Below are 113,019 nucleotides of genomic sequence, written 5' to 3' on the forward strand. Positions count from 1 at the left end.
GCTGGCACGGATGAATCGGTCGATCTAGGTTTCACGCGCCTATTGCGGCAGCGGGCGATCAACCCCGGCTGCCGCGGTTCACGGCCCCGATCAAGAGTAAGCGCCCGCCCATCACCCCCTACCCTGCGGCGTCGCAGGAACTGGCGTTCGCTTTTCCTCAAAGCTGATTTTGCTTTTCAAGATCGGCCACCTTGGAGTCGTCCTCTCCATGGTGGCAATGGCACGCAATACCGACTTCAGGCAAGTGCGCGTGCCCGGCGCGGCTCCACGGCAGGCGCGACGATGCCCGCGAAGACGATGAGTCCGAAAACGACCAGAAAAGCCGATCGGAGCCCATAGACTTCGCCGAGCAAGCCAAGCAACGGGGGGCCGACAAGAAAGGCGACATAACCGCAGAACGTCACGACCCGAACGCGGCCGGTCGTGTCCCGACCGGATGCCCCGGCGGCAGATATGGCGATTGGAAACCCGAGAGATGTTCCCAGTCCCCAGAGCACGACCGAGACGGCCGCGATTTCAGGTATCGGTGCGAAGATGACCGCCGCCAGTCCGAGACCGCAGAGAACCGCACTGCCTCTCACGACGGCTGCCGGCCCGAAACGTCGCAGAAAAAAGCCGCCTGAAAACCGTCCGACCGTCATCGCTGTCGCAAAGCCCACAAAGACCAGCGACCCGATCGCGGGAGAGAGACCGTACTCGTCGACCATTAGAATTGGCAACCAGTCGTTTGCGGCCCCTTCGGCCAGCGCAACGGCAAGGACCACGACGCCGATCAGATAGACCTTGATGTCGCGCCAGTAGGGGTCATCGGGTAGGTCTTCACTCTCATGCTGTTCGGAAAGGCCTCGCTTCAGCCCTGTCCCCTCCGGTATCCACCGCATGCAAATCGCGATCGGAACAGCCGAAAATGCCGTGATGATCCCGAGGTGCCAGATGACTGGGACCTCGAGGGCTGCCATCCCGAAGCCGGCCAGCGCGCCACAGACGGTTCCGAAGCTGAAGCAGCCGTGCAGCGCATGCATCAGTGGCTGACCCGATATGTGTTCGACCTCGGCGCCGTCTATGTTGATTGCGATCTCGCAAGCGCCAACTCCGAAGCCGAAAATGGCCAGTCCAAGCGCAACAATCGGCGCGACACCAATCGCGACGCCAGCGGAAAGGACGAACATTCCAATGATTATCAACCACATTCCGAGAAACGTCAGCCTGCGGGTGCCCGAACGACCGACAACAGCCCCTGCGATAAGCAGCCCCGTCATCGCTCCGGCAGACAGCCCCAGAAGAACCAGCCCCATCTGGGCCAGGGACGCATCGATGCCATCTCGGATTGCTGGCGTGCGCGTGACCCAGGAGCTCAAGGTGACGCCCGGTATGAAGAAGAAGACGAACAGAGCGCGCCGCCATTTGCGAAGGTGGTCGGACATCGAGAAGGAACCCGTCAGGAGGAGCGTCAGGACTTTTCTACAGCTTATGTCGGGGACATCCAATCGCCGCATCCCAACAGGGCGATCTTGGTGGCACGGGTTCGGTCAGATGTCTGTCGCCGAATACCGCCAATGCCGCATTGAACGGATGAAGTTGAACCGCTCGCAGTGGCACTGCGCTCGATTTTCGTCAAGATCAGCATAAGACGGTATTGCCTGCGGCGCTCCGGTGAATATCGAGGTGAGGTTCTAGAGGGCTGAGTGACCAAGGCGCGGGATAAGAAGGCGGCGTTGAAAACCGCAGAAATACGCAGCCCCGCACGTCTCGGGCTTCTAGCTACTCAATCAGACTCTCAGCCTCCAGGGCAGAGATTATTTCAAGCGAAACCGGGTCGCCGCCCTAACACGACGGCGTCAATCCGGCGCGGTAGGGGGACAGATCGCGTGAGTTCTACTTGAACCACTTGCCGTCGATGAAATGGACCCGTCTGGACTTCACAATAATCCCTGCAGCCGACATCCCCGACCAGCTCCCTCTTGCAGCCCAAGACGCTTTTGGGCCGAATTGTCAGACGAACCCTTCTTCATGCCGGTCGAGCCTCAAAGTGAGGCAATCTTGCATTCCGATCTACGGACCGTAGTCTGCGGTCGTGTTTCTTCCTCGCACATCATTGCGATGGATGACGATGCTATCTCGGCACGAGATCATCGACACGCGGCAATTCCGACCGCTGCGATGTTCCGTCGACCCGCTCTTGATGCAACGACAGTTGCTCACGCGAACGGACGCATACGAAACTTCCAATCGAACCCATGTCCATTGCCCGATCATTACAGAGCTAATGGACAGGACAAAAGAACGTTACATTCTGGCGTTGAGGTTGACTTTGCCGCCTTGCGGAGAATCAAGAGCCGATCCAAAATTGTCGAATATCGGAGTGATGTCAGCAAATCCAACGGTAACAACGGCCAAGAGCACTCCAGCCAGCACAACAACATACTCGATCGCTGTCGCTCCAGTTTCGTCTCTCCACCATCGTTTGACATTCTTCCAAACGATCTTCTGAATTTTGCGGTCCGGGCCTGTTTTCATTGGTGACCTCATCTTTCAAACCTACTCTAAACTTTCGTAGATCAAAAAAGACTACGGTTCAATTGCAATCTGAAATTTCTCAACCCCGGAAATCCTCGGATTCTTCACTACTGTTGCGAAACTTGAGTTTGCTTCTGACTGACATGATCCGCCATCAACACCCACAGCCGACACTCGACCATGTCCTGCTCACACTATTTTCCTTATGAAGCTCGGTATATTCTATTGCAAGCAGGGTTGAGCTCCCTCCTAACCATCGTCGATGTCGCACAATCAACTTCCTTGAGTCACAGATGAACCAGATAAGGAAACTATGTCAAAGAAGAATTCGAAGTCCGTTGGCATGCTGAAGACAACGGCCCATCTTGGCACTTGGGTGCAAATCGATCGAAGCGCGGTGCATCCCAGAAAGAATCAGGCTGAGTCCTGATTTCTTGAGCCAGCCAGGGAAAACTGTCCCTGCCAACACTTTCGAGTCGTTAATATATCAAAAGATTACAAAGCACCCATTTCGAACCCTCGATAGCAGGATGTAAGAAGAAAGGAACGCGAGCTGATTTGCTGAAGGGCCCCTTCCTTCTCGTGGACGGTATTGACAACACGGCTGTAGCAAACCAAGCAGACCAGCAAAGCTTTTGGAGGCAAGACGATGGGTTCATTTGGCGCGCAGGACTTTCGAACGTCTTGGCCGACGATCAGAAATCTTGCCTTGATCACAGCGGCGGGATCATTGCTCTCTGGATGCGCTGAGCCCGCGAATTGCGACTTCTATATAGTCGTATGTGTTGACGCCGGCGAAGAGGCACCGACCTCCTCCGCTGTGAATGGAAGCGTCGACCAGATCGGCACCACAGGAGCAGACAGTATCGCCAATGAAGCGACCGGCTCTGAAACACCTCAGGACTCTTCCGCGGAAACGTCCGGAGCCGGACCCGAAGCAACCGATCCGATCGTCATCAATGCGACATCGATTACCCGGTATGAGGCGCAGACGGCCGATGGCAGCGGAGGATACCTTGCCGACGTATCCTACGACTCCGCGACTGATAGTTTTTCTGTCATTGGTTTGGCGTTTGACGGAACTGGGGTGTACACACGAAGCTCTGTTCTGCCGACATTGTCGACCCAGAATAGCCGGTCGGTCTATGCGGTTTACGAAAGCCCTGTGCTATACTCGAACCCGGATACCGGGCAGAATATCGATCAGCAGCAATACGTGGCGATCTATGCCGTAAGTGATAATCTGACCGTAGATCAAGATGGCAACACCGTCCCGACGACACGCTTTTCAATCGTTCGGAGTGGCTCATTCTCGGACTTGGGCTTTGGCGGATTTGTGTACGAACGAAATGGCGAGGTGGCGATTCCGGTGACCGGCCAAGTCGAGTATGCTGGAGAATATGCGGGAATTCGCGTATTCGATCAGGACACACGTCTGAGTTATGTCAACGGCTCCATGAACCTGGCGATCGACTTTGATGGATTCTCCGGTGACTCCGCGATCTCTGGCTCAATATCTGGTCGAACCTATTTCAATGAAGAGGGGGTACAGCTGAATACCCTCGACGATGTTGTCACATTCGACGTCGGCTCCGGAATATTGTACGACAACGGTGAATTCTCCGGGTCTTTGGAAAGCGCGAGTGAAGCCGGTACCTACTATGCTGTGATTGGTGGCGATGCCGCGGATGAGGTCGTCGGTGTCATTGTCTTGGAAACCTTGGACCCGGACCAACCTTTGGAGCAGGAAACTGGCGGCTTCATCCTTTATGCCGAGTAAGGGATGAGTTCATCGCGAGTCCATTGATCGTGTGACTTACCGCTCAGAAGAACAGTGAGATCTCGCTTCGACGGTACTGATCGACCAATTCGTCGATCACACCTGTTCAGTCTCACTTCCAGAGCGACGAACCCGACATTTCCTTGATTTTCATCACTGTAATCAGATCGAGAGCCTGTCGGCCGGGCTGACGGCGAGTTGCGATATGCGAAATCCGCCGTGCAGCCCTCCTGACAGGGCCATCGCATCGGGAGCATCGGCGTCCTCGTTGCGACGGAACCTGAGCCTAGCTCACTCCAAGAGTTCTATCTTGGCCAATTGCCAGATACTCAGGGAAAAGAATGTCTCGGTCTGAAGTTCTTTCACATTGTCGAACGGGAACATCAGCCAATATGGTCCCTTTTCCCGGATGCTCATCGTCTCGCCATTCTGCAAACGCGCAACAATCGGCCAGTCTTCGGTGATCCGGTCCGCGGTCAGCCGAACTTTATAGTCGTTCAAAGCGACCAACTCTATATCAGAACCAATTGCTTCAACTCGCTCCAGAACGGACCAAAGCGTCGGCCCCTCGTAGACCATAGGCATTTCCGTCCACGGCGTGCCGGTCGTAATGGAAAGCTGCGGCAATGCCATTAGTTCATCGTCCGTCAGAACAATCTCGGCAGTCGCATTTTCAGAGATTATCGTCAGCTGCGACTCTGCGAAGCTCACCGTCGGGGCGCTGATGCCAAATGAGAGCACGTAGGCAAAGGCGAGTAGGCTGTTTTTGAGTGTCATGGCGTTGATATTCCTTTCGCCGACATGAGTGTTCCTGGCCAAAAAGAGCCATACGCAACAACAAATATGGATGCTGCTTAGTCGAACTGCGACCATCACATATTTAATAGCTAGCATGTGTGAATATGGCGAAGGAAGGTCCGAAATTCTACGCGGACCACAAAGTCGAACCGAACCGCAGGTCGCGCGTCGCTTCCGGCGGATCGGAACATCAGCGGCCAACTGTCGTCGTCCAGGCTCGGATCGAGAAATATCAAAAGGTGATCAAGGGCTGGCTGTCAGCGTTGGTCTGGATGCAAAGTTGATTCGATCCATCGATTTAGATACTTACGTGATTTTTGATTAACCAAAGACATCTCAATTTTTATATGCGTGCGTTGCGCCACAGAACGAATTTGGCATAGTCGGAGATAAGAACTGATTTGTCCCGCTCTCGCCGTGAAATTCATCCTTCTCTCGACAGAATAGGAATTTTGGCTCAACACACGTATTAGGCGAACCGACGTTGAAGCATTTCCACGAGAGACTCGCGCCGCCAAAGGCGACCAGCCTACAGAAGATTTGGCGGAATTTTCCGGGCCTCATTATGGGGTTGTCCGCTTTCATCGTCGGGCTCTTGTTGGTCATAAGTTTCGCCACTCGAATCGGTTCCGTTCAGCGTGAAGTCGATGCCCTGGTCAGCGCGGATCGCGATCAGGGATTGTGGGCGGCGACACAAATTCAGGTCGAACTTCTCGAATTTCAGAGGTTGGTCCAGACAGCCAAATTCTTGCCCAAGGCCTTTGAAGACGACGTTCGCACCGATTTCGACATCGTCTATTCACGCATGAGCCAGGTCATGGATCCGAATCTCGCCTCGGTTTTTCGTGCAGAAGACGACGCATCTTCAATTCCCGACGATATGATCGCGCTGCGTGACGGCATGGCGGAGATAGTTGACACCAGCGACAGTCTTGAACTGAGGGAACTCAACGAACTCCTTAGTCTTGCTGCCGAGGCAAATGACCTGTGGAAACAATCGATCGGGCTCGTTCTGCAGGAAACACGCGAGTACAAGATTTCCGTGCGCCAACGCGCAGCGGAAACATTGAGATCAGTAAAACAGGTTCTTTGGGTTGCGATTGCAACCGCCGTGGCCTTGCCCGTGCTCGTGATCGTCATGCTTCTCTTTCGCGCGCAATACAGGAAGACGCGCCGCCATACTCTGATCGACACACTGACCGGATGTGCCTCTCGTCTGGGATTGCAGGAGGCACTTTCAGGAACTTTCAGAAGGCTCAACGGGGGGTTCAGCGTCGCGGTCGCCGACGTCAACAACCTAAAAGAGATCAACGATCAATACGGGCATCAGGCCGGTGATCTTGTGATTCAAAGCGTCGGCATCGCTCTTAGAAAGATAACTCGTGGAATTGACTGTCCGGCACGAATTGGAGGCGATGAGTTCATCATCCTTCTGGATGCGTCCCCCGAACAGTCGGAACTGATCCTAAGGCGTGCGCAAGAATTCCTGGAGCAGATGTCCGAGACGGAAGATTTCGGCATCCTACCAATGCAGATAAGTTTCGGTGTTGCACAATGCGATGATCCGGCCACCTTCGATGATGCCCTCTCTCTGGCCGATCAGCGGATGTATCGTCAAAAGACCGCAGAGAAAGCGAGACAAACGTCATTTTCCACAGCATCCATCAAGGGATGATCAAATCATGACAAAACTTCGGAGCGTCATCTATCGGAGCAAAGCGCTGGTCGAACCCCTCTCGAACGAGGAGCAGACGCTGATGGACTTTGTCCTGCTCGAGAATCGCAAACTTGGAATAACAGGATTCCTCGTTCGCAATGGCGATGAATATTTTCAGTATATCGAAGGCAAGGAACGCGTCATTCACGATGTTGTCGAACGCATCCGTCGCAATCCCCTTCATAGCGGCTTCACGATGATTGCCGAAGACAGCCCCGAGGAGCGCAACTTTCCGAGATGGTATATGGAGTATTGCTTTCTCGACGAAGAAGAAGCCAAGCAGCACTTCAAGACTGGCGGATCTGACGAAGACCTGGCCGCATCAGTTCTGCAACTGATGAAGAAAAAGGCCGCCAAACGTGGCGAAGTCGGCTTCAGATGTCTCAAGTAACAGTCGCGACGGCGGCATGCCGGCTGATGCGCGCCACGGGCAACGAAAGTAGATGCCGAACGATGCGCCCAGTTGCAGGCGCGCACAGTCGATAATGCCGCTATTCGGCCGACCGCCTCGATAGACGGGCGGCTTCGTCGGGAGCCTGTCGCGTCAGAACCTCTGGGTTGGACGGCGCCGTAGGACCGGTCTTGACACAATCTGCGACGGGACGCGGCAGTTATCGCGGCGGAGACACGAACCAATCGGGTAGTGAGCCGACGTCCGAATACGGCGTTGCCTTCGGTCGTCTGCAACCTGCAGACATTACTGCTATATCTATGAAAAAAATGGTGCGGATGAGAGGACTCGAACCTCCACGGGAGTTACCCCACAGCGACCTCAACGCTGCGCGTCTACCAGTTCCGCCACATCCGCATGTGTTGTCTGGTGGCGGGCTTCTAGCGAAGCTCCGGCGCCTTCACAAGAGAGAAAATGCGTAACCGTTTCCCGAGCAAAGCCGGCAGGACCAGAAGCGCGATTCAAGCGGTGGCCCGGGTGCGAGGGCGGGCGGCATCGTGACCCAACGACCCGATGGCCGGTCAGGGCGGATTGACCTGCCGATGTCGCTGCGCGTTCTCGTCAACATCGCGGGGACGGCCGAGATCATCGTCGCCAATTTCGTGTCGTTTCCCGACCGGCCGCCCGGTGTCTCCGGAAGCCTGTCCGTCGCTCTTGGTGCACAGTCCATCGCTAGGGTCGTGACGCGCCGCCGATCTTCCGGAACAGGAGACCGTCGCGACGACTGTGGGGGCCCTGCCCGATCCGCGGAACGTCAGACCTCTGCCAATGAAAAAGCGCGCCCTGCTTCTGGCGCTTTCGGTCGAGGATCATTACGTCCGGGTTCGCACAACAAAGGGTGACGAGCTGATTCTGATGCGCCTGACCGACGCCATCATCGAAACCGCTCCCGTTCCGGGCGTCAGGGCGCACGGGTCCCGCATGCCTGATCGGGCGGACGTGACGGGAGCATCCGACGATGGTTGACTGGATCATCTCCGAAGGGCTGACCGCGTACGAGACGGCGCTGGCCTTCATGGAAGACCGGGTTGCCGCGATCCGGTCGGGTGACGCGGATGAATGCATCTGGCTGATCGAACACCCCCCGCTCTATACGGCGGGCACGTCTGCGAAACGCGAAGACCTTGTCGATCCCGACCGGTTCCCCGTGTTCGAGGCGCGGCGCGGCGGGCAATATACCTATCACGGCCCGGGGCAGCGCGTGGCCTATGTCATGCTCGATGTCGACAAGCGCGGTCGCGACGTGCGCTGTTTCGTCCGAGACCTCGAGGCATGGGTCATTGCCTCGCTTGCCGAATTCAACATCACGGGCGAAATCCGCGACGGGCGCGTCGGCGTCTGGGTGTCCAGGCCCGACAAGCCCCCCCTGCCCGACGGAAGCCCGCGTGAGGACAAGATCGCGGCCATCGGCATCCGGTTGCGCAAATGGGTGAGCTTTCACGGCATCTCGATCAACGTGGAACCTGATCTGAGCCATTTCGACGGCATCGTGCCCTGTGGCATCACGGGCCATGGCGTCACCAGCCTCGTGGACCTCGGCCTGCCGGTGACGATGGACGATCTGGATATCGCCCTGCGCCGCAACTTCGCCAAGGTCTTCAGCTGATCCGACCCGACCTCAGCGCCCCCGCGTTGCCGAGGCGCCATCAGAACCATGCCGGTTTCGTCCCGCGTCTGGCCGCGGTCCTGCTTTTGTCGATCACTCATTAAGGACATTCGAGCCTGCTCGTCCTGAGCGCCCTCATGCTGGACGCGGCTATTCTGATATTTTGCCCGGACCGCGAGTATCCGCCCGATCGGGTCAAGAGGATCATCGACACCGACCTGGCCATCTTCGATCTGCCGCCACATGCGCACCGATTCGTGCTGGGCAAGAGGCTCGTGTGCGGGTTCACGCTCCATTACCTCGGCCTCTGGGCGCATCATGGCGGAACAGTCCTTGCCGGGCTTGTCCTGACCTCGGCGACCGCTGCCGTTCTGTGGTGGTTCGGACGTTCCTGACGCGCAGACAAACAAACCGGGGCAAGAACCGGCCTGCACACGCCACCGCGGCCTTCCGGGCCGTTGCGGCAGCCCTGTCGATTCCGGGACGCGGTCCGCGGCAGCAACTTGTCCTGACTGCGCCAATTTTACCCATCGGCAAGGCCGTTTAGATTATTGCGACCGGGACGGCTTGTCTCTAGAACCGGGATTAATCGGCGGCGGGACTCGGTTCCGACCGTCTGACGCTGTAGCCAATTCGAGGAGAGCCACATGGCAGACGCCGCCATTCATGGCCATGAACACGAAGACAATCGCGGGTTCTTTACCCGCTGGTTCATGTCCACCAACCACAAGGACATCGGGATCCTGTATCTCTTTGCCGCAGGTATCGCCGGTTTCATTTCCGTCGCCTTCACCGTCTATATGCGGATGGAGCTTATGGAGCCCGGCGTTCAGTACATGTGTCTCGAAGGGGCGCGCCTGACAGCCGCAGCCGTGGGCGAATGTACCCCGAACGGGCATCTTTGGAACGTCATGATCACTTATCATGGTGTTCTCATGATGTTTTTCGTTGTGATCCCCGCGCTGTTCGGCGGCTTTGGCAACTACCTGATGCCGCTTCAGATCGGTGCGCCGGACATGGCGTTCCCGCGGATGAACAACCTCAGCTTCTGGATGTTCGTGGCGGGCACCTTGCTTGGTGTGGCCTCCATGCTGGCGCCGGGCGGCAACGGGCAGCTCGGCTCGGGCGTCGGCTGGGTTCTCTATCCGCCGCTGTCCACCTCCGAGGGTGGCATGTCGATGGACCTCGCCATCTTTGCCGTGCACCTTTCGGGGGCTTCGTCGATCCTTGGCGCGATCAACATCATCACCACCTTCCTGAACATGCGTGCCCCGGGCATGACCATGTTCAAGGTGCCGCTCTTCGCATGGTCGATCTTCATCACAGCGTGGATGATCCTTCTCGCACTGCCGGTTCTGGCGGGCGCGATCACCATGCTGCTGACGGACCGTAACTTCGGGACGACCTTCTTCGATCCGGCAGGCGGTGGTGACCCGGTTCTCTACCAGCACATCCTGTGGTTCTTCGGTCACCCTGAGGTCTACATCATCATCATCCCGGCCTTCGGCATCATCAGCCACGTGATCGCGACCTTCTCGAAGAAGCCGATCTTCGGCTACGCACCGATGGTCTGGGCAATGATCGCGATCGGCGCACTCGGCTTCGTCGTCTGGGCGCACCACATGTACACCGTCGGCATGTCGCTGACCCAGCAGTCCTACTTCATGCTGGCCACGATGGTCATCGCGGTGCCCACGGGTGTGAAGATCTTCAGCTGGATCGCCACGATGTGGGGCGGCTCGGTCGAGTTCAAACCGCCGATGGTCTGGGCGTTCGGCTTCTTGTTCCTCTTCACCGTGGGCGGTGTTACGGGCATCGTGCTCAGCCAGGCCGGCGTCGACCGCGCCTATCACGACACCTACTATGTCGTGGCGCACTTCCACTACGTGATGAGCCTTGGCGCCGTGTTCGGCATCTTCGCGGGCATCTACTTCTACATGCCCAAGTTCTCGGGCCGGATGTTCCCCGACTGGGTCGGCCACGTGCATTTCTGGATGATGTTCATCGGTGCGAACCTGACCTTCTTCCCGCAGCACTTCCTGGGCCGTCAGGGCATGCCGCGCCGCTACATCGACTATCCGGAGGCCTTCGCCACCTGGAACTATGTCAGCTCTATCGGCGCCTTCCTTGCCTTTGCATCGTTCCTGTTCTTCATCGTCATGCTCTTCAAGCTCCTGCTGAGCCCGAAGAACTGCACCGAAGAGAACCCCTGGAACGAATGGGCCGATACGCTGGAATGGACCCTGCCCTCGCCGCCGCCCGAGCACACGTTCGAGCAGCTGCCGAAGCAGTCCGACTGGGACAAGGGACACGCGCATTAGCAGCGCTGACCTGACGACAACAACAAAGGCCCCGCCAGACCGGCGGGGCCTTTTTCATGCCGGCACTCGACCTGGCTCAGTTGTTGGCGGTCAGAGGGTCGATAAGCTCAGGCACCTCGGTGATGATCCCCACGGGAATGCCGCTCAGTTCGGAATGCTTTCGGATCGTATCCTCGCTGTCGGCAAGATAGACGCAGAAGGTCTTGTCGCCCGCGACGTAGGAATGCTGCCACTGGATATCCGATCCGATGCTGGCCAGGGCCTGGTTCGACGCGCGCGCCGCACCGCACAATTCAGTCTTTGAAAACTCGCCTATACCGGGAATGTCACGTTCGATCATGTAACGCTTGAGCATCGCTTGATCCTTTCTGAGGTTGATTGGTTTCAGACAGTCGGTGCCATGGCACCCTCAGCATGCGCCCTCCCGCCCCAGATCCGAAATTCAATTTTCTATCGATCCCGAAAGGTAACCTTTAGCCAAGCCGCTTGATTTTCTCCCCGATTCAGAAAAGCTTTATCAAATGAGCGCGGTGTCCCACCTCAAATCCCTGCAGGCCGTGGAAATGGCTGTCCGGACCGGCTCCCTCAAGGATGCGGCCCAAGAGCTTGGCATCACACCCGCCGCCGTCGGCCAGCGCATCCGGGCGATCGAGGATTACCTCGGAACCGATCTTCTGATGCGCGGGCGTTCGGGCCTGAAACCCACCGTCGAATTGCTCCATGCGCTGGATGATCTGCGCACGGCCTTTGCCGCGCTGGAACGCGCAAGCGATGCACTCGACTTTCAGCGCACTCTGGAAATACACATCGTGGCCGATCCGGACTGGGCCGAATTGTGGCTCTTGCGCCGGCTCGACCGCTTTCGCGAGGCGCATCCCAACATCCTGTTCTGCGTGAACGGAACCGGCGACGTGCCGCTGCGGCTCGGAAGCCCAGATATCCGTGTCCTGCGCGGCCCCGGCGAGGGCGAGCCTCTGTTCAACGAGGTGTTCCTTCCGGTGACCGGGCCCGACAACCCGCGACGGATCGCTGACTATGACAGTGTTCACGGGCTTGAGGGGCTGCCGCTGCTGCATATCAAGCCCCCGCCCGATGGCGCAGCCGCACCGGGCTGGCCGGACTGGTTCGCCACCTTCGGGCACCGCAAATCCGCGCCCGACCGCGGGTTTCACTACCAACATGCCCGCATCGCAATCGATGCCGCCCGCGAAAGCGTGGGTTTCCTGCTGGGCCCTCTCTCTCTTGTCCTTGATGGATTGCAGGATGGACAATTGCTTGCCCCCTTCCCTCTTGAGGAGCACCTCACGGCCGCAGATCCCTACCGGGTCGCGGTCCGCTCCGATGCGGCCAACCGACCACAGGTCCAGCGCTTCGTCGGGTGGTTGCAGGACGAAGCTGCACGCACACATTCGGCGATGGAGGCTTATCTGTCATGACAGGGAACATTCGCCGCATGGAATGCCCCATGCCCGCCTGCTAGGTCAGCCCTCATGCCATACCGCTGGATAGAACCCGACGACGCGACCGCCCCGGCCGAGCTCCATCTCTGGCCGCACCGGTCGTTGACGGCACGCGGCTTCGTGTGGTTCTTCGGCTCGACCTTCGTTCTGGTGTCCCTGCCGCTTCTGGCGGTAGTCGGCTCCCCGATCCTTTGGGGGCTTCTGCCGTTCTTCGTCATCTGCCTTGGCGGCATGTGGCTGGCGATCCGCCGCAATGACCGAGACCGATCTGTCTTTGAACGCCTCTGCCTCGATGCGCATGAACTGCTCATCGAACGCCATGACCCCGGCCGCGACATCCGCCGCTGGTCGACCAATCCCTATTGGGTGCGCGTGCTGCGTTATCCCAGCGAAGGCCCGGTCGAACATTACCTGACGCTCAAGGGCGACGGGCGCGAGATCGAAATCGGCCGCTTTCTGAGCCCCGAGGAGCGGCAGGCGCTTGAAGGAGAATTGCGCCGGGCTCTCGACAATGTCCGCTGATCTCACCGAGGCCTTCGCCCCTAGGCAAGAGCTTGTCCGAACGCTTCTTCCCCATATCGACGCGTCCGACAGCGCGCATGACGCGGGCCATCTTGTCCGCGTTTGGCGCAATGTCTGCCGGATTGCCGCACAGGAAGGCGGCGACATGGATATCCTCGCCGCCGCGACACTGCTGCATGACGCGGTGCATGTCGCCAAGAACGATCCGCGCCGGCCCTTGGCGTCGCAGCTGTCGGCCGATCGGGCGCGGGACGTGCTGGCGCGTTTGGGGTGGGACGACGCGCAGGTCATGCAGGTCGCCCATGCCATTGCCGCGCACAGCTATTCTGCAGAGATCGCGCCGAATAGCCTTGAGGCACAGATATTGCAGGACGCCGACAGGCTCGATGCGATCGGCGCCGTGGGCATCGCCCGCTGCTTTGCCGTCTCGGGCAGCCTCGGCCGGGCCATCGCCCATCCGACCGACCCCGGCGCCGCAAAGCGCCGGCCCGACGACCTGCGCCACGCGCTCGATCACTTCGAGATCAAGCTCTTGCGGCTTGCCGACGGCTTTCAGACCGCAACCGGCCGGGCGCTGGCCGCCGAACGTCACGACAGGCTGGTGGCCTTCCGCGCGCATTTCCTGGATGAGGCCGCACCCACGGTTTGATCGGGCGGCCTGTCGCGGATCAGCCCAGCCGATCCTTGACCATCGGGCCGACCTTGCCGAAATCCATCTGCCCCGTGTAGCGCGACTTCAGCGCACCCATCACCTTGCCCATGTCGCGAATGCTGTCGGCACCGACCTCGGCGATGGCGGCATCCACGGCCTTGCGGGCCTCCTCCTCGTCAAGCTGACGGGGCAGGAATTCCTCGATGATGCGAATTTCCGAGAGTTCCTTCTCGGCCAGTTCGAGCCGGCCGCCCTCTTCATAGGCGCGCGCGCTTTCCTGACGCTGCTTGACCATCTTGCCGAGGATCGACAGGACGACATCATCGCCGACACGACCGTCTTCGCCCTCACCCCGGGCGGCGATATCGCGATCCTTGATGGCGGCGTTGATCAATCTCAAGGTGGACAGACGCTCTGCCTCCTTGGCCTTCATCGCTTCCTTGAGGGCCGTAGCGACCCTGCTGCGCAAATCCATTCCCAATCGCCTCTCATGTGGCACGACAAGCCCGCCTTCTAGCGCCCGCCGATACCGCTGACAACCGCTCCCGACAGGCGGGCTGGCGCCGTGTGGCCCCCTTGACCCGGCACCCACACCACCGTAGGAACCAGTCGGTTCAGGCTCCGGGGGCGCTCCATCATGGCAAAATTCAAACCCGAAACCGCAACCGCCTGCCTTGCGCTGGCGGACGGGACGGTCTTCTACGGCAAGGGGTTCGGTGCAACCGGAACAACGACGGCAGAGCTGTGTTTCAACACCGCCATGACCGGTTACCAGGAAATCATGACAGACCCGTCCTATGCCGGGCAGGTCGTGACATTCACCTTCCCCCACATCGGCAACGTGGGCGTCAATCCCGATGACGATGAAACCGCCGATCCCGTCGCCGAAGGCATGGTCGTCAAATGGGATCCGACAGAGCCGTCGAACTGGCGCTCGGTCGAGGATCTGCGCGACTGGCTCACCCGGACGGGGCGCATCGCGATCGGCGGCGTCGATACCCGCCGCCTGACCCGCGCGATCCGCAAACAGGGCGCGCCGCATGTGGCGCTGGCCCATGACCCCGACGGCAATTTTGACGTCGAGGCGCTTGTCGCCGCGGCCCGGGGCTTTTCCGGACTCGAAGGGCTCGACCTCGCCGCCAAGGTGACCTGCACGCAATCCTACCGCTGGGACGAGATGCGTTGGGCCTGGCCCGACGGGTTCCGCCGGCAGACCGAGGCGCGCCACAAGGTCGTGGCCATCGACTATGGCGCAAAACGCAACATCCTGCGTTGCCTTGCATCTGCGGGTTGCGACGTGACTGTCCTGCCCGCCGGCACCACGACCGACGAAGTCCTCTCCCACAATCCTGACGGGCTTTTCCTGTCGAACGGCCCGGGCGATCCTGCTGCGACCGGCGATTACGCCGTGCCGATGATCCGGGGCGTGCTGGACCGGTCGGACATTCCGGTCTTCGGCATCTGCCTTGGCCACCAGATGCTGGCGCTGGCCCTGGGCGCGCGGACGATCAAGATGAACCACGGGCACCATGGCGCGAACCATCCGGTCAAGGATCTGGAAACCGGCAAGGTCGAGATCACCTCGATGAACCATGGCTTTACCGTTGACAGCCAGAGCCTGCCGAAGGGCGTTAAGGAAACTCACGTCAGCCTGTTCGACGGATCGAACTGCGGTATCCGCATGGCCGATCGCCCGGTGTTTTCGGTGCAATATCACCCCGAGGCAAGCCCGGGACCGCAGGACAGCTACTACCTGTTCGAACGGTTCGCCGCCGCCATGGATGCGGTGGCCTGACCGCTTCCTGCCGCCGGGCGACAGCGTGTTTTTTCTTACCTGATTAAGAGCCTGTTAACCTTGCGTGGGCCATCCCTTCCATGACAGCTCATGGAGCGATGGGATGAAACTGGCCCGGTTCAACGAGGCGACCGACGTCGTTCTGCGCAAGGTTGCCACTGGCGCACCGCGGGCACCTTATGTACCCGCGCCCGGCGCCAAGGTGATGGCGCCCCGTCACGTTGATCCGATCGTCTCGCCACCGGACCCGCGCCTGATTGCTCGTCTCGGGGCGCCACGCGCCGCGCGGCTTGGACTTCTGCCCTGGCGGCGATGTGGGTCGGATTGCGTGGTTCTGGCCGAGGAGCCTGCGGTTTTCCTGCGCCACAAGGAGGAATTGTCCCGCGCACTTGGCCCCATCCGGCTGGCCCTGTGCGACAGGAGCGAGATCCGCGCCGCACTGACCCGCATCGCGGGTGCAGATCTGGTGAATCGTGCCGAAACCCTTGTGCCCATTGGCGAAAGCTGTCGTGGCTGGCAGACCGGCTGGGCCCGCCTGTGGGTCGCGGGGCTGACCATTTGCCTCGCTCTCCTGATATCGGTCTCCGTTCTCGCGCCGGTCTTCGTGCTGCTGGGGCTGGCCATGGGAACGCTGCTTCTCAGCATGATGCTCAAGGCGGCGGCGTTGATCCTGTCGTTCCGCAAGGAACGTCACGTCCAGCCCTCCGTTGTGCCCGTGCGTTCTCCGGTCGTCTCCTTGCTGGTGCCGCTGTTCCGCGAGGCGCAGATCGCGGGGCATCTGCTCGACCGGCTCGGGCGGCTCGACTACCCCGAGGACCGGCTCGATATCTGCCTGATCCTCGAAACCGGCGACGAGGTGACCCGCGCCACCTTGGCGCGGACGGACTTGCCGTCGAACATTCAGGTGATCAACGTCCCTCAGGGATCACTTCAGACCAAGCCGAGGGCGCTGAACTACGCGCTCGATTTCGCGCGCGGGTCGATCATCGGCATCTATGATGCCGAAGACGCGCCCGCAGCCGACCAGATCGCCCGGGTCGTGCAGCGCTTTGCCGAACGCGGCCCGCAGGTGGCCTGCCTTCAGGGTGTGCTCGATTTCTACAATACGGAAACGAACTGGGTCGCCCGCTGCTTCACCCTCGATTATGCGACCTGGTTCCGGGTGATCCTGCCGGGCCTGCAACGCATGGGGCTTGTGGTTCCGCTGGGCGGCACGACGCTTTTCCTGCGGCGCGAAGCGATCGAAACGGTTGGCGGGTGGGATGCCCATAACGTGACCGAAGACGCCGATCTTGGCGTCCGTCTGGCCCGCCATGGCTACCGGACCGAATTGATCGAAAGCACCACGATGGAAGAGGCCAATGCCCGCCCGTGGCCCTGGATCCGGCAGCGATCACGCTGGCTCAAGGGCTATGCGATGACCTATGCCGTCCATATGAGCCGGCCGGCCCGTCTGTGGCGCGAACTGGGTCCGTGGCGGTTTGCCGGCGTCCAGATCCTGTTCCTCGGCACGCTCGTGCAACTCGCGACGGCGCCGGTCCTGTGGAGTTTCTGGCTCTATCCGCTGGGCCTGCCGCATCCCGTGGTAGAGGCGATGCCAGCCCTGCTTCTTGCGATCATGATCGGAGTGTTCGTTCTGTCCGAGGCACTTTCGCTGATCATCAGTTTCAGGGCATCGCGGCTTTCTGGGCGTCGCTGGCTCTGGCTCTGGGCACCGGCGCTTCTGATCTATTTCCCGCTGGCCACCATCGCGTTCTACAAGGCAGGCTGGGAACTGCTGACGCGGCCCTTCTTCTGGGACAAGACGGATCATGGCGCCTTCGGCGGCGCAGATGTCCCGGGGGTTATTGCGCGGCCTCGACCTTTGCCGCATCAAGCCTGAGTCGTGTCTCGAAGGCTTTCGAGATGTGATCACGCAGCGCCTTGTCGGCCCGATCCCCGTCACCCGAGGCGATTGCATCGACGATGGCCGCATGCTCCGCAAGCGTATCCTCCGACCGGCCCTCCGCCGCGATGGAAGTCGACGCCAGAAGCGCCATCGACCGGTGAACGAGGTCGAGTTGCTGCACCAGATACCTGTTGTGCGAGGCAAGGTGGATCTGCTTGTGAAACCGCCGGTTTGCCCGGCTCAGCGCCTCCGGATCCCCGATGAGCGCATGATCGGCTGCCAGCATGTCCTGCAGGACGCGGATTTCTTCGGGGGTCGCCTGCCGCGACGCAAGCCGGGCGGCCAGCCCTTCAAGCTCGCCCCGGACGACATACAATTCCGCCATCTGGTTGTGATCGAGCGAGGCCACGATCAGCGACCGGCCATCCCGCGTCAGGAGCGATTGCGTCTCGAGCCGTTGCAGCGCCTCGCGGATCGGGGTCCGGGACACGCCGAACCGTTCGGCCAGTTCGCTTTCGACCAGCCGGTCGCCGGGTTTGTACATGCCCGTGTCGATGGCTTCGAGGATCAGCCCGTAGGCATCTTTCTGCGGGCTTCTGAGATCGCTCATATCGTCTTTCCAGTTTGTCGTTGCACGAACCTATCCCCCAGCCGCACCGGCAATCAAGCGCGAAGCCCCGTCGCGCTTGCCCATATGCAGCGCAGGCACTATCCGTCACCTTCATGGTCAAAGATGCATTTTCACATGTCCGGGCGTGGGTGTTCGACCTCGACAACACGCTCTACCCGCCCGAAATTCGACTGTTCGACCAGATCGAACGGCTCATGACCGCCTATGTCAGCGAGACATTGGGCGTCAGCCATGCCGAGGCCGATCACCTGCGCGGCCATTACTGGAAAACCTATGGAACCACATTGGCCGGGCTGATGGCCGAACATGACCTCGACCCGGACCCCTATCTGGTGGCCGTCCACGATATCGACATGACTGTCCTGCCGCCCGATCCCGCCCTTGCAGCGGCCATCTCGGCCCTGGGCGGACGCAAGATCGTCTATACGAACGGCTCGGCCCCCTATGCTGAACGGGTCATCGCCGCGCGTGGATTGTCGGGCGTCTTCGACGCGGTCTATGGCGTCGAACATGCGGGCTACCGGCCCAAACCCGAAGAAGACGCCTTCCAGCGGGTCTTTGCCACCGACGGGATCAATCCGCGCGAAGGCGCGATGTTCGAGGATGACCCGCGCAACCTTGCCGCGCCCCATGCGATGGGGATGCGCACGGTCCACGTGGCCTCTGCCCGTGCGGAAGAGCCACATGTCGAATTCCACGCGGGCGACCTGTCGGCATTCTTGTCGCAGCTGGGCTGATTGCGCTTTCCCAAAGGGTCCGGGCGGCCTATCTCGAAAGGCATGGAGCGCACGAAAACCGATATCATCATCGCAGGCGGCGGCGTCGCCGGGTTGACGGCCGCGGCCGCCTTTGGGGCCGAAGGATTTCGCACGATCTGCGTCGACCCTGCCCCGCCCGTGACAGACGGCGCGGCGCCGGGCGCCGATTTGCGCACGACCGCCTTCCTGCAACCGGCCCGTGCCCTGCTCGAGGCCGCGGGCATCTGGGACAGGCTCAGCCCCGAGGCCATGCCTCTCGAGATCATGCGGATCATCGACGCGGGCGGCCGCGACGGAGAGGCCCGTGTCTCGCGCGATTTCGATTCCGCCGATCTGGGCGATGCGCCCTTTGGCTGGAACTTCCGCAACTGGGTCCTGCGGCGCGAAATCCTCGCCCGGCTTGACAGCCTGCCGACCGTCGATTTCCGGCCCGGCGTCGGCTTTGTGAACATGGTCCCGCGCGAGAATTCGGTGATCGTCACGCTCAGCGACGGGCAGGTGATCGAGGCGCGGATGCTGGTGGCCTGCGACGGCCGCGACAGTGCCGTCCGCGCAGCCTGCGGGATCGGGGCGCGCACGCTGCGCTATGGTCAAAAGGCGCTGAGCTTCGCGGTCACCCATCCGGTGCCGCATGACAATGTCTCGACCGAGATTCACCGACAGGGCGGGCCGTTCACTTTCGTGCCTCTGCCCGATCACGAGGGCCAACCCTGTTCAGCCGTCGTCTGGATGGAGCGCGGCCCCGAGGCGCAACGCCTTGCCGCCCTGCCCCGCGAGGCCTTCGAGGCCGAGGCGACCGAGCGGAGCACGGGCCTTCTTGGCGCGTTGCGCCTTGTCGCCGGGCCGCAGGTCTGGCCGATCATCTCGCGGATCGCGGACCGGATGGACGGGCCGCGCACCGCGCTGATGGCCGAAACGGCCCATGTCGTCCCCCCGATCGGTGCGCAGGGGCTGAACATGAGCCTGGCCGATCTGTCCTGCCTACTGGACCTCGCCCGCGCCGACCATGACGGGATCGGCAGCCGCAAGATGCTGGCCACCTATCACCGCAAACGTCATCCCGAGATCGCGATCCGGGTTGCGGGCGTCGACGCGCTCAACCGCGCGTCGATGGCCTCTTCTCCCCTGCTCCACGATCTTCGCGCCATGGGGATGCGCGCGCTTCACGACGTGGCGCCCGTCCGCAAGACACTGATGCGGCTGGGCCTCGGTCTAGGCCGGGGCGCCGAGCGCCCGATCAAGGGCGGCTGAGAACCGGGCCACCGTCCCGGGCACGTCCTTCAGCTTGTCGAGGCCGAAAAGGCCGACCCGGAAGGTCCGGAAATCGGCCGGCTCGTCGACCTGAAGCGGCACACCCGCGGCGACCTGCGTGCCCGACGCCGCAAAGACCTTGCCGGTCTGGACATCGGGATCGTCGGTATAGCTGACAACAACGCTTGGCGCCTCATAGCCGGGTGCCGCGATCGACTTGATCCCGCGCTCAGCCAGCAGGTCACGGATCGCGCGGCCCAGCGCCGTCTGCGCGGCCTTGGCCTCGGCAAAGCCGAAATCCCGGGTCTCGATCATCGTGTCGCGAAACTCCCGCAGACCGTCGGTGGGCATCGTTGCGTGATAGGCATGGCCGCCGTTCTCGTAGGCCTTCATGATCTGATGCCACTTCGCCAGATCGAGCGCGAAGGAATTGGCGGAGGTCGCGCCCATCCGTTCGGCCGCCCGCTCCGACATCATGACCAGCCCGGCACAGGGGGTGGAGGACCAGCCCTTCTGCGGTGCCGACAGAAGAACATCGACCCCGGTCGCGGCCATGTCGACCCAGATGCAACCCGAGGCGATGCAATCCAGAACCATCAGCGCGCCCACGTCATGGGCCGCCGTGGCCATCGCCGTGATGTAGTCGTCGGACAGGATGATCCCGGCCGAGGTTTCCACATGGGGCGCAAAGACGACATCGGGCTTCGCCTCGCGGATCGCGGCGGTCACCTCTTCGATCGGTGCCGGGGCAAAGGGCGCGCGGCTGTCATTGCCCGTCTGGCGGGCCTTGAACACGGTGGTTTCACGGGCAAATCCGCCCGCTTCGAAAATCTGCGTCCAGCGGTAGGAGAACCAGCCATTGCGCACAATCAGCGCATGGGCATCGCCGCCGAATTGGCGGGCGACCGCCTCCATCCCGAAGGTGCCGCCGCCCGGCACGATCGCCACCTCCGCCGCGCCGTACACCTCTTTCAGCATGCCCGAGATGTCGCGCATCACCTGCTGGAACGGCTGGCTCATGTGATTGAGCGACCGGTCCGTGAAGACGACCGAGAATTCCTCGAGCCCGCCAGGGTCGACGGTGTCGAGTGGGAAGTGCTGTGTCATGGATCGTCTCCTCCTTGCGATGGGCAGACGATAGGTTCCACAGCGGCCGGTGCAAGCCCCGACGAGGCCATTTGTGTCAAAGGGGCCCGGGCCGGCGCTCCTCGCTCAGAAGAACGTTGGCCTCGACGTCACCGACGCCCGGCAAGGTCATTATACGGCGGCGCAGGACACGCTCGAAATCGGCAAGGTCCCGGGCGATGACCCGCAGGCGGTAATCGTAAAGTCCCAGCACATGTTCGACCGTCTGAACCTCGGGGATCGCGGTGACGGCACGTTCGAAATCCTCGAGGCTGACGCGGCTCTTGGTCGACAGCTTCACCCCAAGGAACACCGTCACACCAAAGCCCAGCGCCGCGGCATCGAGGATCAGGGCCTCGCCCGCGATGATGCCCGCCTCTTTCAGCGCGCGGATCCGGCGCCATGTGGCGGGCTGGCTCAGTCCCAGCTTGCGGCCAAGCTGCGCCGTAGTCTGATCCGCATCCTTCGACAGGGCCAGAAGGATTGCCCGGTCGGTCTCGTCGAAGACGTTCACAGCGGGAGTGCCCGGCGGTCCTGAACCGTCGACACCGTCATCAGGCTTTCGATATCGTCGATATGCGGCAGGGCAAGGATCCGACGTCGATAGATCTGCTGGTAGTCGGCGAGGTTCCGGGCGATCACCGACAGGCGCACATCGACGCGACCGAGGAATGTCTGGATTTCCAGCACTTCGGGAATATCGCGCGCCGCCGTCAGGAAATCGTCAAAGGCGCGCGGGTTCGTCTTGTCGAGCCGGATACGAAGCGAGACATGAAGCGCGTATCCAAGCGCAACCCAGTCGATCAGGACCTTCCGGCCCTTGATATGCCCGTCCTCCCGCATCCTCTCGATCCGCCGGGTCACGGTCGAGGGGCTCAGCCGCAGCCGTTCAGCCAGATCCGGCGTGCCGATCGACGGATCGGCCTGTAGATGGCGCAGAATGGCGCGCGAGGTATCGTCAAGCATGATTTCATCATTAATCCGGCATATCACGAATAACAAGTTCGCCGATCCACGATTTTCCGCCACCATTCTTCTGGTCAGAGCGGTGTGGCCCGTGCATACAGCACCCCAGTCATTCTGGAGGAAAGGAAACGCCATGCGCGTCTATTACGATCGCGATTGCGATGTGAACCTGATCAAGGACAAGAAAGTCGCCATCCTGGGCTATGGCTCCCAGGGGCATGCCCATGCGCTGAACCTGCGCGACTCGGGCGCCAAGAACATCGTCGTTGCCCTGCGCGACGGCTCCCCCTCGGCGGCCAAGGCCGAAGGCGAAGGCCTTCAGGTCATGTCGATCTCGGAAGCGGCCGCATGGTGCGACCTGATGATGTTCACAATGCCCGACGAACTCCAGGCCGAAACCTGGAAGAACCACGTCAAGGATCACATCAAGCCGGGCTCGGCCATTGCCTTTGCCCACGGCCTGAACATCCACTTCGGCCTCATCGAGGCGCCCGCCGACATCGACGTCATCATGATGGCGCCCAAGGGCCCCGGCCACACCGTCCGCGGCGAATACGTCAAAGGCGGCGGCGTGCCCTGCCTCGTGGCCGTCAACAATGACGCCTCCGGCAAGGCGCTGGAAATCGGCCTGTCCTACTGCTCCGCCATCGGCGGCGGCCGCTCGGGCATCATCGAGACCGACTTCAAGGAAGAATGCGAAACCGACCTCTTCGGTGAGCAGGCCGTCCTGTGCGGCGGTCTCGTCGAGCTGATCCGCATGGGCTTCGAGACACTGGTCGAGGCGGGTTACGAGCCCGAGATGGCCTATTTCGAATGCCTGCACGAGGTGAAGCTGATCGTCGACCTGATCTATGAGGGCGGCATCGCCAACATGAACTACTCGATCTCGAACACGGCCGAGTACGGCGAATACGTCTCCGGGCCGCGCATCCTGCCCTATGACGAGACCAAGGCCCGGATGAAGGCGGTTCTCGAAGACATCCAGCAGGGCCGTTTCGTGCGCGACTGGATGGCCGAATGCGCCGTGGGCCAGCCCTCGTTCAAGGCGATCCGCCGCAACAACGACGCCCACCAGATCGAAGCCGTCGGCGAGACGCTGCGCGGCATGATGCCGTGGATTTCGGCCGGCAAGATGGTCGACAAGTCGAAGAACTGATCGAGACAGGAAATTCGCAGAATTTCAGTCGCTCCAACAAATTTCATCGAAATTTGTTCACGGCCCCGCAACGCGCTTGCGGGGCCGTTCGCGTTGGGGCAAGTCACGCCCGATGACACCCGCACCCACACCCCGAAACTGGTTGTCGATCATGACACTCGGCCTGATCTGGGGCGGGACGTTCATGGTCGTGGCCATTGCACTCGAAGGTCATGGCCCGATCACGGTGGCCACGGCCCGCACCACGCTTGGCGCGCTGTCACTGCTGATCCTTGTCCGGATCATGGGACGGCCCTGGCCCGGGCGCGGCACCGGCCCTTTCGTGATCGGTGGCGGACTTCTGAGCACCGCAATCCCGTTCAGCCTGCTTAGCTGGGGTCAGCAATACGTCCCATCGGCCTTTGCCGGCCTCTCGATGGCGATGCTGCCATTGTTCGTCCTGCCGCTGGCCCATGTCTTCACCGATGAAAAGATGTCGCTGCGCAAAACGATCGGCGTCGGTCTCGGGTTCGTGGGGGCCCTGATCCTCTTTGGCCCGGGGCTTTCGGGGGGGCTCGCCGGGCCGGGCTTCATGGGGCAGCTGGCCTGTATCGCCGCCGCACTCTGCTACGCGATCTCTTCGGTAGTCACGCGGCGCTGCCCGCCGGTCGATCCGTTCAGCTTTGCCGCCATGACGCTGATCGTGGGCGCGGTGCCGCTGATCCCCGCCATGCTCCTGATCGAGGGGGTGCCCCGCTTCGAAGGTCTGCGGCCGGGCCTCGCGATCCTGTTCCTGGGCCTGTTTCCAACCGCGCTTGCCGCGCTGATCCGTGTCTCGGTGATCCGCAGCGCGGGCACACTGTTTCTGACGCTGGTCAACTACATGGTGCCGCTGTGGTCGATCTTCTTCGGCTGGCTGATCCTGAGCGAAGACTTGCCCCTGCGCTTCTTCCTCGCGCTGGTGATGATCCTGTCAGGGGTCGTCGTGAGCCAGTGGAACAGCCTGAAACGCATCAGACTGCGCGCGCGCGCCTCAGGCGGCTGAGGCGGCCGCGGCTTCCACCTCCGCGACGATCCCGTCGACCACGGATGTCAGAAGACCTTCATCCTCGCATTCCGCCATCACCCGGACGAGCGGCTCCGTGCCAGACTTGCGGATCAAGAGCCGGCCCTGCCCCGAGAGGCGGTCTTCCGCGTCACTTACCGCCGCCTGCACCTGGCGGGCCGACAGCGGATCGGCACCCTGCGCATAGCGGACGTTCTTCAACAGCTGGGGAACCTTCTCGAACTGGCGGGCCAGCGCGCTGGCAGGTTGGCCGCTCTCGATCATCGAGGCCAGGAACTGAAGCCCGGCCAGAAGACCGTCGCCCGTCGTCGCGTAATCCGACATGACGATATGGCCTGATTGTTCGCCGCCAAGGTTCCAGCCGCCGCGGCGCATCGCCTCGACGACATAGCGATCTCCGACGGCCGTGCGCTCCAGCCTCAGGCCACGATCGCCGAGGAACCGTTCCAGCCCGAGGTTGGACATCACCGTGGCGACCAGCGTGCCGTCCTGCAGGCGGCCGGCCTCGGCCCAGCGGCGCGCGATCAGCGCCATCAGCTGATCGCCATCCGCGACCTCGCCGTTTTCGTCGATGATCATGACCCGGTCGGCATCGCCATCGAGGCAAATCCCCAGATCGGCGCCATGGGTCACGACGGTTTCCGCGGCGACGCGGACATTCGTCGATCCGCAACCGTCGTTGATGTTATAGCCGTTGGGCGACACACCCACCGGGATGACGGTCGCGCCCAATTCCCACAGAACCTCGGGGGCGGTCTTGTAGGCCGCACCGTTGGCACAGTCGATCACGACCTTCAGACCGTCGAGCGATTGCCCCGCCAGCGTGGATTTCAGCCGTTCGGCATAGCGGAACCGGCCATCGTCGATCCGCCTCGCCCGGCCGATATTGCTGGCCTGCGCAGGCATGATCTCGCCTTCGATCAGCGTCTCGATCTCCGCCTCGGCCTCGTCGGAGAGCTTGAAGCCATCGGGTCCGAAGAACTTGATCCCGTTGTCGTCATGCGGGTTGTGGCTGGCCGAAATCATGATGCCGAGGCCCGCCCGCATCGAGGTGGTCAACATGCCCACGGCGGGCGTCGGCACCGGCCCCAGCAACAGGACGTTCATCCCCGTCGAGGTCAGACCCGCAGTCAGCGCGTTTTCGAACATGTAGCCCGACAGCCGTGTATCCTTGCCGATCACGACCCGTTGCCCGTCCTGGCCGGGCTTGCGGAAATACCGGCCCGCCGCAGCCCCGATCTTGAGAGCCATCTCGGCCGTCATCGGGCTCTGGTTGGCCTTGCCACGGATCCCATCCGTTCCGAACAGCTTGCGCATGATCTACTCGCCCCTCTCATGCAGCGCCAGGTGCAGGCGCAGGGCCTGTCTGGTCTCGTATGTATCATGGACCCGCAGGATGTGCGCGCCCCGGTCCGCAGCATGCAACGCCACGGCCACGGATCCGCCCAGCCTGTGCTTGGCCACCGCGGCCTCGCCGATTTCACCGATGAATCGTTTGCGCGACGCGCCGACCAAAAGCGGAACTCCCAATCCATGATACAGGGAAAGATCGCGAAGCAAGCTCAAATTGTGTTGCAGCGTCTTTCCAAAACCGATGCCGGGATCGGCAATCAGCATCTCGGGCGCGATCCCTGCGCCCCGTGCCACGGCGATCCGCTCTGCCAGATGGTCAAAGACCTCGGCGACCACATCGCCATATTGCGCGCGGCTTTGCATGGTCTTGGGATCGGCGATGCTATGCATGAGGCAGATCGGCACCTCGCGCTCGGCCGCGACCGACAGGATCTCGGGGTCAAAGCGACCCGCCGCCACATCGTTGATCATGTCCGCCCCCGCATCGAGGGCGGCGACGGCCACCGCCGCCTTGCGGGTATCGATCGAGATGGGCGTGGTGAGGCCGGCATCCCGGATGCCCCGGATCACGGGAACGACACGGGCGATCTCGTCCCCGATCGTGACCTCATCGGCGCCGGGACGGGTACTCTCGCCACCTATGTCAAGAATATCAGAGGCTTGTGACATGATCTTCGCGCGGGAGACTGCATCAGCGACCGCCAGCAGATCGCCACCGTCGGAAAAACTGTCAGGCGTGATGTTGAGGATGCCCATGACACGGGGGCGCTCGAGCGTCATCCCGCACAGATCGGGCCGCAGCCCCGCAAGCGCATCTCGGTCCGCAGGGGCGAGGTCCCGGGCCGGCAGGACAGAACCTTCGGCCCTTTCGACCACCTCGAACCACGCATGGGCGCTGCCGGCAAGCGGCAGGCACTGGCGGGGATCGAACCCCTCCGCCCCTGTGCGCGCCATGGGCCTGAGACCGGGCGTCATACGTCTTCGAATTGGGCGACGTGCAGGTCGCTTGTCGTTTCGGGCGCGTCTGCACCCACAACCAGCAGTTCGGCCGCCCCGATATGTTCGGCAAACCACGCGACAAGCGAGACTGCGTCCCTTGGATCGACCGGGGCGCTATCGGCTGAATCGAGCACGATCTTCGACGGGGCCCAGACGCAGATCTGCCCGTGGCGCATCGCCCAGTCGAGTTCGGTCCGGGTGCCCACGACGATGCAGCGCTTGTCCCGACCGGCAAGAACCCAGGCATTCTGTTCGACCGCAAGAAGATCGATCCGCCTCTGCGCCAGCGGTGCGGCACTTTGCGGTGCGGGCAAATCGGCCGGACCCACACAAAGGATCAGGGGCATCGGACCGCCAGACAAGGCGTCGATCCGATCCGACAGATCAGGCGCGGCAATCGCCGCGTTCGAAAGATAGACGACCCGGGGATGCGGAACACTGGCCTGAACCGGCGCAGCATCGGCATCGAGTTGGTCGCGCACGCGCACAATCTCGACCCCGAGGGCACCGGGGCCACGATCAAGCTTTTCCACCCGGACAAAGACGCGCTGTGCCTGCGGTTCGGCAAGGATGCGCAGGGCGACCCGTTCGGCCAGCGTTTCCAGAAGATTCAGACGCTCGGCGCCAAGCTCCCACGCGATGGCCTCGGTCACTTTGTCATAGCTGAGGATACGGTCGACATCGTCGTCGACAGGGCCGGAGACCGGGATCACTTCAACGACGACGTTGAACCTCAGCCGCTGCTCCGCGCCGCGTTCCTGCTGGAAGGCGCCGATCTCGGCCGTGACGATATGGTCGCGCAGGGAGATCCTGTCGATCGGGGTTGTGCCGTCAGACGTGGCCTTGGCGCGTTCGCCCGGATGGGAGAAGGCCAGTCGGATTTCATCGGTCATTGCGACCCCGATAACTCAGATTCGCGCTACACTATCAAGCCCCGGGGCGCTTGAATGCGTTCCGGCGCGGCATCCGGCCACGCCATTGCGACACGCGTGGCCTAGTTCGACGCCGTGCGCGTGTTGGCCCGGTAGAACAGATGGACACCGTATTGGGCCGTCCGCTCGAACCGGCGGGCCCACGACGGGTTCACCGCGGTGGTGTGATAATAGGTGGCGCCTTCGGTCAGCGGCCGTTCTGCGCCATCCAGCATCAGGCGCGCCACTTTACCGACCCGGGTATAGGCGCGCGGCTCGTTGATGACTTCGGAATTGCCGTCGCAGGTATAGGTGAACTGGCAGGCATACATCCGCCCGGTTCCCTGATTGACGACACTGCAAACGCTGTCGGGAAACTCGCGGCTGTCGACCCGGTTCAGGATAACCTCGGCCACGGCGAAAAGCCCGCGGGCGGTTTCGCCGCGCGCCTCGAAGTAAAGCGCCTCGGCGAGGCATTCCCATTCCGGTCCCCCAGAGGCCCGCGGCAGCGAGGCGAGATAATTCTCGGAATATTCGACGGTGCCGGGGATCGTCGGGATGTCACGCAAGGCGGCACTCGGGGGCGATGTCAGCGACGACAGACGGGCGGAGGGCACAACCCGGAGGGCCTCTCGCTCCTGGCCCAGCAGGGCATCCAGCCTGCTTGCAAGAACTTCATCCGCGCTTGCCGGCACGGAGGCGAGCATCAAACCCGACACAAGCCCGAACGTTCCGATCGCACAGCGAACCGCGCGCACGACATTCTTCGCGACAATCATAAACCCACCCCAGGTTCCACGCGGCTCAGCCCCGCGCAGGCACGGAGTTCCTAGAGGCTGGGCGCCGGTGAGTCTACCCGACCCACGGGATGATCGGCCATTCTTGGCCGATCTGGGGCGAGGTTGCAAAAGTCACCATCAAGACATGGTGTTAGACGGCACTCTTGATACTATTTTTGCGATCCAAGCGCATCGCTCAGCGCAAGCTGAGCGGCGGAAAGTCGCGCAACCGGAACCCGGAACGGAGAGCACGACACATAGTCGAAGCCGTTCTTGCGGCAGAAATCTATGGCTGTCCGGCTGCCGCCATGTTCGCCGCACAAGCCGATCGTGATGTCTTCGCGCCCCAACCGACCCCGTTCGGCACCGATTCTCAGAAGCTCGCCCACCCCGTCGATATCAAGCGTCAGGAACGGATCCTCGGGGTAGACGCCGCGTTGCACATAGGCCGACATGAACCGCCCCGCATCGTCGCGCGACAGCCCATAGGTCATCTGCGTCAGGTCATTCGTCCCGAAAGACAGGAACGAGGCATGCTGTGCGATATCGGCGGCCCTGAGCGCCGCGCGTGGGGTCTCGACCATCACGCCCAGCCGGTAATCGAAATCCACACCCGTCTCGGACCTGACTGTCGCGGCGATCGAATCGACGCTGGCCTTGACCAGTTCGACCTCGCGCATGGCGCTGACAAGCGGGATCATGATCTCGGGCACGACCGGATCGCCCAACTCGGCCGAAAAGACCGCCGCCTGAAAGATCGCACGGGCCTGCATCTCGTAGATTTCCGGCACCGTCACACCCAGTCGCACACCGCGCAGGCCCAGCATGGGATTGTATTCGCCCAGCATTTCGACCCGGGCCGTCACTTCGGACAGGGGCTTGCCTAGTCGTTCGGCCAGTTCGCGGAGGCCTTCGCGATCAGAGGGAAGGAATTCATGCAGCGGCGGGTCGAACAGCCGGATGCAGACCGGCGATCCGCGCATGATTTCGAACAGGGCGGTGAAGTCCTTGCGCTGCATCGGCATCAGCCGTTCCAGCACGGCGCGCCTGTCCTGCGCGGTATCGGCAAAGATCATTTCGCGCATCAGGCCGATGCGCTCACCCTCGAAGAACATGTGCTCCGTCCGGCACAGGCCGATCCCCTCGGCCTCGAAATTCCGCGCGGTCTGGGCATCGGCGGGCGTATCGGCATTGGCCCGCACCCCGATGTCGCGAAACTTGTCGGCCCAGCCAAGAAGCGTCCGGAACGCATCATCGAGCGCAGCCTCGAGAAGCGGAGCCTCCCCCGCCAGCACGTCGCCCGAAGTGCCATCGACGGTGATGATGTCGCCTTCGGCGAAGACCCGGCCGCCGGGCGCCGTGAGTATCTTGCGGCGCCGGTCGATGCCCAGATCCGAGGCGCCCACGACGCATGGCAGACCAAGACCCCGGCCGATCACGGCGGCGTGGCTGGTGATCCCGCCCCGCACCGTCAGGACGGCCTCGGCGGCGTGCATCCCGCGAATATCTTCGGGCGTAGTCTCGCGCCGGACAAGGATGCAGGCCTCGTCACGCGCCGCCCCCGCCTGCGCGGCCTCGGCGCTGAAGACGATCCGCCCAGACGCGGCACCCGGGCTTGCGGCAATCCCGCTGACGATCCGGTCACGCCGGGCCGAGGGGTTCACCTGCCTGTGCAACAGCTCCGACAGGGCCTTGGGTTCGACCCGCATCACGGCCTCTTCGCGGGGGATGATCCCGTCTTCGGACAGGGCCACCGCGATCCGCACGGACGCCCGGGAGGATCGCTGCACGCGGACGCCATCGAGGATATGCAGATCGCCATTCTCGATCGTGAACTCGATCTGCATCTCTTCGCGTAGGCGCTGGCGCACGATTTCGCCATAGGCGATCAACTGGCGAAAGGCGTCGGGGCACAGCTCTTCGAGGGACGACCCCCTTGGATCGCGCGTCAGGTAGATCGCGCCCTGCGCTGCCGTGAGGGCATCCCGGCCCTGGCTCTGGCTCAGATACCGGCCCCGGACCTGGGCCTGGCCGGTATCGGGATCGACGAACTGGATCACGCCCGACCCGCTTTCGCCTTGGCCGACACCAAGGGCCAGCTCCTGCACCACAAGGCCGAGGCCGGCGTCGGCCGGCGCGCCCTTGGCCTGACGCAGAAGACGGGCCGAGGTGCCCTCCCACGCGCGCGCCATGGACCGCAGCACATGGGTCAGCTGCGTTTCCACGTCCTGCGGGAAAGCGGCCTCCATCTCGTCCTCATAGGTCGAGAGCGCGGCCCGGATCGCATGGGCATCCGGCGTTGCGGTGGGATCGAAGATATCCGCATCCAGATGCGCGACGTGCGTGGCGTAGGACTGGATGAACCGGAGGTAGAGAGCGGATGCGGCCTCTTCACCGACATCGCGGACCAGCTGGGAATAGCGGGCCTCGCACATCCCGAGGTTCAGGATCGCCCCCGGCCCGCCCCAATCGGGATCCTGGCTTGACGGGCGCACGGACAGAAGGGGCGCGTCCCCGAAATGCGACAGGATCTCGGACACGGCCGGCCCCGCGCCCCGGGCAATGGAATGCACCGCGTCAAACGACAGGGCCACCGTGCGCGGCACCGGCATATCAAGACGGATCAGTCTCTGAAGACACTTCGCCCGTCCGCCATGCACCGAAGCCGACATGGCGGCTGTCGGCGTTATCAGCGTAACTTGTTGGAATCGCGCATGTTGCTGCACTGCGGCATCCTTCGATATCGCCAGCAGCATAGGCCCGCAATCCGCCCTTGCCTAGCCTTCGATGCGCGTCAGATCCGCCACACCCGCACAGATGCCTCGGATCTGGCTCAGCATGTTGAGCCTGTTGCGCCGAAGGACCGAATTCTCGGCATTCACCTGCACCGCCTCGAAGAAAGCGTCAATTGGTGCGCGAAGATCGGCCATCACCGACATGGCCTTGCCGAAATCCTCGGCCTCCATCGCGGGGGCCAGTTGCTCTGACGCGCGGGCGAGCGCCGCAAAAAGCGCCTTTTCCTCGGCTTCCTCGGCGAACTTGACGTCGGCACCAAAGGAATACTCGACGCCGTCGGCCTCTTCGGCCTGGGTCAGGATGTTGTTGGCCCGTTTGAACCCCTGAAGCAGGTTCTCACCATCCTCTGTCCCGAGGAATTCCGACAAGGCCGTCGCACGCTTGACCAGAAGCGTCAGATCGTCCGAGCCGGGCATGGCGAGGCACGCATCGATCACATCATGGCGCACACCGTGATCGCGCAGGTGCACCTTGAGCCTGTCATGAAAGAACGACAGAAGATCGTCCGAGACATCGGGAACGCGCTTTCCGATATCGTCGACGACCTTGCCGTTCTTGCCCTTGCGCGCATCGACCACCGCACGGAATGCCGAACCGAAGACGCCGTATTTCCCGATCTCGGCCAGGATTTCCTCGAGCGTGTCTATGTCATCGTCGTTGGCCTCCTCCCGGTTCAACTCGATCTTGTGACGCAAAAGTTGCGCATCGATGAACCGGTCAAGAGAGAGTCGCAGATCGTTGGTCAGGATCAGCCGAATGATGCCAAGCGCCGCACGGCGCAGGGCGAACGGATCCTTCGACCCGGTTGGTTTTTCATCGATCGCCCAGAACCCGGCGAGCGTGTCGATCTTGTCAGCCAGCGCCACGGCGATCGAGACCGGAGCATCGGGCACGGTATCCGTTGGCCCGAGGGGGCGGTAATGCGCCTCGCAGGCCTCGGCGATAGCATCGTCCAGCCCCTCGGCCTTGGCGTAATAACGACCCATAAGACCCTGAAGATCGGGGAATTCCCCAACCATTTCGGATTGCAGATCGGCCTTGCAAATCTCGGCCGCCTTGCGCGCCTCGCCGGCATCCGCCCCGACCAGCGGCGCGATGTCACCGGCCAGCGCAGTGATCCGGGTGATCCTGTCGGCCTGACTGCCCAGCTTGTTGTGGAAAGTCACGTTGGCAAGGCCTGCGGCCATCGCGGCCAGCCCCCCTTCGGCGACGATCCGCAGATCGTTTTCCCAGAAGAACTTGGCATCCGACAGCCGTGCGGCCAGCACCTTGCCGTTTCCGGCAAGGATCGTCGCCCCCTGATCCCGCGTTTCGATATTCGCGACGGTCACGAAGCGTTCGATTCGGCCTGTCTTGGGGTTGCGAACGGAAAAGAACTTCTGGTGTTCCTTCATCGAGGTGCGCAGCACCTCGGGCGGGAGGTCGAGGAAATCCTGTCCGATCGCCCCGCTCAGCACGACAGGCCATTCCACGAGGCCCGCAACCTCAGTCAGAAGCCCGGGGTCTTCGACCACCTCGAGCCCGGCGGCAAAGGCCTGGTTGGTGGCGTCATGCCAGATGTGATCCGCGCGTTCATCGGGGCGCAGGATCACGAAGGCGGACTTCAGCTTTGCTTCGTAATCATCGAAATCCACGACGGAAAATGGCTCCGGCGCCATGAAGCGATGGCCTCGGGTCACATCGCCCGCGACGATCCCGTCGATCTCCAGCGGGACGGTTTCGGCGCCGCCTTCGTCCGAGAGGATGCACAGGATCGAATGCAGCGGCCGAACCCAGCGCAGGCTGCCCGCGCCCCAACGCATGGATTTCGGCCACGGAAACTCCCGGATCGTCCGGGCCAGAACCTCGGCCACGATCTCGGCGGCAGGGCGACCCGGCCGTTCGATCACCGCAAACAGCACCTCGCCTTTCTTGTCGGCGCGGGTTTCAAGCTGATCCCGCGTCAAGCCGGTGGAGCGCAGGAACCCTTCGATCGCCTTGTCCGGCGCATCGGCCTTGGGGCCCCGACGCTCCTCGCGGACGGGCTGGCTCGCTCCGCTCAGCCCCTCGATCGAAAGCGCGAGCCGGCGCGGCGTGGAGAAACCGGCCGCAGCGGCATAGGTCAGTCCGGCCTCGACGAGGCCGTCGGTCACCAGCCGCTTGAGATCGGCCGCGGCGCGCGCCTGCATCCGGGCGGGAATCTCTTCGGAGAACAATTCGATCAGAAGATCAGGCATTTACTGCAACCTTTCCGGCACGGGCGGGCAGCCCTCGGGCGCGGGATCGCCGTCGAAGACGACTTCGCCGCAGGCATTGATCTGGTGCCACGCGACGGCGCGGCCTCCGGGCATCACCGCGACGATACGGTCGATCCCATAGGTGATGTTTTCGGCAGACAGGAAGGCGATCGCCTCGCCGGATTCCAGAGCGGTGCCAATGGCCTCTGCGTCGAAACAGTCGAACCAGCCCGGCGCGACCAAAGGTTCTGCCCCGTCGTAGGTGACATAGGTTTCGGCCAGAGTGGCCGGATCATCGGCAATGTCGAAACAGGCACGAAACCGGATCGGGGCCGAGGTGCTGTCGATCGCCTTGAAGTTTTCGAATGCGATCGCCACTGGTTCCCCGGTTTCGCGGGTCACCAATTGCACTTCTCCAACTTCCTCGGCGCTCACCTCTTCGTAATAGGCATAGAGCTGCAGGTAGTACATCAGCACCCCCGCGATCAGGGCAACCCCCACGATCGCCAATATGGCAATGCGGCCCATCATGCCGAATAGCCGCCCGCTTCGGTCCGGACAAAGGCATCGGCGCAGGCCTTGGCCAACGCGCGCACGCGGCCGATATAGGCCTGCCGTTCGGTGACCGAGATCACGCCCCGCGCATCGAGAAGATTGAACAGGTGGCTGGCCTTGATGCATTGGTCATAGGCCGGATGGGCGGCGATGATCCGTTTGCCGCTGCGGGGATCGTCCTCCGGCGCGGCAAGGATGCGGGCGCATTCCGCCTCGGCATCCTCGAAGTGCCGGAACAGCTGATCTGTCGAGGCCAGATCGAAGTTATGCCGGGAGTATTCCTCTTCGGTCTGGCGGAACACGTCGCCATAGGTCAGCGGAATGGGCGATTTCGGATCGTTGAACGGCATGTCCATGACGTGATCGACGCCCAGCACATACATCGCCAGACGCTCCAGACCATAGGTCAGCTCGCCCGAAACGGGATGGCAATCGTGGCCGCCGACCTGCTGGAAATAGGTGAACTGGCTCACCTCCATCCCGTCGCACCAAACCTCCCAACCCAGGCCCCATGCGCCCAGCGTGGGGCTTTCCCAATCATCCTCGACGAACCGAACATCATGCACGGACGCATCGATCCCGATCGCGGCCAGCGACCCGAGATAGAGGTCCTGCAGATCGGGCGGCGACGGTTTGATGATGACCTGATACTGATAATAATGCTGAAGCCGGTTCGGGTTCTCGCCATACCGCCCGTCAGTCGGGCGCCGCGAGGGCTGCACATAGGCCGCGGCCCAGGCCTTGTCGCCCAGCGCGCGCAGCGTCGTGGCGGGGTGAAACGTCCCGGCTCCCACCTCCATGTCATAGGGCTGAAGCATGGCGCAGCCCTGGCCAGCCCAGTAGGACTGCAACCTCAGGATGATCTCCTGAAAGCTTTTGGGCTTTTCGGTCATGGTGGCTCCTCGGGAGATGGTGACGCGCCTGTTCCTATTGCGGCCCCGTGTCAGGGTCAACGACCATGGGCGGATTGGTCACGTCTGGGCAAAACACGGTAAACACCGCACTTTTCCTGCTGACGGCCCCGGCTGGAATGCTAAGGTCTTCGGCAAATTGATCAAAAGTGTCAGGGATTGGGTGTGAAGAAACTGGTATCAAGGGCGACGCTGACGGGTTTGGTTCTGTCGGCCGTCCTGACGGGGGCTGTCTGGGCTCAGGACGATGGTGTCTGGGTCCAGATCGAGGCATTGCCAACGCTGGCTCAGGCACAGGAAAGGGCCCGCGCCTACGCACGCGACCTCCCCGATGTGAACGGGTATTTCCTTGGCGGGCGCTGGTATGGCGTCGCATTGGGGCCCTACACAAGCGAAGATGCCGAACAGGTCTTGCGCCAGCTGCGCGCCCGGGGGGTGATCCCCTCCGACAGCTATCTCGTCGACGGCGACCGGTTTCAGACCCAGTTCTATCCCATAGGCACCGGCGCGCCCACCGAGCCGCAGGATCTGCCCGCTATCATCACGGCGCCCGACACGACAGAGGCCGCGGCCCCCGAACCCGCGCCCGAACCGCAGCCCATCCCGGATGAAACCGTGGCAGAGGCCCGCGCCTCAGAGGCGCTGCTGAGCCGGGAGGAAAAGGAATTCCTGCAGATCGCGCTGCAATGGGCGGGGTTCTACAATGCCGCCATCGACGGCGCCTATGGCCGCGGCACGCGCGCCGCCATGTCCGCCTGGCAGGAGGCCAACGGCCGCGAGGCGACCGGTGTGCTGACGACCCGCCAGCGCGCAGACCTGATCGCGCAATACAACGCCGTGCTTGCAGGGATGAACCTTCAGAACCTGCGCGACGATGCCACCGGGATCGAGATGCAAATTCCCACCGGCGTTGTCGAATTCGAGGCCTATTCCCCGCCGTTCGCCCGTTTTGCGCCGAAGACAGAGCTGGATGCGACGGTTCTTCTGATTTCGCAGCCCGGCGATCAGGATCGGCTGTTCGGGCTTTACGAGATCCTCCAGACGCTCGAGATCATCCCGCCCGACGGCCCGCGCGAACGCCGCAACGCCTCCTTCACGATCGAGGGCATCGGCGAGAGCCGGCACAGCTATGTAACGGCCAGCCTCGAGAACGGCGAGATCAAGGGCTTTGCCCTGATCTGGCCCGCCGATGACGAAGAACGGCGCAGCCGTGTTCTGGCCGAGATGGAGGCCTCGTTCTCGCGGATCGACGGCGTTCTCGATCCGGGCCTCGTTTCGCCGGGCGAAGAGCAATCGGTCGATCTGGTCTCGGGCCTTGCGATCCGCAAGCCTCTCAAGGATCGCTCGGGCTTCTATATCGACAATGTCGGCACGGTGCTGACCTCGACCGATGCGATCGAAGGCTGCGGAGAGATCGTCCTTGACGGGGCACATGTCGCTGAAGTCACCTATCGCGACGATGATCTGGGGATCGCGGTGCTGCGATCGGAGGATCGGATCGCCCCGCTCGATGTGGCGCGGTTTCAGACCGGAACCCCGCGCCTTCAGGCCGAGATTGCCGTGGCGGGCTACCCCTACGGCGGGCTTCTGGCCTCGCCTGCGGTGACCTTCGGGCGCCTTGCCGATATTCGCGGCCTGAACGGCGAGGAAGAGGTCAAGCGTCTGGATATCATGGCCCAGCCCGGCGATGTGGGCGGCCCGGTGCTCGACAATGGCGGCGCGGTTCTGGGAATGCTGCTTCCGAAATCGGCGCGGGGCGGGCAAGTTCTGCCTCCCGAGGTCAGCTATTCGGTCGACGCCGACCAGATCGTCGCCGCCCTCGATCAGGCACAGGTGTCCTATCGGATCACCGATTCGGTCGAGGCGATCACGCCCGAACTCCTGACACGCGAGGCAGGAGACATCACGGTTCTCGTCAGCTGCTGGGAATGAGGCCGCCCGTCACGACCGCCAGAATGCCGCGGTAAAGAGGACGAGCACGACCATCAGCTCGAGCCGGCCCATGAACATGGCGAAGGACAGGATCCATTTCGCCGTGTCATTGAGCCCGCCGAAATTTCCGGCGGGCCCGATCTCGTTGCCGAGGCCGGGGCCCACGTTGGCGATCGCCGTCGCGGCGCCCGAGACAGACGTGATGAAATCGAGACCCGTCATGCTCAGCAGGACAGAGATGATCCCGATCGACACGATGAAGACGACGAAGAACGAGATCACCGAATTCATGATGTCTTCGCTGACCACGCGGCCCTGATAGCGCGGCTGGAACACGCCGTGGGGGGCGTGGATCTGCCGGATCTGCGATCCGATCGAGGCAAAGAGGATCTGATAGCGGAACACCTTGACCGAACAGGCCGTCGACCCGGCGCAGCCCCCGATCAGGCCGATGAAGAAAAACGCCGTCACGCAGAACGGGCCCCATTGCATGTAATCGGCGCTGGCATAGCCGGTGCCCGACATGATCGAGACCACGTTGAACAGGGCCTCGCGAAACGCGATCTCGGCAAAGCCATGGGTGGAATAGGCAAGCGAGAGGGAGATGGCGATCACGCAGACGCCGATCGCGATCATGAAGCCGCGCACCTGCGGATCCAGCAGAAGCGGGCGGGCCGACCCGCCGACCAGCTGGATGTAACGGACAAAAGGCAACGCGGCGAGGAACATGAAGGCCGATCCGACGTAATGCGCCCCTGCCCCATACATCCCGAACGAGGCGTCGGTATTGGCAAAGCCCCCGGTGGACACGGTGGTCATGGCATGGATCGTCGCATCGAAGGGCGTCATCCCGGTCAAGGAATAGGCCAGCGCGCAGGAAAAGGTCAGACCCACGTAGACCACGGAGATCGAGCTGGCGATCTCGGCCGCGCGGGGCAGGATCTTGCCCATCGTATCAAAGGCCTCCGACCGGAAGACCTGCATCCCGCCCACCTTTAGCTCGGGCAGGAACACCATCGCGACCACGATGATCCCGATCCCGCCCAGCCATTGCAGGATGCCGCGCCACAACAGGATGCCCTCGGGCAGGGTCTGGATCCCCGTCAACACGGTCGAACCGGTGGTCGTGATCCCCGACATCGCCTCGAAGAAGGCGTCGGTCCAGCTTGATTGCGTCTCGCCCAGAACGAAGGGCAGCGCGCCGAATGCCGGCAGCGCGATCCAGACCAGAGATGTCAGAAGAAAGGTCTGCCGCAGGCTCAGCCCGCCCGACGTGACCCCGTTCGAACAGGCAACCGCCACCAGCGCCCCGGCCATGATGGTGATCACCGAGCTTTCCAGAAACACCGGCCAATGCCCGTTCCCGGCCGCCAGATCGGCGAGCAGTGGCCCGAGCATTGTCAGTCCAAGCGTCGCGACCAGAAGGCCGATTACGTATCCCACGGGCCGAATATCGATCATGCGGCAGAGCGTTGGCGTGCCCGGGCCGCGTAGTCAAGCGAAAGCAGGCGCCAAAAACTCTCCGCCGAACCGCCACAATCGCACCCGATTGTTCCGGTAGCGGAAACAGTAAAGAAGCCGGCTTTCGCCAAGGATGACAACAGCCCGATGCCACACCCCTATGCCGATCTCCCCGACACGGCCTTTTGGAAAAAGGGCGTCGACGAAGCCGACAGGGCCCGCTTTCCCGGCCTTTACCAACCGCGGCTGAAGCTGACGCCCGAGACTCGCGTGGCGACCGCCGGCAGTTGTTTCGCCCAGCATATCGGGACATGGCTGAAGGCGGCCGGGTGCAGTGTCCTTGACGCCGAACCCCCGCCGCGCGCCATGTCCGACGTCCTGGCACGGCGCTTTGGCTATGGCCTGTTCTCGGGGCGATACGGCAACATCTATACCGCGCGGCAAATGCGCCAGTTCCTCGAAGAGGTGGCAGATGGCGAGGCCGATCCCCGCCATGTCTGGAAGAACGGTCACGCGTTCCGCGATGCCTTCCGCCCCAATGTGGAGCCCGACGGGCTCGGCAGCGTGGCAGAGGTGCTGCTGCATCGGGATTACCACCTCGAACGGACATCGCGGATGCTGCGCAAGGCGCAGCTGTTCATCTTCACGCTTGGGCTGACCGAGGCCTGGGAGGATATCGAGACCGGCCGGGTCTATCCGCTGTGCCCCGGCGTGGCGGGTGGCACATTCGACCCCGAAAGACATCGGTTCCGGAACTTTCGCCACGGCGAAATTGTCGCGGACCTTCATGCCATCCGGGCGCTTCTGCACCGCTTCAACCCGGGCATGGCTGTCTTGCTGACGGTCAGTCCCGTGCCACTGACAGCCACCGCGTCGGGCAATCACGTGTTGTCGGCAACCAGTTGGTCAAAGTCGACCCTGCGCGCGGCGGCCGGGGATTTCGTCGCCGACACCGAAGGCACCGACTACTTCCCCTCGCTTGAGCTGGTGACGCAGCCGGCCTCGGGCGGGCCGTGGTTCGCGCCGAACATGCGCGAGGTATCCGAGGCGGGCGTCGCACGGGTGATGTCGGTCTTTTTCGAGGCTCATGGCATGACCGACCTGATCGGCACCGCGCGCGATACCCGCGACAACGAGGACGACAGCGATCGCGAATCCGAGCCCTATTGCGATGAAATCCTTCTTCAGGCCTTCGCCACATGACGCTGCGCATTTGTTTTCTCGGCAATTCCCACATCGCCTGCGTCCGTCAGGCCTGGCAGACCGAGGCAGGGCGATGGTCCGGCATCGCGCCGCTGTTCGTGGGCGCGCACCGGAACCTTCTGCTCGAAACGGCCGAAGTGGCCGGCAAACTCGTCCCGACAAGCGATGGCGCGGCGCGCGCATTTGCCGATCTTGCCGGCATCGACCATGTCGACCTGAACGCCTTCGACGCCTTCGTGGTGACCGGCTGCCTCGTTTCCCTGGGCTGTATCGCGAACCTTTATCGTGATGCGCGCTGGCTCGACCTGCCCTCGATCGCCGCGCATGAGGATCTGGCCTCCGAACCGGCCGTCCTGATGTCGGATGCCGCCGTGCAGATGACCGCCGAGGACATCCTGTCACGCAGGCTCGGTCTGCGTGTTGCCCGCCATTTGCGCGATATGACGACCCGACCGATTGTCGTGACCAGCCAGGCCCGTGTCAGCGCGGTGATCGAACAGGCCCACAGGCCGGGGGTGCGGGCCCATCACGCCGCGCTCAGGGCCGGTGACGCGGCCAACCTCTCCGCCCTGTTCGACAGCTGCGCCAGCCGCGCCTGCCGCGACGCCGGCGCCACCTTCCTGCCCCAGCCCCGGCACACGATCACGAAAGATATCCTGACCGCGCGCCCGTTCATGGACGGGGCGGTGCGGCTGACCGCGGACGGCAGCACCCCCCAGCCGCCCCGCGACATCACCCACGCCAACGCCCGCTACGGCGCGGCCGTGCTGGACCAGATCGCCGAGCATTTCGGCGTTCAGGCGGTATAGGGCAAACGCTGCCGGGCAATCCCGGCGAAAAGGCGCGCGCCGTGGATCAGGGCGGCATCGTTGAAATCATACTCCGGGCTATGAAGCGGGGCCGACGCCTCGCCGTTGCCGATAAACCCGAAGGCGCCCGGCACATGCTCCAGCAGACGGGCGAAATCCTCGGACGCCGCGATGGGCGGCGCGTCCCTGTCGACGTGGTCCGAGACGGCCTCGGCCGCCTTGGCGAGGGCTTCCGCGGCCGCCGGATCATTGACCAGCGGGACGAATTCCCGACTGTAGCTCACCTGCGCCTCGATCCCGTGCTGGCGGGCCAGACCATGGGCGATCCGGATCATTTCCGCCTCGATCCGGTCAGAGATGTCGCGCCGGTAGCTGCGCGCATCGCCCCGGATGACCGCCCGACCGGGCAGCGCGTTGCGCGTGCCATCGGTTTCGAATTCCGTGACGGACAGGACGGCGATTTCGGCGGGGTCGATCTTGCGGGCGATGATGGTCTGCAATTCCATGACCAGCGCGCAGGCGGGCACCATGACCTCGCGGGTGGCGTGGGGACGCGCCGCATGGCCACCCTGCCCGGTGAGCGTGATCTCGAAGATATCCTCGGCCGCCATCAGGGGGCCCGCACGCGTCGCCGTATGGCCCAGCGGCATGCCGGGCATGTTGTGAAGCCCATAGACCTCGTCGCAGGGGAACCGGGTCAGAAGCCCGTCATCAAGCATCGCCTGCGCGCCCCGACCCCATTCCTCGGCCGGCTGAAAGATCAGATGCAATGTCCCGTCAAAGCCGCCCTCGTTGGCCAGAAGGCGCGCCGCCCCCAGCAGCATGGCGGTATGTCCGTCATGGCCGCAGGCATGCATCGTGCCGGGCGTCTCTGACCTCCAGCCACGGCCCGCGACCTCTGTGATCCTGAGCGCGTCCATGTCGGCCCTGAGCCCGATCGCCCGGTTCGACCGGCCTCGTGTAAGGGTGCCGACAACGCCGGTGCCGCCGATGCCGACCGAGACCTCGGCCCCCATCTCGCGCAGCACATCCGCGACACGTCCGGCTGTCCGGTGTTCTTCAAACCCGAATTCGGGATGGCGATGCAGGTCGCGCCGCCATTCCGTCATGTCGGCCACAAGGGAATCGATGTCTGTCATGCGCCCATTAGCCCGAAAACGGGCCCAAAGCGCAAAGTCGGGATCAGCCCACGTGGAAGAGCGTCGCGAAAAGCCTCGGATCGAGGCTTTCGGAGGCGAAGGTCTTGCCCTCGGTCAGAAGGCTCACGGCGTCATGGCTGTGCAGGCTTTCCTGATGGCTTGCCAGAACGCGGAAATCACCAACCCTCGGGTCAAGCTGAAGCTGCTCACTGAACAGACGCGCCGCATCCTCGACAAAGATCGGGTTGGCGGCGTTCAGTTCGGCAAAGGCCTGTTCATCCTCGCGTTTGACCATCACCTGCGTCTCGGTGGGAACGGCCGCACGGGCCATGTCGATCACATCTTCGAACCACAGGCAGGGGCCGGGCTCGATCACCAGCGAAATCCGAGCGACCGAACGCTGCGAATGCGGGGTGGCCAGCTGGCCGCGCATCTGCCGCGCATGTTCGCTGAGTTCCAGAGAACAGGGGCAGGTCGAGGAATAGACATAGTCGAGATGAACGATCTTCTTGCGGATACCATCCTGTTCGACCAGCTCGAGCGCGATGTCGTAATACTGGTAGCCTGCCAGACCCGAGCGCAGCGATTGCACCTTCATCGGGAAGGAGAACCGCATCTGGATACGCGCATCGAAGCTTTCGAGATCGGTCTTGTAGGCGTCGAGCGCCTTTTCGATCACCTCGAAGGAGAAGGTTTCCTCGGCATGTTTGTAGAAAGTCCGCATGATCCGCGACATGTTGATGCCCTTCTTCTCGGCATCGAGGCTGACGGTGCCCGTCACGCTCGTCTCCAGCGTCAGGTCGCCATTGTCGCGGGTGTGAAAGCGGATCGGCAGACGGAAGTTCGAGATGCCGACATGCTGGATCGGGCGCTGCGCGCCACGGATCAGCGAGGACGGGCCGTTCTGAAGATCGGGCATCGTCGCGCGGTAATCTTCGTCAGCCTCGAAATCCTCGGGATAGGCCCGCGCAAGCGCAGGATAATTGGCCAGTTCGCGGCCAGGGATCAGGCGCGAGACCATCGGATCAAGCATCGCGGCCTCTTCTGGCGTGACATCCACAACCCAACGGCGCAGCAGATCCAGCGCCGCCTCGGCGTCTTCACGGCTGGGCTCGCGTTCGAGATCCCGGGAAAAATGGTTCATTTTGGCCCCCTGAGGCTGCGACAGAGCACCAGTATATGGGGCCTGCCTTTTCGATTTCCACAGAAATCCTGAAAACCCTAACGGCCGTTCATGAACGTTTCATTAAGCTCGACGACCCCCTCGCCCCGGAAAACGCCATTCTAGGCGTCGGCACAGGCCCCGCCGCGGTCAGATCGCGGCCAGTGCCCCGCGCAAATCCGCCACAATATCGGCCGTATCCTCGAGCCCGACAGACAGCCGGATCAGCCCCGGCGTGATACCGAGGATCGCCTTCTGCTCGTCCGACAGGCGCTGATGCGTCGTAGTCGCGGGATGCGTCGCGATCGATTTGGCGTCACCCAAATTGTTGGAGATCAGAACGATCTCCAGCGCATTGAGAGCCTTGAACGCCGCCTCCTGACTGCCGCAATCGAAGGCCAGCACCGTGCCGCCCTTGCCGCCCATCTGGGACAGGCACAGGTCATGCTGAGGATGGGTTTCAAGCGTGGGATAGATCACGCGTGACAGGCCCGCATCGCCGGCCAGCGCGTCCGCGATCGACCGCGCGCTTTCGGTCTGGGCCCGGACCCTGAGGTCCATCGTCTCGAGCCCCTTCAGCATCAGCCAGGCCGAAAACGGCGACAGCGCCGCGCCCGTATGCTTGAGATAGGGCTCCACGGTTTTGCGGATGAATTCCTTCGTTCCAAGGATCACGCCGCCCAGCGCACGGCCCTGCCCGTCCATGTGCTTGGTCGCCGAATAGACGATCACATCGGCGCCCAGCGCCACGGCATCCGACCAGATCGGTGTCGAGAACACGTTGTCGACGATCACGGTGGCACCAACCGCATGGGCGAGGTCGGACACGGCCCGGATGTCCACGATCTCGAGCGTCGGGTTCGACATGGATTCGAAAAAGACAGCCTTTGTGTCGGGGCGGATCGCTGCCTTCCACTGATCAAGATCGGTGCCGTCGACGAAGGTCACCTCGACACCGAAGCGCGTCAGAACGTCCTCGAGGATATAGAGACACGACCCGAAAAGCGCCCGCGACGACACCACATGATCTCCCGCCCGCAGCATCGAGGTGAGCGCGCCGTTGACGGCCGCCATGCCGGAGGCCGTTGCAAAGCCATCCTCGGTGCCTTCGATCGCCGCGATCCGCTCCTCGAACATGCGCACGGTCGGGTTGCCATAGCGGGCGTAGATGAATTCGTCGTCGCCGGCCTTAAGGAAGCGTGCCTCGGCGGCTTCGGCACTGTCATAGACGAACCCTTGGGTGAGAAAGATCGCCTCGCTCACTTCGTTGTACTGGCTCCGGCGGACACCGCCATGCACCGCCTTGGTGCGTTTTGAAATCGTCATCTCTCTTCTCCCGTTCTCGGGGCACAAAAAAGCCCCGACACCGGCAAAGGTATCGGGGCGGTATCCGCTCCTACCTCTTTAGCGGTTTGTTTTACGTGGCCCGCAATCCGGTAACAAATCGCCACGCTCGTGCAATAGACCCGGGGCGGGGATCGGTCAAGCCTCCTCCGGGTGGGGGCGGCACGACAGGTCTTGCCTTTCGGGGTGCCTGCGTGGTCTTCGTCCCGCATGCGAGTGCGACGCCCCGGCGAAGGGCGTCAGGGAGGACATGGTTTGCAGCCTGATATCGTGATTGTACTGGCCGGTCTGGCTTTCATCGTCGGTTACCTGATCATCAATCAGGTCATCCTTCGGCTGGTCCTGCTGCTGGGGACAGCGCTCTACATCCTGTATTACTTCATTGCAGGTGATGCGCCGCTTTGGGGTGCGATCTATGCCAGCATGCTGACCTTCACGGCGAACCTGATCGGTCTGGGGCTGTTGCTGGCGCGGCGGGCATGGTGGATGGTGCCGCCGAAATTCAGGGATATGCGCGACAGGTTCGCCTCGATCCCGCCGGGCGATCTGAGGTCGGTTTTGCGCCACGCCCACCGTTACCGGCTTGAGGATGACCTTGTCATGACCCGCGAAGGCAGACCGGTCGACACGCTCTATTTCGTGCTGTCGGGCCGGATATCGGCCGAAAAGCTGGGCGAGCGTTTCCTGATCCCGTCCGGGGTTTTCGTGGGAGAGGTCGCCTATCTGACGGGCCGGCCGAGTTCGGCCACGATCACGGTTGACAAGGGGGCCGAGGTGATCAGCTGGTCAATCGAGGCGCTGGCCCGGCAAACCCGGCGCAATCCCCGGGCGCGGCTGGCGCTCGAGGCGCTGATCTCGACGGATCTGGCCGCGAAGGTGGCCCTTGCAGTCGCCCCCAAGAACCTGCCTCCGGAATATTCCTAGTAGGGATCGTCGCAATCCGGCGTTGTCAGGAACAGCACGACCCAGAACGCCGCATGGTAGAGAAGCGGTCCAAGCGCCAGAACGACGACCCAGATGTGCAGCGGTGCGGTCAGGATCAGCGCTTCGTTCACGGCGATGGCGAACAGCCCCAGAACCGAGCGCACAAGCCCCACATGCCGGTGAAAGCGGGCCTCTGATTCTGTCTCGAAGCTGGTGGGCTCCTCGCGATAGGTCAGCGCCAGAACGGCGCCCACCATCAGCAGGACAGAGATGGTGCGCTGCGCAACAACCGCATCGCCGCTGATCAGGATCGCCCCGATCAGGCCAATGGCAAGCGCGACGGCTATCGTGCCGGACGGCCCGTCGGGCCGGCGCTGTTCCATCGCTTCGGGTATGCGTCTCCAGGCTTGCGTGCTCATGGCGAGAACGACCGAGGTCACGAGAGCGGCCTCCGGATCGAGGCCGGCAAAGCCCAGCGACGTCCAGACGGTGATGAGCGCAAGCGACGGCCAGAGAAAATCCAGTCCCAGCGGCGGGATCAGCGAGGCCATCGAGCCCATCTGTATGAATATGCGACGGATCATTCCTGAATTCTTGATTAGGATCGGGGTCAATCGCGTGGCCGAATTGAGGCTTTTGCGTGGTCGGGCCCTACTTTTCCGAGGCGCCCTCGTCGTCCTCTATCAGCAGGTAGCGCTGAAGCGAGACGATCTGCAGCCACAGGAACGCGAACAGCACGGCCGGAAAGGCAAAAGTCTCGAGTTTCACCCACAAATCCGTGCTCTGGGTGCGCCAGATGACTTCGTTCGCGATCGCAAGGCCTGCGAACATCGCCGTCAGCCTGCGCGTCAGGATCATCCAGCCCGCGTCTTCCATCGGAAGCATCTCGCCCATCACCCATTGCATGTAGCTGCGCCCCTGCAAGAGCCCGAGGCCGAGGATCGCGGCGAAGGCGCCGTAGACGATCGAGGTCTTCATCTTGAAGAATCTCTCGTCGTTGAACCACGCGGTCAGCCCGCCGAAAAAGACGACCATGAAGGCGGTGAACACCTGCATCCGGCTGAGTTTGCCGGTCATCGCCCAGAGGATCCCCATGGCCACCAGCAGAATCGGCACGAAGATCACGGTGGCCACGATAAAGCCGCTGTAATCCGTTCCGGCAATCTGGAAGGTCTCGTCCCGCAACCGAAGATAGATCAGGAAAAAGACAATTGTCGGCCCCAGTTCAAGGACCTGCTTCAGGACGGGATTGATCTGACGTTCGCTCATGAACCCCTCTTATCCGCCAAGTTCCACGATGACAGCCCCCAAAGCGATCAGGCACATCAGGATCAACCGCCTGGGGCCCACGTTGTCGCCCAGAATGAACCAACCGATCAGCGCGGCAAACACGGTCGATGTCTCGCGCAGGACGGCCGCCTCCCCCACCTTGTCGAGGAAGGTCGCCAGCATCACGCCGCCAAAGCTGAACCAGCCCAGCACCGCGCCGATCACCCCGCGCGCCATCAGGGGGCCGATCCGGGGCGGGTCGGCCATGCGTCGATAGCGCAGCCACGCGATGACCGGAAAATCGAGGCTGGTGAACAGAAAGAACCACGCGAGAAACGTGAACGGATCGGCCGACTGGCGAATGCCCCAGGCGTCATAGGTGGTGTAGACCGCAACCAGAACGCCGCAGAGCGTGGCCCAGGCAAGCGCCACCTTGATCGTGCGGGGATCGACCTTTTCCTCGCTGAGGTTGCGCAGCGCAAGCAGCAGGATCCCGCCAGACAGGCAGACCACGCCCACCCATTGCATCGCGGTGAAATGCTCACGGAAGATGATCGATGCAGCCGCCACGGTGACGATCGGGCCGGTTCCGCGCACGACCGGGTAGACGACCGTGTAAGCCGCCCGTTCATAGGCGCGCGCCATCGTCAGCTTGTAGAAGAAATGCACGACCACCGCGCCCGCGATGATCAGCGCCATCCTCGTATCGGGCCACGGCACGAGGAACAGCGCGATCGGCGCCGAGATCACCGCGAACGACAGATCAATCGATCCGCGCGATAGCCACGGGTCATGCGCGCCCTTCTGCAACGCTCCGAACACCGCGTGAAAGAAGGCCGACATCAGCGCCATCATCGTGGCGACCGACGCGCCTTGCGCCGTTCCCGCGATCGAGATCAGCCAGTCGCTCACCCGCGCCGACCCTGTCGCCCGATCATTGCGCGGGCGGTCTGGGGGTGTATTCGAAGCGGATGCGCACGCCGTCGAGCAAGGTCTCGGGATTGCGCACACCACCGGAATTCAGCCAGTTCGGCACAAGCCTGATCCAGCCGAAGGGCGGATCCGCCGTGACAGAGATGCGCAGGTCGCCGCGCGGCGACGGCAAATCCTCGAGGAAGGTGATCATCTCGGCCCTGGTCTCGGCGGTAAAGCTGCTGTCCGGCAGTGCCTCGATCTGGCGCGACAGATCGGCCACCAATCCGGGCATCGAGATCGCCGGATCCTCGTCCGGCGCCATGGCCGTCAGGACCAGCCGCTCCAGCAGATAGGTCTCGAACAGCCCGAACGTCGTCACATCGACCGTCATCGATGCAAGCACGGCGCTGCCGAGGCTGGTGCGCAGGGTGCTCATGCTCGACAAATCGACGCCGCCGGCCTGCGCCGACATGCGCAACCCATTCTCGCCGGGAAAATCAAGGTTCAGCGCATCGAGGAACAGCCGGTTCGTCAGCTGATCCCACCGCATCTCGAGCCGACCCGAGACCGCCTCGTTGAGGGCCTGGGCCCGCCGCACATAATCCGTGCGAAGATCGCCGGTCAGCCGGACCGTCCGCGCGCGTTCGACCGTCAGCATGAGCGAGCGGGGCGGTATCCCCTCTTCGGCGAAGCGGTCGAGCCCCTGCCCTTCCCACGTGATCCGGTCGATCAGGATCTGGGCAAAGCTTTCGTTGGCCTCGACGGTCCGGGCCACGCAAAGCGGGCCTTCGGCCGTGATCTCCGCCGAGACGGCGATGGGCATAGCGCGTGCCAGCATGTCCCAGCTGTCCTGACAGGTTGCGGGCGATTGCTGGGCCACGGCTGGACCGGCCACTGCGATCATCAGGGCCGCAACCAGCGCCCTCATTCGGCAATCCCCACGAGGGCCTCTGCGAATTCGCGCGGATCAAAGGGCGCGAGGTCGTCGATCTGTTCGCCCACGCCGATCGCATGGATCGGCAGGCCGAACTTGTCGGCCAGCGCCACCAGCACGCCACCTTTTGCCGTGCCGTCGAGTTTCGTCATCACGAGGCCCGACACATCCGCCACCTTGCGGAAGATATCGACCTGCAAAAGCGCGTTCTGGCCGGTCGTCGCATCAAGCACCAGCATGGTGTTGTGGGGCGCGTCGGGATCCTTCTTGCGGATCACGCGCACGATCTTGGCCAGCTCTTCCATCAGGTCGGCGCGATTCTGCAGGCGTCCGGCGGTGTCGATCATCAGAAGGTCGGCCCCTTCGGCCTGCGCCTTGGTCATCGCGTCGAACGCAAGGCTTGCCGGATCGGAGCCTTCGGGCGCGGTCAGAACGGGGACGCCCGCCCGGTCGCCCCAGATCTGGAGTTGTTCGACAGCGGCCGCGCGGAACGTGTCGCCGGCCGCGATCACGACGCTCTTGCCGGCTGCGCGAAACTGGCTGGCAAGCTTGCCGATCGTCGTCGTCTTGCCAGACCCGTTGACGCCCACCACCAGAACGACCTGCGGCTTCATGGGATAGATCGGCAGCGGTTTGGCGACGGGCTCCATGATGCGGGTGATCTCATCGGCCAGAAGGCCCTTGATCTCGGGCACCGAGAGCCTGCGCCCCATGCGCCCTTCGGCTAGGTTGGCGGCGACGCGCAGGGCGGTATCGACGCCCATATCGGCCCGGATCAGCAGCTCTTCCAGCTGTTCCAGCATCTCGTCATCGAGAACCCGGCGCGGGACGGCAACCTCTTCGCGGCCGAAGAGGCGGCCCATGAGGCCGCGTCGGGGCGCCTCGGCCACCAGCGCCTCCGCTGTCGGCGGATCGTATTGCGGGGCGGGCATCGGCTCTTCGGGCCAGGCCGGGCTTGGCTCTGGCGCAGGGATACCCACGGGTTCCGGTTCGGGTTCCGGCTCCCGCCTCGGCGGGACCGGCAAAGGCTCGGGCGTGGGTTCGGGATCATGGGCCGGCTCTGTCTCCGGGCCGGGAACGGGTTCCGGTTCGGGGGCAGGCTCCGGTTCGGGGGCGGGCCGGGGCACTTCTTCGGGCTCCGGCGGGGCCACCGGCTCGGGTTCAGGCGCCGGAACAGGCTCGGGTTCCGGCGCGGGCGCGGGCGACGGCTCGGGCGCGGGGACTTCGCGTGGGGGCGGCTCAGGGGCGGGGGCCTCTTCCTCGGGGGCGGCCCCCTCTTCCACAATCGCCTCGAGCCCCTCGTCCAGCTTTGACGAGGAAGTGAAAAGCTTGTCCTTCAATTTCTTGAAAAATGACATTGCGCCGCCTTTTTCGTGGTTCAAGACCAACTAACCACGCCAGCGGGAATTTGAAAGGCCCTGCCCTTGTCCGGGCCCTCCTGCCGGTCATAATCGTCGTTATCCCGTTCGCGCTTATCACGGAGCGTTCATGCCAGTCTTCGCCGCCGCGACACTGATCCCCGCCATGCTGATCGCGGCAGGCGCGGCATGGGGCGGCGTGTGGATCGCATCTGCGGTGGCCTTCATGACCCTGTTCATCGGCCTGACCGACGAGTTGGCCCGCCGCGCGGACAACGGACCCGGAGGATCGGAATTCCCGGCGGGCACCGCGCTGTCCGTGATCCTTGGCGGCGTGCATTTCGTGTTGCTGACCGTCGTCATCTGGCGCATCGCGGGCGACGACACGCTCGGGACCATGGAAAAAGCGGGGCTATTCATCGCCGCTGGTCTGTACTTCGGGCAAATCAGCAATCCCAACGCGCATGAGTTGATCCATTGCCGCCCCCGATGGCTGCGCAACCTCGGCAGCTGGATCTACATTTCCCTGCTGTATGGTCACCACAGCTCGGCCCACACCCTTGTACATCATATCCGCGTCGCAACGCCTGCCGACCCCGCGACGGCACGCCGGGGCGAAAGCCTCTACCGCTACATGCTCCGGGCCTGGGTCGGTGGCTTTCGCGAGGGGCTGCAGGCCGAGATCCGTCGCAGCCACGCCGCAGGCCGGCCTGCCTGGCGCAACCCTTACATCGTCTATGTGGGGGGCGCGCTTGGCCTCTTGGCACTCAGCTATCTGGTGGCGGGGCCCAAGGGCGTGCTGTTCCATCTCTGGCTTGCGGCCTTTGCGCAGACCCAGCTTCTGATGTCGGATTACGTGCAGCATTACGGGCTGATGCGGCGTATCACCGCCAATGGCCGCCCCGTTCCGGTGGGTGCCGAACACAGCTGGAACAGCCCGCACCGCGCCTCGGCCGCGATGATGCTCAACGCGCCGCGCCATTCCGATCATCATGTACGCCCGATGGTGCAATACCCCGCGCTCAGGCTCGACGGCGACATGCCGATGCTGCCGCGTAGCCTGCCCGCCATGTGCTGCATCGCCCTGTCGCCAAACCTGTGGCGCAGGGTCATGGACCCCCGCGTGGCGGAATGGCGCGCAGCCCACGACGATGTGACCCCGGCCGCCTAGCCCGCGATGTCGCGATCTGGCAGGGTTTGCGCCATGCGAATGATCGTGATCCTGTTTGCGCTGCTATTCCCCCGCCTCGTCGCGGCCGACACCCCGATGACGGCCGAGGAATTCGAGGCCTATGTCACCGGGCGCACCCTGTCCTACGGCGTGAATGGCGAGGTCTACGGGGCGGAAGAATACCACCCCGGACGGTTCGTGACGTGGTCATTCCTCGATGGCCAATGCGAAGAGGGCCGCTGGTATCCCCAGGACGATGCGATCTGTTTCGTCTATGATTTCGATCCCGACCCGCATTGCTGGCGCTTCTTCCGCGAAACCGGCGGCCTGCGCGCCGAATTTCTGGATGGCACCACCCTTGGCTCCCTCTACGAGGTAGGCGAGGCGGAGGACGGTCTTGGCTGTATCGGCCCCGACATCGGCGTCTGAGCGATCGGGGGCTGACGGCTAAAGCAGCGTGCCCTGTTCCGGGGGGGGCTCCTTGGGTTTCCTGCTCGCCTGTGGGCGCGCGCCGCCCGGTGCCACGTCAAGCCTGCCGTCCCGGAACTGAACCTCGAGCAGTGATGCGCCCTCCGCCTCGGCCTTGCCGGTGACGATGCGCCCCTCGGCCCGAACGACGGCAAAGCCGCGCGCCAGCGTCGCCTCATAGCCCAGCGTTTCGCGAAGACGATCAAGGCCCAGAACCCGGTCGCGCGCCCGGGCGATCCTGTCCTCGACCAGCACCGGCAAGAGCCGGGCCGACACGCGCCGTTCGGTGTCGCGGGCCTGTTCGAGCCGCCGCAACATGGCTGGTTCCAACCGCTCTACCGCCCGATCGACCCGCTGCCGCCCGTCGCGGGTTTGCCGCTCAAGCGCGGGGCCAAGGCGGGAGGCCCGATCCGCCAGCCTGTCCCTGTCGCGGGCCAGCGCCTGCCGGAGCGGGCCTGTCCTCAAGCCGAGGTCCGCAAGGCGCACCGCCTTTTTTGACACGGCCTGCCGCAGCGCGCCGTTCAGCCGTTCGGCCGCAAGATCAAAGCGTTGCCGCGCCGACGACAAGAGCGATTCGGGCCGTGGCAGCGCCCGCCCAAGGTCTGCCAGCCGCTGATTGCGGCCGCGCAGGCCCAGCTCCAGCCCCCGGCTCATCCGTGCGGTCAAACCATCAAGCCCGGCCAGCAGTTCGGAGCGGACAGGCACCGCCAGTTCGGCGGCCGCTGTGGGCGTCGGCGCCCGCCTGTCGGAGGCATAGTCGATCAGCGTCGTGTCCGTCTCGTGCCCGACGGCCGAGATCAGGGGGATCTGGCTTTCGGCGGCGGCGCGGACGACGATCTCCTCGTTGAAGCCCCACAAATCCTCGATCGAGCCGCCGCCGCGGGCCACGATGATCAGATCGGGGCGCGGCAGCACGCCGCCAGGTTGCAGCGCGTTGAATCCCCGGATCGCGCGGGCCACGTCGCCGGCGCAGGCCTGCCCCTGCACGGCGACCGGCCAGACCAGAACCTTGCGCGGGAACCGATCGCGCAGCCGGTGCAGGATGTCACGGATCACCGCGCCCGATGGCGAGGTCACGACGCCGATCACCTCGGGAAGATAGGGCAAGGGACGCTTGCGCTCATCGGCAAAGAGCCCCTCGGCGGCCAGCGCCTTGCGCCGCTTTTCCAGCATCGCCATCAGCGCGCCCGCGCCTGCGGGCTGCAGATCCTCGACGTTGAGCTGGTATTTCGATTGCGGGCCGAAGGTCGTCAGCTTGCCCGTCGCGATGACCTCCATCCCCTCTTCGGGCAGATGGGTCAGCCGCGCGGCCTGCCCCTTCCAGCTGACAGAGGCCAGAACGTTGCGGTCATCCTTGAGATCGAAATACAGGTGCCCGGTGCGCGCCTTGAAGACGCGGCCCACCTCGCCCCGCACGCGGACATGGGCAAACTCGCCCTCGATGGTGCGCTTGATCGCGCCCGAGATCTCCGAGACGCTGAATTCCGGCGAATTGCCGCGCGGCGTGTCGGGTTCGTCGTCGAAAAGCTCCATGCCCCATGTGTCCTTGTGCCTGACCTGAGCCGACCTTAGAACGCACCCGACGCAAGGCCAAGCGGGGGCTTCATGAACATACTCATCCTGGGCAGCGGCGGGCGGGAACATTCCCTGGCATGGGCCGCGCTGCAGAATCCGAAATGCGACAAGCTGATCGTGGCGCCCGGCAACGCAGGCATCGCACAGATCGCCGAATGCGCGGCCCTCGACATCCTTGATGGCGACAGCGTCGCGACCTTCGCCTCTGAAAATGCCATCGATATCGTGATCGTCGGTCCCGAAGCCCCGTTGGAGGCAGGCGTATCCGATCGGCTGCGCGACTCCGGGCTTGCAGTTTTCGGGCCTTCGATGGCTGCAGCACAGCTTGAGACCTCAAAATCCTTCACAAAAACGATCTGCGACGCGGCAGGGGCGCCCACCGCGGCCTGGGCCCGGTTCGACAACGAGGCCGAGGCGCTGGCGCATCTGGACCAGACCGGCGCGCCCATCGTGATCAAGGCCGATGGTCTGGCCGCCGGCAAAGGCGTTGTCGTGGCGATGACCCTCGACGAGGCGCGCGCCGCCGTGACCGACATGTTCGGCGGCCAGTTCGGCGAGGCCGGCGCCTCGGTCGTGATCGAGGAATTCATGGACGGGGAAGAAGCCTCTTTCTTCGTTCTGGTCGACGGCACGACACTTCTGCCGATGGGCACGGCGCAGGATCACAAGCGCGCCTTCGACGGCGACGAGGGCCCGAACACCGGCGGCATGGGTGCCTATTCCCCGGCCCCCTGCATGACGCCCGAGATCACCGAAGCCGCGCTGGAACGGATCGTGCGTCCCACGATGGAAGAAATGGCCCGTCGCGGCACACCCTATTCCGGGGTGCTGTTCGTGGGGCTGATGATCGTCGACGGCGCGCCCAAACTGGTCGAATACAATTGCCGGTTCGGCGATCCGGAATGCCAGGCCCTGATGATGCGGCTGGGCGCCCAGGCGTTCGACCTGATTCAGGCCTGCGCCGATGGCCGGCTTCACGAGGCCAGCCCCAACTGGGCCGATGACCACGCGATCAGCGTCGTCCTGGCCACGCACGGTTACCCGGGCGACTATGAAAAAGGCACCGAGATCAGGGGCTTGTCCGGCCTCCCCGAGACTGCGGGCGAGATCGTCTTTCATGCCGGAACGACGGAGAGGGACGGAAAGATCCTCGCGACCGGCGGCCGGGTCCTGAACGTCACCGCGCGTGGCGACACGCTCGAACAGGCGCGGGATCGTGCCTATTCCATGATCGACCGGATCGACTGGCCCGAGGGATTCTGCCGCCGCGACATCGGCTGGCGCGCCCTGGGATAGGACGTCCCGGCCGGATCAGGCCGCAAGACCGAGACGGAAAAAGCCGCGCCCGAACGGGCGCGGCTTTCTCGTTCAGTGCGGGCGTTCGGCTCAGGCGGCAGCGCGGCTGACCAGAACAGAATCGATTTCCTTGGCAGCAGCCGTCTCATCGTTGCCGGCAACAGCCGCGATCTCGCGGGTCAGGCGCTCCAGCGCGGCCTCGTAAAGCTGACGCTCGGAATAGCTCTGCTCGCGCTGATCGTCGGCGCGGTGCAGGTCGCGCACCACTTCGGCAATCGCGATCAGGTCACCGGAATTGATCTTCTGCTCATATTCCTGTGCCCGGCGCGACCACATGGCCTTTTTGACCTTGGCCTTGCCGCGCAGCGTCTTCATCGCATGCGCCACCACGTCGGGCGACGACAAGGACCGCATTCCGACCTCGGTTGCCTTATGGGTCGGCACACGCAGCGTCATCTTGTCCTTCTCAAAGGAAATCACGAACAGTTCCAATGACATGCCCGCAATTTCCTGAACTTCGATGGACACGATCTGTCCTACTCCGTGCGCAGGGTAGACAACGAAGTCATTCGGGCGGAATTCAGGTTTCTTCGACTTGCTCATGGCGTCCTTTCTTGGCTCTGGCGCAACCCATTCCCGGCTATCGGCGACACCTAACCCGGCGGACACGTTCAGGTCCGTCGGGCAGCAGGGCCGCATCGAGAATTTCAGAGGTCACGCACAGACATCTTGAGAACCATACCACAAAAAACCGCCCCGCAAAAGCGGTCAGACGGAAACAGAATGTTTGGCCCCGCCGCGGCAGGGGAACTCAGGTCTTGGGCCCCCGACATCAGGGGCCGCCGCACACCTTCAGCCGCCCTCGCCGGGCGCCTCCGAGAACAATTCCATCTTTCCTTCCTTGCCGTCCATCTCGTCAGCATTGGGAAGCGGATCCTTCTTGGTGATGATCACCGGCCAGATCTCGGAATACTTGCGGTTGAATTCGACCCATTTCTCCATGTCAGGCTCGGTGTCCGGACGGATCGCGTCCGCCGGGCATTCGGGCTCGCACACGCCGCAATCGATACATTCGTCAGGATGGATCACCAGCATGTTCTCCCCCTCGTAGAAACAATCGACGGGGCAGACTTCGACACAGTCGGTGTATTTGCAGGCGATGCAGTTATCATTGACGATATAGGTCATGGAGCGCTCGATACGGATCAGATGTCAGGACTAGCTATCGCGGCCAAGGGGATCATTCAAGCGGCGATCGGCCGCGTCAAGGCGTCGCCGATCCCGCCCGGTGGGCCGGCCCTTGCGGTCGTTGACGGGGGCTGCCGGATCAGGCTTTGGCGGCGGATCGCTCAGGTCATCGTAGAGCAGGCGCGCCTCGGGGGCCGGGCCGCGCCGATCACCGCAGGCCACGATTCGCACGACCCGGACCCAGCGCCCCTGCGCAAAGGTCAGGACATCCCCTTCGCCGACGTTTCGTGACGGCTTGCTGACGGGTTGGGAATTCACCCGCACCTTGCCTGAACTCACCCGTTCCGCCGCGATCCCGCGCGATTTGAAGAATCGCGCCTGCCAGAGCCATTTGTCCAGCCGGATCGTCTCGCGGACCGCCTCCGTCACTTGGTCTTGAAGCCTGACAGGGCGGCGGCAAAGGGATTGTCGGGGTCGATCGCCTTTTCCTTGCGCGGCCGCGCCTCGAAGGACTGGGGCTTGTTGCCTTGCGGCTTGCCCCCCTTCTTGCCGCGTGGCTTGCCCTGGGCGGGCTTGCCGCCACCGGCAGGCTTGCGGTTGCGCCGCTCTCCGTCCTGGCGTTGCGGGCGGCGGCCCCAGGTGAAAGTGTAGAACACTTCCATCTCCGCGCTGTCGTCACTCTGCGCCTCGGCCGGGGCTTCAGCCGCGACGTCGGGCGCGGGCGCTTCGGCCTCGGCAGGCGCGTCGGGCTCGGATGCGGCAGGCGCCTCTGCCTCGGGCGGGGAGGTCTCTGTCTCGGGCGACGGAGTCTCGGCCGCCGGCTCGGGCGCGGTCTCCGTCGTGCCGGCAACCTCTGGGGCGGGCGCCTTGATCTTCTGACGCTCCCCCTTCTCGGCGTTGTAGCCAAGGCCTTCCATCAGGCCCGCGAATTGCTCGAGCGTGGTGCCGGTGATCGAGAGCATGTCGGGATTGGCCTCGAACCCGCCCCGGCTGTCCCTGTCCCGCAACAGATCGGCCAGCCGCTCCAGCATGTCGATCCGGATCGCCCGATCGCCCGCGGCCCGGTATCCCGCCATCGCGAAATAGCCGGGCACGGCATCTTTCGGCGCGGGCACGGTCACCACGCCGGGCGGCGGGCTTTCGGGGAATTCATCCAGCCCCTTGGCCACCGACCACAGGACAAGCCGCAGACGGGTGGGTGCCGGTTTCAGCAGAAGCTGCTGGAAAATGGTGAATTGACCGAAGCGGATCCCGTGCTTGCGCAGCGCGCCCCGGGCATCCTGATCCAGTGCCTTGACCTCCTGCGCCACGTCGCCGCGCGGGATGATCCCGAAATTCTCGACCATGCGGAAGGCAAAACCCCGCGCCAGCCCCTCAAGCGCCGCATCATCGCGCAGGGCGATCAGCGGCTCCATCGCGGCGGCGATCTTGCGGTCGATGAAATGCTGCAAGCGGCGGGTCACCTTTTCGGCGATCTCGGTGCCGGCGGTCTCATCCACGAAGGCCTGAACACCGGGCTTGAGCGGATCGGGGCCCGCGACGATCTTGCCCACCGCGCTGTCGCCCCACATCAGGCCGCCCTGCTCGGTGAAATCAAGTTCGGTGTCGGGCGCGTTGTAGAACCTGTCGGCGCGCAGATGGAAATGCGGCGCGAGCGCCTGCATCGCAGCCTGCCTCAGGGTTTTCGCCTCATCGCTGGTCTCGGCCTTGTCCACCCGGAAGCGGAATCCTTCCAGTCGGCCGACGAATTCACCCTCGACGGTCACTTCACCCTGATCGTTCACTTCAGCCACGAGGGCCTCCTTCTGCTTGAGCCGCCGGGCAAGCACGCTTGTCCGCCGGTCCACAAATCTCTGCGTCAGCGCATCATGCAGCGCATCCGACAGGCGGTCTTCTACAGCGCGCGTCTCGTCGCGCCAATGACTTTCATCATCCGTCCAGCCCTTGCGCTGCGCGATATACGTCCATGTGCGAATATACGCCAATCGCTTGCTGAGTGCATCGATATTGCCATCGACCCTGTCGATTGCCGCGATCTGGTCGGCCAGATACACGTTCGGGACCCGTCCGAATTCGTGCAGATAGCCAAAAATCTTCGATATCAGCACGGCATGTTCGGTGCGGCTGATGCCTCGGAAATCGGGCACCCGACACACATCCCACAACAGCCGGACCGAGGGGCCATTGGTCGCGCGCGCGATGATTTCGTCGTCCTGGGACAATGTCTTGAGGGCCGAAAGATCGTCGGATTCGCGGACCCGCGTCAGCCAGTCGTTGTCCGTCCGATGCTCGAGCGTCTGGATCAGCCGCCGGACAGAACCGAATTGCAGATCGCTGTTTCGCCATTGCAGCTTGGTCACCGGGCGGAACTGGTGGTTCTCGATCGCCTGAACCTCGCGATCGTCAAGCTCGCCGGCCTCGCCGGTGACGCCGAAGGTTCCGGCAGACGTATGCCGCCCGGCCCGGCCCGCGATCTGGGCCAGCTCGTCCTCGGCCAGATGGCGCATCCGCGCGCCGTCGAACTTGCGCAGGCCGGAAAACGCAACGTGGCTGATGTCGAGGTTCAGCCCCATGCCGATCGCGTCGGTGGCCACGAGGTAATCCACGTCGCCGTTCTGATACATCTCGACCTGCGCATTGCGCGTCCGCGGGCTGAGCGCGCCCATGACGACGGCCGCGCCGCCCTTCATCCGGCGCAGCAATTCGGCGATCGCATAGACGTTTTCGACCGAGAACCCGACGATGGCCGATCGATGCGGCATACGGCTGATCTTTTTTGACCCGGTATAGGTGAGGGTCGAAAACCTGTCGCGGCTGAGGAATTCGACCCCCGGAACGAGCGCGCCGATGGCATTGCGCATCGTGGCCGAGCCGAGGAAGAGCGTCTCATGCTGCCCCCGCGCCCGCAGGAGCCGGTCGGTAAAGACGTGGCCCCGTTCGGGATCGGCACAAAGCTGGATCTCGTCGACGGCGAGGAAATCACAGCCCATCCCCTCGGGCATCGCCTCGACGGTGCAGACCCAATATTGGGTCCGTGGCGGCACGATCCGTTCCTCGCCGGTGACCAGCGCCACCACCGAGGGGCCGCGCAGCGCCACGATCCGATCATAGACCTCGCGCGCCAGAAGCCGCAGCGGAAGACCGATCACACCGGTGCGATACGCAAGCATCCGCTCGATCGCGTAATGAGTCTTTCCGGTATTCGTCGGCCCCAAGACGGCCGTTATCCGGGAACGAGATGACATTGTCTGCCCCCGTGGGCTGCGGCGACGCTAGATCGCCTCGCCCTGCGTTTCGGCCTGAATACGTTCGACAGCCTGCAAAGCGTTTTCCTCGTTGGGATGCAAGGCCAATACCGCCTGGTAGGCCGCGAGCGCCTCGTCGTAGCGGCCGACCTCTTCGAGGATCACGCCCAGCCCGCGCAGGGCGACGAAGTTTTCGGGGTTCAGTACCAGCACATGCTGCAGGTCGTCGAGCGCGGGCCCGATATAGCCCAGACGGTAATAGGCATTGGCCCGCCCGCTATAGCCCGAGGCATAGGACGGGTCGTGGTCGATGGCAGCCGTGAAATGCTCGACCGCGATGTCAAAGGCGCCTTCTGCCATCGCATCCTGACCGCGCCGGAACAGCAGATCGATCGTCGCTGACCCGCTCTTCGACCATTCGGTCCGGATGGCCTCTTCGATCCGGGCGCTCTGCCCCGGCTCCGCCTCGCGCAATTGCCGCAGAAGATCATCGACGAGCGTTTCCTGCGACAGCACAGGTCCGGAAAACCAGACTGACGCCAAAAGTGCCGCGACGATATGTTTGTTGAGATGTGTAATCCGAAGCATAGTTGACAGTGTAGCGTATCGCGCCGCGCTGACCATAGCCGCGGCATCACATCATGGAAAGGAAGACGCATGAGCGACGTAGTGGCTGAAGCCGTGAACGCCCTGAACGCCAAGATGGGCGGACGAGGTTTCGACGGATCGGCGAAATTCGTGATCGAAGGCGAAGGCGCGCTGGTCATCGATGCCGGCGGATGCCGTGCAGGCGACGATCAGGCCGATGTCACGCTGACGGCGGATGCAGATACCTTCAAGTCCATTCTGGACGGCGACCTCAATCCGACCGCGGCCTTCATGACCGGACGGCTGAGCGTCGATGGTGACATGGGACAGGCCATGAAACTGGCCGGAGTCCTCGGCTGAGAACAAGGAACGAAACGCTTGACTGACCCTGCTCCCTATTTTTCGGATCTGGCCAACGGGCCGGAGGACGCCACGACATTTTGGCTGACCACATCCGACGAGATCCGCATCCGTATGGGCGTGTGGAATCGCGATGCGGAGCGGGGCACAGTCATTATCTTCCCCGGCCGGTCGGAATATGTCGAGAAATATGGCCGCGCCGCCCATGACATGGCAATTCGGGGTTTTGCCTCCGTGGCCATCGACTGGCGCGGTCAGGGTCTGGGTCAGCGGCTCAATCCAAACCCGGCGCTCGGCCATGTCGAGCAATTCCTTGACTACCAGCGCGACGTCGCAGCGGTTCTCGCGCAGATGGGCGCCATGGGTCTGCCGGAGCCTTATTACCTGCTGGGCCATTCGATGGGCGGTTGCATCGGGCTGCGGGCGCTGCACGAGGGTCTGCCTGTCGAGGCTGCGGCCTTTACCGCGCCGATGTGGGGCATCCAGATATCGCCCGCGCTCCGGCCCGTGGCCTGGACCTTGTCATCGGTCTCGCGGCCCTTGCGGTTCAGCCATGTCTTTGCGCCCGGCCAGGTGCCCGCGCCATACGTCATGCGCGTCACCTACGAGGAAAACCACCTCACCGGCGACGAAGAGATGTTCGAATGGCTGCGGTCGCATCTTCTTGCGAAACACGAACTGGGGCTTGGCGGCCCGTCTCTGCACTGGTTGAACGAGGCCTTGTTCGAAACCCGCAGGCTCGCCCGGATGCCATCCCCCGACGTGCCGTGCCTGACCTACCTCGGCTCCCGCGAGGCCATCGTGGAGGCCGACCGCATCCACGAGCGGATGGCCAGCTGGCCTACCGGACGGCTCGAGATCGTCGAGGGCTCGCAGCACGAAATCATGATGGAAGGCCCCGCGATCCGCAGGCGGCTCTTCGATGATCTGGCGACGCATTTCGTGCCCGGGACGCCCCGGTCTGTCGCGATCTAGTCCGGCTGCCGGATCGTCGCGGCCGTGGCCTTGGCGCCGCTGCGGATCCAGGACTGGTCGGACCCCACGACAAAGGTCGTGATCCCGTGCTTCGCCCACTCTGCGGCAAGGCCCGCATCGGGGATCCAGCTGACATAGGCCTTTCCGTGGCGCCGGGTCGCCTGTCCGATCGCCTCTAGGGCGGCGGTCAGCCGATCCGAGCCGACCTTGCGTTCCCCGTAACTCACCGACAGGTCGGCTGGTCCGGCAAACAGACCGTCGATGCCCGGCGTGGCGGCGATGGCGTCGACGGCATCGACACCTTCGGGCTCTTCGATCTGGGCGATCACGATGGTGCCCGCGTCCTGATCCAGAACCTGATCCATCGGACGCGTGGTCATCCCGGCCCAGCGCGTCGATCCGGCGTAGCCGCGCCCGCCCTTGCCGAAATGTGCAGCCTTTGCAACGGCTTGCGCCTTTTCGGCGCTGTCGACATGGGGCACGACCACGCCAAGCGCACCATCGTCGAGGGCCGAAAGGATCTCGTCCTGTCCCGGTACACGCACCAGCGCCGGCAGGTCCAGCGCCATGGCCATTGCAAGGCAGCGATCCCGCTCGGCCCGGCCAAAGGGGCCATGTTCGGCGTCGAGAACCACGAAATCCAGATCGGTCTGGGCAATCACCTCCAGAAGCGAGATGTCGGGCATCCTGATGAACGTGCCGGCCAGTCGTTCCCCTGCCAGCATGCGTGATTTGAATTGCTCACGGCGCATCGCCATTTCTCCGCCTCCCCTGATTTGGGACAAGCGATCACAGCTTGCGAGCCGAGACAAGCGGCAAGGCGGTTTCCTTGGCCCCGCGATGCGCTACTCTGGCCCTCATGGCACGCGATCCCGTCCTGACCTTCACCGAAGAGGGCATCTATTGCCCCGCGGGTGACTTCCACATCGATCCGTGGCGGCCCGTTCCGCGCGCGTTGATCACGCATGGCCATTCCGATCACGCAAGGCCGGGCATGGGCAGATACCTTGCCACCCGCGCGGCCGCCCCCGTGATCCGGCACAGGCTTGGCGATGTGGCGCTTAAGACCATCGAGTATGGCGAGACGCGCCGGATCGGCGGGGCGACAGTCTCCTACCATCCGGCCGGCCATGTTCCGGGCTCCGCGCAAATCCGGGTCGAGGTGGGCGGCGAGGTCTGGGTCGTCTCGGGCGATTACAAGACGGTGGATGACGGGCTGTCGGAGCCGTTCGAACCGGTGCCCTGCCATGCCTTCATCACAGAATGCACCTTCGGTTTGCCGGTCTTCAAATGGACGGCGCCCGATATCCTTGCCGCACAGATCAATGACTGGTGGGCCGCGAATGCCGCGCAGGGGCGCATCTCGATCCTTGGGGCCTATGCACTGGGCAAGGCCCAGCGTCTGTTGCGCCTGCTGGAGACGGGGATCGGCCCCGTCTTCACCCACGGTGCGATCGAGAACACGAACGAGGTTCTGCGCGCGCAGGGGATCACGCTGCCCGACACGACCCGCGTCACCGCCGATTTCGACCGCAAGGCCCATCCCGGCGCGCTGATCCTTGCCACGCCGTCGGGTTTGTCGGGGCCGTGGGCCGCGAAATTCGGCCCCGACAGGTCCACGGCCTTTGCCTCGGGCTGGATGGCGCTGCGCGGTGTGCGGCGCAGGCGCGCGGCGGATCGCGGGTTCATCGTCTCGGATCACGCCGATTGGGAAGGGCTGAACAGCGCGATCCGCGCAACCGGGGCCGAGCGGGTCTTTGTCACCCACGGCTACACCTCGGTCTTTCGGCGATGGCTCGAGGAACAGGGGCTCGAGGCGCATATCGTCTCGACCGAATACGAAGGCGAAAGCCTTGAGACCGCCGAGGATGCAGCATGACAGCCCTTCCCACCGATCACTGGCGTGACAGGGCCACCGCCCACGGCGCACGGCTTTTCGTGAAGCCGTCGCTCGCGCTGCCCCTGCCGTGGGTGTGGCACCGTGCGATGTTCGGGCTGGCCGGGCGATTCCGGCCGATGGCGCCGGGCATCACACGCAAATCCGTGACACTGGGCGGACGTCCGGGGCTGATGTTTGCGCCCCGCGCGCCGGACCGCCGGCTCATGTGGGTGCATGGCGGCGGGTTCTGCGTAGGAAGCCCGCGCACCTATGCGGGGCTTCTGTCGCATCTGGCCCGAAAGGCCAATGCCGTGGTTCTGGCCCCGTCCTACCGGCTGGCGCCGGAACATCGGTTCCCGGCCGCCTGCGATGACGTGGACGCGGCCCTCATCGACGCCGAGGCGCATCGCCCGGACCTCGGCCCGCTCTTCCTAGGCGGGGACAGCGCCGGCGGCTGCCTGGTTCTGGGGGCGATGGCCGACGGACTTGCGCGAGGTCAGCGCTATGGCGCGCTTCTTCTGGCAAGCCCGGCAGGGATGATCGACGTGACGCGACCCGTCCCCCCTGCCAATGATTACCTGTTCCCGGTCTCGATCCTGCGCCGGATCGCGCGGGATTATGCGGCAGGACATGACCCGGCGAACCCGCGCCTGTCACCGGTTCACGCCGATTTCACCGGCGCGCCGCCTGCCCTGATCCATTGCGCGCGCGGCGAATTGCTCGAGGAAGACAGCGATACGATCGCCGACAGCCTGCGCGCCGCCGGCGGAGACGTCACCGTCGAGAAGGCCCGACGCATGGTTCATGCCTGGCATTTCCTAGCGGGCAGCCTGCCCGTGGCCGATATCGCCGTCGCCCGGATGGCGGATTTCCTGCGTGCCCATTCGTGAAGGATTTCGCCGAACTCTTTACCCGGGTCGACCAGACGACCCGGACAAGCCGCAAGGTCGCGGCCCTGACCGCTTTTTTCCAGTCCGCGTCGGACGCCGACAAGCTGTGGTGCATCGCGCTGTTTTCCGGGCGAAGGCCCCGGAGAGTCATCACAGCGACCGTCCTGCGCGAATGGGCCGCCGAACAGGCAGGTATTCCCCTGTGGCTTTTCGAGGAGGCCTATCCGGTCGTGGGCGATCTGGCCGAGACGATCTCGCTTGTTCTGCCGCCTCCCTCGCGGGAAGAGGATCGCCCCCTCAGCGACTGGATCGCCCATCTCAGGACGCTCTCGGCGCAGGATGACGCGGCCCGCAAGGTGGGGATCCTCGCCGCATGGGATGTGCTTCCCGATATCGAGAGGTTCCTGTTTACCAAGTTGCTGACAGGCGGGTTCCGCGTGGGCGTCAGCCAGAAGCTGATGACCCGGGCGCTGGCTCAGGCCACGGGCATCGACGAGGCGGAACTGACCCATAGGCTGATGGGCGACTGGACGCCCGACACCGTGACATGGACCAGCCTGATCGAGGCGCCCGATCCCACCGCGGCCCTGTCGCGGCCCTATCCGTTCTACCTCGCCTACCAACTTGAAAAGACGGAAGAGATCGAACCCGTCTCGGACTGGTTTGCAGAGCGGAAATGGGATGGCATCCGGGGTCAGCTGATCGTGAGGGAGGGCGAACACCACCTGTGGTCGCGCGGCGAAGAGCTGATGACGGATCGCTTTCCCGAATTCGCCACGCTGAAGGATTTTCTGCCCGACGGCACGGTGATCGACGGCGAGGTTCTGGCCTTTGCTGATGACGCCCCCCTGCCCTTCGCAGCGCTTCAGAAACGGATCGGGCGCAAGACGGTGCCCAGAAAACTCCTGTCCGAAGCGCCCGCGATCCTCATGGCCTATGACCTCCTGGAACAGGACGGGACGGACATTCGCGCGCAGCCCTTTGACGTGCGGCGCGCGGCGCTGGCGCGGATCATCGGCTCCCTGCCCGACGGCCTGCCCCTGCGCCTGTCACCGGAGGTGGTTGCACGCGATCTTGAGGGGCTCACGGCGGAACGCGCCCTCTCTCGCGATCTGGGGGCCGAAGGGCTGATGCTCAAACGTCGCTCGGCGCCCTATCTCGCGGGCCGCAAGAAGGGCGATTGGTGGAAATGGAAGGTCGATCCCCTGACCATCGACGCCGTGATGATCTATGCGCAGGCGGGCCACGGGCGGCGCGCGAACCTGTTCACAGATTTCACCTTTGCGGTGCGCGACGGAGACGATCTCGTGCCCTTCACCAAGGCCTATTCCGGCCTGACGGATGCAGAGTTCCGGCAGATCACAGCCTGGGTGCGCAAGAATACGCTGCAACGCTTTGGCCCGGTGCGGCAGGTAAGGCCCGAGCACGTCTTCGAGATTGCGTTCGAAGGCATCCAGTCCAGCACGCGCCACAAATCCGGCGTTGCCTTGAGATTCCCGCGCATGGCCCGCTGGCGGCAGGACAAACCGGTGGCAGAGGCCAACACTTTGCGCGATCTGCATGAAATGCTCACGCAATACGGGAGCTAGGGTTCTCCCCACTTTCAACCACCCGATCCCGGGCCTATGTAGATCCCGACACCCGGTTCCAGGAGAGAGCGAAACATGAAGACCCCCGTATTCGACGCGCATGCCACCGGCGGCAAGAACCTGGGCGATCTGCCCGAATGGGACCTGACCGATCTGTATCCCGATCCCGACGCAGCCGAATTCAAGCGCGACCTTGACTGGCTGGAGACCGCCTGCGCCGATTTCGCCCATGATTACGAGGGCAAGCTTGCCGATCTGGATGCAGCCGGGATGCTCGATGCCGTTCTGCGCTATGAAAAGATCGACATCATCGCGGGGCGCATCATGTCGTTCGCGGGCCTGCGCTATTACCAGCAGACCACCGATGCCGACCGGGCCAAGTTCATGGCCGATTGCCAGGACCGGATCACCGCCTACACCACACCGCTCGTGTTCTGGAGCCTCGAGTTCAACCGGCTCGACGACGATCACCTGGCCTCGCTTCTGGCGGCCAATGCCGATCTGGCCCGCTACAAGCCCGTGTTCGACCGGCTGCGCGCGATGAAGCCTTACCAGCTGTCGGATGAGCTGGAGAAATTCCTGCACGATCAGTCAACCGTCGGCGCGGCCGCCTGGAACCGGCTGTTCGACGAAACGATCGCGGGGCTGACCTTCAACGTCGACGGCGAAGAGCTGAACATCGAAGGCACGCTCGATCTGCTGACCGATCATGACCGCGACCGGCGCGAGGCCGGCGCCCGCGCCTTGGCCGACGTGTTTTCCGAGAACATCCGCATCTTCTCGCGGGTGCACAACACGCTCGCCAAGGAAAAGGAAATCGAGGATCGCTGGCGCGGCATGCCCACGCCGCAGACCGGCCGGCATCTGGCGAACCACGTTGAACCCGAGGTCGTCGAGGCGCTGCGGAACGCGGTGGTGAAGGCCTATCCCCGCCTGTCGCACCGCTATTACCAGCTCAAGGCGAAATGGCTGGGGCTTGACCGGATGCAGGTCTGGGATCGCAATGCCCCCCTGCCCATCGAGGACAACCGCACCGTCGGCTGGGACGAGGCCCGGCAGACCGTGCTGGACGCCTATTCCGCCTTCGATCCGCGCATGGCCGATCTGGCGCAGCCGTTCTTTACCAAGGGCTGGATCGATGCGGCGGTGAAACCGGGCAAGGCGCCGGGCGCCTTCGCGCACCCGACCGTGACCGAGGTGCACCCCTATGTCATGCTGAATTACCTCGGCAAACCGCGCGACGTGATGACCCTCGCCCACGAGCTGGGCCACGGCGTGCACCAGGTTCTGGCCGCCGGTCAGGGCGAACTTCTCAGCTCCACGCCCCTGACCCTCGCCGAAACGGCCTCGGTCTTCGGCGAGATGCTGACCTTCCGCCAGATGCTGGCCTCCGCCCCCGATCAGAATGCGCGCAAGGTGCTTCTGGCGGGCAAGGTCGAGGACATGATCAACACCGTCGTGCGACAGATCGCGTTCTATGATTTCGAATGCAAACTTCACGACGCACGGTCGCGCGGGGAACTTACCCCCGACGACATCAACGCGCTTTGGATGAGCGTTCAGGCCGAAAGCCTCGGGCCCGTCTTCGACTTCATGAACGGCTACGAGACCTTCTGGGCCTATATCCCGCATTTCGTCCATTCGCCCTTCTACGTCTATGCCTATGCGTTCGGCGACGGGCTCGTGAATGCGCTTTACGCCGTCTACGAAGAAAGCGGCGAAGGCTTCAAGGACAAGTATTTCGACATGCTCAAGGCCGGCGGTTCCAAACACCACAAGGAGCTGCTGGCCCCCTTCGGCCTCGACGCCTCGGACCCGGCCTTTTGGGACAAGGGCCTGTCGATGATCGAAGGCATGATCGACGAGCTGGAGTCGATGGAAGACTAGACCGAGGCGGTCGGTCAGATCGAAGCGCCGGGCTTATCCAGGGTCGGATTCCGTGTGGAATGCGCCCTGGATCGTCATCCCGTTCGAGACGCCGTCATCATCGAGATCGGCCTCGATACCCGAGGCTGAAAACGTGCCTGCGATCACGCCTCCGTCGGCCTCATAGAATTGCCCCGATGCAACGCCATCGCCGTTCAGGGTTTCGAAGCCGAGGTCACCGTCCTCGATGACAACATTCATCTCGAAACCATTGCCGACGATTTCGGCGCTTTCGAACACGATTGTCGCGGGATCGACCTGGGGGCGGCCTTCTGTGCCGAAGCTGCCGAAATTATCGATGATATCCACGTGCCCTTCGACCGAGTTCCTCCGGAAATCCGCAACAAAGACCGCATCCCCGAAGGCCCAGCGCCCGTTGCCGGTCGAATCCGTGATCGCGATGCTCGCATTGCCCAGATACTCGACCCGTCCCGCCAGCGCGGCGACCGTCTCGGCGCTCGCATTCAGGCCTGTGGCCCAGTAGCCATAATCATAGCGACCATCAAAGCCTTCGTCGGGGGTGACCGACAGATAGCCGAAGCTGGATTGCCCGGATGCGCTGGTCTTGAAAACAAGGACCTCGTAGGCTTGCCCGTCAAGTTCCCCGTAGAAACCGTCGAGCGCCTCGTCGAGGGTCAAGGTAAGCGTGGTGCCATCAATCAGGATCGTGAACTCCGTATCCGACACCTGGGTCAGCGCATACTCGGCGCTCCGCAGGTTCAGCACGCCGTTGCTCTCATCATCGAGGTCCAGACCGGCAAGCTGCATGGTATCTGTCAGGGTCACGCCGAATGTCTCCTGCCCCGGCTCCGCATAGCCGGTTGACGCTGTCGGATCGCGCCCCGGATCAAGCGGCCCTTCCGGCGCCCCGCTGCTGACACACCCGCCAAGCGCAATGCCAAGCATCGCGATGTGCGACTTGCCGAACACTGTCATCGGAACCTCCTGAACTGGCCTGACGGGAGGCTTGCACAGGCCTGCGCATCGCGCAACTGCTCTCCTCCCGGCGCTTCAGCTGCCCGCGGCAAGGCTTGGGAAACGTCGCACCAGTGGCGTCACTTGCCGGGCCCGATCCGATCACCTAGAGACGATCTGCTGTGCGAAAAGTGAACGCTTGATGAAAAGTCCGGAGCCATGTCGATCAGCTACCCAATCCCGGAAATCGAGATCGCTCCGCTGCCCAAATCCGACCGGGCGGCGGTGCTGCATATCACCTTGCCGCCAGACCAGAAGATCTTTGGCGGCGATATCGCCGTGGAATCCGCCGACGACGATCCCGAGACGGATTTCCATGTCCTGCGTCACGCGGGCCGGATTGCGGGATTCTTCAAGATCGAACGCGCCTATGGGGCGCGGTACGACTTCGCCCCCGAAGGAGCCCTTGGTCTTCGGATGCTTCAGATCGAAGCCTCGGCGCAGGGCAAGGGTCTGGGCAAGGCGCTTTTCGCCGAGTTGCCCGACTACCTCTCGGCGACCTATCCCCGGGCCGCGGAATGCTGGCTGACCGTCAATTGCCGCAACCCGCGCGCGCGCCACGTCTATCTGACAGGCGGGTGGGAAGATACGGGCGAGCTCTACCTCGATGGCGGTGCGGGGCCTCAGCATATCATGCGGCTGATCCTGCCGCGCCGGGCCTGATCGCGCCGTACAATCCCCCTCGGAAAGGCCTTGGCTCAGCCCCCTAAAACGATTACGCAAGTCGGACAAAGCTGCGGAGCCACGATATGACCTTCTCGTTCACCCGATCCGATTTTCCCGAAAACTTCCTCTTCGGCGTGGCAACGGCCGCCTACCAGATCGAAGGAAGCCAGTTCGGGGGCGCCGGGCCGTCGCATTGGGATACCTTCGCGGCAACACCGGGAAACGTGGCAAATGCCGAGACCGGCGCCGTGGCCTGCGATCATTACCACCGGTGGCCCGAAGACCTCGATCTGATCAAGGCGGGCAATTTCGACGCCTACAGGTTTTCCACCTCGTGGTCACGGGTCATGCCCGATGGCCGGACGATCAATCCCGAAGGGCTCGATTTCTATGACCGTCTGGTCGACGGCATGGCCGAACGCGGGATCACGCCATTCCTGACGCTCTATCACTGGGATCTGCCCGCACCGCTGGCCGATATCGGTGGCTGGACGAACCGCGACGTGGCGCCGATGTTCGCCGATTTCGCACAGGCCGTGATCGGCCGGATCGGCGACCGGATCGACCGGACGATGACGATCAACGAGCCGTGGTGCGTGTCGTTCCTGTCGCATTTCCTGGGCCACCACGCGCCGGGTCTGCGCGACATCCGGGCCGCGGCCCGGTCGATGCATTTCGTGCTTCTGGCCCATGCGGAGGCGCTCGAGGCGATGCGCGCCATGGGTCAGCCCAATCTGGGGATCGCGCCCAATTTCGAATTCACCCAGGCCGCCAGCGACAGCGCCGAAGACAGGGCCGCCGCGGCGCGCTGGGACGCGATCTTCAATCGCTGGTTCGTTCAGGCGCTGACCAAGGGCACCTATCCCGAAGAGGCGCTCGAAGGGCTGGGCCCGCATTTGCCCGAGGGCTGGGAAGACGACATGGCCAGGATCAGCGCGCCGATCGACTGGATGGGAGTGAATTACTACACCCGCTCGATCATGGCGGCCGATCCCGACATTGCATGGCCCGCGCTCAAGCCCGTGACAGGGCCGCTGGAGAAAACGGATATGGGTTGGGAGGTCTACCCCGACGGGTTTCGCCATGTGCTGACGCGCCTTGCCCGAGACTATACCGGCGACACGCCGCTGATCGTGACCGAAAACGGCATGGCCGGCCCCGGCGAAGATACGCCCGGCCCCGTGACCGACAGCCAGCGGATCGCCTATTACGACGCACATCTGGCCGCCCTGCGTCAGGCCATCGCCGAAGGCGCCCCGGTCGAGGGATATTGCTCGTGGTCGCTTCTGGACAATTACGAATGGGCCTTTGGCTATGGCAAACGGTTCGGCCTCGTTCAGGTCGATTACGAGACCCAGACCCGGACCCCCAAGGCCAGCTTCGACGCCTTCAAGAAGGCGCTTTCAACAAACCGCTAGGTCCCGGAATAGGCGGCCTCGAGGGTGGCGATATCGATCTTGCGCATCGACATCATCGCCTTCATCGCGCGGTCGGCCCCGGCGCGATCGGCGCCGGACATGACACGCGGCAGTGCCGTCGGGATGACCTGCCAGCTGACGCCGAACCGGTCGACGCACCAGCCGCACATGCTCTCTGCGCCGCCATCCGCGGTCAGGGCGGCCCACAGCGTGTCGGTCTCGTCCTGATCGTCGGTCGAGACCATGATCGAGGCCGCCGGCGTCGGCGCATACCTGTCCCCACCGTTGAGCGCGGTATAGGGCACGCCGGCAAGGTGGAACTGCACGATCATCGGCTCCGCCCCGTCCTCAAGCCTGCCCTCGATCGCCGAGCCGGGGATGAGCGAGGTATAGAACCGCGCAGCCTCGGCCCCGTTTCCGTTGAACCACAGGCAGGTGCGGACCGGCCCCATCAGTCGAGCTCTGTCCAGGGCCAGGGCTTCACCTCACTGGCACCGGTCTGGAACCGGGCGGCCTTGGCGATCCAGATGCCCAGCGACGTGCCGAATTCGGCAAGGTTTTCGTTGGGCTTGCGCTGATTGATGAGCATGATGATGAACTGGATGACCGTCGCAACCGTCAGAACCGTCTGGGCAAGCGAGATCATGATCGCGATCAGAATCATGTAGATCAGGCGCATCCCGATATTGTCAGGGGTCTCGGGTTCGTGCTGTTCGCCGGTCATCCGACCCATCGCCTTGTCGTCATCCTGCATTGTGCATCTCCCTCACGGGCGCCCGCCCGCATCGAACACCATGTCCATCATCGCCTGCGTGCCGCGGCTGAATTCAAGCGGGCACGGATAGGCCGCACCTTCGCGGATCGAGCGTCCGAAATTCTCGACCTGAAGGACGTATTGATTGACCCCCGGGAACCGCTCTGTCGTCACCGTCGTGCTGCCATCGTCAAGGACGAGGCGCGCGATATCGTGGACATCGGTGTTGAACGGACAGGTGATCCGCAGCAGGCCGGTATCGCCGTGAAAGCTGATCTCCTGACGGGCCGACATCCGGGTCGAGACGACCGCGGTGTAGGTGAACCCCGGAAACTGCGCCGAGACGGAGGCAAAGACATCGACGCCGTTTTCATAGTCGATCCGGGCATGATCGATCCGTTCGGGCTCCTGCCCCGTCACGAACCGGGCCGAGCCGAAGGTATAGACCCCGATATCGGGAAGCCCGCCGCCGCCCGCATCCTTCTGGTTGCGGATATTACCCAAGTCGTCGTTGAAATAGGTAAAGACCGTATCGACATGGCGCAGCGTTCCGATGCCGCCCGATTGCACGATTTCCCGCGCCCGGATGAATTGCGGGTGATGCACGATCATATAGGCCTCGGCCGCCAGCAGACCGGTCCTGTCGCGCGCGGCGATGACCCGGTCGAATTCCGGCGCGGCCAGCGTCAGCGGCTTTTCGCACAGGACATGCTTTCCGGCCTCGAGCGCGCGGATCGTCCAATCTACATGCAGGTGGTTCGGCAGCGGGATATAGACCGCGTCGATCGCGGGATCGGCCAGAAGCGCGTCATAGCTGTCATGCACCCGGATGCTGGGCGCGAAAGCGCGAAAGCCCTCGGCCTTGTCGGCGCTGGACGTGGCAAGGGCCGCCAGTTCGGCACCCTTGGCCATGTGAATGGCGGGGCCCATCTGGGTCTTGGCGAAATTCGCCGCTCCGAGAATTCCCCAACGCACGGTCTCTGACATGACGCCTCCTTCTGCTGGCCACCTCAGGTTAGCGACTTGGCCCCGGCTTGAAAACGTCAATCCCGACGGGGGCGACCATGAAAAAGGGCGCCCCGCCTGGGGACGCCCTTGTCGTGGATCAGGCTGCGCGGTCGGCTCAGGCCGAGGCCAGCATTCCGCGTTCCTTGGCCAGTTCCTGCATCCGCTCCTGCAGTTTCTCGAAGGCGCGGACCTCGATCTGGCGGATACGTTCGCGGCTGACGTCGTATTGGCCGGACAGTTCCTCCAGCGTGACGGGTTTGTCGGACAGGCGCCGCTGGGTCAGGATGTCCTGCTCGCGGTCGTTGAGAACCGACATCGCCTCGACCAGAAGTTCGCGCCGCGCCTCAAGCTCATCGCGCTCGGCATAATCGGTGGCCTGATCGGCATCTTCGTCTTCGAGCCAATCCTGCCATTGGGTGGCGCTTTCGCCATCGCTTCCGACCATCGCGTTGAGAGAGGCATCTCCCCCCGACATGCGCCGGTTCATCGAGATGACCTCGTCCTCGGTCACGCCCAGATCGGTTGCGATCTGCTTGACGTTCTCGGGGCGCAGATCGCCGTCTTCAAGCGCGCCGATCCGGGCCTTCGCCTTGCGCAGGTTGAAGAACAGCTTTTTCTGGGCGCTGGTCGTGCCGAGTTTCACGAGGCTCCATGACCGCAGGATATATTCCTGGATCGAGGCGCGGATCCACCACATCGCGTAGGTCGCAAGGCGGAACCCCTTCTCTGGATCGAAACGCTTGACCGCCTGCATCAGACCGACATTCGCCTCCGAGACGACCTCGGCCTGCGGCAGGCCATAGCCGCGATAGCCCATCGCGATCTTGGCGGCGAGTCGCAGGTGGCTTGTCACCATCCGGTGTGCCGCTTCGGTGTCCTCGTGGTCGACCCAGCGCTTGGCCAGCATGTATTCCTCTTCCGGCTCCAGAAGGGGAAACTTCCGGATTTCCTGAAGGTAACGGTTCAGTCCCTGTTCCGGCGACGGGGCCGGTAGGTTTGCATAATTAGACATCTGTCCCCTCCCACTATGTATAAGGGCTTAACATGCATATGTGATCGCTAACGGGCCGCTTCAAGGGCCTCTATGCGAAAAAGCTTGATCATATTTTAAGGCACAAATTGGCCGTTTGAACCGATGTTACGGTGCGCTCACGCACATGGGTATGATCGTTTCAACCCTACCCGCCAAGGATGGACAGAAGCCCCGCCATGTCATCGGGCAAAGGCGCCTCGAAAAGCAGGTCTTCCCCGCTTACCGGGTGGACGAAACCGAGGCTTGCCGCATGAAGCGCCTGCCGCCCGAAGCCCGTCACGGCGGCCACCGCCTCGGCGCCCACCGCTTTTTCCGACATCTTGCGCCGCCCGCCATAGACCGGATCCCCGATCAGCCCGTGGCCCACATGGGCCATGTGCACCCGGATCTGGTGGGTGCGCCCGGTCTCGAGCCGGCATTCGACAAGGGCGGCAACCGGCGGATTGCCCAACCGGTCGATCACGCGGACGCGGGTCACAGCGTGGCGGCCGCCCTCGAAGGTCACCGCCTGCCGCTGCCGGTCAGTTCGATGGCGGGCCAGACCCGTCTGGATCTTCAGCACGCCTCCCGCCTCGAAACTGGTGCCGCGCACACCGCGCAGGCGCGGATCGTTCGCCTCGGGCACCCCGTGGCAAATGGCAAGGTAGCGCCGCTCTGCCGTATGCGCCTCGAATTGCGCGGCAAGCCCGTGATGCGCGCGGTCCGACTTCGCGACCACGAGAAGCCCGGAGGTATCCTTGTCGATCCGGTGCACGATGCCCGGCCGTTTCGACCCGCCCACGCCCGACAGGCTGTCTCCGCAATGGTGGATCAGCGCGTTGACAAGAGTGCCCGACGGCGTTCCGGGTGCCGGATGCACGACCATGCCCGCAGGCTTGTTCACGACGACCAGATCGGCATCCTCCCACACGACATCGAGGGGGATCGCCTCGGCCTCCATGTGGCTGTCCTGCGCGACCTCGACCGTGATCTCGACCTGTGCTCCCTCGGCGATGCGGGCCTTGGCATCCTGCACAACATCTCCGTCGACACGCACGGCCCCCGCGTCGATCAGCCGGGCGATGCGCGACCGAGACAGCGCGGCCTCCTCTGGCACATCGCGGGCAAGCGCCTTATCAAGACGCGGCGGCGGGTCGCCGGCGATGATGAAACTGACGAGGGATGCGCTCATGTCACTGGGCCCTGATCCGGATGGTGAGGATCCCGGCCTTCCGCCGGAACTGAGATACCTCAAGAGGCTCGTCTCCGGGCTGACCTGGATCATGATCCTCGGCTTCGTAGTCCTGATCGCGGCGCTTGTCATCCGCCTGAATGCCGATCCGGTGCCCCTGCCCGACCGAATCACCTTGCCGGACGGGGTCTCGGCCCACGCCTTTACCCAGGGTGAGGACTGGTTCGCCGTCGTCACATCGCAAGACGAGATCCTGATCTATGACCGGGCAAGCGGCGCGCTCCGCCAGACGATCAAGGTGGATCTGACCGCCCCGCAAGACTAGCACACGTCAACGCCCGACCTTATCCGAAGTCGTATAAGGCTCCGGCCGTGCCACCGAAGACCTGCGGTTTCATCTCCTCCGGCACGATCTCCTCATGTGCGGCCAGCAGGGTGGCATAATCCGAATAAAGGCTGTCGACCGGGAAGTTCGATCCGAACATGCAGCGATCGGGCCCGAAAAGATCAAGGCAGGTCTCGACAATCGGACGGATCGTTTCGGTCGTCCAGTCATGGTCGAACATGCCAAGCCCCGAAAGCTTGCACGTCACCTGCGGCAGATCGGCAAGCCGCCTCAGATCGCGCGCCCAGGCGGCGATGCCTGCGGCTGTCCGGTCATGGGGCGATCCCGCGTGGCAAAGCGCGACCTTGGTGTCGGGTGCGGCCTCAAGAACGCGGGCCATGTCGGCATAGAGTTCGGGGATCAGTTGCAGATCGAAACTGAGCCCCCGAACACCCGCCTCCCTCAGCCCCGCGACAAATCGCGGATCGGCCAGAAGCGCGTTTGTCCCCGTCACCGCGTCTTCCCCCGGAGCGCGGCCCACGATCTGGCGCACGCCCCGCAGGCTGGGCAGGGCCTGAAGCGCATCGAGCCGGGTCCCAAGATCATCGCCGGTCAGGTCACAGAAGGCGACCTGAACCATGGGCCAGTCCGGATTGGCATCTGCGACAGACTGGATCCAGCGGGCCTCTGCCAGACCATCCTCGGCGCCCACCTGGATATGAACGGAGCCGTCGAACCCCGCCGCATCGCGCCGGAATTCAGGTAAAAGGTAGTCGCGCTGAATCGGGGTCGGATCGCCGAAGAACCGCGTCACCCCGCGCGCCATCAGCCACGGATAATGCACCGCCGAGAGGTCCCACAGGTGGTGATGTGCGTCGATCCTCATGACATGGTCTCCGTCGCGGGGGCAAGAATGTCGACGTCCTGCATGTTCCGGAAACGCAGGATGTCGACGCAAAGCCAGATTGCGGCCAGCTTTTCACCCTCGCAGCGTTTCATGTCAACGATCCGCATCCGGGCAGCAGGTGGCCCGGGACAAAGGTGATCCGCCTCATCGCGAGACAGATCAACGCCGCCAGAGCGATGGCAGATCCAACCGTCCCGAGATCGAGCATATTGTCGCCCTTGCGGTCGTTTACATGGACCATCGGATGATGGCACGGATCGCCGGAGACCGGTCAGGCTCACATAATCAGATTTGCAAACGCATTCATTTCAACTCTCGATCCCTTCTTCGATGCAGGAAGAGCCTGTCATCCAAACACCACCCCATGAACAAAGATCGCCAAAGAAAATTTATGTTTCTTGGCAATGGGGCCGATACTTGCCAAACAACTAGGACTGCATATAGAGTTGCATGCGAATGCAATATGAGATGTGTGGTGGGCCGGGATGCGTTCAACAGCTTCTCAACACGAGGGGGCAGTCTTGCCTGGGTCATGGCCTTCAACATCACAATTTTCGGCAAGGAATTCCGTGCAGCACTCGGGCAGGAGGTCGCGGCCTGCGACCTGCCGGGCATCTGCGGCCTCTTTAATGTTCAGACCGGCGAAAAGTCCGGCCGACCTGTGCCCTGCATGACCACATATGATTTTACCGGGATCGGCGCCGGATCGGCAGAATGCGCAATCCGCTCGCCCGAGATCCTGCTGCGCTCTGGCATCGGCCTGTCCGTGGCGGCATTTGCCGATCCGACCTGCAACACCGGGCCCCGGATGGCCGACGGCAATCGGGCGGCATGGGTCGCAGATGTGGAGGGCACCCATGCCGGACCCGTCATGGAAAACGCCCCCAGCGGCAAACAGATCGTCTTTCCGTCTCGCGAATTCTGTAGCATCGATAACGGAAGGATTGCCGAGGGCCGCGTGAACGTGGATATCCCTTCTGTGCTCCATCAACCCGGCCGTGATGACTATGCGGGCCGGGGATGGGAACGGATGGGCAAGGAATAGGAGGAGACCACCATGGCGATCGAGCATCTCAAGCGGAGCAAACCCGAGGCGGAAAAGGCCGAGGATGATGCCAAGGTCCGCGCCGTCGTTGAAACGACGCTTTCAGATATCGAACAGCGGGGGGACGAAGCGGTCCGTGATTTGTCGAAGAAATTCGACAATTACGACCCGAAGGCGTTTCTGCTGAGCGACAGCGAGATCGAGGCCGCAATGCAGAAGGTCTCAACCCGCGACATGGACGACATCAAGTTCGCCCAGACCCAGATCCGCCGTTTCGCCGAGGCGCAACGCGCCTCGATGACCGACATCGAGGTCGAGACGCTGCCGGGCGTGATCCTCGGCCATCGCAACATCCCGGTGCAGTCGGTGGGCTGCTACGTTCCGGGTGGCAAATTCCCGATGGTGGCCTCCGCGCATATGTCGGTTCTGACGGCGTCGGTCGCGGGCGTGCCTCGTATCGTGGCCTCGGCCCCGCCGGTCGACGGCGCGCCCCACCCTGCCATCGTCGCCGCGATGAAGATGGGCGGCGCGCATGAAATCCTGTGCCTCGGCGGCATCCAGGCCGTAGGCGCCATGGCAATCGGCACCGAAAGCCTTGATCCTGTCCACATGCTTGTCGGGCCGGGCAACGCATTTGTCGCCGAGGCGAAACGCCAGCTGTTCGGCCGCGTGGGCATCGACCTTTTCGCTGGCCCGACCGAGACGATGGTGATCGCCGATGACACCGTCGACGCGGAGCTCTGCGCCACCGATCTTCTGGGTCAGGCGGAGCATGGCTACAACAGCCCCGCCTGCCTGATCACCAACAGCCGCAAGCTGGCCACCGACACGATGGCCGAAATCGACCGGTTGCTCACGATCCTGCCCACGGCAGAGACCGCGTCCACCTCGTGGCGCGACTACGGCGATGTCATCGTCTGCGACACCTATGACGAGATGCTGAGCGTCGCCGACGAGATGGCCTATGAACATGTGCAAGTCATGACCGATCGCGACGACTGGTTCCTTGAAAACATGACCTGCTATGGCGCGCTGTTCCTCGGGCCGCGCACCAACGTGGCCAACGGCGACAAGGTGATCGGCACGAACCACACGCTGCCGACCAAGAAGGCGGGCCGCTATACCGGTGGGCTCTGGGTCGGCAAGTTCCTGAAAACCCACAGCTACCAGCGCATCGTGACGGACGAGGCCGCCGCCATGGTGGGCGAATACGGATCGCGGCTCTGCATGCTCGAAGGTTTCGTCGGCCATGCCGAGCAATGCAACATCCGCGTGCGCCGTTATGGCGGCCGCAACGTGCCCTATGGGGCCGCCGCCGAATGATCGACCGCCACGAGGCACACAAGGCGCTCCTGTCCCCGCTGTTCGCGGCGCAATACGATTGGGACAGGGACGCCATTCGTGCAGCCCTCGACCGGCTGGCCGCGACTGACGCGGTGTTCCACCTCGCCCACCCGTTCGGCGACATGGCCGGGCCCGCGGCGTTTCACGATCAGGCCCTCGCGCCCCTGCAGGCGGCCTGGCCCGACGTGGAGCGGCGCGACTGGATCGTGATGGCGGGCGAGGATGAACACGGGGCCGACTGGGTCGGCTGCGCCGGGCACTTCATGGGCACCTTCGCAAGCCCCTTCCTCGACATCCCGCCCACGGGCCACCTTGCCCACATGCGGTTTCACGAATTCTACCGCATCGCGGATGGCAAGATCGTCGAATATCAGGCGCTTTGGGATATCTCCGAGGTAATGATGCAGGCGCATGCCTGGCCCATGGCGCCGTCACTGGGGCGGGAATTCTGCGTCCCCGGCCCGGCCTCCGGCGACGGCCTGCGCCGCGCGCCAAGAGACCCCGATCAAAGCCGGACAAGCCGGCAGCTGATCATCGAGATGCTCGACCACATGACGCGTCACCCCGCGCAGGGCGGCCCCGAGGTGATGGAGATGCCGCGTTTCTGGTCGGAGCGGATGAACTGGTATGGGCCCGCGGGCATCGGCACCGGGCGCGGGATCGAAGGCTTCCGCCACTGGCACCAGGTGCCGTTCCTGCGCGCGATGCCCGATCGCGGCCAGGATACGGACGCGATCACCTGTCATTTCTTCGGCGACAACAACTACGCCGCCGTCACCGGCTGGCCCAATATGGTCCAGACCATCACCCACGACGGCTGGCTGGGCATCGCGCCTGCAGGCAGGAAGGTCACGATCAAGAGCCTCGATTTCTGGCGGATCGAAAACGGCCTGATCCGGGAAAACTGGGTGATGGTCGATATACTCGACGTGCTATCGCAGCTTGGCGTCGATGTCTTCGCCCGGCTGCGCGAATTCAACAAGGCCCGGGTTCCGGGCTCCGTTCCCTATCCGATCGGAGGCAAAGGATCATGACACTTCCCCGCACCCCATCCTTCCGGCTTGACGGACGCCGCGCACTTGTCGCGGGCGCATCGTCCGGTATCGGCGAGGCCTGCGCCGTGGCCCTCGCCGAAGCCGGGGCGGATGTGACCCTTGTCGCACGCTCGGCCGACAAGCTCGATGCCCTTGCGGGCGAAATGCAGGCCGCGGGCATGAGGGCCACCGCCCTGCCCCTCGACATCACCGACATCGAGGCGGCAGAGGCGGCGGTGGCCGAGCACGGGCCCTTCGACATTCTCGTCAATTCGGCAGGGCTCGCGCGGCACACCCCATCGATCGAGACGACGCCGGACGATTACGATGCCGCCACAAACCTCAACGTGCGCGCGGCCTATTTCCTGACGCGGGCGGTGGCGAAAGGCCTGATCGAGGCCGGCAAACCGGGCAGCCTGATGAATATCTCATCCCAGATGGGCCATGTGGGCGGGCCGGACCGGGCCGTCTATTGCGCGACGAAACATGCGATCGAAGGCATGACCAAGGCGATGGCTCTGGAATGGGGGCCGCACCAGGTCCGGGTCAACACGATCTGCCCGACCTTCATCCGCACGCCCTTGGGCGAACAGACGCTGAGCATACCCGAACGCAAGGCGTGGATCCTGTCCAAGATCAAGCTGGGCCGGGTGGGCGAGGTCGAAGACATCATGGGCGCGGTGACATTCCTTGCCTCGGACGCGGCAGGCCTGATCACCGGCACATCCCTCCTGATCGACGGAGGCTGGACGGCCGAATAATGGGCGAGAAGATCACCTCTCTCGACGTGGCGCGCCTTGCAGGCGTGAGCCAGTCCGCGGTCAGCCGGGTCTTTACGCCCGGGGCCTCGGCGTCGAAGAAGACGATCGAAAAGGTGCGCCGGGCCGCCGCCGAACTGGGCTACCGGCCCAATGTTCTGGCACGCGCCATGGTGTCGGGAAAGAGCCGGATGATCGGGCTCGTGGTCGCCTATCTCGAGAACTACTTCTACCCCGAGGTGGTCGAGAAACTGTCGAAGGCGCTTCAGGAACAGGGCTATCACGTCCTGATCTTCATGGCTTCGCAGACCGCCGAAAACATCGACGACGTGGTCGAGGAAATTCTCGACTACCAGGTCGACGGGATCGTCGCGGCCTCTGTCGCCATGGGCTCGGAACTCAGCGCCCGATGCCGTGCGGCCGGTGTGCCGGTCGTCCTGTTGAACCGGACACAGGACGATGAGCGTCTGTCGGCCGTAACATCGGACAACGTGGCGGGCGGGCGCAAGGTCGCCGAATACCTCGTGGCCGGCGGGCATGAACGGATCGGCTACATCGCCGGGTGGGAGGGCGCCTCGACGCAGCGAGACCGCGAATTCGGGCTTCGGGTCGGGCTCGAGATGGCGGGAAAGTCGCTTTATGCCCGCGAGGTCGGCGATTTCCGCGAAGCCCGGGCGCAGGAGGCTGCACGGCGCATGTTCGCGGGGCGCGACAGGCCGGATGCGGTCTTTGCCGCCAATGATCACATGGCTTTCGTCGTCATGGATGTCTTGCGGTATGAACTGGGATTGTCCGTCCCCGGCGACGTGTCCGTCATCGGCTATGACGACGTGCCGATCGCCGCATGGCCCGCCTATGACCTGACGACCGTCAGGCAAAGTGCCACCCGCATGGTCGCGGAAACCGTCTCGATCCTGATGGATCTTATCGAAAACCCCTCGGCCGATCCCCGCCGGATCGCCATCGACGCCCCGTTCAAGGAACGCGGATCGGCCAGAAAACCCGGAAGGCAGGGACAGTGAAGAACTTCTCGAACAAGTGGAAAGACTTTCCCGACTACATCCTCGGCGTGACCCGGGAGATCTGGGAAGATCGCGGCGTGGCCACGCTCAACCACTATTACTCCGACGATATTCCCGTCCGCTCACCGATGGGCCTTCAGCGCGGTAACAAGGCCGTCATCGCCGCGACCATGGCCACGATCAACGAATTCCCCGACCGGCAGCTTTATGGTGAGGATGTGATCTGGTCGAACGATCCGGATTACGGGCTTTTGTCCTCGCACCGCCTGATCACGACGGCGACCCATACCCGCGACGGCCAGTTCGGCCCGGCGACCGGCAAACGCTGGACGGTGCGCGTCATCGCCGATTGCGCGGCGAAGGATGACACGATCTACGACGAATGGCTGATCCGCGACTATGGCGGGATCGTCCGGCAGATGGGCCATGACCCCCGCGAATTCACCGCCGCCCTGATCGAGCGCGAGGGCGGGCCCGAAAAGGCCACCCCCGTCTTCCTGCCCGAAAACGACGTCGATGGCGGCTATCGCAGCCGGGGCAACGACAACGAATGGGGCGCAAGGTATTCGGCCCTGCTGAACGCCATCATGGAGACCGATTTCAACGCGGTCTTCCGTGAGTATGACCGCGCGGTCATCGGAGAATATGCCGGAGGGCGCCAGACACTTGGCCGGGATGAGGCACTTGAATTCTGGGTCGGCCTGCGATCCTCCTTCCCCTCCGCCCGGTTCGAGATCCACCACCAGATCGGGATGGATGCCGGCATGCTGTCGCCGCGCGCCTCGGTGCGCTGGTCGCTGGACGGCACGCATGACGGTTGGGGCAGTTTCGGGAGGCCGACCGGCAAGCGGGTTCACGTGATGGGCCTGTGCCACGCCGAATTCGGACCCTGGGGCCTGCGGCGGGAATTCGCGCTCTATGACGAAATCGCGATCTGGAAACAGATACTCGGTTAGACCCAAAATTCCAGAATTTTGGGCCGGGCCACCAAATTTCGAGAAATTTGGTGGCCCTCGAAAGACCACCTTCATCGGCGCCCGGGGGCCGAGAGCTCTGATCAGAACGACAATCTCCCGAACACCGACGGGGATATCTGTGAACGCCCCGATCGGCAGGCCGACATCACCCCGCCCCAAGAGGCGATCGTGGTCTCGGAGTTTACCCCGCGTCTCGACTGCTGCAACCTCGCGCCATCACGGCACATGCTCCTTTCCGATCTGACAAACACGGAATTCATGCAGGCACCCCAACGCCTCGTCGCGGCCCTCAACCCGCAGCTCGTGATCCACGGACCTTTGTCCCGCATGCCACAGCTCAGGATCAGGGAACATCGCGCCAGTATATGACGAACCAACCCGGGCCCGCGCCCTGCGGACCGCGCACGCGGCCCCGGGGCGATCACGATCGGACGTCGACTTGCCAGAAAACATGCTGGATGCCGCTCAACAAGAGGCGATCTCAGACCACCTGCGCACAGAAATCTATTTGCCTCCATAGCCAACGAAAGATCTCTGGCTTCGAAGCCGTCATGAAACTCTTAAGGCGAGGCGTAAAGGGGATAACCATGCTTCGCCGACCCGTCATCATGATGCCGTCTGCCACTTCGTTCCTATCGGAACCACAAGTTACATGCGCCCCGGAAAGCATCGAGATCAGCGGGTATCAATGCGCAGCAACGCCCGAAGACCTGCCCTCCAACTAATGCCGAAGAACTTCCTCCCCAAGAAGGACGCTTCGCCAAACAAAGTCCCATGGCGCCTCAGCGAGATCAATGGATCAGTAGATGTCAAGTAATCTGGAGCGGAGCATTCTAAACCGGGTCTTGCTGATCATGTCATTGGGCGGCGTGCTGATCTTTGGCTTGTCTACCATGCGGATCGTCACCGAAGGTTTTCAACCCAAATTTGGCCTCATGTGGCTAGTAGCCGCGAGCATTATTTCCCTCAGGCTTTTCAGGAACAAGCTGCAGGCGAAAGCGATAGGCTTTCTGCTTTTTGCATTGTTCACTATCATGGGCCTCGTCGCGCTCCTGAACGATGGGCTCGCCTCGATCGGCTCCATATTTCTGTTCCTCGGCCTTTCAACAAGCGCGGTTGTCGTCGGCACAAAGACCTTCTTCTTGTTGATCGGGCTGCAATTCACTGCATTCAGCGCAATCACGGCGCTGACCGTCATGGATGTTCTGGCGCCAGTCCCGGACGACACGGTTGAATATCTGACCTCGGGAAAGACGTGGCTTTTCCATGGAATCGTCATCTCGATTGGGGCTGCCATTTCCTTCTATGGGTCCAACCTCTTGGGTCAATGGTACAGAAATAACCTGACAGAAACCAAGGACACCTTCTATAACGCGATCTCCATTCTGTCACTGGCGCGCGATACCGAAACTGGTGAACACATTGCGCGCGTGTCGAAATATTCCGAAATTCTCTATGATGCGCTGACACATAATCAGAAGGAACAACTGCACTTCACGAGAGACGAACTGAAGAAATCAGTCCGCCTACATGACGTCGGAAAGATATCGATCTCAGATGCGCTCCTCAAGAAACCCAGCAAACTGTCGGAAGATGAATTCGAGGAAATGAAACTTCATACCACGGTAGGTGCTGACATCATCGGATCGATCCTGAACCATCATCAGAGAGAAGATCGCGTCTTGAGCCTGGGCCAGAGCGTTGCCTTGAACCATCATGAGAACTGGGACGGTTCGGGATATCCCAATGGATTGGAGTCGACCAAAATCCCGATCGAAGCGCGCATCATGGCAATTGCTGATGTCTATGACGCATTGCGTTCCAAGCGGCCCTACAAGACCGCCTATTCACATGCGGAAACGATCCGGAGAATGACTTCGATGTCTGGAAGCAAGTTTGATCCGGACCTGTTTGAAACTTTTCTAAGCGTGGCAGACCAATTTGACCGGGCATACGCAACAAGCCCGGTCTCGAAGGAAGACGACATCGATGGATAAGCAACTCGATCGCTTTGCAGCAACGCGAAAGAAAGCGAACGCGGCCATCTCCATCGCATCTGCACTGATTGCGGTTGTCGTCATCATCGGAACTCTGCTCCGGCTCGGGATGGAAGGATTTCACCTCGTCTTTCCAATCATGTGGGTCGGATCAGCACTGTCGATCCTCCCTCTGATTCTCATCAACAAGATATCGTATCAAGCCAAGTCATTCAGCCTTTGGCTATCATGGACGCTAATGTCGTTTGGCGCGTTCCTGATGTTCGGAATCGGCTCTGCCGGAATGATCTTCTTTCTGGTCGCCTCTACATTTGCGGCGCTCAATTTTCCGTTCAGGCGCGTTGTCGTTCTTATCGCAATCAAGACGGCTATCCTGTTGGCAGGAATATTCTATTTTTCAATGTTCAAGAGCCTCCCGGTCCCGCCGCAAGGCATAGCGTTCTTCCAGCAGCCGCATATCTGGGTCGTACATACCTTCCTTATTTCAATCGCGGCCGTTGCGATCGTTTATGTGACGACTGTCTGGAGCCAATTGAACCAATATCTCGCGGAAGAAACCGAGAAGAGCTTCTACAACGGGATCGGGTTGCTATCCCTTGCACATGACACCGAAACAGGAAGCCACCTTGCTCGTGTATCCGCCTATTGTGAAATTATCGCGACAGAATACAAGAAGCGCCACCCGGACAAGAGTGGCGGCTTGAATGTCGAAGACCTGGCTGTAGGGGCGCAGCTGCACGACATAGGGAAAATCTCGATTCCGGCATCCGTTCTGCAAAAACCCGGAAAACTTGATCCGACTGAAATCGCACTGATCAAAATGCACACCACGGCCGGTGCAGAGCTGATCAGCCAGATCATCGACAAATCACCTGGCCTGCCAACAAGGCGGCTGCGGATCGCCAAAGAAATCGCCTTGTCGCATCACGAGAATTGGAATGGGAGCGGCTATCCCAATGGCCTGTCCGGATATTCCATTCCCCTAAGCGGCAGGCTGGTAACCGTTTGCGATGTATATGACGCGTTGAGATCGAAGAGGCCCTACAAGCCAGCCTTCAGCCATGCGCAGGCGATCGAGATAATGAAGCAGGAGACGCACAAGTTCGACCCCGATGTATTTGCGATATTTGAAGAAGAGAATCTCAAATTCGCAGACGTATTCGAAGGTATTTCCGACTGATCCTCGCAACCCTGTCAGGAGCGATGAGACATCCCATGCAAGAATTCCAAACATCAATTCTCTCCGAACGCCTGAGATCAGACGGCATCGTCAGGTTCATGCTCCTGGCAACCTTGCTTGGATTGGGTTTCAGTGGGTTGTTCCTGCTCGTTGGTGCGATGAACTCGCTCTATGGGGCTCTGGCTTTTTCGGCCTCGGTCTTGGTTGGCTGGGCCTTCATCGCGCGCTCAAAGTTCACCTGTGCTGCGGTATTCGTCAATCTCAGCATGTTGCTGGCGGTGTTTTGGATGATCATTTTTTCCAGTGGGTTCCATTCGCCCTTCTTGATCTGGCTTGCTTGTCCGCCATTGATCATCGGGCTTTTGGTCAGCTGGAAGTGGTCGATTTTATGCGGTATTCTGATATTCCTGTTTTCCATTGGATTGAAGATTGCAGATCATACTCTGGTTGAAATGACAGAATTCCAGGCCACTCATACGGATGGCATGCCTCATACCGTGGCGCTTCTGTCGGTCATCACTGCGGTCATCACCGTCATCTTTTTCTCCTATCAGAATTACCGCGAACTGGTGGCGATCATCCTTGACGCGCAGGAGAAAGAACGCACAGACGGTCTGACGGGTATCTTGAATCGCGCAGGATTCAACCAGGTCGTTTCCAAGTTGTCGGAACACGGATCAGAAGATACGGGCGCGCTCATTCTCTTCGATGTCGATAAGTTCAAGACCATCAATGATACATATGGCCATATATTCGGGGACTACGTTCTTGAAACAATCGCCCTGAAGATTAGCGGAATTGTCCGGGAGATAGATGCTTTGGCGCGTATCGGCGGGGATGAATTCGCTCTGATACTTCCGGGTGTTCCTCACAAATTTGCGGTTCTGGTCGGGCAGCGAGTCAAGGATCAGATAGATGCAACGCCGTTCCATGCCCCCTGTGGAAGCGTGGTCAGTGTCGCCGTCTCGGTTGGCGTGGCCACTTGTGAAGACGGTGATTTGTGCAAGACAGAGCCGATGATGCACCTCGCGGATACCGCGCTTTACGAGGCCAAGACCATTTCACACGGCGTCGTCGTCAAGAGGCTTGAGGAATTCGAGCAGACGGCCCCCTTTGCAGAAACCCAGCGCGCAGCAACCGACGACCTGCAGCGACGCGCCTGATTGCGGGACGCGGCCGATCCAATGGAGCCGACCTGACCTGATTTGTTAGTCGAACGAGTCATCAGGGCCAATGATTTAGTAGTCGCGAACATCATCTGCCGGCTTGAACGGGCTGGACGACACGCCTGCCTGCAAAGACCTTTGCGGTCCGAGCGGTCAGTGTTCTGGAGCGGGTAGCGGGAATCGAACCCGCACCAAGAGCTTGGAAGGCTCGTGTGATACCATTTCACCATACCCGCCCGATATTTGTGTGTGCTAGATCAGCCAAATCGTCGCGTCAAGTGCGGACGCTCGGCGCGTGACCGGACGCCCTGCCATGGGCATGGGTGGTGTGACTCTGCATCGAGTGCATCCGATCCAAGTTCTGGCCAACACCCGTCGCGCACCCTACTGCGGCGCTGCTTCAGTCAACGCAAGCCAGGTCTCATCGCCCTGCCGAAGGAGATGACCTTCGGCAAAGACCGGCGCAGAAAGGTGCCTGCCCCCCCAACCGACACGGGCAGATGTCAGCGATGCGGCGTGGGCAGGTTCCGGTCAGCGCGCTGGAAATCAGGTTTGATTTCTCTGGGCTCTTGAGGCGATGATGAGCGATATGGGTCGATGGCCCGGACGGTTGCAGAAAAGCTGGAACAACAAGGCCATGCCCGGATGATCGTAACACCTGAGCTTGCGCCGTTGGCCGAGCATTTCGCGCGCACAGTCGAGAGCGGGGCGGATCGTGGCGCGCTTTGCGTGATGCGCAACGGCGCTGTTCTGCTGGATATCCAGGGTGGGGCGGCGAGACCCGGCGCGCCATGGGCGCCCGACACGCTCGCCTGCTGCTTTTCCGTCACGAAAGGTGTGATCTCGCTTCTTGCGCATCACATGGTGGCCAGCGACGACATCGCGCTGGACACGCCGGTTGCCTCGGTCTGGCCCGAGTTCGCGGCCGGAGGCAAAGACGCGATCACATTGCTGGACGTTCTGACCCATCGGGCCGGGCTCGCGGTCGTGTCCGGGGCTGTTGCGGAAGGGGACCTCTACGACTGGGGCACGATGGTGCGCCATCTTGAACGCTCCACGCCCGAGGCTTCGCTGTTCGGGACGCCGGCCTATCACAACATGACCTACGGACATCTGCTGGGCGAGACGTTGCGCCGCGCGGCAGGGGCACGATCGCTGCCCGAACTGCTCATGGAACGGCTGTTCGAGCCGCTTGGCGCGGATTTCCGCATCGGCCTGAGCGAGAGCGAACAGGCGCGCAGCGCGCGATTGACACAGGCCGACCCCAAGGCCTTGTTCGAGGCGCTCGATGACGCACCCGAAAGCCTGTTCGCCCGTTCGATGGCCTTCTTTGATCGGCACGAGGATTTCAATTCACCGCGGTGGCGGGGCGCCGTGATCGGATCGGGCAGCGGTCACGCAACGGCAAGGGCACTGGCGACAGTGTATGGCCAGTTCATCTGGGACAACGCCATCATTCCCCCCGATAGGCAGCGGGACTTGTCGAAACTGCACGGGGCCACCCCGAAGGACCCGATCCTCGGGATACCGATCAGCTTTGGTCAGGGGATCGAATTGAACGGCCCGCCGGACCTCGATTTTGGGCCCAACCGGAAGGCCATCGGGCATTGGGGCGCAGGTGGCGCACAGGCGTTCTGCGATCCCGATCTCGGCCTGTCGTTTGGCTATGTCACCGGACATATGTCGGACAGGATGGGGAGTTCGTCGCGCGCAAGACGGCTGGTTCACATCCTATACGAATGCCTCGACCGGGCGTGACGCCACGATTCAAATGACAACACACACCAGTCGCCTTGCGACGGCGGCAAGAGGACGGGCCGGTGGGTCCCCCCTTTGCCCGAACTGACGCGCAGAAATCGCCTTCGATCAGCCAGACAGGATATCCTTTAGCTCTCATCCTGTTTGGGCGTGTCGCGCAAGTCGAGCGCGACCACGATATCGACGAGGTGCCCCGTCATCAGGCCTTCGGCGGCATCACCGTCGCGGCGACGGAACGCCTCGACCAGCGCGTGATGGGCATGTTTCTCGCACAGCGCGCTTTGGCGGCGCCAATACAACGCGGTGATCAGCGACGACCGCGCCACGAGCCGCTCGATGAAACCGGCGATCGTGGTCTGGTCGGCGAAATGCGAAATCTCGATATGAAACTGGCCGGAGAGGCGCAACGCCTTGCCCGGCTCATTCTGCTCGAGCGCCTCGCGGATCGTGAGCTTGGCGACAAAGGCCCCGCGGTTGCGGCGCAATTCCACCAGTTCCACGCTCGACAGCGCCTGCAGCGCGGACCGCACGACGCTTCGCGACACGCTGTAGATGTCGCTCAGCTCGTCTTCGCCAAGCTTGGTTCCGGGCAACAGCCGGTGTTCATGGATCGCCTGAGACAACGACGTCCGAGATGCGCCGTCGGTCCTGAAACCGTCGGTTGGATAAAGGCGGTCTTCTCGGAGATTCGGTTCATGCGCTGCTCCTGCACCATCCTCGGTGCCGGCTCCCACCGGGCACGAGACACGAGCAGTTTGAACACAACAAGATATTGGATTGCATACAATACTGCGCACAATGATTGAAAGCGTCGTATCTTTTTTTCGTCTCGACTTTGTGCACGGAATGAAAACGGGGACCCGCGGGCCGCTGATCCAATGCTGGGGCAAGAACCGGGAACCCTCGATGACGAATTCCGCCCACCTTGAACTCGTGTCCCTGACCAAGCGATATGGACAGTCCGTCGCGGTCGGCATCGCGGACATGGCGATGGTCTGCGAAGCCATGGGCAAGATCACCTATGGCGACAAGGGGAACATGACGCGCGAAGAGATCGAAAAGACGATCGCGATCTTCACCGAGGCCAAGCAGAACGGCCAGTTCCGCGCCTTCTGGAAGACCTTCGACGAAAGCGTCAACCTGATGGCCTTGGGCAAGGTCGTGATCCAGTCGATGTGGTCGCCCGCGATCACAGCCGTGCGCTCGCGCGGGACCCCATGCGTCTATCAACCCCTGAAAAAGGGCTATCGCTCATGGGGCGGCGGCATCGGCCTGTCGGCCTCGCTCTCGGGCATGGAGCTGGATGCGGCCCATGAATACATCAACTGGTATCTCAGCGGTTGAGGTGGCGGCTTCCTCATGCGGCAGAGATATTATTCGGCCGTTCCGGAAACCTCCAAGGAATTCATGTCAGAAAACGAGTGGAGCTGCCGGTTCGAGGGCAAGGTGGCGACCGACGTGATCACCTCACCTTTCGGCGATCCGCTGTCACAGGCCGGCGACGTTCGCGACGGCGGCGACTTCTATTCCCGCATGGGCGCGGTCGCCTGCTGGAGCTCCGTCACGGACGAGACGGGGAACGGGCGCTCCCCGCCTTGCTTGATCTGGTCAAGAAGGCATCGGCGGACGGCGCTCAGGCAATCATCATCGTCTGCCATGAGGACACCGGGTTGGAAGAGGCGCGCCGGATGGCCGCCTACCCCGTGATCGGGATCGGGCACTCAAGCTTCGTCATGGCAAGCCTGATCGCCGAAAGCGCCGTCGTAATCACAACGCTCGAGGCGGCCGTGCCTGTGATCACGGCCAATATCGAACGGCATGGCCTCACGTCCAGGATCGCAAAGGTCGTTGCGGCGCAGGTCCCGGTGCTTGATCTCGAAGCCGCGCCCGACCGAGCCGCGGCGGAATTCATTGAGGCGGCCCGCGCCCTGTCGCCCGAGCCCCCCCTGATCATCCTCGGCTGCGCTGGTGGGGTCTCGATCCGGCGCCATGTGGCCGGCGTCATGCGCCGCCCGGTGATCGAAGGGGTCACCTCGGCGGCCCGGCGGTGCCGCGCGCTCGCCGGCTGAGGTCTGCAGCCGACCACGCGGATCGATCCGTCCATCCCGTTGATCAAAGTCGATATCAAACACCGACGGAGCGGCATCAGCCAATGCAGGATCAGCAGAGATAGGGCGACGGAGAGGTCTCCCGCGGCACGCTCCGCAGGGCCAGCCGCTCGGCAAGCCATTTGCGACACGATGTCCCGAGATCGGCCAGACTGACCGCGCCATCAAACCCTGCGGAGCGACCGCCACGGGCCCAAAAGTCTTCGAAAGACTTTTCCCGATTTCTTTTCAAGAAATCGCTCGCCCTCCCCTCGGGCAGAATCGACCGCGTGCGACACGCTCCTGCGGGAATGGTCTGGGCTTCGGGGTGCGTTGGCCTGTAGCGTTGACCACGATACGGAGGCAGGCGGGCCGGATGAACGAACCTTCAAAGCGCATACTCGTCATCGGCGAGGTTCTGGTCGAGATCATGGCCGATACGCCGGGGCCGGATTTCCTCATGCCTCAAGCGTTGACCGGTCCCTATCCCTCTGGCGCGCCAGCCATTTTCGCGGCACAAGCCGCCAGGCAGGGACAGCCCGTGACGCTTGTCTCCAACCTGGGCGACGATGATTTCGGCCACCTTTGCCGCAACCGGCTTTCAAGGGAAGGGGTCGATATCTCGGCGCTCGGCACAGACCCGGATCGTCCGACCGGAACGGCCTTCGTAAGATATGACCACTCGGGCGGCCGGCACTTCGTCTTCAACATCCGGCACAGCGCCGCAGGTCGGCTGGACATGACAGCCGCCATCCGGGCGGCCTTCGACCGGGCCGATCACCTGCATGTCATGGGCTCGTCCCTCTCGAGCGCGGCGATCGCGACTGCCAATCTCGATGCAGCCGACGCGATCCGTTCGCGCGGCGGCACCGTATCGTTCGATCCGAACCTGCGGCCCGAGATCCTTTCGGACGGGCGCACGGCGAATGCGCTGCAGGACGTGCTCGCGCTGACCGACCTTTATCTGCCCAGCGGAGCGGAGCTGACCCTTCTGACCCGCGCAGACGGCGAGGCCGGTGCCCTGCGCGAACTTCTCGATCGGGGCATCACGGCCATCGTTCACAAGCTGGGTGCCGCAGGCGCACGCTATCATGACGGAACCGGCACGATCTTCGCACCCGGCCTTGCCGCGACCGAGGTCGACCCGACCGGCGCAGGCGATTGCTTTGGCGCGACCTTTACCTCGCTCTGGCTTCGCGGCACACCTGCGCAAGAGGCGCTGCGCCGCGCTACGGCCAGCGGCGCACTCGCGGTGACACGGCGCGGCCCTATGGAAGGGCTGTCCTCGTCGGCCGATATCGACGCGGCCCTCGCGGGCCTGGAAAGGACAGAGCGATGAGCCATCCACTTCTTGCCATACCGCGCGCCTTTCACGGCGGCACGCATCTGGGCATCACCTCGGTCTGTTCGGCCCATCCGATCGTGATCGAGGCCACGCTCAACGACGCCCGCGACGCCGACGGCCCCGTCCTGATCGAGGCCACCTGCAACCAGGTCAACCAGGAGGGGGGCTATACGGGCATGACGCCCGCGGCCTTTCGCGATTTCGTCGAAGGAATCGCCCGCAAGGTAGGCTTCGACCCGGCCCGCATCGTTCTGGGTGGCGATCATCTGGGCCCCAACCCTTGGAAGGACCTCCCAGCCGAGGAGGCGATGACCCGCGCCGAAGCGATGATCGCGGCCTATGCGGCGGCAGGATTCACCAAGCTGCACCTCGACACGTCGATGGGCTGCGCAGGAGAACCTGCCGCGCTTGATGATACCACGACGGCCCACAGGGCCGCGCGGCTGGCCCGGATCTCCGAGGCTCAGGCCGGCGCGATCCAGCCTGTCTATGTCATCGGCACCGAAGTGCCGGTGCCCGGTGGGGCGACCCATGCGATCGATCACCTCGAACCAACGGCGCCCGAGGCCGTCGCCCGCACCCATGACGTGCACCGCGACGCGTTCGCGGCGCTGGGTCTCGGCGATGCATTTGGCCGGGTGATCGGTCTCGTGGTTCAGCCCGGGGTCGAGTTTGGCCATACCGATATCATCCATTTCGATCCCGACCGCGCCCGCGGCTTGTCGCGCTGCCTGACGGACATGGACGGCCTCGTATTCGAGGCGCATTCGACGGATTATCAACGCCCCGAGGCGCTCCGCGCGCTGGTCTCGGGGGGCTTTGCGATCCTCAAGGTCGGCCCGTGGCTGACCTTCGCGCTGCGCGAGGCGCTTTATGGCCTCGACGCGGTGGCCGATGTGATGGACGCCCACCCACCGACGGGCCGCTTGATGGCCAGGATGGACGCGGTGATGACAGCCGCGCCCGGACATTGGGCGAAATACTATGGCGGCACCGAGCAGGAGGTCTGGCTTCAGCGGCACTTCAGCTATTCGGATCGCATCCGGTATTACTGGCCCGACCCGGCGGCATCGGAAGCGGTGGATCAGCTGATGTCACGGCTCGAGGGTCGGGACATCCCGCCCCCGGTGCTCGAGCAATACCTGCCGGGCGCCACGGGCGCGACAGCCCATGAGATCCTTCTCGATGCGGTCAGCCGTGTGCTGCGGATCTATCGGGCGGCCTGCTCCTCCTGATCGCCCTCCAGAGTAATGAACCGCAAAGCGGTATCGAGTGGGATACGCGCGACGTTCACGAGATCTGGGATCGGCACGAATTCATCGGGTTGGCGGCAGACCCGGAAATCGCCCGCGCCGAAATTGACCGTGGGGATCGCGACCAGTTGCGACGTCAGATCGATCAGCGCCTCTCCGGTCAGCGTGGCGGTCAGGCTGGCCCTGTCCATTGGCGATACTTTCATTCCCGCCCCGCAGGTCGAACCGGTCCGCGCGAGATGCCCGTCCCTGCCGCTGTCGTCTCAGGCCGGTTCGGGCACGGCATCGAAGCTGTCGGCACTCGCCCGTTGCCAACGCATGGAATAGCCGAAATCGTCGCCCTGCCCATCAATCAGGAAGCCTTCGGGCAGATAGGGATAGACCTCCGCCCCGGTGACCATCTCGCGATCCTTTTCGCGCATCATCAGGTGATGCGGAAGGAAATCGCCGGGATGCGACAGGCCCGCGGCGCCGGTCATCTCGGCCAGCGCCTTGAGCGTGTTCTGATGGAACCGGAACACACGTTCGGCCTTGTCGGGCACATCGATGGCGCGTTGGCGCAGTTTGTCCTGCGTGGCCACGCCCACGGGGCATTCGTTGGTGTGGCAGGCCTGCGCCTGAATGCAGCCGACCGAGAACATGAAGCCACGGGCCGAATTGGCCCAGTCGGCCCCAAGGACAAGAACCTTGGCCAGATCGAAGGCCGTAACGACCTTGCCCGAGGCGCCGATCCTGATCCGGTCGCGCAGGCCCGCACCGCGCAGAGTGTTGTGGGCGAAGGTCAGCCCTTCGACCAGAGGCATCCCGATATGGTTCGCGAATTCCAGCGGCGCGGCCCCGGTGCCGCCCTCCTTCCCGTCGATCACCATGAAATCGGGCGTGATCCCGGTCTCGAGCATCGCCTTGACGATGCACATGAATTCGCGCCGGTGCCCGATGCAAAGCTTGAATCCCACCGGCTTGCCACCCGACAATTCCCGAAGTCGGGCGATGAAATCGAGAAGTTCGCGTGGCGTGGAAAACTCAGGGTGCGAGGCCGGTGAAATGCAATCCTGCCCCATCGGCACGCCGCGCGCCTCGGCGATCTCGGGCGAGATCTTCGAGGCCGGCAACATGCCCCCGTGGCCCGGCTTTGCGCCCTGGCTGAGTTTCAGCTCGATCAGTTTGACCTGCGGATCGGCGGCCTGTTCGCCAAACTTTTCGGGATCGAACCGGCCCTCCGGCGTGCGGCAGCCGAAATAGCCCGACCCGATCTGATAGATCAGGTCCCCCCCGCCCTCGCGGTGATAGCGGCTGATCCCGCCCTCGCCGGTATCATGGGCAAACCCGCCCATCTTGGCGCCCTTGTTCATCGCGAGGATCGCATTGCCCGACAGCGCGCCGAAACTCATCGCGGAGATGTTGTAGAGCGAGGCGTTATAGGGAAGAAGGCAATCCGGCCCGCCGATCGTCACCCGGAAATCGTGATCCGCGATATGTTTGGGCACGATCGAATGGGTGATCCACTGATAGCCCGCGTCATAGACCCGGGCCCGCGTGCCGAAGGGGCGCTTGTCCTCCACCCCCTTGGCGCGCTGATAGATCAGCGAGCGTTCATCGCGGGAGAACGGCTCCTCGTCCTGATCGCTTTCGATCAGGTATTGCCGAATCTCGGGGCGGATCCCTTCGAAGATGAACCGCATATGCCCGATCACAGGGTAATTGCGCAGGATCGCGTGGCCCCGTTGCGTGACGTCATAAACGCCCACCGCCGTCAGCCCGGCAAAGGCCGCAAGCGGGATCAGGAACCAGGCGGACCAGACCAGACCGATCAGTGACGCAACGGCAAGAGCGATCACCGCTCCGAAGGTAGAATATCTTTCCATGACAGGAGCCTAGCCGCAGTCATGCGGGTTGCTCAAGTCACGCAGCCCGACTCATTCGGGATCGGCGTCGAAATCGGGCAGGCTTTCGAGCGCGGATTTCAGTGCGTCGCCCCAACCGGTGCTGATCGACATGAAACGGGGATCGTCCAGCTCGATCCGGCCCGAGGGGCCAAGGCAGAGACTGTCCTTGCGGTAGAAATGATAGTCGAACGGCGCGCCCACGGTCAGGTTCGCCTTGAGCGTGGAATCGAAGCTGACCAGCATCAGCCGCATCGCCTTTTCGAAGGTCATCGCCGGATCATAGGCCCGAACGAGGATCGGGCGGCCGTATTTCATCTCGCCGATCTGGAAGAACGGCGTGTCGTCGCAGGCCTCGATGAAATTGCCCTCGGGATAGATCAGGAACAACCGCTGCGGGCCGCCCTTGATCTGGCCACCGACGATCAGCGTCGCGTTGAAGCTGGCACTTGCGGTCTGCCCCGCGTCATTGTGATTGGCGATGACGTTGCGCAGCGTGTCCGCAATCAGCCGGGCGGCCTGGAACATCGAGGGCACGCCCATCAGCGACGGCTCCCTCTCGTCATGGGCCTTGGTGCGTTCATCGAGCACACTGACCACGGCCTGCGTCGTGGCGAGGTTTCCCGCGCTCATCAGGGTGATGACGCGATCGCCCTTCGCCTCCCAGTGGCGCATCTTCCGAAAGGTGGAGATGTTGTCGAGACCGGCGTTCGTCCGCGTGTCCGACATGAACAGCGTTCCGCCGTCGATCATCATTCCGACGCAATAGGTCATTGGGGCCCTTACTGCTGCGCGACCTCGATTTCGACCGCGAGTCGTTCGCCTGCGCCCCCGGTCCGGGTTCCAGTTACAGGGGCCGCGTCCGAATAGTCCAGACCGGTTGCAACCCGGACGTAGCGTGTGTCGGGTGAAATCCCGTTCGAGGGATCGAAGCCCACCCAGCCCAGCCCGTCGACATAGGCCTCGGCCCAGGCGTGCATGGCATCCTGTTCGATCCGGTCGTTCAGCATGAGATAGCCCGAGACATAGCGCCCGGGCAGGCCAAGCTGCCGGACGGCAGCCAGAAACACATGGGCATGATCCTGGCACACGCCCTGCCCCGCCGTCAGCGCATCCTCGGCCGACCATTCCGGCTCGGACGATCCGACTTCGTAGGCCACGGCCTCGTAAACGCCGGTCAGGAGCGCATGGAGCCGTTCGAGAGTTTCGCCAGATGGCAGGGATTGCACCAGCTTCGCGACCCCCTGCCCCGCCTTTGTGCGGGGCGTCGGCTTGCTGTAAAGCCAGAGCGGCGCCGGCCCGATATGGGGGCCGACGATGCCGTGACCATCGGCGATTTCCACCTCTCCCTCGCTGGTGACCGCCAGCGAAGTGGCACCCCTCTCGATGCTCAGAAGTTCGACCACGTTGTTGTGATGGTCGTCGAAGGCCAGTTCCTTCTTGCCGCCGACGATGCCTGTCCGCCAGCTCATGACGGTCTGGTTGTGCGAAGATTTCGGCGTCTTGCGCAATTGTTGCAGACCGCTCGAGATCGGCTGTTCAAAGCTGTACTGGGTGGTGTGACGGATTCTCAGGCGCATGGGATCACTCATAGAATCTGTAATCTATTTCAACCTGGTGCCCCAGATCGCTCAGCAGGGTGAGCTGTTTGCGGATGAATTCATGCAGGCCATAGCTGAAGATCGCGTCAATGTCGTAGGACAGGAATGCCCGTTCGATATGGTCGGCCATGCGCCATGACGGCGGCCTGTCGCCATAACCCGAAACGAGATAGCCGAGGTTGTCGCGGATCTTCCGGACACAGAACCTCAGGCTGCGCGGCATCCGCTGATCGAGGATCAGGAACCGGGCGATATCCTTGGGATCGAAATTGTTGTCATAGACCATGCGGAATCCGCCATGCGCCGAGACCGACCGCAGGATCGTTTCCCATTGCACATTGTCGATGGAGGAGCCCACCGCCGTGACCGAGGGCAGAAGCACATAGTATTTCACGTCAAGGATGCGCGCGGTGTTATCGGCGCGTTCAAGAAACGTGCCGATCCGCGCGAAGTCATAGATGTCGTTGCGCAGCATCGTGCCGTGGGTCGCCCCGCGCACGAGCGCCGCGCGCTGCCGGATCTGGCCCATCACCTCGGGCAGATCGCGTTCCGACACGCGACGCGCCAGAAGCGTGGTCGCATCCATATAGGCCGCGTTCACCGCCTCCCAGACCTCGTGGGTCAGGGCGGTGCGGACCAGCCGGGCATTCTGCCGCGCCCCCGTCAGCGAGGACAGGACCGAGGACGGGTTGTCGCGCGACCTGAGCATCCAGTCGATCGCGGCCTCTTTGGTCACCGCGTCGTGATACATGTCAAAGCCGTCGCAGACGCCGGCGGTCTGCAGCACCGACCGCCATTCGGAATCAGACGCCCCCATCCGGGTCAGCGCGATCCGCTGGCCCGTCTCGACAAGACGCGACGTATTCTCCGCCCTCTCGAGGTAGCGGTACATCCAGAACAGCCCGTTCGCAGTCTTGCCGAGCATCAATCCTCCAGGACCCAGGTGTCTTTGGTGCCGCCACCTTGCGACGAGTTCACGACCAGAGACCCTTTCTTGAGCGCGACCCGGGTCAGACCGCCGGGCGTGATCCGGATGCCGCCGGGGCTCATCAGAACAAACGGCCGCAGGTCCACATGCCGCGGTGTCAGCCCGGCCCGGTTGAAGATCGGAACGGTCGACAGCGACAGCGTCGGCTGCGCGATGTAATTCGACGGCCGTGCCTTCAGCTTGCGCCGGAAGGCCGCCAGATCCTTCTTGGTGGCCGTCGGACCGATCAGCATGCCATAGCCGCCCGAGCCGTGAACTTCCTTGACGACGAGGTCCTCGAGATTGTCGAGAACATAGGCAAGCGCATCCGGCTCCGCACAGCGCCACGTCGGCACGTTTTCCAGCAGTGCGCGTTCGCCGGTATAGAATTCGACGATTTCGGGCATGTAGCTGTAGATTGCCTTGTCGTCGGCGATGCCGGTGCCCGGCGCATTGGCGATGGTGATCCGCCCTGCGCGATAGACATCCATGATCCCCGGCACGCCAAGCTGGCTTTCGGGGTTGAAATTCAGCGGATCGAGGAAATCGTCATCCACCCGGCGATAAAGCACGTCGATCCGGCGGTAGCCCATCGTCGTGCGCATCGCGACATGGCCGTCCACGATCGCCAGATCGTGACCTTCGACCAGCTCGACCCCCATCTGATCGGCAAGGAAGGCATGTTCGAAATAGGCCGAGTTGAAAATCCCCGGCGTCAGAACCGCGACTGTCGGACGTTCCGCCGATCCCGCCGGCGCGCAGGCCGCCAGCGATTGGCGCAGATGCGCGGGATAGTTCTGAACCGGCTGGACCCGGTTCTGCGAGAACAACTCCGGAAACATCTGCAACATGGTTTCGCGGTTCTCGAGCATGTAGCTCACGCCCGACGGCGTGCGGGCGTTGTCCTCGAGCACATAGAACTGATCGTCATCGGTGCGCACCAGATCGATGCCCACGATATGGGTGTAGATACCGCCGGGCGGCCGGACCCCGATCATATGGGGCAGGAACGCCGCGTTGCGGGAGATCATCTCTTGCGGGATGCGGCCCGCTTTGACGATTTCCTGCTCGTGATAGATGTCATGGAGGAACGCGTTGATCGCGCGGACGCGTTGTTCGATGCCGCGGCGCAGTTTCTGCCATTCCTGACCCGAGATGATGCGCGGCACGATGTCGAAGGGGATCAGCCGTTCCTCGGCCTCCGACCGTCCGTAGACATTGAAGGTGATGCCCGTCAGCCGGAACAGGCGCTCTGCCTCGCGTTGCTTGGCACGGAGCCGCTTGGGGTCTTCGCCCTCAAGCCATGCGCTGTAGCTGCGGTAGGGCGCCCTGAGCCCGTCTTCCCGCCCCCACATCTCATCGAACGTGTTGTCTTGTCCCATGAGGCGAGGTTAGGCCCGCTCCAGACGGAAGTCTCTACTCCGAAGTTGTTTTCGGCGCCTGCATTCGCGTCATTGCTCAAAATTTAGGCGAAGCACCGGACGCAAGGGGGACGTTCCCGTCATAGGTGTCGTCCGGGCGGGCGCAGCGGGGATTGACACCACCCCACGTCACGCCCGTTATTCGACCCAAACGGAGGAGATCGCCATGGATATGGGCCTGAAGGATATGCGCGTTCTGGTCACGGCAGGCGCGTCCGGCATCGGGGCTGCGGTGGCGCGTGCCTTCCATGCCGAGGGCGCGCGCGTGCATGTCTGCGATGTCGATGCCGAGGCCCTCGCAGCCATCGGGCGCGATGTGCCCGGGCTCAGCACCAGCATCTGCGACGTCTCCGACCGGACCGCCGTGGCAGCCCTGATCGACGAAACGGTCGCCCGTCTGGGTGGGCTGGATTGTCTGGTGAACAACGCGGGCATCGCGGGGCCGACCGCCCCCGTCCACGAGATGGACCCCGACGGCTGGGAAGAATGCATCGCGGTCTGCCTCAACAGCCAGTTCTATACGACGCGCCTTGCCGTGGCGCATCTGCGCGCCTCTAGCAATCCCTCGATCATCAACCTGTCGTCGGCTGCCGGGAAATACGGCTTCCCCAACCGGTCCGCCTATGCGGCGGCGAAATGGGGGGTGATCGGCTTTACCAAGACGATCTCGCGCGAGCTGGGCGGTTTCGGCATCCGCTGCAACGCGATCCTGCCCGGCGTCGTGGCCGGCGACCGGATCAACCGCGTCATCGCGGCCAAGGCCGAGACGATGGGCAGGACCTTCGAAGACGTGGAGGCCGGGATGCTCGATCAGGGCTCGATCCGCGAGATGATCGCCCCCGAGCAGCTGGCCGAAATGATGCTGTTCCTTGCCTCTCCGCGCGGGCGCACGATCTCCGGTCAGGCGATCAGCGTCGATGCGGACCTTCAGGCCCTTGTCTGAGCGGCCTGTTCCCCGCCGCCCACTCGGGTTAGGGTGAGCGGAACCCGCAACCCGAAAGCGCAGCGCGATGAAAGACAGCCAGACAAGGCCCGCCATGGCCGTTGCCGCCCGGGGGCTTTCGAAATCCTTCGGCCATCTCAAGGCCGTCGACGGGATCGACCTCGACGTGCCGGAGGGTGAGATTTTCGCGATCCTCGGCCCCAACGGCGCGGGCAAGACGACCCTGATGCGGATGCTCGCCACACTGATCGTGCCTGACGGAGGAACCGCCACGATCCTCGGCCGCGATCTGGCGCAGGATCCGGCGGGCGTCCGCAGTCAGATCGCGTTGACCGGCCAGTTCGCCTCGCTCGACGAAGACCTGACAGGGCGCGAGAACCTGATCCTGCTGGCCCGCCTGTGGGGGTTTTCCCGCGCCGGATCAAAGGCCCGCGCGGCCGAATTGCTCGACGCCTTCGATCTGGCCGATGCCGCCACGCGACAGGTCAAGGATTACTCGGGCGGCATGCGGCGCAGGCTCGATATCGCGGCCTCGCTGATCGTGACACCGGGGGTTCTGTTCCTTGACGAGCCGACGACCGGGCTCGACCCGACCGCGCGGCAAAAGGTCTGGCGTCTGATCCGGCAACTGGCGGAATCGGGCGTGACGATCCTTCTGACGACGCAATACCTCGAAGAGGCCGATCAGCTGGCCCGCCGCATCGCCGTGATCGATCATGGCCGCAAGATCGCCGAAGGCACGAGCCGCGAATTGAAGGCCGAGGTCGGCGCGGGTTTCCTGTCGGTGGCGCTGGCCGATCCGTCACGGCTTGATGCTGCCGCCGCGCTTCTGGCCGACAGTCTTGGCCACGAGGTCAATCGCAACGCCGAAGACACGCACCTGTCGGTGATGGTCGACACCCCCGCCGCCGCCAATGCAGCACTTTCGGCCCTGATCGAAGCGGGCTTCGAGGTGACGGATTTCGAGATGGGGGCCCCCTCGCTGGAAGAGGTGTTCTTTGCCCTCACCGGACGACCAGCCGACGACACCGAAGGAGACGCGCCGTGACCAAATCCTTCACCCGGGTCGAGCGCCCCACCCCTCCGGGGCCCCTGTCCAACGCGCTGACCTTCGGCTGGCGCGCGGTTCTGAAATTCAAGCACGTGCCGGAACAGCTGTTCGATCTGGTAATGACGCCGATCATGTTCACGCTTCTGTTCACCTTCGTCTTTGGTGGGGCGCTGGCGGGATCGACGGGCAATTACCTGCAATACCTGTTGCCGGGCATCCTTGTTCAGACGGTCCTGTTCAACGCGGTCTATTCCGGGATGGGCCTGTCGACGGACCTGTCGAAGGGCCTTTTCGACAGGTTCCGGTCGCTGCCGATCTGGTCGCTTGCACCCTTTGCCGGACTGATCGTGGGCGATTTCCTGCGTCATCTGATCGCGGGAGGGATCATCCTCGGCATCGGGCTGGCACTTGGCTACCGCGCGGATTCCGGGCTGATCGGCGTGGTCGGGGCGTTCCTTGTCCTTCTGGCCGTGGGCTTTGGCTTTGGCTGGTGCTTCATCGTTCTGGGCCTGCTGGTGCGCACGCCGACCACGGTGATGACGCTGGGCTTTACCGTGTTGTTCCCCCTCGTCTTTGCCTCGAACGTGATGGTCGATCCCGCGACGATGCCGGGCTGGCTCGAAGCCTTCGTCCGGGCCAATCCGGTCACATGGATCGTGACGGCGGTCCGGGGGCTGATGGACGGGACCGTCACGGCAGGCGCCGTCGGTCTGGCGCTTCTGGCGCCGGCCGTTCTGGCGCTGATCCTCATGCCACTGTCTCTCAGGCTCTACCGGCGGTCCTGAGGCGCGGCCCCCGGCTAGAGGATCCCGTGCCGCTCGAAGACCTCGGCGAGGCTGTGGCCTGCGCGAAGCTCCTCCCGCACCGTGTTTTCGGAACGCACCTTGGACAGCGCGCCTTCCATGACCTCGTCGATCCTCTCCGCCGGAACAAAGACGATCCCGTCGATATCGGCCACGACAAGATCGCCGGAATTGACCGTCACACCGCCGATGACGCAGGGCACGTCAAGCCACATCATCTTGCCCCGGTACTTGGTATCGACGGGGTTGGTACCGCCCGAAAAGACGGGATAGCCCATCTCGCGGATCTGCCTCACGTCGCGGACGCAGCCATCGGTGATGCAGCCCGGGCTTTGCAGGTACTGCGCGCGCGTCGACAGCAATTCGCCCCAGGGCGCGATGCCAAGGTTGCCGTTGCACGAGATGACGGGCACCTCCCCGGGCTGAAGGCTGTCGACAAGCGTGATCTCGTGCTCGTAGACATTCACGGTCTCGTCGTCGTGATAGATCGGCATGTAGATCCCGACGCGGGCGAACCCCGCGATCGACATGCCCTCGCCCACCGCGCGAAGCCCGGGATCGAGCGCCTGCCGCCGCAGTCCCATGCTGTCGAGCGTGTCGCAGATCACGGCGGAATACAGCTCTTCGGCGCAGGTTTTCAGGGTCTCGAGGCGATCTTTCATGTCGTGTCCTTCCGGTTGGCAGCTGTCATCATCTGGCGGTTGGCCCATCGGATGACATGCGAAGACTGGGCGGCATCGCCCCCCTGTTCAAGCCCTAAACTCCCGTGCCCTGACCTTCGCGAACGGCCGCATCGGCAAGCCCCCGAAGATAGCCGAGTGCGAAGATATGTCCGCTCATCGCATAGCCGTCGTTGGCGCCGTCATCGCAGGCCAGAAGCGGCGCGTGATCACTGCGGATCGGGCCGTCATAGCCCGTCTCGACAAGGGCCCGGAACACCGCGAACAGATCCGTCTGCCCGTCATCGGGAAAGGTCTCGATGAAATCGTCCCAGCTGCCGCGGATGTCGCGCACATGGACGAAACCGATCCGTCCCTGCCAGCGGCGCACCAGTGCCGGGATGTCGTGGCCGGCCTCCGCGAAACAGCCCATGCAAAAGGTCATGGCATTGGCCGGGCTCGACGATATCCCGAGGATGCGGTCGAAATCCTCGACGCTCCCGGCAATCCGCTGAAGCCCGCACATTTCCGGCAGGGGCGGATCATCGGGATGCAGCGCCAGCCGGACATCGGCGGCTTCGGCGGCGGGGACCACGTCGTGCAGGAACCGTTCGAGATTGTCCCACATCCTGTCGCGCGGGATCGGCTCTTCGTCGTGGTGCAGGTCGAGCGCCGCAAGGTCAGCCATGCGAAAACCGCTGGTCAGCGCCCCGCCCCGGGTCTGACGGTCCATCGCGGTGCGCACGACCATCGCATCGTCAAAGACCTGCGGCATGAAGTTGTAGGCCACCACCTCGACCCCAAGCCGGCCCAGATGACCCAAGGTGCGCTTGTAGCGTTCGGTCTGGTCCTGCCAGCCATCCTTGCCCATGACGATCCGGTCGATGGGCGGGCCCGATTCCGCGATTGTCCATTTCAGGCCGATATCCCGATATCGGGCCGCGATCGCGTCAAGTGCTGCGCCATCCTCGGGCAGGCCTGTCATGTCGTAATGCACGGCCTCCTCCACGCCCAGCTGGCGCAGCACCCGAAGGTTCGTGTCATCGGGCGGGTTCGCCACGAGGGTCAGGCGCATCGGGACCTCCTAGATCGGATCAAGGGGTGACAGCGGCCGTGTCACCCGGCGATAGGGCAATTGCCCGATATCGGCCCGCGTCGGCCCCGGCGTGTCGGCCAGAAGGATACGCGCGGCAAGCGGGCCGAAACTCTCCCGGAAATGCGAGGGCGACTTGACGAAGACCAGGCTGGCCGCCGCCGGATCGAGCCCCTGCGACAGATACATCGCGCGGTCCCACTCCATTGAGGGGCGACTGCGGACAAGAACGCGGACCTGCCCGATCCCCAGAACCGCCGTGGGCCCCATGTCCATGGCAAGCCCCTGTGCTCCGGCATCAGACATCACGTAGCGCCCGTCAGAAACCGATATGACCTTGGCCGTCACGATCAGGGGCGCACCATCGAGGACAGAGAAGCGGTGGCCCAGCGCGACCTCGATCTCCCGGTCGACCCCCGCCTGATGGGCAAGGCCCGCCGCCTGCGGGTCGCACAACGTCAGAAGGGTAAGGCCCGGTTTGCGGTCGGCGCCAGTCTCCAGCACCGCGCGCAGGACCGCCACGTTATCGGCCGCGGCCCCGCCGGTGGGCGCGTCGCCCGTGTCGGCGGCAAGGGTCATGCCGTCGCTCGAATGGGCAATGCGGATCACCTCCGCAAGTGGCGTGAGGCCGAGCGGGAATTCATCGCGAACATCCATGACCATCTGCGCCAGCGTGTCGGCGGCGGCCTGTGCGGCCCCCTGATCGCCGTCGGCGCAGACAAGCGCCGCAAATCCCAGATCGGGGACGTCGATCCAAGGCTGAACCGGAAAGATCGAGGCATGGCGGACAAGCCCATCGGCCTCCATCCGGCGCGCGGCCCGGGCGACCTCCGACAGCGGGCCATCGGTCGTGCGTCCGCAGACAGGCGGCACGATCACCGGACATTTGGCCAGCGCCATGACCGGGCGGCACCGACCCTCGAGCGTGTCGATCATCAGCCGGGCCACCCGTTCGCCCGTCTCGAACATGTCGGTATGCGGATAGCATTGATAGCCCACGTGGAACGTCTCGGGCTGAAGCATCAGGGGCGTGATATGCCCGTGCAGATCCAGCGAGACGCCGATCGGCACCCCCTCTGGCAGGCGCGCCCGCATCCGGGCGATGATCTCGCCATCGCCGTCCGGCTGATCCTCGATCACGAGCGCCCCGTGCAGCACGAGGATCAACCCGTCGACCCGACCCGCCGCGTCGAGCCGGGTTTCGATCTCCGAGACGAGACGTTCGAAATCTGGCCGCTGCATGGGCCCCGCGGCCGCGGCATAGGCCGCGATCAGGGGCACAGCCTCGACACCCGCCGCATCGAGCGTGGCGAGAACGGCCGGCACCTCGACCCGGGCCGCTCCAAAGCCCTCGCGCATCTCTGAGCCCCGGTGGATGTAGTAGCTCTCAAAGAGCGCGACCGTCGTGGGGATCGGCGAGAAGGTGTTCGTCTCCTGCATGATCGAGGCCACGGCCACGCGACGGCCCTGCGCACCGGAACCGGTCATGTTTGCGCTTTCGGATCAGATGGGGAATGTGGTTCCATCAGGTCATGTTGAACCCGGGTGGCAGATCGCGCAAGCGCCTGCGCGCGCCCCAGAAACGTGAGGTCACCGAAATGACCAATCCAGGCCTGCGTGAGACGCGCCTTACAACGGCGCTTCCCGACCATCCCTTGCGCATCTTTACCCTGAAGGGCGCGCGTGCGGGGCCGGTTCTGGCGCTGATCGGCGCGGTTCATGGTGACGAGCTGGAAGGGCCGCTGACGCTGTCGGCGCTGATGCAGTCCCTCGACCCTGCCGAGATGGCGGGGACGTTGATACTCTGCCCCGCCGCCAATCCCGAGGCGCTTGCCGCCTCGACCCGGTGTTCGCCCTCCGACGGGCGCAACCTCGCGCGCTGTTTTCCCGGTGACCCCGGGGGCAGCCCGACCGAGGTTCTGGCCGCGCTGATCGCGCGGCATGTGATCCGTCCGGCCGATGTGCTGATCGATCTGCACAGCGGAGGCGGGCCGGTGCATTGCCCGCTTTTCGCGGGCTATGGCGATGCCGCCGCGACGGGGGGCGCTGCCCGGGCCATGGCCCGGGCCTTCGGCGCGCCCGTGGTGTGGCGCCACCCCGCCCCCCTGCCGCCCGGCCGCACCCTGTCGGAGGCGCAAGATGCGGGCATTCCCGCGATCTATATCGAGGCCGGTGGGGGGATCGTCCCGCCGCCGGAGATCGTGTCGCGATACGAGGCCGGCGTGCGCGGGATCATGGCGCATCTGGGGATGCTCGACCAGCGCCCCGACCCCGGCCCAGCCCCGCGCCAGGTGGCGGGCAGCGGCGATCTGGATCATGCGATCATGGCGCCGGTCTCGGGCCTTTGCCATTGCCGGGTCGACCTGCTGGCGCCTCTGAGCAAGGGCGACATCTGTTTCGACATCACCGATCTGGACGGGCGCGTTCTGGCCTCCGTCCCAGCCGAGGCCGATGGCATCGCCATGTTCCTGCGCCGCAGCCGCTGGGTATCACAGGGCGATCTGCTGATGGCCAGCGCCCATCCCGACGATTAGCGCAACCGCACCCGGTCGGGCGCCATGCCCGCAACGCCCACATCCGCCGCAAAGAGCCGTCCCGCATAGGGATCGTCTTCATCCTCGGATGCAGTGGTGATGAAGAGCGTCCGATACGCCGGCCCGCCGAAGGCGCAGCTGGTCACCAATGGCGTGGGCAGGCTTACACGGCCCAGTTCGCGCCCCTCGGGCGACAGATGCAGCACGCAGGCGCCCCCCCAGACGGCCAGCCAGATCCCGCCTTCGGCATCGACGCATAGCCCGTCGGGCAGCTGATCGCCCGGCAAGCTGCAGATCGCGCGACGGTCCGAGATCGCGCCCGTCTCGGGGTCATGGGCAAAGGCATCGAGCCTTTGCGTCACGGAATCCACATAATACATTCGTCGGCGATCCGGGCTCCAGCCGATGCCGTTCGACATCGAGATGCCCGGCAGCCGCTGCGAGAATCCCGCCCCCGGGTCATGGCACCACAGGGCGCAATCGAACTGCCCCTCGGCCGTCGCCGTCCCGACCCAGAACCGCCCCGCGGCGTCGGGCTTGCCATCGTTGAAGCGCCCCGGCATCCCCGGCGGCAAGGCCGCAACCGAGCGCAGGTCGCCATTCGCGGACATAACCAACAGCCCCTGCCCGATCGCCAGAAGAATCGCGCCGTCATCCGTCAGCGCGGCGCAACCGGGCGATCCGGTCAGGTCGCGGAATGTCGTCTCGCCGGTCGCGATATCGGTGGCATAAAGTCGGCAGAGCCGGATATCTATCCAGCGCAAGAGCCCTGCTGCGTCGTCCCAGACCGGGCCTTCGCCAAGGCCCGCCCGAAGGCTGCCCACAGGCGCCGCCGTCACTTGCGTCATGTCATGTGCCCTTCCAGTCCATCATTGGAAAAGACTGGCCCATTTCAGCCCCGCGGCCAAGCCGCCCGGCTTGAGTTCCGCCCCCCACGCCCCTAGGCTTGGCCCGTATCAACCGGGAGAGCCATGATGGCGCGTGACGGCCTATATCTGCGCCATGCGGATTTCCTGCCCGTTCCGGGGCTGGACCGCGCCATTGATCTGGGTCAGGGCTTCACGCCGCTGGTGCGGAGCCGGTCCATCGGCCCCAAGGCCGGCATCCCCGATCTGCGCTTCAAGATGGAGCAGCTGAACCCGACCGGGTCCTACAAGGACAGGTTCGCGGGACTGGCGATCGGAGAAGCGCTTTGCGGCGGCGCGACGTCCTGCATCGCCACCTCGTCTGGCAACACAGGCGCCGCACTTGCGGCCTTTGCCGCCTCGGCCGGGATGGATTGCGCGCTCTATGTCTCGGAAAATGCGCCCGAGGGCAAACTGGCCCAGATGCTGGCCTACGGGGCACGGGTCTACCGGGTCGACCGGTTCACGATCGACCCCGAGGAAAGCCGCGCAATCTCTGAGATGCTGGAGCGGGAGGCCGAGGCCCGCGGCCTGACCCTCTTCATTACCGCCTATGCGATCTGCCCCGGCCCGATGGAGGGGATCAAGACCATCGCCTACGAGCTACACGCGGATGCGCCCGACGCAGCCGATGTCTTCGTTCCGGTGGGCGGCGGCGGCCTGCATGTGGCGATCGCGCGTGGATATGACGATCTGCGCGGCGCGGGCCTGACAGGGGCAAGCCCACGGATCCATGCCGTCCAGCCCGAGGGAAACGATACCGTGGCCACGCCCCTGCGCGAGGGCGCGACAGAGGCCCGCCCCGTCGCGACCTCGACCACGATCAGCGGGCTTGGCGTGGGGTTCATTCTGGACGGACACGAGGTGATCCGCCACGCGCGCGCCACCGGCGGCACCGGCCATGTGATCGACGAGGACGAGATCCGCGCCGTGCAACGCAGGCTGGCTCAGGAGGAAGGCATCCTTGTCGAGCCGGCGGGTGCCGTCGGCGTCGCGGGCGCGTTGGCCGCGGCGCGGGAGGGGCAATTGACGGGCGACCGCCCCGCGATCTGCATCCTGACAGGCCACGGCTTCAAGGATCCCGGCACGATGCAATCCATGGGTGGCGACGCGATCCGGATCGGGCGATCCGACCTGCCCGGCACATTCCAGCCCACCCCGGAGGCAGCATCATGACGGCGAAACAGGTTGTCCTCATCACCGGGGCCGGCACGGGCATCGGCGCCGCGACCTGCCGCCGCTTTGCCCGGGATGGCGCGACGATCGTCCTGTGCGGGATCGATGCCGCGCCATTGAACAAGGTGGCCGATGAGCTGACCGCATCGGGCGTCACCGCCCTGTCCGTGCCCATGGACGTGACCGACGCCGCGGCCCGGGACGCGCTGTTCGACACGATCGAGGCACGGTTCGGACGGCTGGATCTGCTGGTCAACAACGCGGCCATCATCGGGCAGGCCGCGCTCGCGCCGGCCGCGACGCAAAGCCTCGATCATTTCGAACGGATCGTCAGTGTCAATCTCACCGCGGCCTTCGCAATGGCGCAGAAGGCCTATTCGCTGCTGCGCGACAGCGGCGGGTCGATCGTCAATGTCTCGTCCGTCGGAGGCAGTGCGGCACAGTTCAACGGGGCCGCTTATTGCGCCACCAAGGCCGGGATCGACGCGCTGACGCGCAGCCTGGCGCTGGAATGGGCAGAGGCGGGGATACGGGTCAACGCCATCGCACCCGGCGACATCCGGACCGAGACGACCGACGCGCTGAAATCGGGATGGCAAAGCGGCGATACGCCCACATCGCCCTTCGTCCGGACGACCCCCTTGGGCCGCCCCGGCACGCCCGAGGAAATGGCCGAGGTCATCGCCTTTCTCGCCAGTCCGGCGGCAAGTTTCGTCACCGGCGAGGTTCTGCGCGCCGATGGCGGCTTTCTGCTCTACTAGGCGTCGCCACCTGCACCAAGGGTCCCCGCTCCGGCAGTTTCCCCGGCGTCACGGGGGGCGGACGGCGCCTCTCGAAGCGGCTATGCGGCCGGAGCGGCCTTTCGTTCCTTTCAATCAACTACCCCCGCCAGCGCATTTGATAGTAACGTGCAATCGAACCGAATTTGGAGCAAGAGATGCGGCTGATATTTTTTCTACTGGTTTCACTCGCCGTATGTTTAACCACGTCTGTGGGGGAGTTGAACGCCGCCGAAATCGAAGTTGTACCGGGCCTTGACCCCAACCAAAAAGCGATTCTGGTTAGAGGTCCTATCGAAGAAGGCGACGACAGTCGTTTTTTTGAGATAGCCGAGGAAACCCCTCGCGCAACAGTGGTTTTGGAGTCACCAGGAGGGATAGTCTCGACCGGCATTTCCATTGCCGCAGAAATCGCGATCCGTGAATACACTACTTTGGTACTCGATGGGTCCGGCTGCCACTCGATCTGTGCTATAATGTGGGTTGCAGGAGGGCGCCGCTATATGTCTCCTGATGCGGATATCAGCGTGCATGCTGCTTATCGTATGAGAAACTCTACGGACGGAAGCGTCGAAACATCTGAATCTGGCATGGCAAATGCTCAAATTGGAGCGTTTTTGAATGAAATCGGTCTCAGCGCCGATGCAATCCGCTATTTTACTTTTGCGGGCCCCAACGAGGAGCTCTTGGATATCACGCCAGAAATTGCACAGGCCCTGAGTATCGATGTCTATATTCAGAGTTCGAATGGTACCATTTCGCCAAGTGAGCGTCCAACACCGCGTCGTATCACCCGCCAAGTTTCCGAATACATTGCCTTGGCAGAAAATTGTACAACGCTTTTCTCGGTAAATGGTGAATTTTGGCAAGACCAAGCAAAAGAGGTCTTAGATCGTGGGCATCGAATCTTCGGTGGGGCAATTTTTGCGCACTTACTGGGAGAGTATGTCGCGGTCACCAAGGCAGACATCAGACAACAAGGATTTGTACGTTGGTGCCTTTCGACTGAGCAAAGTCTGCGCAGAGATGGGCTGCAAACTGGAATTCTAGGTCCGAGCTATGACTGCTCGAGATCATCAACGCGCACAGAGTTCGCAGTTTGCGACACGCCTGATCTGTGGGCAATGGACAGAGCGATGGCCAACTTGTACTTCTACTATCGCGAAAATCTTGCTGCATCTCGCTCCCAAGAATTCTTGCCGTCTCAAAGGGCATGGCTTTCCAGACGAGATCAGTGCGCAGACGACATAGCCTGTCTTTACGCGCGATACTCTTCAAGACTGTTTGACTTCGGAATTTAGGCTGAGAACCACTTCCGCTCCGGGCTCCTTGCGGTCATCTGACGTTGTCACTCGGGAAGAGGCCTGTGTCCGATATCCGCCTTCCGACGGGAACCTTACGTCAGGAGGAATTCGCCCGACCTTCCATCAGGTCGGACAGCAGGTCTTGCGCGCTTGCGCGGATCGCCTCGACCATCCCGGGCGTCGCGCCTGAATAGGGCCAGAGCAGGTCGGGCCCGACCGGGGCCCAGCCGCCCGCCGCGGCCATCGCCTTGTCGAGGGCGGCGTCCGACAGGCCGTGATCGCGAGCCAGCGGGATCATGGTTTCGTGCAAGAACCGGCGGAAGCGATCCTCGACATCGCGGGCGGCCTCGGGGTCGGTCTCGGCCATGTCCCAGTGACGCATCGCCCCGGCAGGCGACAGGCAGGCCACGTTGGAATAGGCGCCGTCGGCCCCGAGGGGCCGCCCGAAGGCCACGGTGTGACCGGCGACAAAGACAGACATGTCACCCAGCATCTCGCGCCGCTGTGCATACCAAGCCGCATCGCCCCCCGCGACCTTGACGCCCACGAGCGATGCGCTGCGCGCGCGCAGCCGGGCGATGCCGGGCACGTCGAGCCGAACCTTGGCGGTGGGTGGATTATACAGGATCAGCGGCAATCCGTCCGATGCCTCGCTCATGCCGTCGATGAACCGGGCCTGTTCGGTCTCGGACGGGGGCCACCAATCGGGCAGCGTGATCTGCGCGGCGACCGCGTCACTTTCCGCGATCCGGCGCAGCCTTTCGCGGGCTACGCGCGGGTTGGAATTGCTGACACCGATCTGGACCGGAACCCCTGCCCGGCCCGCGACGCCAAGCGCAAGATCGGTGATCGCGTCGAACTCCGCCTCGGTCTGGTTGAAGAACTCGGCCGCCGTGCCATTGGTATAGATGCCCGCCACGCCCGAGGCGCAAAGGATATCGACCAGCTCTGCCAGAGCGCCCATGTCGATCTGATCCCCACCCTGAACCGGCAGAAGAACAGCACCCCAGATGCCCCGGGGTCGAAATCCCGACATCTCAGATCTTCCCTTCGGCGCGCAACTCGGCCTCGAGCCGCGCCTTGTAGGCAGCCTTCGACGCCTCGTCGATCCGCGCGCTCTCGCCGAAATACACAAAGCCCAGCGCCCGGCGCGACCGGTCGGGCGAGACGTTCGGCCCGGCCCAGTGGATGATATGCGCGTCATGCATGAGGAACGTGCCCGCATCGCCGGGAAAGGCCACGGTGTTGGCCTTGTCGTCCTCGGTGCCGAAATCCGTCAGGCCCTGCGAAAAGCCCAGCACGTTCGACCGGCCATGAGGCCGGAAGCCGCCCGCCTTGTGTGAGCCCCGGACATAGTGGATGCAGCCGTTTTCCTCGTCCACCGGTTCCAGAGCGAGCCAGCCCGTCACCGCCTTGCAGGGCGACAGGTGAAAGTAATACCCATCCTGATGCGGCGGGGTGGGCTGGCCGATGCCGGCCGGCTTGTTGAAATATTGCAGGTTCTGCGGGACCGCCGCCTCGCCCATTGCAGCCGAGGCCAGATCACGGATGACGCTGTTTTCCATCAACTCGCGGAAATAGGCGTCATAGACCGACAGCTTCTGCATCTGCTTGAGCGTGGAGCGATCGTCCCGGTTCTCGAAATAGACCTCCTCGACCGGCATGGTGGGCATCACGTCAGCGATGTAACGGTCAAGCTCTGCGTTGATTTCGGCCATCTTGTCCGCATCGAACAGCGGTTGCAGCGCCATGTATCCATCGCGCGCAAACCCGGCCGCGAGGTCATTCATCTCAAGATCGGACATCTGTCATCTCTCTCCCCTGTTGCGGGATATCGAAGCACGAAGACCGCGGAACCGCGCAGCCAGAGATCCGACGCCAGACTAGGAATATCGACAAATCCGGGGCAATATCGGCCCCATGACCAAGGATCGGGACATCACGGCCCTTTTGCGCCATGCCTATGGCCGCTTTGACCGGCGCCTTCCGATCGGCCCGGTCACATGGCCGTTCCACGATCTGCTGTGGATTCATCAAGGCCGCGCGCGCATCAGGTTCGAGGACGGAGACCACGTCGACCTGTCGGCCCCTGACGGGATCCTGATCCTGCCGGGAACCCCGTTTTCCGGCGAGGCGGTGGGCGGTGCCGCGACCGCCTCGGTCTGCCATTTCCGGATGAGCGGGGCCGAGGGGGCGGGCCATCGGCGTGCGCCGGTGCCCGAGCGGATCGATCTGCAGGCGCTTGTCCGCCTCGCGCTCAGGCTGGCCAAGGACAGCCCCGAAGCGACAGAGCGGCGGACGCGGCTCCTGCGCGCGATCCTCGACGGTTTTGACGCAGGCACCGGCGCGCCCGAACGCGACCGCCGGGCGCAGCGGCTGGCGCAGGCCTGGGATCAGGCCGCCGCGAACCTCGGGGGGATGCGCAGCCTCGTGGATGTGGCCGCCCTGATCGGATTGCGCGAAAGCGCGCTGCGCACGCTCCACCGCGAGGTTCATGGCACTCCCGCCGGGGCGCACCTTCGCGAATTGCGGCTGACACGGGCAGAGGCGCTTCTGGCAACGACGGGCCTGACGCTGGCCGAGATCGCCCGGCAGGTCGGCTATGGCCATGCCGAAACGCTGAGCGCGGCGTTCCAGCAATCGCGCGGAATGACCCCGGGCGGCTTTCGCCGCCATGCGCGACCCTTCGCCTGAACGCTCAGGCGAGCCTCGAAAAGCCCGAATGACACACCGGCCCGTCAAGCAGCGCCTCCGGATCGCGCCCGTCCTCGCACTCGGCAATCAGGGCGAAGACCGGATCCAGCGCCTCGAAATAGCGATCCACCACGTCGGGCCGGTGTTCCGTGCAGACATAGACACTGGTGCCCGCAAGGTATCCGGCCTTGAGCATTTCCTGCGTGATCAGCGTCTTGTAGATCGGCCCACGCGCGCCCGGAATGTCAAAGCCGGTCAGAGCCGGCAGGCCCCGTGTGCGGATCGTCAGACCATGCGAGGCGGCAAGGTCCTGCCAGCGGCGGGTGATCTCGCGCCCGGTTTCGGTGATGACCTCCCATGAGCGGCAGTCTTCCATCGCATCGAGCGTGGCAAGCGCCGCGACGGGGCCGATCCTCTCGGTCCAGAAGGTGGAACTGATGAAGGTCGATTGCGCCGCATCCATGACCGCGCGCCGCCCGATCACGGCGGTAATCGCATAGCCATTGCCCAGCGCCTTGCCAAAGACGGCCATATCGGGATCGACGCCGTAAATCTTGTGCAACCCGCCAAAGGCCTGCCGGAAACCCGAGGTGCATTCGTCAAAGATCAGGACGATGCCATGCGCATCCGCGATGTCGCGGACGGCCTGAAGAAAACCGGGGGCGGGATCGGCGCTGCGTGACACCTCCATCTTGATGACGCCGATCTTCTGGTCCGTGACCAGCGATTTCAGCGCTTCCAGATCGTTGTAGGCAAACGGAAAGACCGAGCCCGCCAGATCACGCGGAACACCCGCCGGATCAAGGCCGGGCAGCAGATGCCCGTCCAGGCCGGCCGCATCGCCAAGATTGGCGGCCAGATACCAGTCATGCCAGCCGTGATAGCCGCAGATCGCCACGCCGTCGCGCCCGCTGGCCGCGCGGGCGATGCGGATCGCAATGGCATTGGCCTCCCCGCCCGAACGGGCGAAACGGGCCATTTCGGCCCATGGATGCAGCGCCACCAGACGTTCGGCCAGCGCCACCTCTTCGGGGGCGTTGAGGGTCGACATGTTGCCCGCGTCGATCACGCCGCGCACCGCGGCATCGACCGACGGATGGCCATAGCCCAGCGTATTGGTACCCACGCTCATCAGCGACATGTCGGTGAATGCCCGATCCTCCAGATCCCAGACCGTCACCCCCGCCGCGCGCGAGAAATAGGCGGGCCAGATATCGGGCAAATGCATCTCGGGCCGCTTGGACAGCAGCATGTTGCCGCCGGGGATGACCGATTTCGCCCGATCCCAGAGCGCTTGCCCCTTGTTCATCGCATCCTCCCTGCGTCAGTGTTATCATGTTATGATGTTAACATGATCCATCACAAGGCACGAAGATGAGCGATCCGCATTGGGCCCCTTGCGCACTCGACACCCGGATATGGGA

The 113,019-nt window shown here is 63.3% G+C and carries 108 protein-coding genes, 2 tRNA genes, 1 pseudogene and 1 riboswitch (1 of these 112 only partly in view); of the genes and pseudogenes, 55 read left to right on the plus strand and 56 right to left on the minus strand.

What is annotated here, in order from left to right; translation table 11 throughout:
- Positions 1–236: 236 nt before the first annotated feature.
- Together EP376_RS17070 and EP376_RS17075 are read right to left on the minus strand one after the other, a co-directional pair.
- Positions 237–1,424: an MFS transporter gene (locus EP376_RS17070; RefSeq protein WP_127656840.1), complete on the minus strand. Its 1,188-nt coding sequence runs from the start codon at positions 1,422–1,424 to the stop codon at positions 237–239.
- An 862-nt stretch (positions 1,425–2,286) separates the two neighbouring features.
- The gene (locus tag EP376_RS17075) at positions 2,287–2,517 is read right to left on the minus strand and encodes a Flp family type IVb pilin (protein ID WP_164744964.1); all 231 of its coding nucleotides are present in this window, start codon (positions 2,515–2,517) and stop codon (positions 2,287–2,289) included.
- Between the two features lie 649 nt (positions 2,518–3,166).
- Here EP376_RS17075 and EP376_RS17080 point away from each other — a divergent pair.
- Positions 3,167–4,297 (plus strand): hypothetical protein, encoded by a 1,131-nt coding sequence (locus EP376_RS17080; protein ID WP_127656842.1) that lies wholly within the window; start codon positions 3,167–3,169, stop codon positions 4,295–4,297.
- A gap of 291 nt (positions 4,298–4,588) precedes the next feature.
- Here EP376_RS17080 and EP376_RS17085 read toward each other — a convergent pair whose 3' ends face one another.
- Complete coding sequence (locus EP376_RS17085) at positions 4,589–5,074, minus strand: putative pterin-binding protein (RefSeq protein WP_127656843.1); 486 nt, start codon at positions 5,072–5,074, stop codon at positions 4,589–4,591.
- Positions 5,075–5,579: 505 nt separating this feature from the next.
- On the opposite strand from EP376_RS17085, the gene EP376_RS17090 reads away from it, so the two are divergent.
- Together EP376_RS17090 and EP376_RS17095 are read left to right on the plus strand one after the other, a co-directional pair.
- A complete protein-coding gene (locus EP376_RS17090) occupies positions 5,580–6,770 on the plus strand; it encodes a GGDEF domain-containing protein (RefSeq protein ID WP_127656844.1) in 1,191 nt (396 codons plus the stop codon).
- Between the two features lie 7 nt (positions 6,771–6,777).
- On the plus strand, positions 6,778–7,203 hold the full coding sequence (locus tag EP376_RS17095; protein WP_164744965.1) for a BLUF domain-containing protein: 426 nt from the start codon (positions 6,778–6,780) through the stop codon (positions 7,201–7,203).
- A 330-nt stretch (positions 7,204–7,533) separates the two neighbouring features.
- On the opposite strand, the gene EP376_RS17100 is transcribed toward EP376_RS17095, so the two are convergent.
- Positions 7,534–7,620, minus strand: a tRNA-Leu gene (locus EP376_RS17100).
- Between the two features lie 411 nt (positions 7,621–8,031).
- Between EP376_RS17100 and EP376_RS17105 the strand changes: the two genes are divergently transcribed.
- The 4 genes from EP376_RS17105 to ctaD all read left to right on the plus strand — a co-directional run bounded on the left by EP376_RS17105 (position 8,032) and on the right by ctaD (position 11,190).
- Positions 8,032–8,229 (plus strand): LytTR family DNA-binding domain-containing protein, encoded by a 198-nt coding sequence (locus tag EP376_RS17105; protein WP_127656846.1) that lies wholly within the window; start codon positions 8,032–8,034, stop codon positions 8,227–8,229.
- Complete coding sequence (lipB, locus tag EP376_RS17110; RefSeq protein ID WP_127656847.1) at positions 8,222–8,869, plus strand: lipoyl(octanoyl) transferase LipB; 648 nt, start codon at positions 8,222–8,224, stop codon at positions 8,867–8,869. Before EP376_RS17105 ends, lipB begins: the two co-directional genes overlap by 8 nt.
- Positions 8,870–9,006: 137 nt before the next feature.
- On the plus strand, positions 9,007–9,264 hold the full coding sequence (locus tag EP376_RS17115) for a hypothetical protein (protein WP_127656848.1): 258 nt from the start codon (positions 9,007–9,009) through the stop codon (positions 9,262–9,264).
- Between the two features lie 252 nt (positions 9,265–9,516).
- Positions 9,517–11,190, plus strand: a complete 1,674-nt coding sequence (gene ctaD / locus EP376_RS17120) for a cytochrome c oxidase subunit I (protein ID WP_127656849.1) — start codon at positions 9,517–9,519, stop codon at positions 11,188–11,190.
- A 76-nt stretch (positions 11,191–11,266) separates the two neighbouring features.
- Here the strand turns inward: ctaD and EP376_RS17125 are convergent, their stop codons facing one another.
- A complete protein-coding gene (locus EP376_RS17125) occupies positions 11,267–11,545 on the minus strand; it encodes a DUF4242 domain-containing protein (RefSeq protein WP_127656850.1) in 279 nt (92 codons plus the stop codon).
- A 166-nt stretch (positions 11,546–11,711) separates the two neighbouring features.
- Between EP376_RS17125 and EP376_RS17130 the strand changes: the two genes are divergently transcribed.
- From EP376_RS17130 to EP376_RS17140, 3 genes are read left to right on the plus strand one after another with little or no spacing between them, the layout of a single operon-like run.
- A complete protein-coding gene (locus tag EP376_RS17130; RefSeq protein WP_127656851.1) occupies positions 11,712–12,626 on the plus strand; it encodes a LysR substrate-binding domain-containing protein in 915 nt (304 codons plus the stop codon).
- A 54-nt stretch (positions 12,627–12,680) separates the two neighbouring features.
- Entirely contained in the window at positions 12,681–13,172 is a 492-nt protein-coding gene (locus tag EP376_RS17135) for a DUF2244 domain-containing protein (protein ID WP_127656852.1), read from the plus strand.
- Positions 13,162–13,821 carry an HD domain-containing protein gene (locus tag EP376_RS17140; RefSeq protein ID WP_127656853.1) on the plus strand — a complete coding sequence of 220 codons (660 nt, stop codon included), beginning with the start codon at positions 13,162–13,164 and terminating at the stop codon, positions 13,819–13,821. The genes EP376_RS17135 and EP376_RS17140 overlap by 11 nt, the downstream gene beginning before the upstream one ends.
- Before the next feature lie 19 nt (positions 13,822–13,840).
- Here EP376_RS17140 and EP376_RS17145 read toward each other — a convergent pair whose 3' ends face one another.
- Positions 13,841–14,299, minus strand: coding sequence for a GatB/YqeY domain-containing protein (locus tag EP376_RS17145; RefSeq protein WP_127656854.1), 459 nt, complete (start codon positions 14,297–14,299; stop codon positions 13,841–13,843).
- Between the two features lie 162 nt (positions 14,300–14,461).
- Between EP376_RS17145 and carA the strand changes: the two genes are divergently transcribed.
- Complete coding sequence (carA, locus tag EP376_RS17150) at positions 14,462–15,619, plus strand: glutamine-hydrolyzing carbamoyl-phosphate synthase small subunit (RefSeq protein ID WP_127656855.1); 1,158 nt, start codon at positions 14,462–14,464, stop codon at positions 15,617–15,619.
- 103 nt (positions 15,620–15,722) lie between these two features.
- Positions 15,723–17,501: a glycosyltransferase gene (locus tag EP376_RS17155; protein ID WP_127656856.1), complete on the plus strand. Its 1,779-nt coding sequence runs from the start codon at positions 15,723–15,725 to the stop codon at positions 17,499–17,501.
- Here the strand turns inward: EP376_RS17155 and EP376_RS17160 are convergent.
- Positions 17,464–18,117 (minus strand): GntR family transcriptional regulator, encoded by a 654-nt coding sequence (locus EP376_RS17160; RefSeq protein ID WP_127656857.1) that lies wholly within the window; start codon positions 18,115–18,117, stop codon positions 17,464–17,466. The genes EP376_RS17155 and EP376_RS17160 overlap by 38 nt on opposite strands.
- Before the next feature lie 113 nt (positions 18,118–18,230).
- Between EP376_RS17160 and EP376_RS17165 the strand changes: the two genes are divergently transcribed.
- Entirely contained in the window at positions 18,231–18,875 is a 645-nt protein-coding gene (locus EP376_RS17165; protein WP_127656858.1) for a pyrimidine 5'-nucleotidase, read from the plus strand.
- Positions 18,876–18,917: 42 nt separating this feature from the next.
- Positions 18,918–20,147: a UbiH/UbiF family hydroxylase gene (locus EP376_RS17170; protein WP_127656859.1), complete on the plus strand. Its 1,230-nt coding sequence runs from the start codon at positions 18,918–18,920 to the stop codon at positions 20,145–20,147.
- Here EP376_RS17170 and EP376_RS17175 read toward each other — a convergent pair.
- From EP376_RS17175 to EP376_RS17185, 3 genes are all read right to left on the minus strand, one after another.
- Complete coding sequence (locus EP376_RS17175) at positions 20,109–21,254, minus strand: aminotransferase class V-fold PLP-dependent enzyme (protein ID WP_127656860.1); 1,146 nt, start codon at positions 21,252–21,254, stop codon at positions 20,109–20,111. The two genes, EP376_RS17170 and EP376_RS17175, sit on opposite strands and share 39 nt — an antisense overlap.
- Positions 21,255–21,330: 76 nt before the next feature.
- A complete protein-coding gene (locus tag EP376_RS17180; protein WP_127656861.1) occupies positions 21,331–21,786 on the minus strand; it encodes an Lrp/AsnC family transcriptional regulator in 456 nt (151 codons plus the stop codon).
- Entirely contained in the window at positions 21,783–22,238 is a 456-nt protein-coding gene (locus tag EP376_RS17185) for an Lrp/AsnC family transcriptional regulator (protein WP_127656862.1), read from the minus strand. The genes EP376_RS17180 and EP376_RS17185 overlap by 4 nt, the downstream gene beginning before the upstream one ends.
- Before the next feature lie 133 nt (positions 22,239–22,371).
- Between EP376_RS17185 and ilvC the strand changes: the two genes are divergently transcribed.
- Entirely contained in the window at positions 22,372–23,394 is a 1,023-nt protein-coding gene (gene ilvC, locus EP376_RS17190) for a ketol-acid reductoisomerase (protein ID WP_127656863.1), read from the plus strand.
- Between the two features lie 112 nt (positions 23,395–23,506).
- Entirely contained in the window at positions 23,507–24,418 is a 912-nt protein-coding gene (locus tag EP376_RS17195; RefSeq protein WP_127656864.1) for a DMT family transporter, read from the plus strand.
- Here EP376_RS17195 and glmM read toward each other — a convergent pair.
- The 8 genes from glmM to EP376_RS17235 form a co-directional block, all read right to left on the minus strand.
- A complete protein-coding gene (gene glmM / locus EP376_RS17200; RefSeq protein ID WP_127656865.1) occupies positions 24,407–25,759 on the minus strand; it encodes a phosphoglucosamine mutase in 1,353 nt (450 codons plus the stop codon). The genes EP376_RS17195 and glmM overlap by 12 nt on opposite strands.
- A complete protein-coding gene (gene folP, locus EP376_RS17205) occupies positions 25,760–26,746 on the minus strand; it encodes a dihydropteroate synthase (RefSeq protein ID WP_238928782.1) in 987 nt (328 codons plus the stop codon).
- Between the two features lie 17 nt (positions 26,747–26,763).
- The gene (locus EP376_RS17210) at positions 26,764–27,684 is read right to left on the minus strand and encodes a dihydroneopterin aldolase (protein ID WP_127656867.1); all 921 of its coding nucleotides are present in this window, start codon (positions 27,682–27,684) and stop codon (positions 26,764–26,766) included.
- A gap of 101 nt (positions 27,685–27,785) precedes the next feature.
- Positions 27,786–28,481, minus strand: a complete 696-nt coding sequence (locus EP376_RS17215; RefSeq protein WP_238928783.1) for a cell wall hydrolase — start codon at positions 28,479–28,481, stop codon at positions 27,786–27,788.
- A 170-nt stretch (positions 28,482–28,651) separates the two neighbouring features.
- Positions 28,652–31,237, minus strand: a complete 2,586-nt coding sequence (locus EP376_RS17220) for a putative PEP-binding protein (protein ID WP_127656868.1) — start codon at positions 31,235–31,237, stop codon at positions 28,652–28,654.
- A 21-nt stretch (positions 31,238–31,258) separates the two neighbouring features.
- Positions 31,259–33,493, minus strand: coding sequence for a glycine--tRNA ligase subunit beta (glyS, locus tag EP376_RS17225; RefSeq protein WP_127656869.1), 2,235 nt, complete (start codon positions 33,491–33,493; stop codon positions 31,259–31,261).
- Positions 33,494–34,024 carry a DUF6446 family protein gene (locus tag EP376_RS17230; protein WP_127656870.1) on the minus strand — a complete coding sequence of 177 codons (531 nt, stop codon included), beginning with the start codon at positions 34,022–34,024 and terminating at the stop codon, positions 33,494–33,496.
- Positions 34,021–34,941 (minus strand): glycine--tRNA ligase subunit alpha, encoded by a 921-nt coding sequence (locus tag EP376_RS17235; RefSeq protein ID WP_127656871.1) that lies wholly within the window; start codon positions 34,939–34,941, stop codon positions 34,021–34,023. The genes EP376_RS17230 and EP376_RS17235 overlap by 4 nt, the downstream gene beginning before the upstream one ends.
- Positions 34,942–35,124: 183 nt before the next feature.
- On the opposite strand from EP376_RS17235, the gene EP376_RS17240 reads away from it, so the two are divergent.
- Positions 35,125–36,891 carry a trypsin-like peptidase domain-containing protein gene (locus tag EP376_RS17240; protein WP_240652476.1) on the plus strand — a complete coding sequence of 589 codons (1,767 nt, stop codon included), beginning with the start codon at positions 35,125–35,127 and terminating at the stop codon, positions 36,889–36,891.
- 9 nt (positions 36,892–36,900) lie between these two features.
- Here EP376_RS17240 and EP376_RS17245 read toward each other — a convergent pair whose 3' ends face one another.
- Positions 36,901–38,352, minus strand: coding sequence for a TrkH family potassium uptake protein (locus tag EP376_RS17245; RefSeq protein WP_127656872.1), 1,452 nt, complete (start codon positions 38,350–38,352; stop codon positions 36,901–36,903).
- A gap of 147 nt (positions 38,353–38,499) precedes the next feature.
- Between EP376_RS17245 and EP376_RS17250 the strand changes: the two genes are divergently transcribed.
- Positions 38,500–39,555 carry a GSCFA domain-containing protein gene (locus EP376_RS17250; RefSeq protein ID WP_127656873.1) on the plus strand — a complete coding sequence of 352 codons (1,056 nt, stop codon included), beginning with the start codon at positions 38,500–38,502 and terminating at the stop codon, positions 39,553–39,555.
- Positions 39,552–40,364 (plus strand): hypothetical protein, encoded by an 813-nt coding sequence (locus tag EP376_RS17255; RefSeq protein WP_127656874.1) that lies wholly within the window; start codon positions 39,552–39,554, stop codon positions 40,362–40,364. The genes EP376_RS17250 and EP376_RS17255 overlap by 4 nt, the downstream gene beginning before the upstream one ends.
- Here EP376_RS17255 and EP376_RS17260 read toward each other — a convergent pair.
- From EP376_RS17260 to metZ, 3 genes are all read right to left on the minus strand, one after another.
- Positions 40,352–41,503, minus strand: coding sequence for an amidohydrolase (locus EP376_RS17260; RefSeq protein WP_127656875.1), 1,152 nt, complete (start codon positions 41,501–41,503; stop codon positions 40,352–40,354). The two genes, EP376_RS17255 and EP376_RS17260, sit on opposite strands and share 13 nt — an antisense overlap.
- 43 nt (positions 41,504–41,546) lie before the next feature.
- On the minus strand, positions 41,547–42,647 hold the full coding sequence (gene folE2, locus EP376_RS17265; RefSeq protein WP_127656876.1) for a GTP cyclohydrolase FolE2: 1,101 nt from the start codon (positions 42,645–42,647) through the stop codon (positions 41,547–41,549).
- A gap of 168 nt (positions 42,648–42,815) precedes the next feature.
- Entirely contained in the window at positions 42,816–43,991 is a 1,176-nt protein-coding gene (gene metZ, locus EP376_RS17270; RefSeq protein ID WP_127656877.1) for an O-succinylhomoserine sulfhydrylase, read from the minus strand.
- A 57-nt stretch (positions 43,992–44,048) separates the two neighbouring features.
- Positions 44,049–44,126: riboswitch (SAM riboswitch) on the minus strand.
- Positions 44,127–44,264: 138 nt separating this feature from the next.
- Between metZ and EP376_RS17275 the strand changes: the two genes are divergently transcribed.
- Positions 44,265–44,933, plus strand: coding sequence for a Crp/Fnr family transcriptional regulator (locus EP376_RS17275; protein WP_164744966.1), 669 nt, complete (start codon positions 44,265–44,267; stop codon positions 44,931–44,933).
- On the opposite strand, the gene EP376_RS17280 is transcribed toward EP376_RS17275, so the two are convergent.
- The 5 genes from EP376_RS17280 to ftsY all read right to left on the minus strand — a co-directional run bounded on the left by EP376_RS17280 (position 44,930) and on the right by ftsY (position 49,409).
- Entirely contained in the window at positions 44,930–45,517 is a 588-nt protein-coding gene (locus EP376_RS17280) for a hypothetical protein (RefSeq protein ID WP_127656879.1), read from the minus strand. The two genes, EP376_RS17275 and EP376_RS17280, sit on opposite strands and share 4 nt — an antisense overlap.
- Before the next feature lie 67 nt (positions 45,518–45,584).
- Entirely contained in the window at positions 45,585–46,202 is a 618-nt protein-coding gene (locus EP376_RS17285) for an inner membrane-spanning protein YciB (RefSeq protein ID WP_127656880.1), read from the minus strand.
- A gap of 9 nt (positions 46,203–46,211) precedes the next feature.
- A complete protein-coding gene (locus tag EP376_RS17290; RefSeq protein ID WP_127656881.1) occupies positions 46,212–47,114 on the minus strand; it encodes an EamA family transporter in 903 nt (300 codons plus the stop codon).
- Between the two features lie 22 nt (positions 47,115–47,136).
- Positions 47,137–48,045, minus strand: coding sequence for a hypothetical protein (locus tag EP376_RS17295; protein WP_127656882.1), 909 nt, complete (start codon positions 48,043–48,045; stop codon positions 47,137–47,139).
- A complete protein-coding gene (gene ftsY, locus EP376_RS17300) occupies positions 48,042–49,409 on the minus strand; it encodes a signal recognition particle-docking protein FtsY (protein WP_127656883.1) in 1,368 nt (455 codons plus the stop codon). Before ftsY ends, EP376_RS17295 begins: the two co-directional genes overlap by 4 nt.
- A 130-nt stretch (positions 49,410–49,539) precedes the next feature.
- Between ftsY and EP376_RS17305 the strand changes: the two genes are divergently transcribed.
- Together EP376_RS17305 and EP376_RS17310 are read left to right on the plus strand one after the other, a co-directional pair.
- The gene (locus EP376_RS17305) at positions 49,540–50,580 is read left to right on the plus strand and encodes an alkane 1-monooxygenase (protein WP_127656884.1); all 1,041 of its coding nucleotides are present in this window, start codon (positions 49,540–49,542) and stop codon (positions 50,578–50,580) included.
- Positions 50,581–50,613: 33 nt separating this feature from the next.
- Positions 50,614–51,009, plus strand: a complete 396-nt coding sequence (locus EP376_RS17310; protein WP_127656885.1) for a hypothetical protein — start codon at positions 50,614–50,616, stop codon at positions 51,007–51,009.
- An 18-nt stretch (positions 51,010–51,027) separates the two neighbouring features.
- Here EP376_RS17310 and xseA read toward each other — a convergent pair whose 3' ends face one another.
- The gene (gene xseA, locus EP376_RS17315; RefSeq protein ID WP_127656886.1) at positions 51,028–52,581 is read right to left on the minus strand and encodes an exodeoxyribonuclease VII large subunit; all 1,554 of its coding nucleotides are present in this window, start codon (positions 52,579–52,581) and stop codon (positions 51,028–51,030) included.
- 72 nt (positions 52,582–52,653) lie between these two features.
- Between xseA and purD the strand changes: the two genes are divergently transcribed.
- Entirely contained in the window at positions 52,654–53,919 is a 1,266-nt protein-coding gene (gene purD / locus EP376_RS17320) for a phosphoribosylamine--glycine ligase (RefSeq protein WP_127656887.1), read from the plus strand.
- A gap of 90 nt (positions 53,920–54,009) precedes the next feature.
- Here the strand turns inward: purD and EP376_RS17325 are convergent, their stop codons facing one another.
- The 5 genes from EP376_RS17325 to EP376_RS17345 form a co-directional block, all read right to left on the minus strand.
- Positions 54,010–54,522 carry a CarD family transcriptional regulator gene (locus EP376_RS17325; RefSeq protein WP_127656888.1) on the minus strand — a complete coding sequence of 171 codons (513 nt, stop codon included), beginning with the start codon at positions 54,520–54,522 and terminating at the stop codon, positions 54,010–54,012.
- A gap of 249 nt (positions 54,523–54,771) precedes the next feature.
- Positions 54,772–55,107 carry a ferredoxin FdxA gene (gene fdxA / locus EP376_RS17330; RefSeq protein ID WP_127656889.1) on the minus strand — a complete coding sequence of 112 codons (336 nt, stop codon included), beginning with the start codon at positions 55,105–55,107 and terminating at the stop codon, positions 54,772–54,774.
- A 30-nt stretch (positions 55,108–55,137) separates the two neighbouring features.
- A complete protein-coding gene (locus EP376_RS17335; protein WP_127656890.1) occupies positions 55,138–55,536 on the minus strand; it encodes an RNA-binding S4 domain-containing protein in 399 nt (132 codons plus the stop codon).
- Positions 55,533–58,352, minus strand: a complete 2,820-nt coding sequence (locus tag EP376_RS17340) for a helicase-related protein (protein ID WP_127656891.1) — start codon at positions 58,350–58,352, stop codon at positions 55,533–55,535. Before EP376_RS17340 ends, EP376_RS17335 begins: the two co-directional genes overlap by 4 nt.
- A gap of 27 nt (positions 58,353–58,379) precedes the next feature.
- Complete coding sequence (locus EP376_RS17345; protein ID WP_127656892.1) at positions 58,380–58,940, minus strand: tetratricopeptide repeat protein; 561 nt, start codon at positions 58,938–58,940, stop codon at positions 58,380–58,382.
- Positions 58,941–59,009: 69 nt separating this feature from the next.
- Between EP376_RS17345 and EP376_RS17350 the strand changes: the two genes are divergently transcribed.
- Together EP376_RS17350 and EP376_RS17355 are read left to right on the plus strand one after the other, a co-directional pair.
- Complete coding sequence (locus EP376_RS17350) at positions 59,010–59,300, plus strand: SCP2 sterol-binding domain-containing protein (protein ID WP_127656893.1); 291 nt, start codon at positions 59,010–59,012, stop codon at positions 59,298–59,300.
- Positions 59,301–59,318: 18 nt separating this feature from the next.
- Positions 59,319–60,275 (plus strand): alpha/beta fold hydrolase, encoded by a 957-nt coding sequence (locus tag EP376_RS17355; protein ID WP_127656894.1) that lies wholly within the window; start codon positions 59,319–59,321, stop codon positions 60,273–60,275.
- Here EP376_RS17355 and EP376_RS17360 read toward each other — a convergent pair.
- Entirely contained in the window at positions 60,272–61,033 is a 762-nt protein-coding gene (locus tag EP376_RS17360) for an HpcH/HpaI aldolase family protein (protein ID WP_238928784.1), read from the minus strand. The two genes, EP376_RS17355 and EP376_RS17360, sit on opposite strands and share 4 nt — an antisense overlap.
- Positions 61,034–61,134: 101 nt before the next feature.
- On the opposite strand from EP376_RS17360, the gene EP376_RS17365 reads away from it, so the two are divergent.
- The 4 genes from EP376_RS17365 to EP376_RS17380 all read left to right on the plus strand — a co-directional run bounded on the left by EP376_RS17365 (position 61,135) and on the right by EP376_RS17380 (position 66,520).
- Positions 61,135–62,154, plus strand: a complete 1,020-nt coding sequence (locus tag EP376_RS17365; RefSeq protein WP_127656895.1) for a ligase-associated DNA damage response exonuclease — start codon at positions 61,135–61,137, stop codon at positions 62,152–62,154.
- Positions 62,151–63,044 (plus strand): alpha/beta hydrolase fold domain-containing protein, encoded by an 894-nt coding sequence (locus EP376_RS17370; RefSeq protein WP_127656896.1) that lies wholly within the window; start codon positions 62,151–62,153, stop codon positions 63,042–63,044. The genes EP376_RS17365 and EP376_RS17370 overlap by 4 nt, the downstream gene beginning before the upstream one ends.
- A complete protein-coding gene (locus EP376_RS17375; RefSeq protein WP_127656897.1) occupies positions 63,041–64,633 on the plus strand; it encodes an ATP-dependent DNA ligase in 1,593 nt (530 codons plus the stop codon). Before EP376_RS17370 ends, EP376_RS17375 begins: the two co-directional genes overlap by 4 nt.
- Positions 64,634–64,708: 75 nt before the next feature.
- Positions 64,709–66,520: a M3 family oligoendopeptidase gene (locus tag EP376_RS17380; protein WP_127656898.1), complete on the plus strand. Its 1,812-nt coding sequence runs from the start codon at positions 64,709–64,711 to the stop codon at positions 66,518–66,520.
- A 33-nt stretch (positions 66,521–66,553) separates the two neighbouring features.
- On the opposite strand, the gene EP376_RS17385 is transcribed toward EP376_RS17380, so the two are convergent.
- Positions 66,554–67,495, minus strand: coding sequence for a hypothetical protein (locus EP376_RS17385; protein ID WP_127656899.1), 942 nt, complete (start codon positions 67,493–67,495; stop codon positions 66,554–66,556).
- Positions 67,496–67,693: 198 nt separating this feature from the next.
- Here EP376_RS17385 and EP376_RS17390 point away from each other — a divergent pair, with 198 nt between their 5' ends.
- Positions 67,694–68,197, plus strand: a complete 504-nt coding sequence (locus EP376_RS17390) for a GNAT family N-acetyltransferase (protein ID WP_127656900.1) — start codon at positions 67,694–67,696, stop codon at positions 68,195–68,197.
- Between the two features lie 86 nt (positions 68,198–68,283).
- A complete protein-coding gene (locus EP376_RS17395) occupies positions 68,284–69,618 on the plus strand; it encodes a GH1 family beta-glucosidase (protein ID WP_127656901.1) in 1,335 nt (444 codons plus the stop codon).
- Here EP376_RS17395 and EP376_RS17400 read toward each other — a convergent pair.
- From EP376_RS17400 to EP376_RS17420, 5 genes are all read right to left on the minus strand, one after another.
- Positions 69,615–70,070 (minus strand): VOC family protein, encoded by a 456-nt coding sequence (locus EP376_RS17400; protein WP_127656902.1) that lies wholly within the window; start codon positions 70,068–70,070, stop codon positions 69,615–69,617. The two genes, EP376_RS17395 and EP376_RS17400, sit on opposite strands and share 4 nt — an antisense overlap.
- Positions 70,070–70,372 carry a DUF4389 domain-containing protein gene (locus tag EP376_RS17405; RefSeq protein WP_127656903.1) on the minus strand — a complete coding sequence of 101 codons (303 nt, stop codon included), beginning with the start codon at positions 70,370–70,372 and terminating at the stop codon, positions 70,070–70,072. Before EP376_RS17405 ends, EP376_RS17400 begins: the two co-directional genes overlap by 1 nt.
- 12 nt (positions 70,373–70,384) lie before the next feature.
- Complete coding sequence (locus EP376_RS17410) at positions 70,385–71,359, minus strand: Gfo/Idh/MocA family protein (protein WP_127656904.1); 975 nt, start codon at positions 71,357–71,359, stop codon at positions 70,385–70,387.
- A gap of 136 nt (positions 71,360–71,495) precedes the next feature.
- On the minus strand, positions 71,496–72,392 hold the full coding sequence (gene rpoH / locus EP376_RS17415; protein WP_127656905.1) for an RNA polymerase sigma factor RpoH: 897 nt from the start codon (positions 72,390–72,392) through the stop codon (positions 71,496–71,498).
- A gap of 166 nt (positions 72,393–72,558) precedes the next feature.
- A complete protein-coding gene (locus tag EP376_RS17420) occupies positions 72,559–73,584 on the minus strand; it encodes an RluA family pseudouridine synthase (RefSeq protein ID WP_127656906.1) in 1,026 nt (341 codons plus the stop codon).
- Here EP376_RS17420 and EP376_RS17425 point away from each other — a divergent pair.
- Entirely contained in the window at positions 73,583–73,909 is a 327-nt protein-coding gene (locus EP376_RS17425; RefSeq protein ID WP_127656907.1) for a DUF6476 family protein, read from the plus strand. The two genes, EP376_RS17420 and EP376_RS17425, sit on opposite strands and share 2 nt — an antisense overlap.
- Positions 73,910–73,928: 19 nt before the next feature.
- Here the strand turns inward: EP376_RS17425 and EP376_RS17430 are convergent, their stop codons facing one another.
- Positions 73,929–74,795: an amidohydrolase family protein gene (locus EP376_RS17430; RefSeq protein WP_127656908.1), complete on the minus strand. Its 867-nt coding sequence runs from the start codon at positions 74,793–74,795 to the stop codon at positions 73,929–73,931.
- A 385-nt stretch (positions 74,796–75,180) separates the two neighbouring features.
- On the opposite strand from EP376_RS17430, the gene EP376_RS23040 reads away from it, so the two are divergent.
- From EP376_RS23040 to EP376_RS17475, 9 genes are all read left to right on the plus strand, one after another.
- Positions 75,181–75,861 (plus strand): ester cyclase, encoded by a 681-nt coding sequence (locus tag EP376_RS23040; protein ID WP_164744967.1) that lies wholly within the window; start codon positions 75,181–75,183, stop codon positions 75,859–75,861.
- A gap of 12 nt (positions 75,862–75,873) precedes the next feature.
- Positions 75,874–77,184: a histidinol dehydrogenase gene (hisD, locus tag EP376_RS17440; RefSeq protein WP_127656910.1), complete on the plus strand. Its 1,311-nt coding sequence runs from the start codon at positions 75,874–75,876 to the stop codon at positions 77,182–77,184.
- Entirely contained in the window at positions 77,181–78,239 is a 1,059-nt protein-coding gene (locus EP376_RS17445) for an ester cyclase (RefSeq protein WP_127656911.1), read from the plus strand. Before hisD ends, EP376_RS17445 begins: the two co-directional genes overlap by 4 nt.
- Positions 78,236–79,000, plus strand: a complete 765-nt coding sequence (locus EP376_RS17450) for an SDR family NAD(P)-dependent oxidoreductase (protein ID WP_127656912.1) — start codon at positions 78,236–78,238, stop codon at positions 78,998–79,000. Before EP376_RS17445 ends, EP376_RS17450 begins: the two co-directional genes overlap by 4 nt.
- Positions 79,000–80,019, plus strand: a complete 1,020-nt coding sequence (locus EP376_RS17455) for a LacI family DNA-binding transcriptional regulator (RefSeq protein WP_238928785.1) — start codon at positions 79,000–79,002, stop codon at positions 80,017–80,019. Before EP376_RS17450 ends, EP376_RS17455 begins: the two co-directional genes overlap by 1 nt.
- Positions 80,016–80,975 (plus strand): nuclear transport factor 2 family protein, encoded by a 960-nt coding sequence (locus EP376_RS17460; RefSeq protein WP_127656913.1) that lies wholly within the window; start codon positions 80,016–80,018, stop codon positions 80,973–80,975. The genes EP376_RS17455 and EP376_RS17460 overlap by 4 nt, the downstream gene beginning before the upstream one ends.
- Positions 80,976–81,802: 827 nt before the next feature.
- Complete coding sequence (locus EP376_RS17465) at positions 81,803–82,993, plus strand: HD-GYP domain-containing protein (protein WP_127656914.1); 1,191 nt, start codon at positions 81,803–81,805, stop codon at positions 82,991–82,993.
- Positions 82,986–84,173, plus strand: a complete 1,188-nt coding sequence (locus EP376_RS17470; RefSeq protein WP_127656915.1) for an HD-GYP domain-containing protein — start codon at positions 82,986–82,988, stop codon at positions 84,171–84,173. The genes EP376_RS17465 and EP376_RS17470 overlap by 8 nt, the downstream gene beginning before the upstream one ends.
- Positions 84,174–84,208: 35 nt before the next feature.
- Complete coding sequence (locus EP376_RS17475) at positions 84,209–85,336, plus strand: GGDEF domain-containing protein (RefSeq protein ID WP_164744968.1); 1,128 nt, start codon at positions 84,209–84,211, stop codon at positions 85,334–85,336.
- A gap of 165 nt (positions 85,337–85,501) precedes the next feature.
- On the opposite strand, the gene EP376_RS17480 is transcribed toward EP376_RS17475, so the two are convergent.
- Positions 85,502–85,575 (minus strand) — tRNA-Gly (locus tag EP376_RS17480).
- Positions 85,576–85,984: 409 nt separating this feature from the next.
- On the opposite strand from EP376_RS17480, the gene EP376_RS17485 reads away from it, so the two are divergent.
- Entirely contained in the window at positions 85,985–87,097 is a 1,113-nt protein-coding gene (locus tag EP376_RS17485; protein WP_164744969.1) for a serine hydrolase domain-containing protein, read from the plus strand.
- A gap of 128 nt (positions 87,098–87,225) precedes the next feature.
- Here the strand turns inward: EP376_RS17485 and EP376_RS23345 are convergent, their stop codons facing one another.
- Positions 87,226–87,720 (minus strand): GntR family transcriptional regulator, encoded by a 495-nt coding sequence (locus EP376_RS23345; protein WP_238928786.1) that lies wholly within the window; start codon positions 87,718–87,720, stop codon positions 87,226–87,228.
- Positions 87,721–88,069: 349 nt separating this feature from the next.
- Here EP376_RS23345 and EP376_RS17495 point away from each other — a divergent pair.
- From EP376_RS17495 to EP376_RS17510, 4 genes and pseudogenes are all read left to right on the plus strand, one after another.
- A pseudogene (locus EP376_RS17495) lies at positions 88,070–88,669 on the plus strand (extracellular solute-binding protein); the annotation flags it as partial.
- 23 nt (positions 88,670–88,692) lie between these two features.
- Positions 88,693–89,166 carry an aspartate/glutamate racemase family protein gene (locus EP376_RS17500; protein WP_164744963.1) on the plus strand — a complete coding sequence of 158 codons (474 nt, stop codon included), beginning with the start codon at positions 88,693–88,695 and terminating at the stop codon, positions 89,164–89,166.
- A 394-nt stretch (positions 89,167–89,560) separates the two neighbouring features.
- The gene (locus tag EP376_RS17505; protein WP_127656919.1) at positions 89,561–90,523 is read left to right on the plus strand and encodes a sugar kinase; all 963 of its coding nucleotides are present in this window, start codon (positions 89,561–89,563) and stop codon (positions 90,521–90,523) included.
- Complete coding sequence (locus EP376_RS17510; protein WP_127656920.1) at positions 90,520–91,764, plus strand: D-tagatose-bisphosphate aldolase, class II, non-catalytic subunit; 1,245 nt, start codon at positions 90,520–90,522, stop codon at positions 91,762–91,764. Before EP376_RS17505 ends, EP376_RS17510 begins: the two co-directional genes overlap by 4 nt.
- Here EP376_RS17510 and EP376_RS17515 read toward each other — a convergent pair.
- The 6 genes from EP376_RS17515 to EP376_RS17540 are packed head-to-tail and all read right to left on the minus strand — an operon-like array spanning position 91,740 to position 97,615.
- A complete protein-coding gene (locus EP376_RS17515) occupies positions 91,740–91,988 on the minus strand; it encodes a hypothetical protein (protein WP_127656921.1) in 249 nt (82 codons plus the stop codon). The genes EP376_RS17510 and EP376_RS17515 overlap by 25 nt on opposite strands.
- A 57-nt stretch (positions 91,989–92,045) precedes the next feature.
- Positions 92,046–93,647 carry an FMN-binding glutamate synthase family protein gene (locus EP376_RS17520; RefSeq protein WP_127656922.1) on the minus strand — a complete coding sequence of 534 codons (1,602 nt, stop codon included), beginning with the start codon at positions 93,645–93,647 and terminating at the stop codon, positions 92,046–92,048.
- A gap of 51 nt (positions 93,648–93,698) precedes the next feature.
- Positions 93,699–94,439 (minus strand): proteasome-type protease, encoded by a 741-nt coding sequence (locus EP376_RS17525; protein ID WP_203330955.1) that lies wholly within the window; start codon positions 94,437–94,439, stop codon positions 93,699–93,701.
- A gap of 8 nt (positions 94,440–94,447) precedes the next feature.
- Entirely contained in the window at positions 94,448–95,245 is a 798-nt protein-coding gene (locus EP376_RS17530) for a transglutaminase family protein (protein ID WP_127656923.1), read from the minus strand.
- Positions 95,246–95,249: 4 nt separating this feature from the next.
- Positions 95,250–96,191 (minus strand): alpha-E domain-containing protein, encoded by a 942-nt coding sequence (locus EP376_RS17535; RefSeq protein ID WP_127656924.1) that lies wholly within the window; start codon positions 96,189–96,191, stop codon positions 95,250–95,252.
- Complete coding sequence (locus EP376_RS17540; protein ID WP_127656925.1) at positions 96,191–97,615, minus strand: circularly permuted type 2 ATP-grasp protein; 1,425 nt, start codon at positions 97,613–97,615, stop codon at positions 96,191–96,193. Before EP376_RS17540 ends, EP376_RS17535 begins: the two co-directional genes overlap by 1 nt.
- A 205-nt stretch (positions 97,616–97,820) precedes the next feature.
- Here EP376_RS17540 and EP376_RS17545 point away from each other — a divergent pair, with 205 nt between their 5' ends.
- From EP376_RS17545 to EP376_RS17555, 3 genes are all read left to right on the plus strand, one after another.
- Positions 97,821–98,597, plus strand: a complete 777-nt coding sequence (locus EP376_RS17545) for an SDR family oxidoreductase (RefSeq protein ID WP_127656926.1) — start codon at positions 97,821–97,823, stop codon at positions 98,595–98,597.
- 67 nt (positions 98,598–98,664) lie between these two features.
- Positions 98,665–99,645, plus strand: coding sequence for an ATP-binding cassette domain-containing protein (locus tag EP376_RS17550; protein ID WP_127656927.1), 981 nt, complete (start codon positions 98,665–98,667; stop codon positions 99,643–99,645).
- Complete coding sequence (locus EP376_RS17555) at positions 99,642–100,433, plus strand: ABC transporter permease (RefSeq protein WP_127656928.1); 792 nt, start codon at positions 99,642–99,644, stop codon at positions 100,431–100,433. The genes EP376_RS17550 and EP376_RS17555 overlap by 4 nt, the downstream gene beginning before the upstream one ends.
- Before the next feature lie 14 nt (positions 100,434–100,447).
- Here EP376_RS17555 and EP376_RS17560 read toward each other — a convergent pair whose 3' ends face one another.
- The 3 genes from EP376_RS17560 to EP376_RS17570 all read right to left on the minus strand — a co-directional run bounded on the left by EP376_RS17560 (position 100,448) and on the right by EP376_RS17570 (position 103,691).
- Positions 100,448–101,113 carry an RraA family protein gene (locus EP376_RS17560; RefSeq protein ID WP_127656929.1) on the minus strand — a complete coding sequence of 222 codons (666 nt, stop codon included), beginning with the start codon at positions 101,111–101,113 and terminating at the stop codon, positions 100,448–100,450.
- A gap of 94 nt (positions 101,114–101,207) precedes the next feature.
- Complete coding sequence (locus EP376_RS17565) at positions 101,208–102,185, minus strand: mannonate dehydratase (protein WP_127656930.1); 978 nt, start codon at positions 102,183–102,185, stop codon at positions 101,208–101,210.
- Positions 102,186–102,194: 9 nt separating this feature from the next.
- Entirely contained in the window at positions 102,195–103,691 is a 1,497-nt protein-coding gene (locus tag EP376_RS17570) for a M81 family metallopeptidase (RefSeq protein WP_127656931.1), read from the minus strand.
- 110 nt (positions 103,692–103,801) lie between these two features.
- Between EP376_RS17570 and EP376_RS17575 the strand changes: the two genes are divergently transcribed.
- On the plus strand, positions 103,802–104,737 hold the full coding sequence (locus EP376_RS17575) for a succinylglutamate desuccinylase/aspartoacylase family protein (protein ID WP_164744970.1): 936 nt from the start codon (positions 103,802–103,804) through the stop codon (positions 104,735–104,737).
- On the opposite strand, the gene EP376_RS17580 is transcribed toward EP376_RS17575, so the two are convergent.
- The gene (locus EP376_RS17580) at positions 104,734–105,585 is read right to left on the minus strand and encodes an SMP-30/gluconolactonase/LRE family protein (RefSeq protein ID WP_127656933.1); all 852 of its coding nucleotides are present in this window, start codon (positions 105,583–105,585) and stop codon (positions 104,734–104,736) included. The genes EP376_RS17575 and EP376_RS17580 overlap by 4 nt on opposite strands.
- Before the next feature lie 126 nt (positions 105,586–105,711).
- On the opposite strand from EP376_RS17580, the gene EP376_RS17585 reads away from it, so the two are divergent.
- From EP376_RS17585 to EP376_RS17595, 3 genes are all read left to right on the plus strand, one after another.
- Positions 105,712–106,818 carry a pyridoxal-phosphate dependent enzyme gene (locus tag EP376_RS17585; RefSeq protein WP_164744971.1) on the plus strand — a complete coding sequence of 369 codons (1,107 nt, stop codon included), beginning with the start codon at positions 105,712–105,714 and terminating at the stop codon, positions 106,816–106,818.
- A complete protein-coding gene (locus tag EP376_RS17590) occupies positions 106,815–107,579 on the plus strand; it encodes an SDR family NAD(P)-dependent oxidoreductase (RefSeq protein ID WP_127656935.1) in 765 nt (254 codons plus the stop codon). Before EP376_RS17585 ends, EP376_RS17590 begins: the two co-directional genes overlap by 4 nt.
- 176 nt (positions 107,580–107,755) lie before the next feature.
- Positions 107,756–108,898, plus strand: a complete 1,143-nt coding sequence (locus EP376_RS17595; RefSeq protein WP_127656936.1) for a hypothetical protein — start codon at positions 107,756–107,758, stop codon at positions 108,896–108,898.
- Positions 108,899–108,998: 100 nt separating this feature from the next.
- Here the strand turns inward: EP376_RS17595 and EP376_RS17600 are convergent, their stop codons facing one another.
- Together EP376_RS17600 and EP376_RS17605 are read right to left on the minus strand one after the other, a co-directional pair.
- Positions 108,999–109,937 (minus strand): dihydrodipicolinate synthase family protein, encoded by a 939-nt coding sequence (locus tag EP376_RS17600; protein WP_127656937.1) that lies wholly within the window; start codon positions 109,935–109,937, stop codon positions 108,999–109,001.
- Position 109,938: 1 nt separating this feature from the next.
- Entirely contained in the window at positions 109,939–110,706 is a 768-nt protein-coding gene (locus EP376_RS17605) for a phytanoyl-CoA dioxygenase family protein (protein ID WP_127656938.1), read from the minus strand.
- A gap of 115 nt (positions 110,707–110,821) precedes the next feature.
- Between EP376_RS17605 and EP376_RS17610 the strand changes: the two genes are divergently transcribed.
- On the plus strand, positions 110,822–111,595 hold the full coding sequence (locus EP376_RS17610) for a helix-turn-helix transcriptional regulator (RefSeq protein ID WP_127656939.1): 774 nt from the start codon (positions 110,822–110,824) through the stop codon (positions 111,593–111,595).
- 4 nt (positions 111,596–111,599) lie between these two features.
- Here EP376_RS17610 and EP376_RS17615 read toward each other — a convergent pair whose 3' ends face one another.
- Positions 111,600–112,904, minus strand: a complete 1,305-nt coding sequence (locus EP376_RS17615) for an aminotransferase class III-fold pyridoxal phosphate-dependent enzyme (protein ID WP_127656940.1) — start codon at positions 112,902–112,904, stop codon at positions 111,600–111,602.
- Between the two features lie 65 nt (positions 112,905–112,969).
- Between EP376_RS17615 and EP376_RS17620 the strand changes: the two genes are divergently transcribed.
- On the plus strand, positions 112,970–113,019 hold the beginning of the coding sequence (locus EP376_RS17620; protein WP_127656941.1) for an amidohydrolase family protein. It continues 979 nt past the right edge of the window; 50 of the gene's 1,029 nt are visible here — the first part of the coding sequence; the start codon lies at positions 112,970–112,972; its stop codon lies beyond the right edge, outside the window.

It is taken from the genome of Alexandriicola marinus (assembly GCF_004000435.1).
Lineage (GTDB): Bacteria > Pseudomonadota > Alphaproteobacteria > Rhodobacterales > Rhodobacteraceae > Alexandriicola > Alexandriicola marinus.

Coding starts and splice junctions, on each gene's coding strand:
- EP376_RS17345 (WP_127656892.1), bottom strand. CDS start 58,940: ATGCTTCGGATTACACATCTCAACAAACATATCGTCGCGGCACTTTTG.
- EP376_RS17465 (WP_127656914.1), top strand. CDS start 81,803: ATGTCAAGTAATCTGGAGCGGAGCATTCTAAACCGGGTCTTGCTGATC.
- EP376_RS17340 (WP_127656891.1), bottom strand. CDS start 58,352: ATGTCATCTCGTTCCCGGATAACGGCCGTCTTGGGGCCGACGAATACC.
- EP376_RS17510 (WP_127656920.1), top strand. CDS start 90,520: ATGAGCCATCCACTTCTTGCCATACCGCGCGCCTTTCACGGCGGCACG.
- EP376_RS17585 (WP_164744971.1), top strand. CDS start 105,712: ATGGCGCGTGACGGCCTATATCTGCGCCATGCGGATTTCCTGCCCGTT.
- EP376_RS17445 (WP_127656911.1), top strand. CDS start 77,181: ATGATCGACCGCCACGAGGCACACAAGGCGCTCCTGTCCCCGCTGTTC.
- EP376_RS17220 (WP_127656868.1), bottom strand. CDS start 31,237: ATGCTGCTGGCGATATCGAAGGATGCCGCAGTGCAGCAACATGCGCGA.
- EP376_RS17305 (WP_127656884.1), top strand. CDS start 49,540: ATGCCAGTCTTCGCCGCCGCGACACTGATCCCCGCCATGCTGATCGCG.
- EP376_RS23040 (WP_164744967.1), top strand. CDS start 75,181: ATGAACAAAGATCGCCAAAGAAAATTTATGTTTCTTGGCAATGGGGCC.
- EP376_RS17155 (WP_127656856.1), top strand. CDS start 15,723: ATGAAACTGGCCCGGTTCAACGAGGCGACCGACGTCGTTCTGCGCAAG.
- EP376_RS17405 (WP_127656903.1), bottom strand. CDS start 70,372: ATGCAGGATGACGACAAGGCGATGGGTCGGATGACCGGCGAACAGCAC.
- EP376_RS17115 (WP_127656848.1), top strand. CDS start 9,007: ATGCTGGACGCGGCTATTCTGATATTTTGCCCGGACCGCGAGTATCCG.
- EP376_RS17560 (WP_127656929.1), bottom strand. CDS start 101,113: ATGAAAGATCGCCTCGAGACCCTGAAAACCTGCGCCGAAGAGCTGTAT.
- EP376_RS17380 (WP_127656898.1), top strand. CDS start 64,709: ATGAAGACCCCCGTATTCGACGCGCATGCCACCGGCGGCAAGAACCTG.
- EP376_RS17430 (WP_127656908.1), bottom strand. CDS start 74,795: ATGAGGATCGACGCACATCACCACCTGTGGGACCTCTCGGCGGTGCAT.
- EP376_RS17410 (WP_127656904.1), bottom strand. CDS start 71,359: ATGTCAGAGACCGTGCGTTGGGGAATTCTCGGAGCGGCGAATTTCGCC.
- folE2 (WP_127656876.1), bottom strand. CDS start 42,647: ATGAACCATTTTTCCCGGGATCTCGAACGCGAGCCCAGCCGTGAAGAC.
- EP376_RS17210 (WP_127656867.1), bottom strand. CDS start 27,684: ATGACCGATGAAATCCGACTGGCCTTCTCCCATCCGGGCGAACGCGCC.
- EP376_RS17485 (WP_164744969.1), top strand. CDS start 85,985: ATGATCGTAACACCTGAGCTTGCGCCGTTGGCCGAGCATTTCGCGCGC.
- EP376_RS17610 (WP_127656939.1), top strand. CDS start 110,822: ATGACCAAGGATCGGGACATCACGGCCCTTTTGCGCCATGCCTATGGC.
- EP376_RS17540 (WP_127656925.1), bottom strand. CDS start 97,615: ATGGGACAAGACAACACGTTCGATGAGATGTGGGGGCGGGAAGACGGG.
- EP376_RS17145 (WP_127656854.1), bottom strand. CDS start 14,299: ATGGATTTGCGCAGCAGGGTCGCTACGGCCCTCAAGGAAGCGATGAAG.
- EP376_RS17390 (WP_127656900.1), top strand. CDS start 67,694: ATGTCGATCAGCTACCCAATCCCGGAAATCGAGATCGCTCCGCTGCCC.
- EP376_RS17545 (WP_127656926.1), top strand. CDS start 97,821: ATGGATATGGGCCTGAAGGATATGCGCGTTCTGGTCACGGCAGGCGCG.
- EP376_RS17160 (WP_127656857.1), bottom strand. CDS start 18,117: ATGAGCGATCTCAGAAGCCCGCAGAAAGATGCCTACGGGCTGATCCTC.
- EP376_RS17455 (WP_238928785.1), top strand. CDS start 79,000: ATGGGCGAGAAGATCACCTCTCTCGACGTGGCGCGCCTTGCAGGCGTG.
- EP376_RS17605 (WP_127656938.1), bottom strand. CDS start 110,706: ATGTCCGATCTTGAGATGAATGACCTCGCGGCCGGGTTTGCGCGCGAT.
- xseA (WP_127656886.1), bottom strand. CDS start 52,581: ATGGAGCTTTTCGACGACGAACCCGACACGCCGCGCGGCAATTCGCCG.
- EP376_RS17130 (WP_127656851.1), top strand. CDS start 11,712: ATGAGCGCGGTGTCCCACCTCAAATCCCTGCAGGCCGTGGAAATGGCT.
- EP376_RS17600 (WP_127656937.1), bottom strand. CDS start 109,937: ATGTCGGGATTTCGACCCCGGGGCATCTGGGGTGCTGTTCTTCTGCCG.
- EP376_RS17215 (WP_238928783.1), bottom strand. CDS start 28,481: ATGATTGTCGCGAAGAATGTCGTGCGCGCGGTTCGCTGTGCGATCGGA.
- EP376_RS17295 (WP_127656882.1), bottom strand. CDS start 48,045: ATGAGGGCGCTGGTTGCGGCCCTGATGATCGCAGTGGCCGGTCCAGCC.
- EP376_RS17260 (WP_127656875.1), bottom strand. CDS start 41,503: ATGACAGACATCGATTCCCTTGTGGCCGACATGACGGAATGGCGGCGC.
- EP376_RS17395 (WP_127656901.1), top strand. CDS start 68,284: ATGACCTTCTCGTTCACCCGATCCGATTTTCCCGAAAACTTCCTCTTC.
- EP376_RS17385 (WP_127656899.1), bottom strand. CDS start 67,495: ATGACAGTGTTCGGCAAGTCGCACATCGCGATGCTTGGCATTGCGCTT.
- EP376_RS17250 (WP_127656873.1), top strand. CDS start 38,500: ATGCCACACCCCTATGCCGATCTCCCCGACACGGCCTTTTGGAAAAAG.
- ftsY (WP_127656883.1), bottom strand. CDS start 49,409: ATGTCATTTTTCAAGAAATTGAAGGACAAGCTTTTCACTTCCTCGTCA.
- rpoH (WP_127656905.1), bottom strand. CDS start 72,392: ATGTCTAATTATGCAAACCTACCGGCCCCGTCGCCGGAACAGGGACTG.
- ctaD (WP_127656849.1), top strand. CDS start 9,517: ATGGCAGACGCCGCCATTCATGGCCATGAACACGAAGACAATCGCGGG.
- EP376_RS17525 (WP_203330955.1), bottom strand. CDS start 94,439: ATGACCTATTGCGTCGGAATGATGATCGACGGCGGAACGCTGTTCATG.
- folP (WP_238928782.1), bottom strand. CDS start 26,746: ATGGCGCGCACAGGGGCGGAGGGGTTCGATCCCCGCCAGTGCCTGCCG.
- EP376_RS17285 (WP_127656880.1), bottom strand. CDS start 46,202: ATGAGCGAACGTCAGATCAATCCCGTCCTGAAGCAGGTCCTTGAACTG.
- EP376_RS17470 (WP_127656915.1), top strand. CDS start 82,986: ATGGATAAGCAACTCGATCGCTTTGCAGCAACGCGAAAGAAAGCGAAC.
- carA (WP_127656855.1), top strand. CDS start 14,462: ATGGCAAAATTCAAACCCGAAACCGCAACCGCCTGCCTTGCGCTGGCG.
- EP376_RS17085 (WP_127656843.1), bottom strand. CDS start 5,074: ATGACACTCAAAAACAGCCTACTCGCCTTTGCCTACGTGCTCTCATTT.
- EP376_RS17575 (WP_164744970.1), top strand. CDS start 103,802: ATGACCAATCCAGGCCTGCGTGAGACGCGCCTTACAACGGCGCTTCCC.
- EP376_RS17175 (WP_127656860.1), bottom strand. CDS start 21,254: ATGACACAGCACTTCCCACTCGACACCGTCGACCCTGGCGGGCTCGAG.
- EP376_RS17230 (WP_127656870.1), bottom strand. CDS start 34,024: ATGATGGGCCGCATTGCCATATTGGCGATCGTGGGGGTTGCCCTGATC.
- EP376_RS17615 (WP_127656940.1), bottom strand. CDS start 112,904: ATGAACAAGGGGCAAGCGCTCTGGGATCGGGCGAAATCGGTCATCCCC.
- EP376_RS17580 (WP_127656933.1), bottom strand. CDS start 105,585: ATGACGCAAGTGACGGCGGCGCCTGTGGGCAGCCTTCGGGCGGGCCTT.
- EP376_RS17310 (WP_127656885.1), top strand. CDS start 50,614: ATGCGAATGATCGTGATCCTGTTTGCGCTGCTATTCCCCCGCCTCGTC.
- EP376_RS17255 (WP_127656874.1), top strand. CDS start 39,552: ATGACGCTGCGCATTTGTTTTCTCGGCAATTCCCACATCGCCTGCGTC.
- EP376_RS17365 (WP_127656895.1), top strand. CDS start 61,135: ATGGCACGCGATCCCGTCCTGACCTTCACCGAAGAGGGCATCTATTGC.
- EP376_RS17280 (WP_127656879.1), bottom strand. CDS start 45,517: ATGATCCGTCGCATATTCATACAGATGGGCTCGATGGCCTCGCTGATC.
- EP376_RS17185 (WP_127656862.1), bottom strand. CDS start 22,238: ATGCTTGACGATACCTCGCGCGCCATTCTGCGCCATCTACAGGCCGAT.
- EP376_RS17105 (WP_127656846.1), top strand. CDS start 8,032: ATGAAAAAGCGCGCCCTGCTTCTGGCGCTTTCGGTCGAGGATCATTAC.
- metZ (WP_127656877.1), bottom strand. CDS start 43,991: ATGACGATTTCAAAACGCACCAAGGCGGTGCATGGCGGTGTCCGCCGG.
- EP376_RS17520 (WP_127656922.1), bottom strand. CDS start 93,647: ATGGAAAGATATTCTACCTTCGGAGCGGTGATCGCTCTTGCCGTTGCG.
- EP376_RS17590 (WP_127656935.1), top strand. CDS start 106,815: ATGACGGCGAAACAGGTTGTCCTCATCACCGGGGCCGGCACGGGCATC.
- EP376_RS17360 (WP_238928784.1), bottom strand. CDS start 61,033: ATGGCGATGCGCCGTGAGCAATTCAAATCACGCATGCTGGCAGGGGAA.
- EP376_RS17075 (WP_164744964.1), bottom strand. CDS start 2,517: ATGAAAACAGGCCCGGACCGCAAAATTCAGAAGATCGTTTGGAAGAAT.
- EP376_RS17450 (WP_127656912.1), top strand. CDS start 78,236: ATGACACTTCCCCGCACCCCATCCTTCCGGCTTGACGGACGCCGCGCA.
- ilvC (WP_127656863.1), top strand. CDS start 22,372: ATGCGCGTCTATTACGATCGCGATTGCGATGTGAACCTGATCAAGGAC.
- EP376_RS17515 (WP_127656921.1), bottom strand. CDS start 91,988: ATGAAAGTATCGCCAATGGACAGGGCCAGCCTGACCGCCACGCTGACC.
- EP376_RS17325 (WP_127656888.1), bottom strand. CDS start 54,522: ATGAGCAAGTCGAAGAAACCTGAATTCCGCCCGAATGACTTCGTTGTC.
- EP376_RS17125 (WP_127656850.1), bottom strand. CDS start 11,545: ATGCTCAAGCGTTACATGATCGAACGTGACATTCCCGGTATAGGCGAG.
- glyS (WP_127656869.1), bottom strand. CDS start 33,493: ATGCCTGATCTTCTGATCGAATTGTTCTCCGAAGAGATTCCCGCCCGG.
- EP376_RS17530 (WP_127656923.1), bottom strand. CDS start 95,245: ATGCGCCTGAGAATCCGTCACACCACCCAGTACAGCTTTGAACAGCCG.
- EP376_RS17140 (WP_127656853.1), top strand. CDS start 13,162: ATGTCCGCTGATCTCACCGAGGCCTTCGCCCCTAGGCAAGAGCTTGTC.
- EP376_RS17165 (WP_127656858.1), top strand. CDS start 18,231: ATGGTCAAAGATGCATTTTCACATGTCCGGGCGTGGGTGTTCGACCTC.
- EP376_RS17565 (WP_127656930.1), bottom strand. CDS start 102,185: ATGCGCCTGACCCTCGTGGCGAACCCGCCCGATGACACGAACCTTCGG.
- EP376_RS17070 (WP_127656840.1), bottom strand. CDS start 1,424: ATGTCCGACCACCTTCGCAAATGGCGGCGCGCTCTGTTCGTCTTCTTC.
- purD (WP_127656887.1), top strand. CDS start 52,654: ATGAACATACTCATCCTGGGCAGCGGCGGGCGGGAACATTCCCTGGCA.
- EP376_RS17350 (WP_127656893.1), top strand. CDS start 59,010: ATGAGCGACGTAGTGGCTGAAGCCGTGAACGCCCTGAACGCCAAGATG.
- EP376_RS17370 (WP_127656896.1), top strand. CDS start 62,151: ATGACAGCCCTTCCCACCGATCACTGGCGTGACAGGGCCACCGCCCAC.
- EP376_RS17400 (WP_127656902.1), bottom strand. CDS start 70,070: ATGGGGCCGGTCCGCACCTGCCTGTGGTTCAACGGAAACGGGGCCGAG.
- hisD (WP_127656910.1), top strand. CDS start 75,874: ATGGCGATCGAGCATCTCAAGCGGAGCAAACCCGAGGCGGAAAAGGCC.
- fdxA (WP_127656889.1), bottom strand. CDS start 55,107: ATGACCTATATCGTCAATGATAACTGCATCGCCTGCAAATACACCGAC.
- EP376_RS17570 (WP_127656931.1), bottom strand. CDS start 103,691: ATGACCGGTTCCGGTGCGCAGGGCCGTCGCGTGGCCGTGGCCTCGATC.
- EP376_RS17135 (WP_127656852.1), top strand. CDS start 12,681: ATGCCATACCGCTGGATAGAACCCGACGACGCGACCGCCCCGGCCGAG.
- lipB (WP_127656847.1), top strand. CDS start 8,222: ATGGTTGACTGGATCATCTCCGAAGGGCTGACCGCGTACGAGACGGCG.
- EP376_RS17425 (WP_127656907.1), top strand. CDS start 73,583: ATGTCACTGGGCCCTGATCCGGATGGTGAGGATCCCGGCCTTCCGCCG.
- EP376_RS17550 (WP_127656927.1), top strand. CDS start 98,665: ATGAAAGACAGCCAGACAAGGCCCGCCATGGCCGTTGCCGCCCGGGGG.
- EP376_RS17235 (WP_127656871.1), bottom strand. CDS start 34,941: ATGACCGAAAAGCCCAAAAGCTTTCAGGAGATCATCCTGAGGTTGCAG.
- EP376_RS17475 (WP_164744968.1), top strand. CDS start 84,209: ATGCAAGAATTCCAAACATCAATTCTCTCCGAACGCCTGAGATCAGAC.
- EP376_RS17195 (WP_127656864.1), top strand. CDS start 23,507: ATGACACCCGCACCCACACCCCGAAACTGGTTGTCGATCATGACACTC.
- EP376_RS17535 (WP_127656924.1), bottom strand. CDS start 96,191: ATGCTCGGCAAGACTGCGAACGGGCTGTTCTGGATGTACCGCTACCTC.
- EP376_RS17095 (WP_164744965.1), top strand. CDS start 6,778: ATGACAAAACTTCGGAGCGTCATCTATCGGAGCAAAGCGCTGGTCGAA.
- EP376_RS17505 (WP_127656919.1), top strand. CDS start 89,561: ATGAACGAACCTTCAAAGCGCATACTCGTCATCGGCGAGGTTCTGGTC.
- EP376_RS17595 (WP_127656936.1), top strand. CDS start 107,756: ATGCGGCTGATATTTTTTCTACTGGTTTCACTCGCCGTATGTTTAACC.
- EP376_RS17080 (WP_127656842.1), top strand. CDS start 3,167: ATGGGTTCATTTGGCGCGCAGGACTTTCGAACGTCTTGGCCGACGATC.
- EP376_RS17170 (WP_127656859.1), top strand. CDS start 18,918: ATGGAGCGCACGAAAACCGATATCATCATCGCAGGCGGCGGCGTCGCC.
- EP376_RS17420 (WP_127656906.1), bottom strand. CDS start 73,584: ATGAGCGCATCCCTCGTCAGTTTCATCATCGCCGGCGACCCGCCGCCG.
- EP376_RS17245 (WP_127656872.1), bottom strand. CDS start 38,352: ATGATCGATATTCGGCCCGTGGGATACGTAATCGGCCTTCTGGTCGCG.